90 protein-coding genes, 3 rRNA genes and 2 pseudogenes (2 of these 95 cut by a window edge) are annotated in these 115,343 nt (G+C 42.4%); 70 read left to right on the top strand and 25 right to left on the bottom strand.

The genetic code is table 11. From position 1 onward, the window contains the following. From VZF35_RS08210 to rrf, 6 genes are all read left to right on the top strand, one after another. Positions 1 to 541 carry the 3' portion of a TIGR03915 family putative DNA repair protein gene (locus VZF35_RS08210; RefSeq protein ID WP_407312658.1) on the top strand. It extends 305 nt beyond the left edge of the window, so only the last 541 of its 846 coding nucleotides appear in the window; its start codon lies beyond the left edge, outside the window; the stop codon is at positions 539 to 541. Between the two features lie 270 nt (positions 542 to 811). After that, the gene (recQ, locus tag VZF35_RS08205; protein ID WP_407314537.1) at positions 812 to 2,995 is read left to right on the top strand and encodes a DNA helicase RecQ; all 2,184 of its coding nucleotides are present in this window, start codon (positions 812 to 814) and stop codon (positions 2,993 to 2,995) included. Between the two features lie 262 nt (positions 2,996 to 3,257). Next, entirely contained in the window at positions 3,258 to 3,587 is a 330-nt protein-coding gene (locus VZF35_RS08200; RefSeq protein WP_407312656.1) for a hypothetical protein, read from the top strand. Positions 3,588 to 3,998: 411 nt separating this feature from the next. Then, a 16S ribosomal RNA gene (locus VZF35_RS08195) occupies positions 3,999 to 5,564 on the top strand. A 426-nt stretch (positions 5,565 to 5,990) separates the two neighbouring features. Further along, positions 5,991 to 8,902 (top strand): 23S ribosomal RNA (locus VZF35_RS08190). A 121-nt stretch (positions 8,903 to 9,023) separates the two neighbouring features. Beyond that, positions 9,024 to 9,140: ribosomal RNA gene (rrf, locus tag VZF35_RS08185) — 5S ribosomal RNA — on the top strand. The 16S, 23S and 5S rRNA genes sit together here, the layout of an rRNA operon. Before the next feature lie 577 nt (positions 9,141 to 9,717). Here the strand turns inward: rrf and VZF35_RS08180 are convergent. Further along, the gene (locus VZF35_RS08180; protein WP_407312654.1) at positions 9,718 to 10,428 is read right to left on the bottom strand and encodes an ATP-binding protein; all 711 of its coding nucleotides are present in this window, start codon (positions 10,426 to 10,428) and stop codon (positions 9,718 to 9,720) included. Between the two features lie 374 nt (positions 10,429 to 10,802). Between VZF35_RS08180 and VZF35_RS08175 the strand changes: the two genes are divergently transcribed. After that, positions 10,803 to 11,462, top strand: coding sequence for a U32 family peptidase (locus VZF35_RS08175; protein ID WP_407314536.1), 660 nt, complete (start codon positions 10,803 to 10,805; stop codon positions 11,460 to 11,462). Between the two features lie 251 nt (positions 11,463 to 11,713). On the opposite strand, the gene VZF35_RS08170 is transcribed toward VZF35_RS08175, so the two are convergent. From VZF35_RS08170 to VZF35_RS08140, 7 genes are all read right to left on the bottom strand, one after another. Beyond that, positions 11,714 to 12,217, bottom strand: a complete 504-nt coding sequence (locus VZF35_RS08170; protein WP_407312652.1) for a hypothetical protein — start codon at positions 12,215 to 12,217, stop codon at positions 11,714 to 11,716. Between the two features lie 12 nt (positions 12,218 to 12,229). Beyond that, positions 12,230 to 13,228 carry a flotillin-like protein FloA gene (gene floA / locus VZF35_RS08165; protein ID WP_407312650.1) on the bottom strand — a complete coding sequence of 333 codons (999 nt, stop codon included), beginning with the start codon at positions 13,226 to 13,228 and terminating at the stop codon, positions 12,230 to 12,232. Between the two features lie 30 nt (positions 13,229 to 13,258). After that, a complete protein-coding gene (locus tag VZF35_RS08160) occupies positions 13,259 to 13,738 on the bottom strand; it encodes an NfeD family protein (RefSeq protein WP_407312647.1) in 480 nt (159 codons plus the stop codon). Positions 13,739 to 13,753: 15 nt separating this feature from the next. Then, positions 13,754 to 14,329, bottom strand: a complete 576-nt coding sequence (locus VZF35_RS08155; protein WP_407314534.1) for a DUF1836 domain-containing protein — start codon at positions 14,327 to 14,329, stop codon at positions 13,754 to 13,756. A 420-nt stretch (positions 14,330 to 14,749) separates the two neighbouring features. After that, positions 14,750 to 18,196, bottom strand: coding sequence for a cell wall-binding repeat-containing protein (locus VZF35_RS08150; protein WP_407312645.1), 3,447 nt, complete (start codon positions 18,194 to 18,196; stop codon positions 14,750 to 14,752). A gap of 1,256 nt (positions 18,197 to 19,452) precedes the next feature. Then, positions 19,453 to 22,899, bottom strand: a complete 3,447-nt coding sequence (locus VZF35_RS08145) for a cell wall-binding repeat-containing protein (protein ID WP_407312643.1) — start codon at positions 22,897 to 22,899, stop codon at positions 19,453 to 19,455. A gap of 855 nt (positions 22,900 to 23,754) precedes the next feature. Further along, positions 23,755 to 23,898, bottom strand: coding sequence for a hypothetical protein (locus VZF35_RS08140; RefSeq protein WP_407312641.1), 144 nt, complete (start codon positions 23,896 to 23,898; stop codon positions 23,755 to 23,757). A gap of 162 nt (positions 23,899 to 24,060) precedes the next feature. Here VZF35_RS08140 and VZF35_RS08135 point away from each other — a divergent pair, with 162 nt between their 5' ends. The 7 genes from VZF35_RS08135 to VZF35_RS08105 all read left to right on the top strand — a co-directional run bounded on the left by VZF35_RS08135 (position 24,061) and on the right by VZF35_RS08105 (position 28,443). Continuing rightward, the gene (locus VZF35_RS08135) at positions 24,061 to 24,615 is read left to right on the top strand and encodes a phosphohydrolase (RefSeq protein ID WP_407312640.1); all 555 of its coding nucleotides are present in this window, start codon (positions 24,061 to 24,063) and stop codon (positions 24,613 to 24,615) included. Positions 24,616 to 24,625: 10 nt separating this feature from the next. Beyond that, positions 24,626 to 25,678, top strand: coding sequence for a 23S rRNA (adenine(2503)-C(2))-methyltransferase RlmN (rlmN, locus tag VZF35_RS08130; protein ID WP_407312638.1), 1,053 nt, complete (start codon positions 24,626 to 24,628; stop codon positions 25,676 to 25,678). A 114-nt stretch (positions 25,679 to 25,792) separates the two neighbouring features. Next, positions 25,793 to 26,626: a DegV family protein gene (locus tag VZF35_RS08125; protein ID WP_407312636.1), complete on the top strand. Its 834-nt coding sequence runs from the start codon at positions 25,793 to 25,795 to the stop codon at positions 26,624 to 26,626. Positions 26,627 to 26,870: 244 nt separating this feature from the next. Beyond that, a complete protein-coding gene (locus VZF35_RS08120) occupies positions 26,871 to 27,293 on the top strand; it encodes a DUF2089 domain-containing protein (protein WP_407312634.1) in 423 nt (140 codons plus the stop codon). A gap of 23 nt (positions 27,294 to 27,316) precedes the next feature. Further along, a complete protein-coding gene (locus tag VZF35_RS08115) occupies positions 27,317 to 27,772 on the top strand; it encodes an SHOCT-like domain-containing protein (RefSeq protein ID WP_407312632.1) in 456 nt (151 codons plus the stop codon). Beyond that, entirely contained in the window at positions 27,762 to 28,088 is a 327-nt protein-coding gene (locus VZF35_RS08110; RefSeq protein WP_407312630.1) for a hypothetical protein, read from the top strand. Before VZF35_RS08115 ends, VZF35_RS08110 begins: the two co-directional genes overlap by 11 nt. 13 nt (positions 28,089 to 28,101) lie before the next feature. Beyond that, the gene (locus tag VZF35_RS08105) at positions 28,102 to 28,443 is read left to right on the top strand and encodes a phage holin family protein (RefSeq protein WP_407312628.1); all 342 of its coding nucleotides are present in this window, start codon (positions 28,102 to 28,104) and stop codon (positions 28,441 to 28,443) included. Between the two features lie 111 nt (positions 28,444 to 28,554). Here the strand turns inward: VZF35_RS08105 and VZF35_RS08100 are convergent, their stop codons facing one another. Next, positions 28,555 to 30,576 carry an N-acetylmuramoyl-L-alanine amidase gene (locus VZF35_RS08100; RefSeq protein ID WP_407312626.1) on the bottom strand — a complete coding sequence of 674 codons (2,022 nt, stop codon included), beginning with the start codon at positions 30,574 to 30,576 and terminating at the stop codon, positions 28,555 to 28,557. A gap of 200 nt (positions 30,577 to 30,776) precedes the next feature. Between VZF35_RS08100 and ilvB the strand changes: the two genes are divergently transcribed. Next, positions 30,777 to 32,465, top strand: coding sequence for a biosynthetic-type acetolactate synthase large subunit (ilvB, locus tag VZF35_RS08095; protein ID WP_407312623.1), 1,689 nt, complete (start codon positions 30,777 to 30,779; stop codon positions 32,463 to 32,465). Positions 32,466 to 32,471: 6 nt separating this feature from the next. After that, on the top strand, positions 32,472 to 32,969 hold the full coding sequence (ilvN, locus tag VZF35_RS08090; RefSeq protein ID WP_407312621.1) for an acetolactate synthase small subunit: 498 nt from the start codon (positions 32,472 to 32,474) through the stop codon (positions 32,967 to 32,969). 322 nt (positions 32,970 to 33,291) lie between these two features. On the opposite strand, the gene VZF35_RS08085 is transcribed toward ilvN, so the two are convergent. After that, positions 33,292 to 35,913, bottom strand: a complete 2,622-nt coding sequence (locus tag VZF35_RS08085; protein ID WP_407312619.1) for a S8 family serine peptidase — start codon at positions 35,911 to 35,913, stop codon at positions 33,292 to 33,294. Between the two features lie 156 nt (positions 35,914 to 36,069). Next, positions 36,070 to 37,302 carry a multidrug effflux MFS transporter gene (locus VZF35_RS08080; RefSeq protein ID WP_407312617.1) on the bottom strand — a complete coding sequence of 411 codons (1,233 nt, stop codon included), beginning with the start codon at positions 37,300 to 37,302 and terminating at the stop codon, positions 36,070 to 36,072. A 350-nt stretch (positions 37,303 to 37,652) separates the two neighbouring features. Between VZF35_RS08080 and VZF35_RS08075 the strand changes: the two genes are divergently transcribed. The 4 genes and pseudogenes from VZF35_RS08075 to VZF35_RS08060 all read left to right on the top strand — a co-directional run bounded on the left by VZF35_RS08075 (position 37,653) and on the right by VZF35_RS08060 (position 41,063). Then, positions 37,653 to 38,189 carry a sigma-70 family RNA polymerase sigma factor gene (locus VZF35_RS08075; protein ID WP_407312615.1) on the top strand — a complete coding sequence of 179 codons (537 nt, stop codon included), beginning with the start codon at positions 37,653 to 37,655 and terminating at the stop codon, positions 38,187 to 38,189. Further along, positions 38,179 to 39,294: an anti-sigma factor family protein gene (locus VZF35_RS08070; RefSeq protein ID WP_407312613.1), complete on the top strand. Its 1,116-nt coding sequence runs from the start codon at positions 38,179 to 38,181 to the stop codon at positions 39,292 to 39,294. The genes VZF35_RS08075 and VZF35_RS08070 overlap by 11 nt, the downstream gene beginning before the upstream one ends. A 37-nt stretch (positions 39,295 to 39,331) precedes the next feature. After that, positions 39,332 to 39,892, top strand: a pseudogene (locus VZF35_RS08065) (ABC transporter ATP-binding protein); the annotation flags it as partial. A gap of 346 nt (positions 39,893 to 40,238) precedes the next feature. Continuing rightward, positions 40,239 to 41,063, top strand: a complete 825-nt coding sequence (locus VZF35_RS08060) for an ABC transporter permease subunit (RefSeq protein WP_407314532.1) — start codon at positions 40,239 to 40,241, stop codon at positions 41,061 to 41,063. Positions 41,064 to 41,130: 67 nt separating this feature from the next. Here the strand turns inward: VZF35_RS08060 and VZF35_RS08055 are convergent, their stop codons facing one another. The 3 genes from VZF35_RS08055 to VZF35_RS08045 all read right to left on the bottom strand — a co-directional run bounded on the left by VZF35_RS08055 (position 41,131) and on the right by VZF35_RS08045 (position 44,096). Continuing rightward, entirely contained in the window at positions 41,131 to 41,706 is a 576-nt protein-coding gene (locus tag VZF35_RS08055) for an amidohydrolase family protein (RefSeq protein ID WP_407312611.1), read from the bottom strand. Between the two features lie 104 nt (positions 41,707 to 41,810). Further along, positions 41,811 to 42,779, bottom strand: a complete 969-nt coding sequence (locus VZF35_RS08050; RefSeq protein WP_407312609.1) for an amidohydrolase family protein — start codon at positions 42,777 to 42,779, stop codon at positions 41,811 to 41,813. A gap of 105 nt (positions 42,780 to 42,884) precedes the next feature. After that, positions 42,885 to 44,096, bottom strand: a complete 1,212-nt coding sequence (locus tag VZF35_RS08045; RefSeq protein WP_407312608.1) for an MFS transporter — start codon at positions 44,094 to 44,096, stop codon at positions 42,885 to 42,887. Between the two features lie 274 nt (positions 44,097 to 44,370). Between VZF35_RS08045 and pheA the strand changes: the two genes are divergently transcribed. After that, entirely contained in the window at positions 44,371 to 45,207 is an 837-nt protein-coding gene (gene pheA, locus VZF35_RS08040) for a prephenate dehydratase (protein ID WP_407312606.1), read from the top strand. 436 nt (positions 45,208 to 45,643) lie between these two features. On the opposite strand, the gene VZF35_RS08035 is transcribed toward pheA, so the two are convergent. Next, on the bottom strand, positions 45,644 to 45,970 hold the full coding sequence (locus tag VZF35_RS08035) for a helix-turn-helix domain-containing protein (RefSeq protein WP_407312604.1): 327 nt from the start codon (positions 45,968 to 45,970) through the stop codon (positions 45,644 to 45,646). A gap of 181 nt (positions 45,971 to 46,151) precedes the next feature. On the opposite strand from VZF35_RS08035, the gene VZF35_RS08030 reads away from it, so the two are divergent. The 4 genes from VZF35_RS08030 (at position 46,152) to aguB (ending at position 49,854) form a co-directional block, all read left to right on the top strand. Then, positions 46,152 to 46,544 (top strand): PleD family two-component system response regulator, encoded by a 393-nt coding sequence (locus VZF35_RS08030; RefSeq protein WP_407312602.1) that lies wholly within the window; start codon positions 46,152 to 46,154, stop codon positions 46,542 to 46,544. Positions 46,545 to 46,608: 64 nt separating this feature from the next. Next, complete coding sequence (locus VZF35_RS08025) at positions 46,609 to 47,730, top strand: HD-GYP domain-containing protein (RefSeq protein WP_407312600.1); 1,122 nt, start codon at positions 46,609 to 46,611, stop codon at positions 47,728 to 47,730. Positions 47,731 to 47,920: 190 nt separating this feature from the next. Next, on the top strand, positions 47,921 to 48,964 hold the full coding sequence (locus VZF35_RS08020) for an agmatine deiminase family protein (protein WP_407314530.1): 1,044 nt from the start codon (positions 47,921 to 47,923) through the stop codon (positions 48,962 to 48,964). Between the two features lie 14 nt (positions 48,965 to 48,978). Beyond that, positions 48,979 to 49,854, top strand: coding sequence for an N-carbamoylputrescine amidase (gene aguB, locus VZF35_RS08015; RefSeq protein WP_407312598.1), 876 nt, complete (start codon positions 48,979 to 48,981; stop codon positions 49,852 to 49,854). A 268-nt stretch (positions 49,855 to 50,122) separates the two neighbouring features. Here the strand turns inward: aguB and VZF35_RS08010 are convergent, their stop codons facing one another. From VZF35_RS08010 to VZF35_RS07995, 4 genes are all read right to left on the bottom strand, one after another. After that, positions 50,123 to 51,631, bottom strand: coding sequence for a hypothetical protein (locus VZF35_RS08010; protein ID WP_407312596.1), 1,509 nt, complete (start codon positions 51,629 to 51,631; stop codon positions 50,123 to 50,125). Positions 51,632 to 51,779: 148 nt separating this feature from the next. Next, positions 51,780 to 53,063 carry an SLC13 family permease gene (locus VZF35_RS08005; RefSeq protein ID WP_407312594.1) on the bottom strand — a complete coding sequence of 428 codons (1,284 nt, stop codon included), beginning with the start codon at positions 53,061 to 53,063 and terminating at the stop codon, positions 51,780 to 51,782. Positions 53,064 to 53,174: 111 nt separating this feature from the next. Next, a complete protein-coding gene (locus VZF35_RS08000; protein WP_407312592.1) occupies positions 53,175 to 53,513 on the bottom strand; it encodes a P-II family nitrogen regulator in 339 nt (112 codons plus the stop codon). Positions 53,514 to 53,573: 60 nt separating this feature from the next. After that, positions 53,574 to 55,091 (bottom strand): ammonium transporter, encoded by a 1,518-nt coding sequence (locus tag VZF35_RS07995; protein ID WP_407312590.1) that lies wholly within the window; start codon positions 55,089 to 55,091, stop codon positions 53,574 to 53,576. An 813-nt stretch (positions 55,092 to 55,904) separates the two neighbouring features. On the opposite strand from VZF35_RS07995, the gene VZF35_RS07990 reads away from it, so the two are divergent. The 4 genes from VZF35_RS07990 to VZF35_RS07975 all read left to right on the top strand — a co-directional run bounded on the left by VZF35_RS07990 (position 55,905) and on the right by VZF35_RS07975 (position 58,977). Continuing rightward, positions 55,905 to 56,390, top strand: coding sequence for a hypothetical protein (locus VZF35_RS07990; RefSeq protein WP_407312588.1), 486 nt, complete (start codon positions 55,905 to 55,907; stop codon positions 56,388 to 56,390). Next, positions 56,365 to 56,955, top strand: coding sequence for an accessory gene regulator ArgB-like protein (locus VZF35_RS07985; RefSeq protein ID WP_407312586.1), 591 nt, complete (start codon positions 56,365 to 56,367; stop codon positions 56,953 to 56,955). Before VZF35_RS07990 ends, VZF35_RS07985 begins: the two co-directional genes overlap by 26 nt. Beyond that, complete coding sequence (locus tag VZF35_RS07980) at positions 56,952 to 57,074, top strand: cyclic lactone autoinducer peptide (RefSeq protein WP_407312584.1); 123 nt, start codon at positions 56,952 to 56,954, stop codon at positions 57,072 to 57,074. The genes VZF35_RS07985 and VZF35_RS07980 overlap by 4 nt, the downstream gene beginning before the upstream one ends. Before the next feature lie 130 nt (positions 57,075 to 57,204). After that, positions 57,205 to 58,977 (top strand): two-component system sensor histidine kinase NtrB, encoded by a 1,773-nt coding sequence (locus tag VZF35_RS07975; RefSeq protein ID WP_407312582.1) that lies wholly within the window; start codon positions 57,205 to 57,207, stop codon positions 58,975 to 58,977. A gap of 4 nt (positions 58,978 to 58,981) precedes the next feature. On the opposite strand, the gene VZF35_RS07970 is transcribed toward VZF35_RS07975, so the two are convergent. Further along, on the bottom strand, positions 58,982 to 62,215 hold the full coding sequence (locus tag VZF35_RS07970) for an SNF2 helicase associated domain-containing protein (protein ID WP_407312580.1): 3,234 nt from the start codon (positions 62,213 to 62,215) through the stop codon (positions 58,982 to 58,984). A gap of 263 nt (positions 62,216 to 62,478) precedes the next feature. Here VZF35_RS07970 and VZF35_RS07965 point away from each other — a divergent pair, with 263 nt between their 5' ends. Both VZF35_RS07965 and VZF35_RS07960 read left to right on the top strand, forming a co-directional pair. Next, on the top strand, positions 62,479 to 64,425 hold the full coding sequence (locus VZF35_RS07965; RefSeq protein WP_407312578.1) for an APC family permease: 1,947 nt from the start codon (positions 62,479 to 62,481) through the stop codon (positions 64,423 to 64,425). A 389-nt stretch (positions 64,426 to 64,814) separates the two neighbouring features. Further along, on the top strand, positions 64,815 to 65,402 hold the full coding sequence (locus VZF35_RS07960; RefSeq protein ID WP_407312576.1) for a hypothetical protein: 588 nt from the start codon (positions 64,815 to 64,817) through the stop codon (positions 65,400 to 65,402). A 122-nt stretch (positions 65,403 to 65,524) separates the two neighbouring features. On the opposite strand, the gene VZF35_RS07955 is transcribed toward VZF35_RS07960, so the two are convergent. Further along, the gene (locus VZF35_RS07955) at positions 65,525 to 66,661 is read right to left on the bottom strand and encodes an aldo/keto reductase (RefSeq protein ID WP_407312574.1); all 1,137 of its coding nucleotides are present in this window, start codon (positions 66,659 to 66,661) and stop codon (positions 65,525 to 65,527) included. A 275-nt stretch (positions 66,662 to 66,936) separates the two neighbouring features. Between VZF35_RS07955 and VZF35_RS07950 the strand changes: the two genes are divergently transcribed. From VZF35_RS07950 to hypD, 22 genes are all read left to right on the top strand, one after another. Further along, positions 66,937 to 68,325, top strand: coding sequence for an aspartate kinase (locus tag VZF35_RS07950; protein ID WP_407312572.1), 1,389 nt, complete (start codon positions 66,937 to 66,939; stop codon positions 68,323 to 68,325). Positions 68,326 to 68,335: 10 nt separating this feature from the next. Continuing rightward, a complete protein-coding gene (locus tag VZF35_RS07945; RefSeq protein ID WP_407312570.1) occupies positions 68,336 to 68,791 on the top strand; it encodes a YbaK/EbsC family protein in 456 nt (151 codons plus the stop codon). A gap of 138 nt (positions 68,792 to 68,929) precedes the next feature. Then, entirely contained in the window at positions 68,930 to 69,901 is a 972-nt protein-coding gene (locus VZF35_RS07940) for a DMT family transporter (RefSeq protein ID WP_407312568.1), read from the top strand. Between the two features lie 35 nt (positions 69,902 to 69,936). Then, positions 69,937 to 72,117: a DNA topoisomerase III gene (locus VZF35_RS07935; RefSeq protein ID WP_407312566.1), complete on the top strand. Its 2,181-nt coding sequence runs from the start codon at positions 69,937 to 69,939 to the stop codon at positions 72,115 to 72,117. A 206-nt stretch (positions 72,118 to 72,323) separates the two neighbouring features. Beyond that, positions 72,324 to 73,916, top strand: a complete 1,593-nt coding sequence (locus VZF35_RS07930; RefSeq protein ID WP_407312564.1) for a prenyltransferase/squalene oxidase repeat-containing protein — start codon at positions 72,324 to 72,326, stop codon at positions 73,914 to 73,916. A gap of 400 nt (positions 73,917 to 74,316) precedes the next feature. Then, positions 74,317 to 75,657, top strand: coding sequence for an ABC1 kinase family protein (locus tag VZF35_RS07925; RefSeq protein WP_407312562.1), 1,341 nt, complete (start codon positions 74,317 to 74,319; stop codon positions 75,655 to 75,657). Beyond that, on the top strand, positions 75,654 to 76,607 hold the full coding sequence (locus tag VZF35_RS07920; RefSeq protein ID WP_407312560.1) for an ABC transporter ATP-binding protein: 954 nt from the start codon (positions 75,654 to 75,656) through the stop codon (positions 76,605 to 76,607). The genes VZF35_RS07925 and VZF35_RS07920 overlap by 4 nt, the downstream gene beginning before the upstream one ends. After that, positions 76,600 to 77,040 carry a hypothetical protein gene (locus VZF35_RS07915; protein ID WP_407312558.1) on the top strand — a complete coding sequence of 147 codons (441 nt, stop codon included), beginning with the start codon at positions 76,600 to 76,602 and terminating at the stop codon, positions 77,038 to 77,040. Before VZF35_RS07920 ends, VZF35_RS07915 begins: the two co-directional genes overlap by 8 nt. 121 nt (positions 77,041 to 77,161) lie before the next feature. After that, positions 77,162 to 77,374: a hypothetical protein gene (locus VZF35_RS07910; RefSeq protein ID WP_407312556.1), complete on the top strand. Its 213-nt coding sequence runs from the start codon at positions 77,162 to 77,164 to the stop codon at positions 77,372 to 77,374. 29 nt (positions 77,375 to 77,403) lie between these two features. Then, positions 77,404 to 78,444 (top strand): class I SAM-dependent methyltransferase, encoded by a 1,041-nt coding sequence (locus VZF35_RS07905; RefSeq protein WP_407312554.1) that lies wholly within the window; start codon positions 77,404 to 77,406, stop codon positions 78,442 to 78,444. A gap of 20 nt (positions 78,445 to 78,464) precedes the next feature. After that, complete coding sequence (locus VZF35_RS07900; RefSeq protein WP_407312552.1) at positions 78,465 to 79,274, top strand: hypothetical protein; 810 nt, start codon at positions 78,465 to 78,467, stop codon at positions 79,272 to 79,274. A 552-nt stretch (positions 79,275 to 79,826) separates the two neighbouring features. Further along, a complete protein-coding gene (locus VZF35_RS07895; protein ID WP_407312550.1) occupies positions 79,827 to 80,990 on the top strand; it encodes a branched-chain amino acid ABC transporter substrate-binding protein in 1,164 nt (387 codons plus the stop codon). A 122-nt stretch (positions 80,991 to 81,112) separates the two neighbouring features. After that, positions 81,113 to 82,033 (top strand): branched-chain amino acid ABC transporter permease, encoded by a 921-nt coding sequence (locus VZF35_RS07890; RefSeq protein ID WP_407312548.1) that lies wholly within the window; start codon positions 81,113 to 81,115, stop codon positions 82,031 to 82,033. Between the two features lie 3 nt (positions 82,034 to 82,036). Continuing rightward, positions 82,037 to 82,993 carry a branched-chain amino acid ABC transporter permease gene (locus tag VZF35_RS07885; RefSeq protein WP_407312546.1) on the top strand — a complete coding sequence of 319 codons (957 nt, stop codon included), beginning with the start codon at positions 82,037 to 82,039 and terminating at the stop codon, positions 82,991 to 82,993. Positions 82,994 to 83,165: 172 nt separating this feature from the next. Further along, entirely contained in the window at positions 83,166 to 83,936 is a 771-nt protein-coding gene (locus tag VZF35_RS07880) for an ABC transporter ATP-binding protein (protein WP_407314528.1), read from the top strand. Beyond that, positions 83,933 to 84,649, top strand: a complete 717-nt coding sequence (locus VZF35_RS07875) for an ABC transporter ATP-binding protein (protein WP_407312544.1) — start codon at positions 83,933 to 83,935, stop codon at positions 84,647 to 84,649. Before VZF35_RS07880 ends, VZF35_RS07875 begins: the two co-directional genes overlap by 4 nt. Before the next feature lie 21 nt (positions 84,650 to 84,670). Beyond that, positions 84,671 to 87,067 (top strand): glycyl radical protein, encoded by a 2,397-nt coding sequence (locus VZF35_RS07870; RefSeq protein WP_407312543.1) that lies wholly within the window; start codon positions 84,671 to 84,673, stop codon positions 87,065 to 87,067. Positions 87,068 to 87,072: 5 nt separating this feature from the next. Next, positions 87,073 to 87,495, top strand: coding sequence for a 4Fe-4S dicluster domain-containing protein (locus VZF35_RS07865; RefSeq protein ID WP_407312541.1), 423 nt, complete (start codon positions 87,073 to 87,075; stop codon positions 87,493 to 87,495). Further along, positions 87,474 to 88,013: a radical SAM protein gene (locus tag VZF35_RS07860; RefSeq protein WP_407314526.1), complete on the top strand. Its 540-nt coding sequence runs from the start codon at positions 87,474 to 87,476 to the stop codon at positions 88,011 to 88,013. Before VZF35_RS07865 ends, VZF35_RS07860 begins: the two co-directional genes overlap by 22 nt. A 3-nt stretch (positions 88,014 to 88,016) precedes the next feature. Continuing rightward, entirely contained in the window at positions 88,017 to 88,442 is a 426-nt protein-coding gene (locus VZF35_RS07855; protein ID WP_407312539.1) for a 4Fe-4S cluster-binding domain-containing protein, read from the top strand. Then, positions 88,442 to 88,936 carry a radical SAM protein gene (locus VZF35_RS07850; protein ID WP_407312537.1) on the top strand — a complete coding sequence of 165 codons (495 nt, stop codon included), beginning with the start codon at positions 88,442 to 88,444 and terminating at the stop codon, positions 88,934 to 88,936. The genes VZF35_RS07855 and VZF35_RS07850 overlap by 1 nt, the downstream gene beginning before the upstream one ends. Before the next feature lie 38 nt (positions 88,937 to 88,974). Beyond that, positions 88,975 to 91,332 (top strand): trans-4-hydroxy-L-proline dehydratase, encoded by a 2,358-nt coding sequence (gene hypD / locus VZF35_RS07845; RefSeq protein WP_407312535.1) that lies wholly within the window; start codon positions 88,975 to 88,977, stop codon positions 91,330 to 91,332. Positions 91,333 to 91,552: 220 nt separating this feature from the next. On the opposite strand, the gene VZF35_RS07840 is transcribed toward hypD, so the two are convergent. Together VZF35_RS07840 and VZF35_RS07835 are read right to left on the bottom strand one after the other, a co-directional pair. After that, positions 91,553 to 92,569 (bottom strand): proline racemase family protein, encoded by a 1,017-nt coding sequence (locus VZF35_RS07840; protein WP_407312533.1) that lies wholly within the window; start codon positions 92,567 to 92,569, stop codon positions 91,553 to 91,555. A gap of 52 nt (positions 92,570 to 92,621) precedes the next feature. Further along, complete coding sequence (locus tag VZF35_RS07835) at positions 92,622 to 93,611, bottom strand: ornithine cyclodeaminase family protein (RefSeq protein ID WP_407312531.1); 990 nt, start codon at positions 93,609 to 93,611, stop codon at positions 92,622 to 92,624. 199 nt (positions 93,612 to 93,810) lie between these two features. Here VZF35_RS07835 and VZF35_RS07830 point away from each other — a divergent pair, with 199 nt between their 5' ends. The 7 genes from VZF35_RS07830 to pruA all read left to right on the top strand — a co-directional run bounded on the left by VZF35_RS07830 (position 93,811) and on the right by pruA (position 98,858). Beyond that, complete coding sequence (locus VZF35_RS07830; protein WP_407312529.1) at positions 93,811 to 94,116, top strand: (2Fe-2S)-binding protein; 306 nt, start codon at positions 93,811 to 93,813, stop codon at positions 94,114 to 94,116. Next, positions 94,113 to 95,207, top strand: coding sequence for an NAD(P)/FAD-dependent oxidoreductase (locus tag VZF35_RS07825; RefSeq protein WP_407312527.1), 1,095 nt, complete (start codon positions 94,113 to 94,115; stop codon positions 95,205 to 95,207). The genes VZF35_RS07830 and VZF35_RS07825 overlap by 4 nt, the downstream gene beginning before the upstream one ends. After that, complete coding sequence (locus tag VZF35_RS07820; RefSeq protein WP_407312525.1) at positions 95,201 to 95,539, top strand: 4Fe-4S dicluster domain-containing protein; 339 nt, start codon at positions 95,201 to 95,203, stop codon at positions 95,537 to 95,539. The genes VZF35_RS07825 and VZF35_RS07820 overlap by 7 nt, the downstream gene beginning before the upstream one ends. Continuing rightward, the gene (locus VZF35_RS07815) at positions 95,536 to 95,703 is read left to right on the top strand and encodes a hypothetical protein (protein WP_407312523.1); all 168 of its coding nucleotides are present in this window, start codon (positions 95,536 to 95,538) and stop codon (positions 95,701 to 95,703) included. Before VZF35_RS07820 ends, VZF35_RS07815 begins: the two co-directional genes overlap by 4 nt. Continuing rightward, positions 95,693 to 95,980 (top strand): (2Fe-2S)-binding protein, encoded by a 288-nt coding sequence (locus VZF35_RS07810; protein WP_407312521.1) that lies wholly within the window; start codon positions 95,693 to 95,695, stop codon positions 95,978 to 95,980. The genes VZF35_RS07815 and VZF35_RS07810 overlap by 11 nt, the downstream gene beginning before the upstream one ends. Beyond that, positions 95,964 to 97,112 carry an NAD(P)/FAD-dependent oxidoreductase gene (locus tag VZF35_RS07805; RefSeq protein ID WP_407312519.1) on the top strand — a complete coding sequence of 383 codons (1,149 nt, stop codon included), beginning with the start codon at positions 95,964 to 95,966 and terminating at the stop codon, positions 97,110 to 97,112. The genes VZF35_RS07810 and VZF35_RS07805 overlap by 17 nt, the downstream gene beginning before the upstream one ends. Positions 97,113 to 97,226: 114 nt before the next feature. Next, the gene (gene pruA, locus VZF35_RS07800) at positions 97,227 to 98,858 is read left to right on the top strand and encodes an L-glutamate gamma-semialdehyde dehydrogenase (protein ID WP_407312517.1); all 1,632 of its coding nucleotides are present in this window, start codon (positions 97,227 to 97,229) and stop codon (positions 98,856 to 98,858) included. Positions 98,859 to 99,104: 246 nt separating this feature from the next. Here pruA and VZF35_RS07795 read toward each other — a convergent pair whose 3' ends face one another. Continuing rightward, positions 99,105 to 100,814: a sigma-54 interaction domain-containing protein gene (locus VZF35_RS07795; RefSeq protein ID WP_407312515.1), complete on the bottom strand. Its 1,710-nt coding sequence runs from the start codon at positions 100,812 to 100,814 to the stop codon at positions 99,105 to 99,107. Between the two features lie 708 nt (positions 100,815 to 101,522). Between VZF35_RS07795 and VZF35_RS07790 the strand changes: the two genes are divergently transcribed. From VZF35_RS07790 to VZF35_RS07745, 10 genes and pseudogenes are all read left to right on the top strand, one after another. Then, entirely contained in the window at positions 101,523 to 102,071 is a 549-nt protein-coding gene (locus VZF35_RS07790; protein ID WP_407312513.1) for a flavodoxin family protein, read from the top strand. Between the two features lie 411 nt (positions 102,072 to 102,482). Then, positions 102,483 to 103,499, top strand: a complete 1,017-nt coding sequence (locus tag VZF35_RS07785; RefSeq protein WP_407312511.1) for a DUF4236 domain-containing protein — start codon at positions 102,483 to 102,485, stop codon at positions 103,497 to 103,499. 276 nt (positions 103,500 to 103,775) lie between these two features. Continuing rightward, positions 103,776 to 103,970: a YwbE family protein gene (locus tag VZF35_RS07780; protein ID WP_407312509.1), complete on the top strand. Its 195-nt coding sequence runs from the start codon at positions 103,776 to 103,778 to the stop codon at positions 103,968 to 103,970. Between the two features lie 286 nt (positions 103,971 to 104,256). Continuing rightward, on the top strand, positions 104,257 to 105,066 hold the full coding sequence (locus VZF35_RS07775) for a DUF2971 domain-containing protein (protein WP_407312507.1): 810 nt from the start codon (positions 104,257 to 104,259) through the stop codon (positions 105,064 to 105,066). A gap of 333 nt (positions 105,067 to 105,399) precedes the next feature. Beyond that, positions 105,400 to 106,074 (top strand): peptidase MA family metallohydrolase, encoded by a 675-nt coding sequence (locus VZF35_RS07770; RefSeq protein WP_407312505.1) that lies wholly within the window; start codon positions 105,400 to 105,402, stop codon positions 106,072 to 106,074. A 782-nt stretch (positions 106,075 to 106,856) separates the two neighbouring features. Next, positions 106,857 to 109,610: a COR domain-containing protein gene (locus VZF35_RS07765; RefSeq protein ID WP_407312504.1), complete on the top strand. Its 2,754-nt coding sequence runs from the start codon at positions 106,857 to 106,859 to the stop codon at positions 109,608 to 109,610. Positions 109,611 to 109,974: 364 nt separating this feature from the next. Continuing rightward, complete coding sequence (istA, locus tag VZF35_RS07760) at positions 109,975 to 111,444, top strand: IS21 family transposase (protein ID WP_407312502.1); 1,470 nt, start codon at positions 109,975 to 109,977, stop codon at positions 111,442 to 111,444. Beyond that, positions 111,441 to 112,207, top strand: a pseudogene (gene istB / locus VZF35_RS07755) (IS21-like element helper ATPase IstB). The gene istA and the pseudogene istB overlap by 4 nt, the downstream one beginning before the upstream one ends. A gap of 399 nt (positions 112,208 to 112,606) precedes the next feature. Further along, positions 112,607 to 113,747 (top strand): IS3 family transposase gene (locus VZF35_RS07750; RefSeq protein WP_407312500.1). Its coding sequence is split into 2 segments (ribosomal slippage): positions 112,607 to 112,890 and positions 112,889 to 113,747, totalling 1,143 coding nucleotides; the frame shifts between segments, so codons are not numbered across the junction. A 162-nt stretch (positions 113,748 to 113,909) separates the two neighbouring features. Continuing rightward, positions 113,910 to 114,899, top strand: a complete 990-nt coding sequence (locus VZF35_RS07745; RefSeq protein ID WP_407314524.1) for a guanosine polyphosphate pyrophosphohydrolase — start codon at positions 113,910 to 113,912, stop codon at positions 114,897 to 114,899. Positions 114,900 to 115,251: 352 nt separating this feature from the next. Here VZF35_RS07745 and VZF35_RS07740 read toward each other — a convergent pair whose 3' ends face one another. Further along, positions 115,252 to 115,343, bottom strand: the final stretch of a protein-coding gene (locus tag VZF35_RS07740) for an integrase core domain-containing protein (RefSeq protein WP_407312498.1). The gene runs 640 nt beyond the window's last position; the window shows 92 of its 732 coding nt (coding positions 641–732); the start codon falls outside the window, past its right edge; the stop codon is at positions 115,252 to 115,254.

The raw sequence follows: 115,343 nt of genomic DNA, 5'->3' as shown, positions 1-115,343 counted from the left end.
TGGGGGCAAAGTCATGACGATGCTTGCTGATGATACGGTTTGCTCCCTCCAAAAAGCAGTTCGTCGTCTGACCTCAGAAAGCCATAAGTATAAGGGATTCATTCGGTTCTCTATTTATGGAGAAGTGCTTGTGGCTGTCATAGAACCCAAAAACAATGTATTGCCTCTTATTTTTCCGCATTTCTGTGATCGATTTCGCAATGAATCGTTTATGATTTATGACAAAACCCACAGTATGGCCTTGACTTATCAGTCACATAAAGCGGAATTGATCTATGTCGATGAGTTAACATTGCCAGAAGTCGACGATAATGAAGTTGAGTACCGACGTTTATGGAAACAATTTTATAAAACGATTGCCATTAAAGGCAGAGACAACCCACGTTGCCGCATGAATCTCATGCCGAAACGGTATTGGGGTCAAATGACCGAATTTGATAAATCTGATGAACAAGAGAAATCTAAAAGCCCTATTCAATGGCATGCGGCAGAGGTTTCCGCTAAAATACTGCCAAACTTGCCAGGCTCTTCGGATTACTGACTCTCCCCCAATAAAGCGGATAATAATGCTGACTCTTAATAAGCTCCTGAGATGTTGATTCTACTTAACGAAAAACTCATAAGGCTTGATGAACTGTACTGATATATCCTGTTCCTATAAGGAAATCATGTTGCTAAGTATTAATTTAACGGATATTTTATATACCACAAATGATGAATTGCTTTGAGGTTAAGAAACAGCTTTTAGCCATGGTTTTTTGCTATAATAAAGGTAGTTTTGTTTCTATAACTTAAGGAGTTGTTCATTATGCTGATAGATGAGGCTTTACAAGTGCTGCGCAAGTATTTTGGCTATACCCAGTTTCGAGATGGGCAGCAAAAAGTGATAGAGAGTCTGCTTAACGGTGAAGATGCGTTGGCTATAATGCCTACAGGAGCCGGAAAATCATTAGCTTATCAAATCCCGGCTTTGTTGTTTAAAGGAACTACACTTGTAATCTCGCCATTGATTTCCTTGATGAAGGATCAAGTTGATGCTCTCCAACAATTTGGGGTTTCAGCGACTTTCATAAATAGTTCTTTATCCCTCGTGGAAGTGAGATCTCGAATTGAGCGGGCTGCTCACGGAAGGTATAAACTTATCTATGTTGCTCCAGAACGTTTAGAATCGGATAGTTTTCGGACACTTTTAAGGTCTCTGAATGTCTCTTTCTTAGCAATTGATGAAGCCCATTGCGTTTCTCAATGGGGACATGATTTCAGGCCAAGCTACTTACAGCTTGGGCCTTTTCTGAGATCTCTGCCTCAAAAACCGGTCATTGGGGCTTTTACTGCGACAGCAACGGAAGAGGTTCAGAAAGATATTGTTCGTTTATTAGAATTGAATCATCCCAATGTCTTCGTGACAGGTTTCGATCGCCCGAATTTGTCCTTCACGACAATTCGCGGAGAAAATAAGAAGGCATTTGTTCTGGAATATGCTCAAATCCACAATGACCAGTCGGGGATAATTTACGCAGGAACTCGAAAAGAAGTGGATTATCTTCAGACATTTTTATTGAAGCATAGTTTGAAGGTCGGAAAATATCATGCGGGTATGAGTGACGAGGATCGCCAGAAAAGCCAAGAAGGTTTCCTCTTTGATGAAACGCCAATCATGGTAGCCACCAATGCCTTTGGTATGGGTATCGATAAATCTAATGTACGATATGTCATTCATTATAATATGCCGAAAAATATGGAAGCGTATTATCAAGAGGCAGGGCGTGCCGGGCGTGATGGGGAGCCAGGAGAGTGTACGTTGCTCTTTTCACCTCAAGATGTCGTTTTACAAAGGTTCTTAATTGAACAAAGTGTTTTTCAGCCCGAGCGAAAATTGAACGAGCATAAAAAACTCCAGGGAATGGTGGATTATTGTCATACGCCTCGTTGTTTACGAAAAACGATTTTGGAATATTTCGGAGAAGTTAACCTTCAAGATCAGTGTGGAAATTGCAGCAATTGTAAGGATGCTCGCGAGATGGTAGACATAACTGTAGATGCTCAGAAAATATTTTCTTGCATCTACAGAATGAAAGAAAGGTTTGGCGTCGGATTGGTCGCGGAGGTGCTGAAGGGATCACGCAAAGCGAAAATCCTGGAACTGAATTTTGACAGGCTTTCTACGCATGGACTTATGAAAGAAACTCCACTTCAAGAAATTAAAGATCTAATTAATTATTTGGTAGCTGAAAGCTATTTGCAATTATCCACTGGCGAGTACCCGGTGTTGAAGCTTCTTCCTGCCGCAGTTTCAGTGATAAAGGGAGAAGCAAAAGTAATGAAGAAAGTATCCCAGCAATCCAGGCGTGATGCTGATGAGGAGGTCAGTCTCTTTGATCGATTGCGTGCTCTGCGCAAACAATTAGCATCTCAAGAAAATTTACCCCCCTATATGATTTTCGCCGATAGTACGCTAAGGGAAATGTCCCAGTCTTGCCCCCTGAATCCTAGTGAGATGATCCGAATAAGTGGAGTCGGGGAACGAAAGCTTGAAAAATACGGAGAAATCTTTTTGAATGAAATAGCAAATTTTATGGAAACATCTAAGCTGAAAGTGGTTCCCTCTCCATTCCCTGAAAGAGGTGCGGTGGAGCCGAGGATTAAATCGTCAGAGGGGCACCCTGATGTTAACCTAGCAGACAGGGATATGGTAAGAAATAAACTTGCAAGTCATATCCAATCACTTTTATTGTACCAAGAAGGGTATTCCATAAAAGAGATAGGGCAGGTTAGGAAAATAACAGAACTTACTGTACAGGATCATCTTGTGCGCTGTGGTCTTGAGGGACATGCTGTCCCCTGGGACGATTTCATTCCTGTTGAACAGGAACCCCTTATCTTAGAAGCGGTCAGAAAGGCCGGTCGTGAGAAACTACGTCCTATTAAAGATTTGCTTACAGATGATATTGAATGGTTTACTATCAGGGCTGTTTTGGAGAAACATAAGGCATGATAGTATGCCGTTAACGGATACTGTCTTAATGATAAGGATTTTCCTTGAGTATATTCAGGGGGTAATGGAAAGGCCTCCTCTAGTTGCGGGTTTTGCACTTGCCTTTATGTCAATGGGTTGGGTTGTAGCGGCAACATTTTCGGAAAAAGTTATGTTCAAATATGGTTTTCGACGGATAGTAATGATAGGTGGCATTTGGACTTTGATGGGTTCAATATTCTTCATAACATTACAACCACAAAGAGGATAGCTCTGGGCTGGTATGGGTTCCTTACTAATCGGCATTGGGATGGGGCTGGCTAGGACTGTTTTTATCGTAGGGATTCAGAACAGTGTGGATTGGAAAATGCGTGGAGTTGCCACGGCTTCGAATATGTTTATGAATATCCTAGGTAATACAATGGGGGCAGCTCTATTGGGCGGCGTTTTAAATATTAAATTAGTGAATTATTTGAAGGGTGGAACTGGAGAACATTTAGATGTCATTAATCTGTTACTTGACCCAACTAAAAGAAGTGCTTTTCCACAGGGGGAATTAAAATTATTGACTGATGGGCTGGCCTTATCTTTGCTGTCATCAGTCTTCTTCTAGTGTTATTTTTTCCGGAAATGAAAAAGGCTAGGGGATAAAAAGAGATTTTCTCACTAAACGTTTCATAAAGAAAGGGATAAAAACAAGCAGGAGTCATTATGCTTAATAAAATTTTAAAATTTATTAAGCATAATGAAAAATTTATTATTGACATAACATCTTAATAATGGTACTATAACTGAGCGCCACAAAAGGCGATGATGCCTCTCAAAAACAAGTCAGTTGAACAGTAAAAAAAATGATTGACAATGTTAAATGAGAGTGTTAGACTGAAATTCCTGACTCAAAAGGTCAAAAACCAATGGTCTTTGAAAACTAAACAACAAGGACAGCCAATGAGAGGAACTCGCAAGAGTTTCACAAAGAATCAAGAGCAAGATATCAACTTCAAACAAAGAAGTAGAGATAACTTTTTTGGAGAGTTTGATCCTGGCTCAGGACGAACGCTGGCGGCGTGCCTAACACATGCAAGTCGAACGGAGAATTCAATAAGCTTGCTTAGAGAATTTTTAGTGGCGGACGGGTGAGTAACGCGTGGGTAACCTACCCAACAAACCGGGACAACCCTTGGAAACGAGGGCTAATACCGGATACGCTTAAGCTTTGGCATCAAAGCGTAAGGAAAGATGGCCTCTGAAGATGCTATCGATGATGGATGGACCCGCGTCTGATTAGCTAGTTGGTGGGGTAAAGGCCTACCAAGGCGACGATCAGTAGCCGGCCTGAGAGGGTGAACGGCCACACTGGGACTGAGACACGGCCCAGACTCCTACGGGAGGCAGCAGTGGGGAATCTTCCGCAATGGACGAAAGTCTGACGGAGCAACGCCGCGTGTATGATGAAGGTCTTCGGATTGTAAAGTACTGTCTTTAGGGAAGAACGGTCTTCTTGAAAATATTGAGGGGACATGACGGTACCTAAGGAGGAAGCCCCGGCTAACTACGTGCCAGCAGCCGCGGTAATACGTAGGGGGCGAGCGTTGTCCGGAATTATTGGGCGTAAAGGGCGCGTAGGCGGGTATTTAAGTCCGGTGTGAAAGATCAGGGCTCAACCCTGAGAGTGCATCGGAAACTGGGTATCTTGAGGACAGGAGAGGAAAGTGGAATTCCACGTGTAGCGGTGAAATGCGTAGATATGTGGAGGAACACCAGTGGCGAAGGCGACTTTCTGGACTGTAACTGACGCTGAGGCGCGAAAGCGTGGGGAGCAAACAGGATTAGATACCCTGGTAGTCCACGCCGTAAACGATGAGTGCTAGGTGTAGAGGGTATCGACCCCTTCTGTGCCGGAGTTAACACAATAAGCACTCCGCCTGGGGAGTACGGCCGCAAGGTTGAAACTCAAAGGAATTGACGGGGGCCCGCACAAGCGGTGGAGCATGTGGTTTAATTCGACGCAACGCGAAGAACCTTACCAGGGCTTGACATCCTCTGAATCTCTTGGAAACAAGGGAGTGCCCTTCGGGGAGCAGAGAGACAGGTGGTGCATGGTTGTCGTCAGCTCGTGTCGTGAGATGTTGGGTTAAGTCCCGCAACGAGCGCAACCCCTGTATTTAGTTGCTAACAAGTAAGGTTGAGCACTCTAGATAGACTGCCGGTGATAAACCGGAGGAAGGTGGGGATGACGTCAAATCATCATGCCCCTTATGTCCTGGGCTACACACGTGCTACAATGGCCGGTACAGACGGAAGCGAAGCTGTGAAGTGGAGCCAATCCGAGAAAGCTGGTCTCAGTTCGGATTGCAGGCTGCAACTCGCCTGCATGAAGTCGGAATCGCTAGTAATCGCAGGTCAGCATACTGCGGTGAATACGTTCCCGGGCCTTGTACACACCGCCCGTCACACCACGAAAGTCTGCAACACCCGAAGCCGGTGAGGTAACCCGCAAGGGAGCTAGCCGTCGAAGGTGGGGCCGATGATTGGGGTGAAGTCGTAACAAGGTAGCCGTATCGGAAGGTGCGGCTGGATCACCTCCTTTCTAAGGAGCACGGTTTAGAGCTTAGGCTTTAAACGAACATCCTAGTGGTCGATGCTCGTAGCAAGCAAGGTTGCAAGATCAAGGTTGATACGAGATCAAAACGAGTCGCAAGACTCAGGAGTCTAAGAGACTCCCGCCGAGGGATCGGCAACTCATTGGAGAGAGCTGTTGTTTAGTTTTGAGAGACCAGGCGATTTAAAGGGATTTAAGTATTCAATCGATTTAAATCAATAGGGACCTCACTCACAGGATTGAGGAAGGGCAGACATGCTTGAGCCAATCCTTATAGTTTTGATAATTTCTACTGTTCTTTGAAAACTGCATAGAGAAGAAAATCTAGTAAGTCAAAGGAAACATCACCTCAAGCCAGGTTTTTTTGAGAAAGAGAACAGGGATTGAGAAAACCCTAGAGATAGCGAAGACATAGGTCAAGCTATTAAGGGCGTACGGTGGATGCCTAGGCGCTAAGAGTCGAAGAAGGGCGCGGTTAACAGCGAAATGCCACGGGGAGTCGTAAGCAGGCTTTGATCCGTGGATCCCCGAATGGGGCAACCCAACTGGAGTTATGTCCGGTTATCTTTAACTGAATCCATAGGTTAAAGAAGACAACCCGGGGAACTGAAACATCTAAGTACCCGGAGGAAGAGAAAGAATCATCGATTCCCTGAGTAGCGGCGAGCGAAACGGGAAGAGCCCAAACCAAGCTCTTCGGAGCTTGGGGTTGTAGGACCCTCTATTAAGAATGGATCTCTAGCTGAACAGGACTGGAAAGTCCGGGCAGAGAAGGTAAAACCCCTGTAGACGAAAGGGAGACATTCTGTGAGGGGATCCTGAGTACCGCGGGACACGAGAAACCCCGTGGGAAGCAGGGAGGACCACCTCCCAAGGCTAAATACTACTTAGCGACCGATAGTGAACCAGTACCGTGAGGGAAAGGTGAAAAGCACCTCGGAAGAGGAGTGAAAAAGAACCTGAAACCGTACGCTTACAAGCAGTCACAGCACTTCGGTGTAGTGGCGTGCCTTTTGTAGAATGAACCGGCGAGTTATGGTATGCAGCGAGGTTAAAGCGAAGAGCTGGAGCCGAAGCGAAAGCGAGTCTGAAGAGGGCGAAAGTTGCATGCTGTAGACCCGAAACCGTGTGATCTACCCATGGCCAGGGTGAAGGTGGGGTAAAACCCACTGGAGGCCCGAACTCACTGTCGTTGAAAAGGCAGGGGATGAGCTGTGGGTAGGGGTGAAATGCCAATCGAACACGGAGATAGCTGGTTCTCCCCGAAATAGCTTTAGGGCTAGCCTCAATTGATGAACCATGGCGGTAGAGCACTGAATAGGCTAGGGGCCTTACCAGGTTACCGAACCTTATCAAACTCCGAATGCCATGATGTTTAGATTGGGAGTCAGACTGTGGGGGATAAGCTTCATAGTCGAAAGGGAAACAGCCCAGACCATCAGCTAAGGTCCCAAAGTATACACTAAGTGGGAAAGGATGTGGAATTGCACAGACAACCAGGATGTTGGCTTAGAAGCAGCCACCATTTAAAGAGTGCGTAATAGCTCACTGGTCGAGTGGTTCTGCGCCGAAAATGTAACGGGGCTCAAGTGTATCACCGAAGCTATGGCTTTACAGGAAACTGTAAGGGGTAGGGGAGCGTTCTGTCAGCAGAGAAGTCATTCTGTAAGGAATGGTGGAGTGGATAGAAGTGAGAATGCCGGTATGAGTATGCGAAAAGACAAGTGAGAATCTTGTCCGCCGAAAATCTAAGGGTTCCTGGGGAAGGCTCGTCCGCCCAGGGTAAGTCGGGACCTAAGCCGAGGCCGAAAGGCGTAGGTGATGGAGAACTGGTTGAAATTCCAGTACCACCGAGAAGCGATTGAGCAATGGGGAGACACAGAAGGATAGGTTAAGCGTGCCGTTGGTTGAGCACGCCCAAGCGAGTAGGAGGTAGGGTAGGCAAATCCGCCCTGCTAAACTCTGAGACGTGATGGGGAGCGAAAATTAGTAGCGAAGTAACCGACTCCATGCTGTCAAGAAAAGCCTCTAGTGAGCAACTTGGTGCCCGTACCGCAAACCGACACAGGTAGATGGGGTGAGAATCCTAAGGCGCGCGAGAAACCCCTCGTTAAGGAACTCGGCAAAATGGCCCCGTAACTTCGGGAGAAGGGGCGCTCTTGGGAACAAGAGCCGCAGAGAAAAGGTCCAGGCGACTGTTTAACAAAAACACAGGTCCCTGCCAATCCGCAAGGAGAAGTATAGGGGCTGACACCTGCCCGGTGCTGGAAGGTTAAGAGGAGAGGTTAGCCGCAAGGCGAAGCTTTGAATTGAAGCCCCAGTAAACGGCGGCCGTAACTATAACGGTCCTAAGGTAGCGAAATTCCTTGTCAGGTAAGTTCTGACCCGCACGAAAGGTGTAACGATCTGGACACTGTCTCAACGAGGGACTCGGCGAAATTGTAATACCCGTGAAGATGCGGGTTACCTGCGACAGGACAGAAAGACCCCATGGAGCTTTACTGCAGCTTGACATTGGATTTTGGTATAAAATGTACAGGATAGGTGGAAGACAGAGAAGCTAGGGCGCCAGCCTTGGTGGAGTCGACGGTGGGATACCACTCTTTTTGTACTGAAGTTCTAACTAGGTCCCCTGAATCGGGGATTAGGACAGTATCAGGTGGGCAGTTTGACTGGGGCGGTCGCCTCCTAAAGAGTAACGGAGGCGCCCAAAGGTTCCCTCAGCGCGGTTGGAAATCGCGCGCAGAGTGTAAAGGCAAAAGGGAGCTTGACTGCGAGACCAACAAGTCGAGCAGGGACGAAAGTCGGGCTTAGTGATCCGGTGGTACCGAGTGGAAGGGCCATCGCTCAACGGATAAAAGCTACCCTGGGGATAACAGGCTTATCTCCCCCAAGAGTCCATATCGACGGGGAGGTTTGGCACCTCGATGTCGGCTCATCGCATCCTGGGGCTGTAGTAGGTCCCAAGGGTTGGGCTGTTCGCCCATTAAAGCGGTACGTGAGCTGGGTTCAGAACGTCGTGAGACAGTTCGGTCCCTATCCGTCGCAGGCGCAGGAAATTTGAGAGGATCTGTCCCTAGTACGAGAGGACCGGGATGGACGAATCACTGGTGTACCAGTTGTCTCGCCAGAGGCATCGCTGGGTAGCTATATTCGGAGCGGATAAGCGCTGAAAGCATCTAAGCGCGAAACCGACCTCAAGATGAGATTTCCCACGAGTGAAAACTCGGTAAGACCCCTGAAAGACGATCAGGTTGATAGGCCAGATGTGGAAGCGCCGTGAGGTGTGGAGCTGACTGGTACTAATCGGTCGAGGGCTTGACCTAACGAATCAGCATCATGAACATGACTAGGGTAAGTGGCTCAAGGGACTAATGACGAAGCTAGAAAGAAACTCTGTGCAGTTTTGAGAGAACAGCGTTCGCAAGGACGAGACGATCTCAAAGATCTGGTGATCATGCCGGAGGGGTTCCACCCGTTCCCATCTCGAACACGGAAGTTAAGACCTCCAGGGCCAAGGATACTTGGGGCGCAAGCCCCTGGCAAAGTAGGTCATCGCCAGGTAAACAAGCGAAAGGCTGCCATAAGGCAGCCTTTCTGTGTTTCATGAAAGAAATTGAAAGCAAAGCACCGGGGTTCCACCCGTTCGATCCACGTTGCAGGAGTATGCGTTACGGGACGCAACGTGGCGAAAAGCTCGTCCGCTTTTCGTATCTCGAACGGAAGTTAAGACCTTCAGGGCCAAGGATACTTGGGGCGCAAGCCCCTGGCAAAGTAGGTCATCGCCAGGTAACAAGCGAGAGGCTATCTCTAAGGAGATAGTCTCTCTGTGTTTTCTTGATGAGCAGTTTGAACGATAGCGATACAGAGCTTTGGAAGAATGAAAGTAACGGGGTTCCACCCGTTCGGGATCCACACTGCAGGAGTCTGCGTTATAAGTCGCAATGTGCCGAAAGTCTCATCCGACTTTCGGCACACGGCAGGAGTTTTTGTTTGGGGTAGCCATGTGGGGAAAGAGCATGAAATCATGTCAAAGCCTTGGAGTTACGCTCGTCCAATTCAAAGCAGGAGTTCTTGCTGATTGATGTCGTAGGAGATAAGTCTTGCAGGTAGTTGAATTGCTAAAACGATAAAGTTTAGATTATAATAAAATTCCATTTATTGATATCGTGACAACATTATAAGGAATCAATTTACCGCAGTTCGATAAAGCATTCTTAACCGCATTGACAAGCCCTCCGCAACAGGGTACTTCCATTTTTAAGATAGTCACATTACTTATTGAGTGTTTTTTCAGGATAGCGGTTAGTTTCTCTGAGTAATCAGTGTCATCCAGTTTTGGACAGGCAATCAAGGTAATTTTACCCCGCATGAACTGCTGGTGAATATTTGGATATGCAAACGCAGTACAATCTGCAGCTAAAAGTAGATGGGCATTATCAAAGTAGGGTGCATCCACAGAAACTAATTTTAACTGGCAGGGCCATTGACCAAGCTGTGATTGTAAGTTTTCCTGTGATAAACTCATTGAAGTCTTTAGCTGATTATTATCCAAAAATTTTGTTTGGGTGCCGGGACAACCGGAGGATAACAGTGATTTGGGCTGTTCATGACTTAGCTTCAGGTGCTCTTTGACAGCTGCCTCATCATAATCGGCAGTTTCACGTTCCTCAAGGGTGATAGCTTCGTTCGGGCATTCGGGTAGACAGTCGCCTAGACCATCACAATAGCTCTCAGAAATAAGCTTTGCTTTCCCATTAACTAGTTTCAATGCCCCCTCGTGACAGGCATTAACGCATAGGCCACATCCGTTGCACGATTGTTCGTCTATTGTTATGATTTTACGCTTCATTATTTGACCATCATCCTTTGAATAATTTAAAATTGCTGTTTTTGGCATAGAGGAAAGGAGTAAACACAATACCCTTAAAGTCCAACATTGTGACCCTGACCACAATTATTATACTAGATGTTTTAGAGATATAATAGAGTTAAAGTAGTAAATTACTGATAGTCAATGCTAACATAAATGCTTCACCCAGTCTTTGTCAGTATCCCACCGTATTAGTACATAGAATTTTAAAAGGAGAGCCCCCTACAGAGCAGTTTGTAGAGAGTTCTCCTTAATTTTCAATAAGGTGGTACAAAGATTAATATGTCTTAGGCTATTTTAGATTACTCTTTGGATTCAGAGCTTTATTTAAAGTCCAATTTCATAATTAAAAAATCTATTTTTTAGCAAATAAGATAGAGGCAAAACTTCATGCAAGTAGTATGGGAGCAATTTTAAATACCCAAGCCGCTAAGTTTTTTCATGTTTTAGGTGCTTCGAGAATTATTTTTCCAAGATATGTCCGTGTGAAAGAAATGGCCCGAATCATTCAAGAGATTGGTCCGGACATAGAGTATGAAGCTTTCGTACTCAACGATGGGTGTATTTTTGAGGAGGCTTATTGTTTTGCGAATCATGCCTTTGGTGGAGCAATCTGTCATAATCCGCATTGGGTTTATAAACTGTTCGATAGTAATGGAAAGTCAGGAAGAGAAGATAGTCTTTCTTTTTCCGAGCATCTAGTAGATTATCGAGAATTTATCTATGTTGGAATCAAGAATATGGGTGAAAGTACGAGTCCAAAGGGAGATCCTATGGGTATGTGTGGTCTTTGTGCCTTGCCAGAACTTAAAGCAATGGGGGTCTGTTCTCTTAAGATTGTTGGGAGAGAGGCTCCCTTTAAAAAGAAAAAAGCAGGTGTCAAGTTATTAAGAAAATCTATGGACTATTTTGATGTCGAGGAAAATCCGGAAATTATAAAGCAGTACTTTCAAATGTTGCGCGCAATCCCCAAATTATGTGATGGGCGATATATGTGTTATTACCGTGATTAGTTTTATTGGGCAGCGTTTGTATAACTATTATACTGTTACTTAACAAAAATGGGGGATCTTATAGAATTTATAGATAAATGAATGGCAAGTGTTAATGATAGCCTATGTTTTAACTACAACGGCAACGCTTGCCTGCTATTTCCTCTTTTTCGACATTTTTATACCATAGAGCCGTATCGCTTTATAGTCGTAATAGGATAGCCCTCAACCAGACTCTTGGTCAGTTGAGGGCAGTAAACTATAGACGTTGATTAAAGGTTTCTCGCAAAAGGCCTATTGATTCGAGCTTTAGGTTTGCCGAGTATTTGAGTCCAGATAACAGCATCTGCTAGGTTTCTTTCCATGAAGTCAGGGAAATAATAACGTTCTTCTGACTGTGAGGTATCGGGATCAATCGCTGATGAACTCTTTTGTAAATTTTCTACTTCGGTCCCTGAAATCCCTTCTATTCCTTGTGTTCCTTCGATCCCAGCCGTACCTTCAATTCCTGGAGTCCCCTCGGTTTCAAGTGAATCATCCATCCAGGGAGCTTCTTCTGCTCGATAGTCCTTTCGATCCTCGAAAATTCTAGGGTTAGGAGTCGGACTTTCATAAGAAAGCCACTTTTGTAATGACGTTTCGAGATCCTGAATCCTGAAAGAGGAAGGGACGTAAGGAGTTCTAGGACGCTGATTGATTTTGGCAGCACCTTTATTCATTTTAGAGACAATGGCAAAAATCAAGACGATGATAGGAAGAAACGATAATATATCCATTGTAATTCCCCCCTACTTTCTGGGGGTGAGATCCCCGGAATCCGCCTTGCCAGTGCGGGCAATGTTTTCCCTCATAGTCGTATCGGCCATAATATTTTGCATATTGTAATAGTCCATCACACCCATTTTTCCTTCCCTTAAGGCGGAGGCTAAGGCTCGAGGCACATCGGCTTCTGCTTCAACGACTTTCGCGCGCATCTCCTGAACGGATGCTTTCATTTCTTGTTCTCTTGCAACAGCCATTGCTCGGCGTTCCTCTGCTTTAGCTTGCGCAATTCGTTTATCGGCTTCTGCCTGGTCAGTCTGTAATTGGGCACCGATATTTTTACCAACGTCTACATCTGCAATATCAATGGAGAGGATTTCAAAGGCGGTACCGGAATCTAATCCTTTAGACAAGACAGTACGGGATACCAAATCTGGATTTTCTAATACGGCCTTATGGGAGTCTGAAGAACCAATACTTGTTACAATTCCTTCCCCAACTCGGGCAATAACGGTTTCTTCCCCTGCGCCACCCACGAGTCGGTCAATATTTGCACGTACCGTCACACGAGCTTTAACTCGTAGCTCAATTCCATTTTGGGCGACAGCAGATACGATGGGTGTTTCAATGACTTTAGGGTTAACGGACATTTGCACAGCTTGCAACACATCCCGACCTGCGAGATCAATGGCAGCTGCTCTCTCAAAAAGAAGAGGAATAGCTGCACGTTCAGCAGCAATTAGAGCATTAACAACTCGATCGACATTTCCGCCGGCAAGGTAATGGGCTTCCAATTGAGCGGTTGTAATATCTAGACCGGCTTTATGAGCTTTAATGAGGGGGTTAACAATTTTGGAGGGTGTTACACGTCGAAGTCTCATTCCAATGAGGGAAAAGATTCCGACGTTGACTCCAGCAGCTAAGGCAGAAATCCAAAGACCGATAGGTATAAACGTTAATAGAACACCCACTACCATGATAGCCAGTATTAAAAGGATAAGAGACAATAATGAAGCTCCGGTCATTCTTAAAACCTCCCCTAATATTCTACATGCTTAATCTTTAATTTGGCGGACGATTACACGCGGACCTTCAACAGCGATGACCAAAATTTTCGAACCGTTAGCAATGAACCCGCCTTCGGTGACGACATCAAGTCGTTCGCCGCTAAAATCCGCCGTTCCCGCTGGACGCAATTGACTGAGGGCGATTCCTTGTTTACCTAAGAAGTTCTCATAACTTGGTTTAGGAGCTACATAGCCCTCTTTTTGGGTCTGACGGGTTTTCAAGGCGAATTTTCCCCAAAAACGGCGGGTTTGTGAGAAACGAAAGCTTAAAGCGATCAACACTGCTAGTGTAACTAATAACAAACCCACGTAAAGCAGACCTTGGAGTAACGAATCAACTGAAAGCATAATCCCTACAACCAAAGCAACGATGCCTAAGAAGCCGAGAATTCCACCAGGAACAAACAGTTCCAAAAATAAGAGGACAATTCCGAGTATAAATAAAGTAACAACAAACTCAGTCCCCACGTTTCCCCCTCCTTGTTAAGAACCTTTACCAAAATTCATGTCTTTAGGTTCTTGAGGCAAAATTTTCAACCAATGCTCAGCGATTTGTTTATAGAGATTACCTCTTGCCAATAAATTAAGAATTACTAAAGTAACAGCGACTTTTTCCTTATCTTCTTCACTCATTTCCTCCTCAGCTAAAGAGTCGTTTACTTCATTGGCTAGCTGCTCTAAGGACTTTTGCCAGTCGAGTTGGGTTCGATCAAAGATCTCACTGTAATATTTATAGAGTTTCGATGGATTGATTCGGTCATCGGAGTTATCGGCTAAGGTTTGGTTGACAAACCCAAGCAAACGGGAGGCTTCCTCCAAGGATAAAATATTACGCAGATCATTGATGAGCAAAATGTTAGCAACCTGTTCCCTGTTATACTTCTTTTTTTGAGGATTAGGAAGATACTTGCGCCGAACCCAGTTTTGAATATGTGTGTTATTGATATCATTTTGACTCACTCTTTGAGCAACTTCAACGACTTGGGAAAGCATCATGGAGTCGAGCTCCAGATATGGTAATGCTTTTGATTTCGGTTCGAGGGTGTTGATAATCTCCATGATATCTGTTAGGTAGGATGGCTTCACGGGATCACCTCCTTCGAGAATCTTACATTGAGTTTTTGCATAAGTGATTATATATATGGTTATTATATGATCAAAAGTATCACTTGTAAATATCATAATGATCTTATTTGAAATTTTTTAACAAGATTTGTTTATAATCAGTATTTGTGATAACAGTAGGTTAATCCAAATGTCAATCTTCCCCAAACAAAGGAAAGAATAAAGTAATTACTTTTTGAAGATTATGTTATTTCAATTGTCCGCAAAATAAAAGGAACTGCCTTCTCATGAATGTCTTTAAACATCATTAGAGGCAGCCCTGGTTAAGATTCATCATGTCCTGCTAGAGGACTAGGACTAGCCCTCTAGCAAAGACCTGAGCAAAATTTAGTCTTTTCTTTAACGCTGTGACTATTAGTCGACAATAATTTGAATAGTTTTCACCAATCCATTAGGAGTAACAGCACTAACTGTAATTTTCTCACCCGAAACAACAGTTGAGCCTGCTTTAATTGTTCCATCTGGATCAATACCAAACGAGCCATTTCCACCGACATCCGAAACCAATACGATTTGAGCTAAAGAAGCAGCTTTCGTACCATATTGATCTTTACTGTAGAAATATACTCCAGCTCGGCCGGCACTAGGAACAGCACCATTTTGATCGAATCTGGCCATGATCTTTCCTGCTGCAAGATCGCTTGCATTTACATGGGCAATGTCTCCTGCATCATTGAGGGTAACGCCAGCTTCGTAAGTTGCGACAGATGCTACAAGCGAACTAGCTACTGGTGCAGCTGTTGAAGATTTAATCGGTGTCGTTAAGGAATGCACTTTTCCATCAGCACCCATAATAGTTACACCTAAGGTAGTGCTGGATGATGTGACATTATTAGCCAATGTGTTAGCATACACGTTTACACCATCATAAGTTGTTGGATTTGCTGCTGAGATCAATGCATTGTTAGCATTCTCAATTCCAAAGTCAGAACTGTCAACGCTCGCCCCGATAATTGGAGTGCCGGCTAACATTACTTTTGATCCGCTTGCAGTAGTACCATAAACGTATGGGTTAGCAGCAAAACCATCGACTCTTCCACTGACAGTTCCAGTGGCATCAGCATAAATTGGATTTGCTACAGTATCCATTGTATATCCCTTAATGTCATCATTTTTAAGGACTTGCATGGTTACTGATTTAGAATCAATTACAGTATGTGGATCCGCTGCGGTTCCGGCATGGCCATCCAAGGTATTAACTAATTGGAAGGTCACGGTTCCAGTTCCGCCTGTAGTTTGGTAACCGTCTTTTGCGGAAACCTGAATACCATTAGCACCATAGGCTATAGGATCTCCATTTGGAATAACGGCTTTATTTTTATCAGAACCTGAAACCGTAACAGCGCCTGAAGCAGTAGCTAAAATTTCATAATTATATGCTGGTGTAGTTCCAACTGCTGCACCATTAGACTTACCTACCATGTCAAAGACTCTTCCATATTGGTCTTTAACAGTGAAACCACCATAGTTATAACCAAAGTCTATGCCTTGACTTGCGTTACTTTGCATATTACTTAACAATACGGAGGAATCTAAAGATAATGTGTCAGCCTTAGCATATTTTTGAACATTGATAGTTATTGAGCTGTACTTACCGGTTGATGTCGTAGCGGTAATCACTTGTTGTCCATCATTGGTAAATCCATCGCCATTCGGGCCAGCTAACAAACTAGCAGTTCCATCAGTATTTTCTACAAGTTTGGCATTACTAATCGTAAGATTAGTGGTTTCTAAATCACTGTATTTGGTGATAGGTTGTCCATTTTGATCTAAAGCTGTAAATGGAATTGCTTTTCCCTCGTTAACTGCAATACTCTCAGCAGGAGACATTAGCGTAAATGAGTCTACTTGAGACGATTTGTGCAAGGTTGTATTGAGAGTTGAAGTTTTTCCAGACCAGGTCATAGCAGTGATAATGGTCGGCATGTCCATAGTAATAGAATTACTATCACCAGTAGCAACTACTTTAATAACAGCTTTAGTCGAATCTGTTGGATCTTGTTCCAGAGAAGCTGTTACATAGGAATTAGAAGTCGTCAACAGATTGTTATTACCATTACTGTCAGAGTGTAAGATTAATCCACCTTTAATCAAATCATAACTTGTGGTGGGGTTACCGCTCATATCAGTAGCCGTAAAGCTTGCATAGAACTCACTGGTATCGCCTGCAGTAAGCACTTTGCCATCAGCATTCGTCAAAGTTCCAAGTTGGAAATCCTGCAATGTGCCAATTTGAGTGGAGGTTGTTAAGGTTGCACTGACAGAAACTCCTGATGTTGAATCATATCCAGTGATGACAACTGTGGAAAACTGCATGAGATTCGAAGTGGTTGAACTTGGAGTTAATTTAAGCAAGCCATTTTTTGCATCGACAGCACCAACGCCGCTTTGGAAGGTGAGATCATTAGCAAGAGACGAAGTTGTGATATCATTTCCGTATTGGTCTAATACATTATAGGTTGCATATCCTGTTTGGCTGTTATCAGAATTGGTAACAACACCTAATTTATCGGATGTGATATTAATAGAAGCAATTTTTTGTTGTGCTACAGTTACGGATGATGTTCCCAGATCTGCTGTGTCATTCTTGACTGAAACACTGTAAGTTCCTTCAGGGAAATTAGCAGAGTTGCTCAGAGTTGCTTCTGTGTTATCAGCATTCCAAGTTGCAGTGACAGTTACAGGAGTAGTCGAGTTCTCAACATCAAACGTTACTTTGGAAGTATCTGCAGGAGCTTGATTGAAGACAACCTTAAAGCTATTTGCACTTACGGCAGTTACGGATGTGACGGCTAAGTCACCCTGGGTTGGTACAGTGCCGTTTACTATACCTGTGCGTACAGCATCGGATACAACTGCCGTTCCACCAAGAGCAGTAACAATACTATTAGCACCGAGCTTGCTGTGTACGAACGTAGCAGCAGCAGGAACAGTTCCGTCGGTAAGGACGATAGCAGACTTATTTTGGGCTGCGAGGGGTGCACCGGCAAGAGCATCGATAGCAGTTTTGCCGTTAGCTACATAAACATTGTCAAAGCTGAGGGATGAGCTAAAGTCTTGGATGACTTGGTTATTGGTGTCATAGGCTGTATTTCCAAAGTGGCGGGTTGCATTGGGGAATTGAGCTTTTACAGCATCGCTGATTACTGCTGTTCCACCAATTACATCAGAGGAAGTAATATTTTTGCCGGACAAGAAAGCTTGTACACTAGAAGGTACTGAATCTTTCTCGGTTAAAAGAATGGGTTCATTGGAAGCAGAAGCTATCGAGGCAATCGAGAGAGCATCTTGGTTCGACCAGCCGTAAGCGACAGCTACTTTAGAGACTGGGGCACCAAGCTCAACCATTTTCTTAGCAATATTCGCGGATGTTTCGAAACGGTCGTTTCCGCCGAGGGAAACAACGCTGATACCCATACCGGATAATTGATCAAGCACGGATTGACTGATAACTGCGGTTCCGCTTGTTACATAAACCTTAGTTACATTCAGTTTTTGGAGTTCAGCTTTTGTATCAGCGTTCAAAGTGTTGCTGGAATCTTGAAGAAGGATTGGAGCCTTAAGGAAAGTAGCAAGTGGTCCAGCAGTCAGTGCATCTACCATGCCATAGGAAGCGGATGATGCCAGAACAGCAGCACCTGTCCAGCCTGTTTGATCAGCGATGGCTACTGCGGTTTGAACAGCGGTTGTGCCAGCTAAACGAGTTGGAACTGTACTTGCTGCGAATGCATTATAAGGTATCGCGCTCAAGGTCATACCAGCGATTGCTAATGATGCCAAAGCTTTTTTAGTCTTTTTCATGCTTAAAATATCTCCTCTCAATTTTGAAACGGTTTTTTTGTGATTTTTTCTAAATGAATCATTTAGCGAACATGGGGACCATAGAGACGTTTATCCGTCTCTCACCTCCTTAGAAAGAAATATTATTAATCTTTAGACATTGCGCAGTATCTAAAAGTATTCCACTGGATAATTTGAAGGCGTCCCTCCAAATGATCTAGTTATCACTCCAGTGGGTACCCTTTAGAACTTTAATAATTGAGGATCTCAAAGAAGGGCTACAATAACATAAACATAATCATTTACTTTCGAATGTTTGTGTTAGTGTTCTTGAAACTTTTAACCTTTGGACAAACAGATTCTAACACATTAAAACTAAAATTACATTTAAAACATATTGGCTATATTTCCAAGTTTTACTTACAAATTAGGATTCTTGACATATAAGAAATTAAAGCTTAATAAAACTTAATACAAATGGCTATAAATTGACATTTTCTTAAAATGGGTATTTTATGGAAATAAAATTTTGACAAGAATTAATAAGTTTAATTTTTCACGAGTATGAATTTAGAAGTAAAATATTAAATATTTTTCAACAATAAAGATGATATCGCTACGCCATCAAGATAACTATTTATCTTATACTGCTAAATAAAAGGAGAAGAAAACCGCATTAGGCTATTCGTTATTTATACCCGTGATAGTTTTCTGGATCATTTTCAACACCATATTGTCTCTGAATTTCATTGACAAGCGGTATCCACATGAGTAACCTTTCTTTGACAGCTTGATCACTTATCTGAACATCAAGATAAATTGCAGAAACTAATAGTTTATGTGAAAAGGAACTTGGAAGGTGAAGAATGTCAGATTATATCCTAACTTATTCGAGAATTAAGTTTTATTTTCCAAGGATTGCTTGAGCCCGCCGTTAGGCGGCTCGGTTTAAAACCGTGCGCTTTTAGCACAATCAGGTCTTTCAGCCGACCGGAGGTCAGAATTCTAACCCTCCGACTTCAGTCGGTGGTCGTTTAGTTTCAAAAACAAAAGAGAGAGCAAAATCGGTAATTACCCGAAAGTTTGCTCTCTCTTTTTGTTCTTGAACGTAATAAGGAAGCTGCCTCTTCATGAATGTCCTTGAACATCACGAGAGGCAGCATCGGTTGAGATCCAGGAAATCTTGCTAAAGGGAGCTAGCCCCCTTAGCAAGATTTGAGCGAATATTAATTTCTCATGAAGCGCTTAGCCATTCTTAATGTCAACGTGATATCAAATTAGTCGACAATAATTTGAATAGTTTTCACCAATCCATTAGGAGTAACAGCACTAACTGTAATCTTCTCACCTGAGGCAACAGTTGAACCTGCTTTAATTGTTCCATCTGGATCAATACCAAACGAGCCATTTCCACCGACATCCGAAACCAATACGATCTGAGCTAAAGCAGCTGCTTTCGTACCATATTGATCTTTACTGTAGAAATATACTCCAGCTCGGCCGGCACTAGGAACAGCACCATTTTGATCGAATCTGGCCATGATCTTTCCTGCTGCAAGATCGCTTGCATTTACATGGGCAATGTCTCCTGCATCATTGAGGGTAACGCCAGCTTCGTAAGTTGCGACAGATGCTACAAGCGAACTAGCTACTGGTACGGCTGTTGAAGATTTAATCGGTGTCGTTAAGGAATGCACTTTTCCATCAGCACCCATAATAGTTACACCTAAGGTAGTGCTGGATGAAGTGACATTATTGGCCAATGTGTTAGCATACACGTTTACACCATCATAAGTTGTTGGATTTGCTGCTGAGATCAATGCATTGTTAGCATTCTCAATTCCAAAGTCAGAACTGTCAACGCTCGCCCCGATAATTGGAGTGCCGGCTAACATTACTTTTGATCCGCTTGCAGTAGTACCATAAACGTATGGGTTAGCAGCAAAACCATCGACTCTTCCACTGACAGTTCCAGTGGCATCAGCATAAATTGGATTTGCTACAGTATCCATTGTATATCCCTTAATGTCATCATTTTTAAGGACTTGCATGGTTACTGATTTAGAATCAATTACAGTATGTGGATCCGCTGCGGTTCCGGCATGGCCATCCAAGGTATTAACTAATTGGAAGGTCACGGTTCCAGTTCCGCCTGTAGTTTGGTAACCGTCTTTTGCGGAAACCTGAATACCATTAGCACCATAGGCTATAGGATCTCCATTTGGAATAACGGCTTTATTTTTATCAGAACCTGAAACCGTAACAGCGCCTGAAGCAGTAGCTAAAATTTCATAATTATATGCTGGTGTAGTTCCAACTGCTGCACCATTAGACTTACCTACCATGTCAAAGACTCTTCCATATTGGTCTTTAACAGTGAAACCACCATAGTTATAACCAAAGTCTATGCCTTGACTTGCGTTACTTTGCATATTACTTAACAATACGGAGGAATCTAAAGATAATGTGTCAGCCTTAGCATATTTTTGAACATTGATAGTTATTGAGCTGTACTTACCGGTTGATGTCGTAGCGGTAATCACTTGTTGTCCATCATTGGTAAATCCATCGCCATTCGGGCCAGCTAACAAACTAGCAGTTCCATCAGTATTTTCTACAAGTTTGGCATTACTAATCGTAAGATTAGTGGTTTCTAAATCACTGTATTTGGTGATAGGTTGTCCATTTTGATCTAAAGCTGTAAATGGAATTGCTTTTCCCTCGTTAACTGCAATACTCTCAGCAGGAGACATTAGCGTAAATGAGTCTACTTGAGACGATTTGTGCAAGGTTGTATTGAGAGTTGAAGTTTTTCCAGACCAGGTCATAGCAGTGATAATGGTCGGCATGTCCATAGTAATAGAATTACTATCACCAGTAGCAACTACTTTAATAACAGCTTTAGTCGAATCTGTTGGATCTTGTTCCAGAGAAGCTGTTACATAGGAATTAGAAGTCGTCAACAGATTGTTATTACCATTACTGTCAGAGTGTAAGATTAATCCACCTTTAATCAAATCATAACTTGTGGTGGGGTTACCGCTCATATCAGTAGCCGTAAAGCTTGCATAGAACTCACTGGTATCGCCTGCAGTAAGCACTTTGCCATCAGCATTCGTCAAAGTTCCAAGTTGGAAATCCTGCAATGTGCCAATTTGAGTGGAGGTTGTTAAGGTTGCACTGACAGAAACTCCTGATGTTGAATCATATCCAGTGATGACAACTGTGGAAAACTGCATGAGATTCGAAGTGGTTGAACTTGGAGTTAATTTAAGCAAGCCATTTTTTGCATCGACAGCACCAACGCCGCTTTGGAAGGTGAGATCATTAGCAAGAGACGAAGTTGTGATATCATTTCCGTATTGGTCTAATACATTATAGGTTGCATATCCTGTTTGGCTGTTATCAGAATTGGTAACAACACCTAATTTATCGGATGTGATATTAATAGAAGCAATTTTTTGTTGTGCTACAGTTACGGATGATGTTCCCAGATCTGCTGTGTCATTCTTGACTGAAACACTGTAAGTTCCTTCAGGGAAATTAGCAGAGTTGCTCAGAGTTGCTTCTGTGTTATCAGCATTCCAAGTTGCAGTGACAGTTACAGGAGTAGTCGAGTTCTCAACATCAAACGTTACTTTGGAAGTATCTGCAGGAGCTTGATTGAAGACAACCTTAAAGCTATTTGCACTTACGGCAGTTACGGATGTGACGGCTAAGTCACCCTGGGTTGGTACAGTGCCGTTTACTATACCTGTGCGTACAGCATCGGATACAACTGCCGTTCCACCAAGAGCAGTAACAATACTATTAGCACCGAGCTTGCTGTGTACGAACGTAGCAGCAGCAGGAACAGTTCCGTCGGTAAGGACGATAGCAGACTTATTTTGGGCTGCGAGGGGTGCACCGGCAAGAGCATCGATAGCAGTTTTGCCGTTAGCTACATAAACATTGTCAAAGCTGAGGGATGAGCTAAAGTCTTGGATGACTTGGTTATTGGTGTCATAGGCTGTATTTCCAAAGTGGCGGGTTGCATTGGGGAATTGAGCTTTTACAGCATCGCTGATTACTGCTGTTCCACCAATTACATCAGAGGAAGTAATATTTTTGCCGGACAAGAAAGCTTGTACACTAGAAGGTACTGAATCTTTCTCGGTTAAAAGAATGGGTTCATTGGAAGCAGAAGCTATCGAGGCAATCGAGAGAGCATCTTGGTTCGACCAGCCGTAAGCGACAGCTACTTTAGAGACTGGGGCACCAAGCTCAACCATTTTCTTAGCAATATTCGCGGATGTTTCGAAACGGTCGTTTCCGCCGAGGGAAACAACGCTGATACCCATACCGGATAATTGATCAAGCACGGATTGACTGATAACTGCGGTTCCGCTTGTTACATAAACCTTAGTTACATTCAGTTTTTGGAGTTCAGCTTTTGTATCAGCGTTCAAAGTGTTGCTGGAATCTTGAAGAAGGATTGGAGCCTTAAGGAAAGTAGCAAGTGGTCCAGCAGTCAGTGCATCTACCATGCCATAGGAAGCGGATGATGCCAGAACAGCAGCACCTGTCCAGCCTGTTTGATCAGCGATGGCTACTGCGGTTTGAACAGCGGTTGTGCCAGCTAAACGAGTTGGAACTGTACTTGCTGCGAATGCATTATAAGGTATCGCGCTCAAGGTCATACCAGCGATTGCTAATGATGCCAAAGCTTTTTTAGTCTTTTTCATGCTTAAAATATCTCCTCTCAATTTTGAAACGGTTTTTTTGTGATTTTTTCTAAATGAATCATTTAGCGAACATGGGGACCATAGAGACGTTTATCCGTCTCTCACCTCCTTAGAAAGAAATATTATTAATCTTTAGACATTGCGCAGTATCTAAAAGTATTCCACTGGATAATTTGAAGGCGTCCCTCCAAATGATCTAGTTATCACTCCAGTGGGTACCCTTTAGAACTTTAATAATTGAGGATCTCAAAGAAGGGCTACAATAACATAAACATAATCATTTACTTTCGAATGTTTGTGTTAGTGTTCTTGAAACTTTTAACCTTTGGACAAACAGATTCTAACACATTAAAACTAAAATTACATTTAAAACATATTGGCTATATTTCCAAGTTTTACTTACAAATTAGGATTCTTGACATATAAGAAATTAAAGCTTAATAAAACTTAATACAAATGGCTATAAATTGACATTTTCTTAAAATGGGTATTTTATGGAAATAAAATTTTGACAAGAATTAATAAGTTTAATTTTTCACTAATATAACTAATATAATTAGAAGCGATTTTTTTGATATTCGACAATAACTATATAAGAGACCACAGAACATTAAGATTAACCTTACCATTATCTTAAGCTCTAAATTATCAGGGAAGAATTTTTCGGCTATGAGCGTGCTCTTCAAGATGCGTTGGGGAAAGTTTTAGACCCCCATAATGAGTTATAGAGCATCTAATATAGAGTATGGGATGAGTACAAATCTGTGTCCATAAAAGACAAGACAGAATCAATGAGATTTGTCTCAATGCCTCTGTCTTGCCTTTTATCTTGGTGAAATTGAATTAGTCTATCCGCTATCTACCCATATAGTTCTCGAGATCATTTTTAACGCCATATTGTTGCTGAATTTCATTGACACGCGGTATCCATAGAAGCAATCGTTCTTTGACATCTTGATCACTTACTTGATCAACAAGCAAAACTTGGTTCTCACTCAATCTCCTCATATTAGCTACTGTCGATATTTTGCAACTGTTGTTGGATTTTTATGTAATTAGCGTCTTCCTTGCTTTTTAAAGATCATGAGGAAGTGGTATAATTGAATTCAGATAAATGGCAAAAACATATAGTTTATGCGAAAAGAACTTGGAAGGTGCACAATGTCAGATTATATCCTAACTTATTCTAGAATTAAATTTTACCCACTAGAGCCTATTAAGGAAGATATTAAGATCGAAGATATTGCCCACTCGTTATCCTTAATGACTAGAGCCAATGGTCATAGCAGTTATTTTTATTCCGTGGCGCAGCACTCGCTTCAGTGCTGTTTTGAGGCCGAAAGTCGAGGGTATTCTGTAAGGGTACGACTCGGTTGCCTCCTGCATGATGCCAGTGAAAGTTATATCTCTGATTTGACAAGACCAGTTAAGCGCAACTTGCCGGAGTATTTTAGGATTGAAGAAATGCTTCAAAAAGTAATTTACGGTCGGTTTGGACTCAATGACTTAACGGAAGATGAGCTGAAACAAATCGAGAATGTCGACGATACTCTGTTATACTATGAATTTGAGGCAATGATGAATTATCAAATCTTTGAAACAGCGCCCCCAAAATCGCTGAATCACTACGATTTTTTCCAAAGAGATTTTGGTTCTGTAGAGCAAGAATTTCTGACCACCTTCAATAAACTGATGGCTATAAGTAGTGCCTTATGAGGAAAAATATATGAAGAAAGAATCTATTTATGGTCTGACCTATGATCAGTTGGCAGCATGGCTTATGGACTATGGATATAAACAATTCCGGGCATCGCAAGTCTGGAATTGGCTTTATAGGAAGCACGTGATCCAATTCGAAGAAATGATTGATGTTCCTAAAGAGTGTCTTAACTTATTAGAAGATCACTTTGTCCTCCGTTCATTAAGTGAATATTTTAAACAGGAATCTCAAGATGGAACCATTAAGTTTCTGTTCACATTACGCGATAACCACTTAATTGAAACAGTTTTGATGAAACACAAATTTGGTTTATCCGTTTGTGTCACGACTCAGGTTGGCTGTAATATGGGGTGTAGTTTTTGTGCGAGTGGACTATTGACCAAGAATCGTGATTTATCGACCGGAGAGATAGTAGAACAAATTATGGCTGTTCAACATTATTTGGATCGAGCAAATCCCTTGGAACAAGTAAGTCACGTCGTCGTGATGGGGATTGGTGAACCGTTTGACAATTTCTCAAATCTCATCGACTCTCTTCAGATCATGAAAGACCATAAAGGGTTGGCTATTCCAGCCCGACATATTACTGTCTCGACCAGTGGTTTGGCGGATAAAATTTATAAATTTGCAGACGCAAATTTGCGTGTAAACCTGGCGATTTCCTTACATGCGCCAACAAACGAACTTCGAAGCCAAATTATGAAAATTAATGGTGCCTTTCCTCTAGAAACTGTAATGCAGGCCATTGATTATTATTTACAGAAAACAAATCGAAGGATTACTCTAGAATATATTCTGCTCAAAGATCTGAATGACAGGCGGGAACATGCCCTTCAGCTTGCAGAACTGATTGGGAAAAAGCGTCAACTCATTAATGTGAACTTAATTCCCTATAATCTTGTCGATGAACATCAACAATATCAAAGAAGTGAACACGAAGCGATGCTTGCTTTCTATGATACCCTAAAAAAACAAGGTATTAGCTGCAGCATCCGCCTTGAGCACGGGACAGATATTGATGCGGCTTGTGGACAGCTGCGAAGCAAGCACAATCGCTAATATGTTTTCTGGATTTATTTCAAATGCCAGGTACCTAAAAGTTAAACTTAATGTTCGTAGATATTTTCACAGAATGTTGTGGTAAAAGGGAGTAAGATTAATGGGGGAAGGGCAATGGATTATAAAATTGTCATGGATAGTGGGTGTGACCTGAACCAGGATGTTGAAAAACAAATACCTCTTCGGTTGGTACCACTCAGTCTCGTGTTGGGAGAGCATCATTTTCTCGATGAGAATTTAAATTTAAAGAACTTCTTAGAAGAAATGAAAAATACTGAAGTCGCACCTCAAACGGCAAGTCCATCCCCAAGTCTGTTTCTCAAGTGGTTTGACGAAGCGGAGAATATTTTTGTGGTAACTCTTTCTTCTAAGATTAGCAGTACTTATAGTAATGCAGTATTAGCCAAAACGATGTTTTTAGAGCAACAGGCTCCTCGCTTTATTCATGTTTTTGATTCCTTAACTGCTTCTGTAGGAGAAACCTTAGTTGGGCTTAAAATCGTGGAACTGACTCGAAGTAACCTCAAAAACTATGAGGTCGTCGAGCGAGTTAATCAATATATTCAAGATATGAAGACCTTTTTCTTATTGGATTCACTGGAACATCTAATTAAGTCAGGGAGACTGAGTCGCTTTGCCGGAACCTTGGCTACCTGGCTGTCCATAAAGCCCATACTTGGTGCTTCTGACGAGGGAACTATTGATCTCGTTGAAAAGGTAAGAGGGTCTAAAAAAGCCTTTCAGCGTTTTATTGATATTATTGGAGAAAAGGGTGAGAAACTTGAGGATAAGGTACTGGGAATTGCTCACTGCAATTGTCTAGATAAAGCTATTTTGCTAAAAGAAGAGGTTCTAAAAAGATATCATTTCAAAGATGTCATTATCGTAGAAATGGGTGCAACGATTTCTGCTTATGCGGATGAAGGTGGACTTTTGGTAGCTTATTAGAACGATTTTAAAGCTCTTCGTCTAACGTTTAAGACGGAGAGCTTTTTGTTTTTGGGAGAGCAGATTGGAGTTCAGTTCAATGAATCTAATACTTAAGGCTGGGCACCTTAACAATAGGCTGAACATCTTAACAATGTTAAGCGTAACTTTAAATATATTAATATACATATTGACATTATTAACATTTAGGTTTATTATCTTAATCACAGAATGAGTTTAAGCAACTTCTCGAGAGGTGATAATCTTGGATTATAAGATGCCCCATCGGTGTCCGGTTTGCGACCATGAAATGAAGATTAGCAAATTAGCATGTACGTACTGTTCGACAAAGATTGAGGGAGAATTTAGTTCCTGCAAGTTTTGTAGGCTGCCAACAGAACAGTTGATTTTTATGGAAGCGTTTATTAAATGCCGGGGGAATATCAAAGAGGTAGAAAAAGAGTTGGGAATCTCTTATCCGACTGTACGAAGCCGCTTAGATAGTGTCATCGAGGCGCTTGGATACGGGGCAGATAAAGAAAAAGAGTTTATTCAGGAAAAAACAGAGACATCTGAGGAAAGTTTACGCAGGCAGGGAATTTTAGAAGCTCTAAATCGTGGAGAAATTTCAGTTCAGGAAGCAACATATCAAATGAGGAAACAAATGAGTAGGAGTTTGGAAGAATAGAGTGGTGAAAGGAGTATCAGAAAATGAGTAGTGAAAAAATGAAAATTCTCGAAATGATTCAAGAAGGCAAACTTACAGCATCAGAAGGGATGGATCTGTTGAAGGCGATGGAGGAGGGGACTTCATTCGAGAAGGTTTCTCCGAACCCAGAATTTGACCTGGTTAAAAAAGAAGTGGCTGGTAATACGTCCGGAGATCGATTTTTACGTGTCCGTGTGCTCGGCGAAAAATCGCTTAAAGTTAATGTCAACGTTCCTTTGAGTTTGATACGTTCCGCTTCCAAACTGGTAGTTTATGCAATGAGTTTTGTTCCGGCAGATAAACGTGCGGAATTGGAGCAAAAGGGAATTGATTTGCAAGCCTTAGATGTTGAAGAACTGGTTAGGCTGGTAGAAGAAACTGTTGATGGCAAGATCGTGGATGTTGAAGTTGCAGACCCTCAAGAAGGCAGAATCAAGGTGGAAGTGTGTGTGGAGTAATTCAGCCACGCTAATGATAGTACGGGTTAAAGTGAAACGGCGGAGAGAGTTCACCTTTCCTGTTACTGTTTGGGTAATTGATGAATTCATGGATGCTCTGAGAGATTTGGCTTGGGTGGGTGAAGTGATTTTAAAGTGTATTCCTCTGCCACAAGATGAAAAAGCCGCTAAACCGTTGCGTTGGATTAAAGGAATTTCTCCCAGCGGCATTGTTGAAGCGTCTCACGGTTTAATCAAAGAATTGACAAAATATAAAGGAATGGATATCGTCTACGTAGAAACCGGGATTGTTAGGGTTAAGATCAGCTTAAAGTAAACGAGGGGATTGGATGAAACGACCGATTTATCGAATTATAATGAACACATTTGTCTTTTTCATGGCGGCACAATTTTTGCCGATTCATGCGGCAACTCCCCTGCACTTCTTAGGGGCTGGATTAATTCTCTGGATCGTCAATTTGTTGATTCGCCCGGTACTGATCATTCTAACTATTCCACTGAATCTTTTGACACTAGGTATTTTTACTAACATAATAAATACTTGGATGATCATGATTACTAGTGGACTTGTACCAGGTTTTTATGTTCGAGGGTTCGGAGTTGCCCTCATGGTGTCAATAATGGTGTCCTTAGCCAACTTGGCCTTAAAAAGAGTACTAAGCCAACACTGATTATGGGTAGTTGGCTTAGGCAACTGAGAAATAAATCATCTCGCGATTTTAGTAGGCAAGTATTTTGAGAAAGAAAGCAGCGATACCACACACATGTGGATCGCTGCTTTCTTAGTCATTGGCCGGAGTGGATTGGTAATAGTTATAGATACCATGGAAAATGGCTGTTGCCACATTCTTGCGAAAGGTTTCGTTCTGTAACCTTGCTTCTTCATATGGGCTGGAAATAAAAGCGGCTTCTAATAAAACGGCAGGCATCGATGTGTAACGTATGACATAAAAGTTGGCATCTTTAACACCACGGTTATTCGTTTTTACAGTATCAATAACTGCCGCTTGGATACTGCTGGCCAGTTGTTGACTTGCTTGCTGCTGAGGGTTGCTGTGGCAATAGTAGGTTGTAGTACCTTGAACGGTAGGATTGTCAAAAGAGTCGTTATGGATGGATATAAAAAGGTCGGGCTTGCTTTCGGAGGCTTCGTTCACTCTGGCCTGAAGGTCTTCAACTTCGGAGTAATTGGCGGCCGGTGAAGAGTCATCGCTGCGTGTCAAAAGAACTTTAGCCCCTGCTTGTTGGAGGATTGTACTTAAATCTTGAGCAATAGGTAACGTGTTATTTTTTTCATACGTATGGTTTGGTCCAATAGCTCCTGTGTCTGGCCCTCCGTGTCCTGGATCCAGCATAATTGTTTTGCCCGCTAAAGCATTGGCGGGAATTCCAGCGAAAGGATCTACAAGAACTTCTTTGGATGGATCATAGTTTGTGGTTGGAGGGGTGGAATCACCTGGAGTTGAGGAAGAATCACCTGGATCAGGTGAACTTGGATTTTGGAGGGATGAAGGAAGTGGGGGGAAGTCTTTTAGGTTACTGGTATAGGTCGAGGAAGCTTGTCCTTCCATAATTGCTTGGGAATTGGCACTGATAACTCCTGTTCCGCCGAGAATATGTATAGTACCATTAGAACTTAAATCGATATTCGATGAAGTATTGTCAGATCCCGATGAAACAGGACTAACAAAGCTTGCAGATACCCAACCCGTTTTAGTTTGATAGGTGGTCTTGTACCAATTGTTCTCTAGAGAAAGGAGATCAATTGTTGTGTCTTTAGGAATTGTTCCTAGAATTTTTCCTGTAGATGAAGGGGTATCTCTTAGATTTAATCCCCCGGAAGCTGTGACCGTTCCTTGTTTAGTGTTCGTATTGCTGGTATCAGTGGGCGTTTTGACCGGGGGTTCGACTACCATATGTAGACGCATGAGACTGTAGATTGAGGGAGGGATATCCTTTTGTTCTGTGAGTAAAAGGGGAGCTTTCGATTTTGAAGCAAGAACAGTACCAGCAACGGCGTCAGGAAAGGTGATGCCTGAAGCGATAAAAAGATCCGTAGATTGATAAATGTCTTTCATATTGGAAACAACAGCAGCATTGGTTTCGTAACGATCCTGGCCGCCTAAACGAGTCTCAATTGTGAAGTTATTTGTCGTAAGTTCTTGAGACGGAACAACAACTTCTCCGCCAATGATGGTTATATGCTTTGGCATTGTTTCATTTAAGTATTTCAAGACAGAGTCAGGCAGAGTCGTCGAGGTGAGCACAATAGGGATCTGTTTAATTCCGGCATAAGTTGCAGCTGACAGTGCATCAGGAAAATTATCCCCGTTAGCCACGATAAGCGAGTCTGATGTTAAACGTTTAGCGAGTAAGACGGATGTCTCATAACGATCTGTGCCACCTATACGTTCCCAGTTTAAAGATAGCTGTTCGAGACCTTTTTCCAAGGATGGTTTTAAGCAAGCAGCTCCGCCTAATAAAATAACTTTCTGTGGTTTTAAACGCTGCAGTTCTTGAACTACTCTGGAATCAAGCGATTCTCCACTCGTTAGTAAGATTGGAGCATTTAAGGATACCGCATAAGGGGTGGCTGCGATGGAATCCGGATAATCAGAGGATTCGCATAAAATGACAGTTTGAGCAGAGTCCCATCCTTTTTGAGAGATTTTCAAGGCTGTTTCAACACTGTCTTGACCGGCTATTCTTTCAGTTGAGTACGCTAAGGGGCTTGCTTGAGTCATCAATGGAGAGAACAATATTACAGCAAGCGAAGTTATCATCGCTATTATGATTTTTTTCACATGTTTTCACCCTTTCCTTTGCCATTACGTCGATTATATCACAGAAATCTTATCTATTTGAGGAAATTTGCAAAACTGAATTTCGTGAGTATTCTGTAGGGCTAAGCTGTATTGTGCTATAATAGTGATAAAAAGTCATTGGATGTCGTAATAAGGGTCAATATGGATTTAGCACGAGCAAAAGGGGAGGATCACAGGATATGATCATGACAGGCGCGGAGGCGATTATTGAATCATTAAAGAACGAAAATGTGGATGTAGCGTTTGGTTATCCCGGTGGGGCGGTGCTGACGCTTTATGATGCTTTATATAAAGCGAATTTTAGACACATTCTAACCAAACATGAACAAGGTGCGGTTCATGCCGCTGATGGTTATGCCAGGGCCACGGGTAAAGTTGGGGTGGTTATTGCGACGTCCGGTCCCGGAGCGACGAATCTGGTAACGGGGATTGCTACGGCTTATATGGATTCTATCCCGATGGTGGCGATAACGGGTCAAGTCGCAGTTCCCCTTATTGGAAGAGACTCTTTTCAGGAAGCGGATATTCGGGGGATTACAACCCCTATCACCAAGCACAATTATTTGGTCAAGACAGTTGAAGAACTCCCGAGGGCGCTAAAGGAAGCCTTCTATATTGCCCGTACGGGTCGACCAGGTCCGGTAGTTGTGGATATTGCCAAAGACGTCTTTGCGGCTACGTTTGACTATCAATACCCATCAGAGGTTACGTTACGTGGTTATCATCCCGTTTATGAGGGGAATCAGACGATCATAAATCAGGTTTTTGAAGAATTGCGCTTAGCCCGTAAACCTTTAATTTTTATCGGGGGTGGAGTTAATCTATCCGACTCCTCGCCAGAGATGAGAGCGTTTGTGGAACAGACTGGTTTTCCGGTGATTTCCAGCTTGATGGGATTGGGCTGCCTTTCCTTTGATCATCCCCAATTTTTAGGGATGGTAGGAATGCATGGAACTTATGCTGCTAACATGGCGACAACTGAATGTGATTTATTATTAGGGATTGGAGTTCGCTTTGATGATCGTGTGACAGGCCTGTTGAGTGATTTTGCTTCTAAGGCTAAGATTGTTCACTTCGATATTGATCCAGCCGAAATTAATAAAAATGTTATTGCTCAGATACGCGTCATTGGTAGCCTGAAATGGTCATTGCCAACCTTGCTCGAACGAGTCGTGGATGTTTCTGCTGAACTAAAGGAACATGTCCAATCCTGGATGGAAAAAGTATCAAGCTGGAAGCGAGATTTTCCTTTGAGTTATGAACAAGAAAAAAACCTTGTGATGCCACAGGCCGTCGTCGAGAAGGTCAGCGAGCTGACCCAGGGTGACGCAGTGATTGTTACGGATGTCGGTCAAAATCAAATCTGGGCGGCCCAATTCTATGGGTTTAAACATCCTCGTACCCTGCTTACGTCGGGTGGGTTGGGAACGATGGGTTATGGTTTGCCGGCAGCTCTGGGAGCACAATGTGGATTACCGAACAGTAAGGTTGTTTTGTTTGTCGGTGATGGCGGCATCATGATGAACTGCCAGGAGTTGGCGACTTTAGCGGATTGTAACTTCCCAGTGGTCATCTTGGTTCTAAATAATCAAACGCTGGGCATGGTGGCTCAGTGGCAGAGGATGTTTTATGGCGGTCGTTATTCTCACACCAGTCTGAAAGGGCATACGGACTTCGTGAAGTTAGCTGAGGCGATGGGCGTGACTGGTTTGAGAGTGACAGAGGCGGAGAACCTTGATAACGTTCTTTCTGAGGCCTTAGCGATGCCTGGTCCTGTATTAGTAGATATTTGGACACCTGAGACGGTGGATGTTTTACCGATGGTTCCATCGGGGGCGCGCTTGGACCAGATGATTATGGGAGGTTAAAATGAGATGAAACACACACTTGCTGTTTTGGTGGAAAACCGACCGGGTGTCTTGACGCATATTTCCGGGCTAATTAGCCGCAGAGCTTTTAATATTGAAAGTATAGCTGCTGGTTATACGGAAGAACCGGATACTACAAGAATCACCATTGTAGTGGAAGGAGATGAAATTGAACAGGAGCAAGTCGTTAATCAGTTATCCAAATTAATTGATGTCATAAAAATCAGTGATCTGACGGCAGTTGAGTCAATCCAGCGCGAGTTAGCCTTGATAAAAGTCAAAGCCAGTTTGGAGACACGTTCGGATATTATTAATATTGTCAATATCTTCCGGGCCAGTATTGTTGATGTCAGCCGAGAGACGATGGTCATTGAGCTTTCTGGAGATGAAACTAAGATTGATGCACTTTGTCAAGTACTAGAGGAGGATCATGGAATTATTGAAATCGTACGGACGGGTAAAATTGCTCTCTCACGCGGACCAATTCCTGCAAAGGATCAGTAAGCTTTTGTAAATAACAATACAATATCCTTCCCAACAAAGTGGGGTTGTGCTAAAACTTGTTTATATTGTTTTCACATCCCCACGTTTGCTTCTAAAACAACGAAATACAAGCGTCCTCACTTCACTTTGGTCGTGAAAGGAGGACGCTTTATGATTGTTGTAACCACTTAGAATCTTAGGGACTGAGTTTTCACGCAACCCATATAATTCACTGAGTTTTAAAGTTTTGCAGATAGCTTATCACTTTATGATTATAACTCTCTTTTGCGGATGATGTACTGCTTTAAAAGAATCTGAGTTTCGTGAGGCTCTTTAATACATGTTACTGTACTATGCTTTGAACTTGCTGAGCGATTGCATCGGGTATTACGGCAGAGCCGCCAAAAACGTAGACAGTTTTCCCATGCCAGGCTTTAATTACGGATGTTTCAGAGGGATTAGGGCCAGTGAGAGAAACGAGAAGCAAGCCGGTTTGGTTCATCGCCGCTACAACTCCCCCACTTAAGGCATCTGGATAATTTTCACCCGTTGCAACAAATAATAAATTTCCTTGGGGTGGGAACGCTTGTAGGATGGCTGCGGCAGTGTCATAGCGGTCATATCCGGCTAAGCGTGTCGGTGTGGGTAAGTTGCAGAAAATGTTTGGGGAAACGACGGCTTCCCCGCCTCCGACGGTTGTTTCACTGATGAGAAGTTGACGCATTATGGAATCAGTTTCCGAAGGTAAGGAATTCGTATTCGTCAAAAGAATAGGAATCCCTTGCTGAGCAGCCAGCGAAGCCATGGAAATAGCATCGGGAAAACTGGTTCCATTGACTAGGACAGCTTGCCCTATGGTTCCCAGGGCAGAGGCAATTTGAGCGGCAGTTCCAAAACGAGTAACTCCTGCTAGACGTTGTATGGAAAAAGTTGTCTGAAGCTGCTGCTCGATGTTTGTTGAAATTACGGCGGTCCCTCCTAAGAGGATTATTTTTTTGGGGGCTAAGCGCTGAATCTCTGTTTTTACGGCAGCAGGCAGCTGATCACGAGTCGTAAGCAAAATCGGAGCATGCAATTTATAGGCAAGCGGAACCCCGCTAAGTGCATCGGAAAAGTCGTCGGCAGTTGCCAAGAGCACAGTATCCGTGCCGTTGGGGAATTGAGCCAGAGAAATTTGAAGCGAGGTTTGAATTTTGTCATTGCCTCCCATTCGATGCTCTTCAGGCGGCAGCGAAAAACCAACGCGATAAATCCCGGGTTCAGTAATATCGGTATTAATCGCTGTGGCGTTAAGGCCACCGCCTATTAAGATCCAGCGTGTCCCAGACCAGTGAAAGATATATCCTATGCGGCTTGGGTCAGGTGTGTTTCCGACAGTAGCCAAGGTTAACCTAAGAAATTTCTTAACGGAGGCATTCCACTGAAGGGAGACAGCATCCCCCATTGGTAATATATCGGATGGAAGGGCGGCTGCATTGGAAGCCGGCCCAATTGACACTGTAACGTTTGAAGAAGGGTCCAACCCAAAAGCTCGGGCCGGAACTGCCAAGGTCGCCGAGGTAGTGTTTGTCCCACCTTGTACTGTTCCACCAGCCCAATCGAGATTTGCGGGAGAAGAGAATATCTGAGACTTATCCGCGAAACGGACCGCCCAATAAGCGTCGACTCGCCCATAGCCATAAGAATTATCTCTTCCGGCGGAGCCTAAATCTAACGCTGAATTTTCCAGAGCAAGTCTTACCTGTTGAACACTTAAGTCGGGGTGGGCACTCCAAACAAGTGCAGCTACTCCCGCTACAAAAGGAGAAGCCATGGAAGTTCCGTCTAAAGCGGCATACCCTGAAGAATTTTGCCAATAGTCACTGACAATATTTACCCCAGGTGCTGCTAATCCAGCTTGTGGACCTGGAAGAGAAAATGAGGCGATCTGATCTTTGGAGTCTGTAGCAGTGACTGCCAATACAAGGGGATCAGCCGCAGGATAAGAGATCGTAGTCAGGTTATCCTCTTGATTCCCCCCAGCGGCGACAATTAAGCATCCTTTGTTTGAAGCATATTGAAGGGCCTCTTTGAGCACATCTCCTTCACTGTCGGATCCTAAGCTAAGGTTAATAATTTTAGCACCATGATCAGCCGCCCAAGTGATTCCGTCGGCAATACAGTCGTCTGTTCCTTCGCCTTGTTTCGTCAAGGCTTTTACAGGTAAGATTTTGGCCTGGTAGGCAACTCCCACAACACCGACCCCGTTAGCCTCAGCGGCGATGATACCTGAAACATGCGTCCCATGACCGTTATTGTCCTGAGTTGTTGTACTGCCGGTGACACCGGTAATAGCATTATAACCCGGTAAGATATTGTCCTTTAAATCAGGGTGATTTAGGTCCACTCCAGTATCCACCACTGCGACAATGATCCCGCTGCCTGTGAATCCTAAGTTCCAAGCTTTTTGGGCCTCAATCTTAGTTAGCCCCCATTCTTGTGAATATAACGGGTCCGTGGGATTAATGCTCATTGTTTTAGCTGTCGATGTTTTAAGAATTCGAACGGGTTGTACACTTAAAACTCCCGGAGCTTTCGTAAGCTGATCAATGATGCTGTCATACTGATTTTTAGGAAGGGCCAAAGTGGTATAGTGAAGCGGCCCTTTTCTTACAATCTCAGCGTTCATCATTTTAGCTAACTTTTCCGGGTCGGTTCCTGGACTTAGCTTAACGACAACCCGATTGGAGATATCCTCAGAGGTTAACTTGTCCTCGTTCGAGTATTTTGGATTAACGACAGACTGAGTGGTTGTCTCCTGAGCCTGTGTTGTGTTGATGTTCGTCGCTTGGTTCTGTCCAACCGTTGATTCTGAAGAAACGTTCTTAGGAGGTGGCGGAGTGGAACTTTGTTTTAATAGTATAAGTCCAACTGTTAGCATGATAATGATAAGTATTACTGATGCTGCAATCTTTCCTTTAATCATAGACTGCTCCTTATCTGAGATAAATTTAATCCTTCTAGTATTCCCAATAATTTAATTTTGATTGCAGCCCCTCTACTGAAGAACAAATAGCGCTATAAATTTACCTTCGACGAGTTCAGTTCGCTGTGTGAATAAAAAAAAGCCGATAATACCGGCTTAATCATTTACCGAAAAGCTTTTTCGATCTTTCAGGATTACGTAACATAAAATTGCTCCAACTTCAGCGACAAATATGACAACGCCCATAGGAACCGCTGTATCTCCGCCACCGAGGCCTACAAGCGGGGCAACAACAGCACCAATAACAAAAGAAAATAGTCCTAGCAGCGCCGAGGCACTGCCTGCTGAATGACCGTAATTTTCCATCGCCAGGGATGAACCGGCAGTTGTTACGATACCCACGCTTGAGACTACAAAAAACAAAGGAATTAAAATGGCTGTGAGTCCTGAACCAAGGAGAATCGAGATCAGCAAACATAAGCCACCCAAATTAGCTAGGACGAGTCCGGTGATGAAAAGTTTCGTCCCGCTAACTCGGTTTGCCAATCGTCCGGTAAGTTGCCCCGCAATGATAATGCCAAGTCCATTGATGGCAAAGAAGAGGCTGTACATTTGGGGAGAAGCTCCAAATATATTTTGAATGACAAAAGGTGAACCTGAGATATAGGCAAACATAGCGGCCATGACTAGCCCTTGTGGTAAAGCATACCCCATGAAGACTCGGTCAGTGATTAAGCCGCGAAAGGTCCTTAAAATGTTCATTAGGCCGGCTTGAGAACGACGTTTAGGAGGTAACGTCTCGGGCAGGGTAAAAAAGACTGCCAGAAGCATGATGCTTCCAACCAAACACAGAACCAGAAATACCCCCCGCCAAGAAGTAAATTTTAAGAGCTGTCCCCCGATGACTGGCGCGACGATTGGGCCTACGCCATTAATTAACATTAATAGCGCAAAAAATCTAGTCATTTCGGAACCAGAGTAGAGATCTCTGACGATGGCGCGCGAAATCGCAATACCTGCCGAGCCGGCAAATCCCTGGATAAAGCGAAGTAAAATTAAAGTCCAGATGGAGGGGCTGATAGCGCATAATAAGGATGAGGCAGTGTAGCCAGCAAGCCCAATAAGGAGAGGGATGCGACGCCCGCGTACATCGCTCTGTGAACCGGATACTAATTGACCTAATGCGAGCCCGAGAAGACAAGCAGTCAGACTGAACTGGGCGAGGGAGGTGCTTGAATGCAAATCTGTGGCTAAAGTAGGCAATGAAGGCAAATACATGTCGATGGACAATGGCCCGAAGGCAGACAAAGCGCCCAAGACGATGGCGGTCCATAGCCGCTGGGATTGTGAGACTGTTGTAGAAGGATTTGTAGTATGACGATTGTTCACAAATTTCCTTATCTCCTTTATAGTGTTTTAGGATTGAATTATTAAAGTTCAAGATTGTCTAGTGAACTCGTTCAGCTTAAGCTGAATATCGAGACTTCGGGAGTCTTACCGTTGGATAAATGAACATTGATATTTCATGAAATAATATGCTCATTATATCATTATAATGTGAGAATAAGGCTTAATAACCATAATTCACACTAATTTTCTTTTAGTATGTCAGTATAGAGCTCGTACTTTGGTTACAATGATGATTTTATTTACTTCTAAAAAATTTGTGTTAAGACTGTCACAAAAGAGCCTCCTTAATTGTTATTAGATTAGTTACCAAAACTATTTTTGTTTTGGAGGTGCCGGTTCTGTCCGTCGAAAAGAAACGTTCTCTGAACAACAAAGATTTTAAAAACGTCTTTGAAAAACACTATACTGGGGTTTATCGTCTGCTCACTTGTTTTTTGAGTAATCGTGCTACCGCGGAGGACATTGCTCAAGAAACCTTTCTTAAGTTTTACCTTTCACCCCCTCGAGAGTTAGACAATGTGGGGGGGTGGTTGATGCGGGTTGCTAGGAACTTAGCCTATAACCACCTGCATCGGGAAAAAAGTCGAGCTGTGAGGGAATCTCATATGGAGTTGATGCAGATCACAGAACCGGAACTTCGCTTTGAAGAGGAGGAAGAAAAAGATGTGATTAGCCAAGCTCTTCATTCCTTAACGGAGCGGGACCGAATATGCCTCACCCTTCGCCTATCGGGAATGAGCTATGCTGAAATCGCACAGGCGATCGAGGTTAAAGAAACGTCGGTGGGGACGATACTGGCCAGAGCCAAAGAGCGATTTAAGGTTGAATATCTCAAACTCAAAGGGAGAGATGACAATGTGTTATGATTCTGGCTTACTCCAGGCATACTTAGACCAAGAGTTGAAGGACTCCGAACGGGAAGAAATCGACAGACACCTAGCTAACTGTGTAGGTTGTCAAGAAAAGCTACAACAACTTATGGAAACCCAACAATTTACGGATGAATTACTCTCGAACTATTTCGATTCTCTAGAACCCGAGAATCAGGATGAAGCTTGGTTTCGTCTTCAACAAACACTCGGTAAAAAGAAAGGAGTCTTATATATGCTGAAAAAATATCGTGGAGTTTCCGCAGCGGCGGCAGTCGTCTTAGCTGTTTCCTTGAGCCTGAGTTTTGCGCCGGTACGCGCCATGGCCAGTGATCTCTTAAGTATCTTCAGAGTTAATAACTTTCAGACAGTGACTATTAACAATAATGACCTCGCCCAAATCCAAAAAGCAATGCGTGACGGGGCAGGGAAAGTAACGCTGGGTGATCTTGGACAGGTGGATATGAAACAAACTGGAGCAAACGGTGAGGTTACTCTCGCTGAGGCTAAAGGGTCTGTCGATTTCCCCCTTCTGCTTCCCCAGACTCTGCCTTCAGGATACGCCTTAAAAGGAATTCAGAGAATGGCAGGCACCACTCTGGACTTTACTCTCGATACCCACAAAACGAATGATGTTTTAAAGAGCTTCGGAGCGACTACTCTTCTTCCGGATGAGATAAATGGCAAAGCCTTTACAGCTACGATTCCCGTGGTGATCAGTGCTTCCTACAACGGTCCGGAGAATCATAATCTCACGATTTCTCAAACCCGTGGTCCCCAACTGACAGCTCCCACTGCAGATGTAAATTCGATTCGAGATGCCATCTTAGCTCTTCCTTTCCTTCCGGATAATTTACGGAAACAATTAGCTTCAGTGAATGACTGGCAGCACACCTTCGTTATCCCTAGTCTCAATGGGTCGACTCAAACCGTCACGGTTGCTGGCTCTCAGGGCGTTTTCATCAGTGCTCCCCAAGGTACGAAGGAGACAACGACGTCCCTGCACAATGCTCTTCTCTGGCAAAAGGATGGCGTGATCTATGCTATTAATGGGAACTTTACTCTAGAACAAGGTTTGGCCTTAGCCAATTCCCTGAAGTAAGCAGCTAAGCTAAGAAGTAATTGGGGGATACCAAGGTATGATTTTAGAAACCTTTAATCTCACGAAGAGTTACGGCTCCAAAATTGGCTGTGAGAAGATTTGCCTCTCTATCAACGGGGGGCAAATCTTCGGATTTCTCGGCCCCAATGGTGCTGGCAAAAGTACGTTGGTTAAAATGTTGGTGGGACTTCTTACTCCTACTTCGGGAAGTGCTAAGATCCTCGGTTTTCCACTGGGGAGTATTGAAGCTCGGAAAAAGATCGGCTTTCTGCCAGAGAATTTCCGGTATCAGTCCTGGTTAAGCGGTGAGGAACTCCTCTTTTTGCACGCGTCTTTAGCCAAGATGACCTCAGCTCAAAAAAGAGAACGGATTCCAGCGGTTTTAAAGCTTGTAGGTTTGTGGGGGAAAGAATATCAGAAAGTCGGTTCGTACAGTAAAGGAATGCAGCAGCGAATCGGCTTGGCCTGTGCTTTACTCCCTGATCCAGAACTTTTGTTTCTGGATGAACCTTCCTCAGCTCTGGACCCTTTGGGGCGACGTGAAGTGCGAGAAATTATGCTTGAATTACGAGAGAGAGGAAAAACTGTTTTCTTGAACAGCCATTTGCTGAGCGAAGTAGAAATGATTTGTGATCGGGTAGAAATTATTAATGACGGACATATCTTACTGGGCGGGACCTTGGAGGAACTTTTAACAAAGACGACAGAAGTGGACATAGTCGTTGAGGGAATGACGGATGCTTTGTACAGTGCCTTATCTGATTTAAGCCAGTCCATTCGGCCGGATAGGCAACATATCGAACTGACTTTGAAGAATCGCTCGGACATACCTCGCATAGCTGCTGAAGTCGTCAAGCACGGAGGAGAACTTTACTCTCTTGCTGCCAGGCACACTTCACTGGAAGACCTATATGTTACCCTGATCCAGGGAAGGGGGAGGACAGGTGTTAACTATCGTACGCCTTACTTTAAAAGAAGTCGTTCGACGCCGAATTCTCCATGTGACGCTCCTGCTAACGATAGTATTCTTAGCACTCTATGGCACAGGCGTCCATTATGCCTTTCAAAATATGTCCGCCAGCTCAACACTACGAGCTATGATTATTCCCCAATTTCTTTCCTTAGGGCTATTCTTTGGGAGTTTTCTCATTTCTTTTTTAGCCATCATGTCCTCGGTAGGAGCGGTCTCTTTAGAAATCGAGAACGGCACGATGCTAGCTATCGTACCCCGCCCGATTCGACGTGCAGAGATTTTACTAGGAAAATTCCTTGGATATGCTGTTTTGCTCATGACCTTTGCAATTCTCTTCTATGGCACGGTGATGGTCATTCTTCAACAAACTACGGGTCTTCATGTTCCGCTGAAGTTTGGTACAGTTCTGCTTTATGCCTGCCAACCGTTGGTACTTCTCGCGGTGACCCTCTACGGAACAACGTTTCTTCCCACCTTAGCTAATGGGATAGTAGCATTCATGCTCTATATGCTCGGGGTGCTCGGTGGGATGATAGAACAGATCGGTTTCATGTTGAAGAACCAGACACTTCTCCAAATGGGGATCATCTCTAGTCTGATCATGCCGGCGGACTCCCTTTACCGTAAAATCGTCTCCTCGGTTCTTTCGGCGGCCGGGATAAATTTCTCGACTTATTTCTTGGGGCCTTTCGGAAGTAGTTCAGAACCGAGCAGCACTATGTTAATTTATACCGGTTTTTATGTGATAGGTTTTCTCGCCCTGGCAGTGCGGATGTTTTCGAAGCGGGATATCTAATCTAAATGATTGCAAATAACGAGCCCGCCTGCTATTGATGTGTATCATCAGTAGCAGGCGGGTATTTTTAACGCTTGATCAACTGACCACCTTGTGAGCTTAAGAGTTTTTCCATAGCCCAAACAATCCGGCCATTGAGGATCGTGTAATTCAGACCTTGAGGAACGAGGTCAGGTTTATTGTAATCTTCAGGTGCACCGATATTTTCTGGTTCAAAGACGACGAGGTCTGCCGAATAATCTCGTTTGATAAAACCCTTTTCTTTTAAGTTCAGCCTTTGGGCTGGGCTGCCGGTAATCTTTTTAATCCCCTCTGCCCAAGTCATAAGTTTTTTATCTCGCACATATTCCCCCAAGAACTTAGGAAAGGTACCATAGAGACGAGGATGAGGTTTTCCAGTGGGGATACCATCGGAACCTATTTGAGATAATGGGTGTTGAAGTAAAGTGACAATATCATCCTCGGCAAATAGATTATGCATGACCATGGAACTTTGGCAATTCTCACTAATCAAGAGATCGGCAATATTATCGATAATTTCTCCAATCTGTGCTGTCTGAGTGGATGCTGCCTTAGAAGCTAATTGAACTGCCGTACGTCCCTCAGCCCATTTGTTCTGCTCCAGAAACGTGGAACTAATCATAATGTTAGGCCAGCCTACCATGCCTACAAAGTTGTCCCAGCCCGGATATTCCGGTCCATTCTCTGTGAGTTCATCCTTGAGTCTTGACCGTAAGACGGGGTCTTTTAGCCTTTTGATAATTTCTGGGCCGCCGCCTTCTTTGGCCCAGGGGGGAGAACTTGGGATAATAAGGTGCTGCCTGCTTGATAAGGATGCTCATCAAAGGTAACATCCACGCCTTCAGCCCGAGCGTTATTCACCATGTCAATTAATTCATGTCCAGAAATACCATAATGGCGGTTGGAATAAGAACGCATATGAGAAATTTGTAATTTGACTCCAGATTCCTTTGCAACGGCTAAAGTCTCTGCCATTGCCTCCCGGACTTGAAGTGAATGACTGCGAATATGAATCATCATGATCCCATCATGAGCTGCTACCACTGAACTAAGGGCGACAAGTTCTTCTTGCGGAGCAAACATACCTGGCAAATAAGCCAAACCATAGGAGATCCCTAAAGCTCCTCCAGACATCGCTTCCTCGACAATTGCGCACATTTCAGCCAGATCTTTCGTAGTCGGGGAGATGTTTTTCAACCCGATAACTTGGGCCCGAACCGCCCCATGACCAATGAGAAAAGCTAAGTTGTTCGGCTTTTCGGTTCGGTCAATATCCCGAAGAAAGGCGGCGAAATTAGGCCAGCTCCAATTCCATGGTCCTGATCCAAGGATAGGGGTAAGATAGTCACGCCAATCCCGCATGTTTTCCGTATATGGTGCCGGCCCGAGGCCGCATTGACCAGCAATTTCTGTGGTAACTCCTTGGCGTATACGACTTTCACGAATGGGGCCGGACATAAACGGTACTAAATCACAATGGCTGTGCACGTCGATAAAACCTGGAGAGACAAATTTCCCTGCAGCGTCTATCGTTTGATGAGCCTCGGCCGAAAGTTCTCGTGTCAATTCTACGATCTTTCCATCCTTGATCCCGAGATCTTTTTGTTCGGGCGGATTCCCTGTCCCATCCAGCACAAGGCCACCTAAGATCGCTAAATCCAACATAATTGTTCCAACACCTTTCCCTGCTGCCACATACTAGTTTTCTTAGAAATAGATCACTCGTGATTATCAATTTGCTAATTCAAAAACGCAAGATACAACTTTTCGGCGTAGGTGATATTTCTTGCAAAATACGAATCACCTCTGCCATTGTGCAGATTGGCTTTTCTGTCCTGTTGCCCAAATGAATAAACTTAAAAGGATCATCAGGCCGCCGACCAGACAGACACCTCTCCATTGCCAGAGGCTCCAGGCATGCAAGCCGAGAAAAGAGCCCAGCGATCCTCCGATAAAATAGGTGACCATATAAACTGTGTTCAGTCTGCTCTTAGCCTCTGGGACTAAAGCATAGACTCGTGCTTGATTCGAGATCTGGGCACTTTGTACGCCCAGGTCTAATAAAATGACGCCTAGTATTAAGCCCCACAGGTGACGACCAAACAGCCAGAGGAGCATGTAAGCAAGCAACGTCACCGCAGCTGCAATACCAACAACTATTCTAGGGCCTTTTTTATCGGCTAAACGCCCTGCGATAGGTGCGAATGAGGCGCCTGCGACCCCAATCAGACCAAAAAGACCTGCAATTTCTGTACCATAATAATAGGGCGGTTGTTTAATAAAAAAGGCTAAGGTTGTCCAGAAAACACTAAACGAACCGAATAGGAGCCCTCCCATCAACGAGGCCTCACGCAATAATGGCAGTTGGGTAATATATCCCCACAACGAATGGAGAGTCTGGCGGTAGGATAGACGTGATGTAGAGCCGGTTTGAGGCAAAAACCCCCACAGCATTACAGCTAGAACAAACATCAACCCAGCCGCAATGAAATACATTGCTTGCCAACCTAAGAGGCTGCCAATAATTCCGCTGACCGTTCGAGCTAGGAGAATCCCGAAAAATAAGCCGCTCATCACGATCCCGACGATCCGGCCCTGTTGTTGAGGTTCGGCTAGTTGAGCGGCGAGGGGAACAATGATTTGTGGAACAACAGTTGTCGTACCCACAGCAAAACTAGCTGCCCCCAACATAATGAGGTTTTTAGATATTCCCACAAGCAGTAAGGAAAGAGTCACAGAGCCAAGTAATAGGAGAATTAATGATTTTTTTTCTCTAATATCGCCAAGAGGAACAAACAAAAAAAGTCCCAAGGCATACCCTAGCTGCGTGAGCATTGAAATGCTGCCTATTTGCGACGCGGAAACATGGAAAGACTGGGCCATGTCGGCGAGTAAGGGCTGATTGTAGTAGAGGTTCGCGACAGACATTCCGCAGCTGATGGCCAGAATTAAAAGAAGAGTAAGGGAGAGGTTTGGTCGTTGTTGATTATCGGATAGCTGAGTTCTAGTCATTTTATCCCTCTTAAGTAGTTTTGTTGGGTTAGGAAATGATTTTCTATTTCATATAAATGTTTCTAGATTAGTGTACGCGGTTAAAGTAAAGAAGGCAAGGCAAAAAGTTTCAATAATATTGGAAACTAAAATACTCTTTACATCGGGTTCCTTAGCCATAAACTTCAGATTCTCCAACAGGAAGGTTCTAACAATGATATAATAGTAGAAATACCTAAAAAGAGCCATCGCACAAGATCCAAGATAATCAGACGATTTAGAACAGGGGGATGTTATGCTTAAGATTGGCTATCTCGGACCAGAAGGAACCTTCACTCAGCAGGCTGCACAACGTTATATTCGTGATAAGCAGGAGGCAGACTTAGTCGGATTGCCAAGTATTCGTGAAACTCTAATAGCTGTACAGCGTGGAGACTTGGATTTAGCGGTTATTCCTTTTGAAAATTCTTTAGAGGGATCGGTCAATATTGTTTTGGATGTATTGGCTTGGGAAGTCGACCTGATGATCCTCGATGAGCTTATTCTGCGCATATCCCAAACTCTAATGATTTCACCGGGGGCAAGTTGGAAGGAACTTACTGAGGTTTATACTCATCCGCAATCCGCCGGACAATGCCGCCTCTTTCTAGAAACCCACCTGCCTCAAGCAAAATTGTATCTGACCAGCAGTAACGCAGAAGGAGCTGATCAAGCTCAAAAAAAAGGAAGGACTGCAGGTGCTATTGGGCCGTTGGAAGCTTCGGAAGTTTTCGGGCTGGAGGTAGCTCTCCATGATATTCAGGATAAAGACAACAATTTCACACGGTTTGTGGTCGTAGGGAAAGACACGACACACACTTCTGCCGCTCATAATAAAACTTCGATTGTTTTCTCGACAGAACATAAGCCGGGTAGTCTAGCGTGCATCTTAGACATTTTTAACCTTTGGGATATTAATATGACAAAGATTGAATCTAGACCCTCTCGAGGGCAGCTTGGACGTTACATTTTTTTTATTGATATTGATGGTCATTACACTGCCCCAGACGTCCGTGATGCTCTAACGATGGTGCAGCGAAAAACAAATTTTTACAAATTTTTAGGTTCGTATCCAATGGCTGAGACAGAATAGGACCTACAAATTGCATCATAAAGTGTTTCTGAAAAATTTCCATTTCCGTCTCTAAATAAAGGTGTAAGCAGTAAATGCTCAGTAAAAAAATATTTTATCTGAACCCAGGGGCTTTGCATCTGAATGCAAAGCCCCTTTTCGTACTAATCAGAAAGTATAACTTCGTTGTATACTTTCTGAAGCATAAGGGCAACTAAGGCGGCCGCCTGCGCAAGGCTTGGCACCAGCCAAGTTTTCTTTATACTGTCTGGAAGTATAACTTCGTTGAATACTTTCTACAGCATAAGCGCAGCTAGGCGGCGCCGGCCATGGACGGCCGTAGGTTTGTATCCTGGAGGAACTGAATTGCTTATTCCTATTTTATCTTTATTTAGAATTGAAGGTGAATTTGTAAATTGTAGGAATTTTACCCCATAAAGTTGTCAAATTTATTCCCTTACTTAATTGAAGCGAAATAGGCAACGGCAACTTCATAAAGGAAATGAATCGGGATTGGATCTTTTCCTACTAGAAGAGCATTGAGCTTCTTTAGTATGGGGTCGGTATCCTCCGAAGAAGTATTGAGTAATACTGTTGGTTCAACATCTAAGGTGGCACCTATTCTTGCTAATAAGTCTAACGAAGGAGCTCTGAGTCCACGTTCCAGATAACCAATATATGAACTACTAACATTAACAAGTTCAGCCAGCCTTTCCTGTGTTAGCCCCTTAGTCTGACGGAATAGCCGAATATTTCTCCCAACAACCTCTTGGATGTTAGACACTCTATCACCTCCTCTTCCAATTTTAAGATAGTCACATAAAACATCTTACCGACTGTATGTGTGTAATTCTATTGAAAACATAGACATATAGTTATACAATGTGTAAGTAATGTACATATAAATAATTAAAGTAGTCTAATAATGCGATATATGGAATATTATGCAAAAAGGAGAGAGGAAATTGTCGCAATACATTCTTGTTGTTGATGACCATTTTGCGGTCAGACTTTTTATCCAAAGGGCTCTAGAAGAATCAGGCTATAACGTTAAAGCGGTGGCCAGCGGATCAGAATGTTTGAGCGTTGCGACATCTGTTCAGAGACCGTCTCTCATCCTTTTAGATCAAAGCATGCCGGGGATGACAGGGCTGCAAGTATTATCTCGGCTTGTGCAAGACGATCAAGCCAGACATATTCCAGTTATTATGATCAGCGCAGAAGATGATCTAGAGACGGCTGCACGACGTTTTGGTGTGCGTGACATCTTAAGTAAACCTCTCGACTTAGGTGTTTTGCTTAAAGCTATAGAAGTAGCTTTTGAAGATGATGGTTGGAACAAAGTGATTGCAGAGTGATTGAGGGTTGCCGGAAGGTTAGTTAGAATTCCTGAAGAAGTCGACTTGAATCAGGAGGTATTCAATGAATCTGGTTCTTGAAAAGCTACCACCATGTGTTATATCTCTAGGCGAACAAACCAAGATGGATTTGTTCGATGCCAGCGGTATTTTGCTATTGACAAGAGGGCAACTTATGACTAAGTGGATATGGGAACGGTTGTCAAGAAGTGAAGTATATACTTTGAAATCAGATAAAGATCTTGGGAAATCAGCTCTTTCTGATAATAAATGTTTTTCTGAAGACCTATATTATAATTTAGTGGGTTCAATATGGAGCATTTATCATGAAGCGAGATTAGTTACTAAAGAGCAGATTTCACAGATAATGGTGATTGTAGAGCGGATTATCGATGAGATTAAAGATAAGTGTGTATATATAAATTTTGACTCTCTGCGGGTAGATATGCGTCGATTCAAAGAACATGATTATTCTACCTATGTCCATGCTGTCAATGTTGCTATATTATCGACATTAACAGCAAGAGAATTAGGTTATAAAGGGCGACGCTTACGGTATCTGACTATGGGGGCAATTCTCCACGACATTGGTAAAATTAAAGTTCCACGTGAAATACTCAACAAACCAGGGCCATTAAATGAACATGAAGTAAAGATCATTAAGCAACATCCCCTTGAAGGTGAAGCCATGCTGCGAGAGGCAGATGTTTTACCGAGTATCTTATGTTCGATAAGACAACACCATGAACGCTGGGATGGCAAGGGATATCCTGATGGACTTAGTGGATCAAATATTCACTTGGACGCCCAAATTATTGCTGTAACAGATGTTTATGATGCCCTAACTGCTGACCGTCCATACCGCAATGCACTTCCACCGTATCATGCTCTTGAAATGATTTTGACTGCAGACAAGGATTTTAATCCTAAAGTTGTTGAAGCATTTCGCAAATCCCTTAATCTTTATCCTGAGAATACCATCGTAACCTTAAATACAGGGGAAGTTGGTTTAGTCGTAGCTGTACCAACTAGTCTTCCTACACGCCCACTTGTCCGACTAATTTTTGACCGGGATGGGGAATATATCGACAGAGAAAAATATATTGATTTGCTGCATGAGCTAACATACTTCATTAAAAGTGTAGAAAAAAGGGTTTTAGAGGTTAATCAGTTATATAAAAATTAAGAAGCGACCGAATTAGTGTTGCAAATTAAGGGGCTGTAATCAAAACTTGTTCTCAAGTTTATTGCAGTTCCTTATTGTTATAGATTCGAACTTGCTTGGATGATACACCAGAAAGCGGCTTTTAATTCTCATAATGATGAAGTAGAATAAGAAGAATCCATTAGAAATATGAACTATGAGAGGGAAAATTATGTATCCTATAAATTTAGGCTATCGAATGCCTGCTGAGTGGTCTGAGCACAGACGGACTTTTATTTCTTGGCCCGTACAAGCGTCTATGTGCCATCCGGAAGACTATGAAGCAGTGTGCAGGGGCTATGCGGAGATTATCCAAGCGATTGCTGAATTTGAACCGATAACAGTGATCTTGAATCCTGGGGATTCTGAAAAACTATCTCGCCTTTTTTCAAACGGAAGGATCGAACTTCTGAAGATTGAGCATAATGATGCTTGGTTAAGGGATAACGGACCAACGTTTTTAGTTCGTGATTCAGGTGATCTAGCGGGTGTTAATTGGCGTTTTAATGCTTGGGGCGGAAAATATAAACCTTGGGATTTGGACGATAAGGTGGCTGGCAAAGTTTTAAAGCATGTCGGGGTCACAAAGTTTGATGCTCCATTAGTGATGGAAGGGGGCTCTCTCCACGTGGATGGAGAAGGTACACTTCTAACCACCGAGGAGTGCCTGCTGAATCGGAACCGCAATCCAGAATTGACTCGAGAGCAGATCGAAACCGAACTCAAGAGATTTCTCAATGTCCAAAAAGTGATCTGGCTGAAAAAGGGGTTAGCTGGGGACGAAACTGATGGTCACGTGGATAATATCGCCTGTTTTGCTGCGCCCGGTAAGATCCTTTTGCAAATATGTGACGATCCAACCGATGAGAATTTTGAGATTACGAAGTTGAATTTAGCGTTACTTAAACAGGAGACGGATGCTCAGGGAAGATCTCTAGAAATCATCCCTATCAAACAGCCTCCCAAATTATACGATCCAGTGACAAAGGAACGTTTAACCTTAAGTTATCTCAATTTCTACTTTGTAAACGGGGGAATCATTCTGCCGATTTTTGGCGGTGAGGCGGCTGAAATGGATCGCTCAGCAGTGTTGGTCTTAAATGAAATATTCCCAGAACGAAGGATTCGTACAGTAAATGGCCGGGGCATTATCCGTGAGGGTGGAAACGTGCATTGTACAACCCAACAGATGCCCGCTGAGATAAAAGGATTTTAAGAAAGGACTCCCAAATGAGAACTATTAAAGTGGCAGCGACTCAAATGAGTTGTTCTAAGAATCCAATGGATAACATTTCCAAGGCAGAACGATTAGTTCGTGATGCTGCAGGAAAGGGCGCTCAAGTTATTCTATTGCAAGAGTTGTTCGAAACCCCCTATTTCTGTCAAAAAGAAAAGGCTGGGTATTATCAATATGCTTCGGAGTTAGAAGAAAATAAGGCGGTGCAGCATTTTAAACAAGTGGCTAAAGAGCTTCAAATAGTGCTGCCGATCAGTTTCTATGAGAAAAGAAACTATGCCCGTTATAATTCCTTGGCTGTGATCGATGCTAATGGCGAGGTATTAGGTAAATATCGTAAAAGTCATATACCGGATGGTCCAGGTTACGAAGAAAAGTTCTATTTTAACCCTGGTGATACAGGGTTTAAGGTTTGGAAAACCCGTTATGCCAAAATCGGAGTTGGAGTGTGTTGGGATCAATGGTATCCTGAAGCCGCGCGCTGCATGGCCTTAATGGGGGCTGAATTATTGTTTTATCCCACTGCGATTGGCTCTGAGCCCCAAGACGGCTCCATTGATTCCAAGGATCATTGGCAGGCCTGTATGTTAGGGCATGCTGCAGCCAACTTGATGCCGGTCATCGCATCGAATCGGGTTGGGGTTGAGGAAGATGATGATTCCAGCATTACCTTTTATGGTTCTTCCTTCATTGCCGGTCCACAAGGAAATAAAATTGTCGAAGCCGGCCGCACAGAAGAGACCATTCTTGTTGCTGAATTTGACTTAGAACAGATGGAGACACAGCGGCTGGAATGGGGAATTTTTCGAGACCGTCGACCTGATTTATACAAGATTATCTCATCGTATGATGGTGAGATAATCTTGTAAGAGATTTGGCTGAATTCACCCTGCGATCAATAACATAATAAAAGCACTTCGCTCCCTAAGTTAAAGCGAAGTGCCTTTTATTAGCAAAAAGAGTATTGAAATTGCCAAGAGGGATAAGTGGCCATCAAGAATAGGTGAGAGATCAAGGAGGCAGTGAGGCTGCACGCAACGGGGTTATGGATTGGAGTGCAGTTGAACAAATTATTGGCCTTATGGAAACAGACAATAATGAATAGACGTCAACGAGAAACTTTGTGTTGAGTTATTTCTAACCCGCATTCTTTTTCCGCAACGTATAACGAGAAAAAACAAACTCATCAGAATAGGTATACCTTAGAAGACCTTGCAGAAAATATCTGTTTGATATATTAGTGGAAAGTAAAAGTTCCTTCTTAAATCTTTCGAATAGGTCTGAAAACATAATCTCAGGTTGTTCTGATTTAATGATGTCATCATGTATTTTATTCAACAACTCCAAAGAAATCTTGACGCCGCTGGGCAGTATCCGTTTGCCCTTATCGCACGAAATTGTCAGATCAGCCAATCGGACATCAATTGCTCTATTGTTTTTAGGAAGATATACATCACCAAACATTCCTCGCACGTGATTACGAAAACTAATTGCTTCGGAATCGTTATAAAGTTCGATTCCGTTCGGATAATACTTTTCAAGAATTATATTGTACATTTCAGAAAGACTCATTCTTTTTTTAAAGTAGACTTTTCCCGATAGTTTATAATCCCTGAGGATTATTTTTTTAATATCAGTAAAGGTTATCGGAAGAGTCCAATGATTGGTGATATTACCTAACAATGAATCGACCGATTCAAAATCGAGGATTTCGGGTAATCCTTTCCTGAATTCTTTTAATTGTTCATACCATTTTTTGTCACCGATGATAAAGCCTTTAACCTCGCCGCACCATTGTACTGAAGAGCAGTTACATACTTTCAAACAATAAATAACTAAATCCGATAAATCTCTAAATACCTCATTGATTTCATCGGCTGAGATGTAGCCGCTGTTTTCGCTAAAAGCATAAAGAATATAGTGAGGCAAGAAGCTTTCTACATAGTCATTAAAATGGGATTGCATTTTTTTCTCTATCTGGCGTACTCTTTGTCGACTAATCCGTTGAATTACACTTATTTCTTGAAGGGTCGTTCCGTTGGCTCGTTCTCTAACAATGTCTTTATTTCGTGATTTACTAAACAAATTTTGAAAATTATTTAGTATAATTGCCTTCCTGTCGTCACGTAACCATCGAATAAATCGGTAGAGATCCAATTTATCCTTTTCGTCGATTGTTAAAGTTAATAATCGTTTGATATCCCGAACATAGCTTATCTTGGCTTTCTGAAACAGCTTTACAAGATTTGTGCCACCATTTATTTTAAAAGCTGTAATAAGCGGGACAATTTTGGCATCATAGTTGGTGGAGTTTATGGTTTGTATCAGTTGTTTAAGTTTTTCTTGATTTTTTTTAATAATTTCATGATTTTTTATATAAGAACTCAGAATAGCTCTTAGCTTATTTAGTTCCTTAAAGTTATTGGCACTCCAGATACAAAAATCTTCACCGATTGTTTCTTCAACGCTCAAAAGTTTGTTGGAAATTTCCGAATGAATGCCATATATCTTATCAAAATTTGCAATCGAAAAGGAGAATAACCAACTAAAGGTTATTGCTTTTTCAGGGTTTTCTAGGCAAACATTAAACATTTCCTCCCCCAGAACATCTATTAACAGCTTTTTAGTTTCATGATCAAATTCCATAATCATCTCTCCTAACCGCAAAAAAGCACAAAGTGAGCCCGTATCCTTGGATAACATAAGGGGCTCACTAAAACACTTTACCACTCCAAATCAGCGAAGATCTGGTGCCCGGTTGTGAAGTTATTAAATGGTTGCCTAAAAAGATAATTTAAATCAAGTATGCAGCGAAGATATAAACGGATGAAATGATAATTGATAAAATCATTAAAGGAAAGGCAATTTTCAGAAATCCTTTATAAGTTAGCAGCACCCCATTCTTTTCAGCCAGTCCAGCCACAATGACATTGGCGGATGCCCCAATAAGTGTTCCATTACCTCCAAGGCAGGCACCTAGAGATAAGGCCCACCAAAAAGGTTTCAGGTTTTCAATACCCCCGATTTGTCCCATTTTTTGTATAAGTGGAATCATAGTGGCCACAAAAGGAATGTTATCTATAAAGGCCGATGCTAATGCAGACAACCATAAAATTAACATTGTCGAAGAAACCATTGCTCCGGAAGTGGCTTCGATGGATTTCCTTGCAACATATTCGATTACTCCTACATGATCTAATGCACCAACGATGATAAACAAACCAGCAAAGAAGAAAAGAGTTGGCCATTCAATGACCAGCAAAATATCTTCGGGCTCCTCTTTTGTAATAAGCATTAATAATGCAGCTCCGCCCAAAGCTATCGTGGCTGGCTCTAAGTGAATTACTTTGTGGAGAAGAAAACCAAGAATTGTAAGAGCGAGTACAATCAAAGACTTTTTTAACAATCCATAATCTTTAATTGCTTCAAACTCGTGCAAGCGCATGATTCGAGACCTGGAAAGCTCCGACGCCCTTAACTGTTTTCGATAGACAACTCTCAAAACCAACATAGTCCCTATAAATACTGAAAAAATTGGCACGAAAAGGTTGGTCAAGAAATCTATGAAGCTTAATCCTGCGGCACTCCCGATCATAATATTTGGTGGATCGCCGATTAATGTAGCAGTGCCTCCGATATTTGAAGCTAAAATTTGGCTTATTAAAAATGGTACGGAGTCGATTTCTAATTCATTACAAATTGAAAAAGTTACAGGGACAACCAGCAAAACTGTTGTGACATTATCAAGTAAGGATGAAGTTATTACTGTCACACCAGATAGGGCTACCATAATTAATAAAGGATCACCTTTAGCCAACTTGGCAGCTTTTATCGCCATATACTCAAAAACCCCTGTGCGACGAGTGATTCCGACGATAATCATCATCCCGATGAGAAGGCCTATAGTGTTAAAGTCTATGGTTTTGATGGCTTGTTCTTGGCTAATTACACTAGCAACAAGAATCAAACTAGCTCCCACTAAAGCAAGTATAGTTCGGTTTATTGCTTCACTTATTATTAACCCATAAGTTAAGAAAAAGATAACCAAAGTTATGATTACTGGTGCATTGAGTATCACAATACTTCCTCCTTTCTTGGGTTTAGTCTATGAAACCAGTCGATTTTCCAAATAAAGCGGCTGATTATTTAATAAGTAAATAATCAGCCGCGCTCTGACCTTTACCTTGAGCTAGATGGCTTTTTCACCTTTGTCGCCGGTACGGATTCGTACCGCTTCATCCACATTCTGGACGAATATTTTTCCATCTCCGACCTGACCTGTACGCGCAGTCTTAACGATGATTCCAATAACTTCGTCCACTTTCTCGTCAAAAGTGACGATTTCTATTTTTATTTTAGACAACAAGTGTGATACAACCTCTTGACCTCTATAAATTTGAGTATGACCTTTTTGACGACCAAAGCCGAGAGCATGAGTTACCGTAATACCTAAGATTCCGGCAACTGCTAAGGCATCCTTGATCTCGTCCAACTTACCCGGTCGGATAATAGCTTCAATCTTTTTCATTCGAAATCCCCTTCCTTAGATTAATCAATTAAATAAAATTGTAGAGATTCAGATCCAAAGTTATTCCCCTGTTGAAGATTGTAAAACGAATTCGGGATAAGCTAACATGCCCATTTCAGGGATATCCAATCCGGCTATTTCATCTTCCGGTTTTACTCGCATACCAAGTGTAGCATTGAGAATCTTAAAGAAGATATAAGATAAACCAATACTCCAAACTAAAACTACCCCTGCATCAACTAATTGAGCACAGAATTGTCCGACATTTCCGTAAAGTAACCCTGTAACTCCACCAGCTACTCCGTTAAGTCCATCACCGTAGGTTCCATCGGCAAAGATTCCAACACTGATAACCCCCCAGATGCCGTTGACCATATGAACAGAGATTGCGCCTACCGGATCATCTATTTTTAGTTTACGATCAATAAAGAGTACACTAAATACGACCAGTACTCCGGCTATCGCTCCAATAATCACAGCCGAATTTACCGATACAAAACCTGAGGGAGCAGTAATAGCTACCAAACCTGCTAAAGTTCCATTACACATCATTGAGGGATCGGGTTTTTTATATTTAACCCACATAACCATCATGGCAACAAAACCGCCGACTGCACCAGCTAACATGGTATTAACCGCAACAACCGAGATACGCAAGTCTGTGCCGGCTAATGTACTTCCTGGATTAAAACCAAACCAGCCAAAGAATAATATAATCGTACCTAAAATTGCCATGGGGATATCGTGCCCAGGAATGACATTCGCTTTTCCGTTGACGTATTTTCCGATCCGTGGTCCCAATACCAAAGCAGCAGCTAAAGCACACCCACCGCCGATACTATGCACAACACCTGAACCAGCAAAATCCACGGCACCATGTCCTAAACCCCATTTTGAACCAATTTGGGCAAGCCAGCCCCCGCCCCAGACCCAGTTGCCGTACACAGGGTAGAGCAACATCGAAATGAAGAAGCTGCCAATAACTACTGCAGAAAACTTGATTCTTTCGGCCTGTGCTCCTGTTGGTATGGTTACAGCGGTATCCATAAACACCATTTGGAATAAGAAAAGAATAAATACTCCTACATCATAGGAACCACCGGATGTCAGAAAAAATGCCGTGTGACCAAACAATCCCCAACCATTAATGGCAAATTCTCCTGTCAATGGGGCTGTACCACCCAATGCACCGACCGCGCCGACACCGCCAAACATCAGACCAAATCCTACGAGATAATAACCAATTGCCCCAACTAAGAAAACCATAAGGTTCATAGCCATAGTATGGGCGGCATTCTTCGCCCGGGTAAAGCCTGCTTCAACTAAGGCAAAACCAGCTTGCATGAAAAAGACCATGAAACCGGTTAGAAGTGTCCAGACGAAATTTATCCCAATCTTGTTTTTGCCGACTTGAGCCGCAACTTCCGACAACGTTGGATCTCCGGCCTTAGCTGCGGCGATATCAGCAATTCCCCCTGTGTTTGCTCCTGAGGGATCGCCAGCTAAGGCAACTGTAGCGAAGATGAGAATTAAAAATACGGTTAATAGCATGACCTTAATAAGTTTTGATTTTTTCATTTCTCCTTACCCCTTTCTTTTAAACTTAATTTGTTTTAACTCTTGTTGTTTTTCCCTGTACTAATATAAAGAAGAGTTCTTTAGGTCGATCAAGATTGACTTCTAATTCTCAGATAAGTTCTTCGCAGTTGAAATCCTTTGTAGATACCGAATAAAAGAACAAACATTCCTAGAAAAGTTGACGGTAGTGGCCTGTTAAAAGCGCTTAGGTAAAAGTTGGGAATAAATAATAGCCAGGCCAGACCGGAAAGGATTATAAAGATGTCTGCGCCAAGAAGGACCTTTATCATTTTCATAGAATCACCTCCTAAATAATAAGAGACGCTCGGACATCTCTGCCCAAGCGTCTTTGCTTGAATAAATAAGGCGCTCTCGAAGTAAATTCGAGAGCGCCTTTGCTCATTACGGATATTATACTCAGTATTGGAACTGGCGTCTAGATGGTTTCTTCAAAAACATTGTATACATTCACGTTACGTCAAATCTGAGGTTCTTACTGTTCTCTCGTAGTTTAGTTGGCAAAAAGAAATGAGCTTAACATTGATCAGCTCTACCATATAATTGTTAATAATCCTCAAAGTTTGGAAAATACAGATAATTTATCCTTAAAGGTGGAGATATGCTAAATTATTTCAATTACATTGAAAACTGCAACAAACACTCTTAATAAATTTTACACATGGACAAGTTTCGCGCGAATTCGCCAAAGAAAATGTGTCATAATGAAAATAAAAGAATGAAGAATCATGAGAAAATAATTTATTCTTAAATGTCTACAAGATCAATGTTACTTATTTGCGTCTCATAAGGAGCGTGATTCATATTAATATTCCTTTTATCGCACTTCTACTTCAAGGGATTCCAGAGCAAATTGCTGTTGCTACGTTAGCATTTGCGATTGCAAGGATATCATTTAAGTGGAAAAAAATTTTTATCATTAGCACGGTACTAGCCTTTTCTGCTTACCTAGCAAGACTATCGCAAATTACTTTTGAGATTCACACAGTTCTGTTGATCATTTTATTATTTGTAATTTTACTTACATTAGAGAAGGTGGATCTAAGCTTGGCGTTTTTGTCCAGTTTATTAAGTTTTTTAACATTGGCTGTTTTTGAATATATTAGCGTATCAATATTAATGCCGGTTTTTAAGATTACTCCTGAAATTATTGTTACAAACTTTACCATTAGAATACTCATAGGTGAACCTCATGTACTTCTGATATTTTTATTTGCACTTATACTTGGCCATGTCAGAAAAAGGGGGAAAATAGATGAGTTTCTCGGAAAATATCAGTAATAAATTAACTTATATTATTACCCATGAATTAGATTATGAAGAGGAAAAAAAAGAAATTATTGCATACGCCATTGAAACAGTTTTATTGGACATTTTAGGTACAGTCATTATTGTTTTGCTTGGGTATGCTTTGAATGTGTTAGTTCCTACTGTTTTGGTAGCTTGCTTTGGTTGCTTATTACGCAAAGTGTCCGGAGGGGCTCATTTTGGGGACCCCATCAGTTGTATGGTTTTTGGTGCTATTGCCTATTGTGCTATAGGAACTATTGCTGGTAGACTTATTGCTCATGATTTTAGCAAGGCATATTTGATATTCTTTTTAACGGTATCTATGTTAATCGTGTCTTTCTTATCTCCAGTTGATAGTGAAGCAAAGCCGATCCATTCGCAGACTTTTAAGCTAAAACTAAAAGTTTCATCGATAGCCTTTGTAATGGTGTCGCTTCTTATTGTAGGTTTTTCCTCTAATAAAACTTTAAGTATTAGTGCAGCTAGCGGTGTTTTTTATCAGAGTATTACCCTGTTGCCTATATTTAATAAGAAAGGAGGTGTATATAACCTATGAAAAGGTCACTTTATATCGGAATTGCCTCAGTATTAATGCTATTGGCCAGTGCGACCTCCGTTTTTGCTTGTGATGCTTGGCTTTATCAACCGAAAACTCCAAAAGCTCTACAAAGATAATTGAGAGGTAGTTTTACTTAACCAACTTTTACAAATCAAAAGCTTAGTTATTCTAAGCTTTTGATTTGTTGTTTTTGGAATAAATCTTTAAAATCTTGGAGCGAATTTTAGGCTCTTGGAGGATTACATAATGATGTTTGAACTGAAAAAAATAATTACTAGACAATCTATTATTAATTCTACCTTGCTTAAAGTAACAGTGAGTATTTTGGCATTCATTATACTATTTTTAATTTTATATGGACGAATTTATTGGGATAAACAGGAAACAAAATTGATGAATGATTTATTATTGGAGTCATTAGATATAAAGTCAGATATTCAATCTAAAATAGGAACCATTGAGAGTCTAAAACATGACTACTCCTTAACAGATGAACAGAAAAAAGAAAGAATAAGAACTATAATTCAACCAGAATTTGAGAATAAGATATTCTGTGTGGGTTATTATGACATAGATTCAAATTATCTAATTAAAAACAAAAACAGTATTAGTATTTTAAATGACAGCCTCATGGAAATAAAAAAGTCTAATGTAGGATTTCACCAATTGAATGAAAATGAAATGTGTTGCAAAATATCAATCTATTATAAAGAAAATACTGTAGGTTATATTTGGCTATATGCAAAAAACGATAGTATGATTTTTAATTCCTATAATGAGTATAATGGAATTCTTATTCTTCTTTTAACTCTCTCAGCATTAATTATTATTATATTGAGAAAAGATTTCAAGAAAATCGGACTTTGTTTAGATTATTTTTGTAAAATGATCATTGATAATAAAGAAGTCGATAAAAGCAATGAATTCAATAATGGACTTCCTGAACTAAATCCCATCTTAGATAAGATTGCATACTTCACTGATAATTTGAAAAAAGTAAATCAAGAATTAGAATCTTCCAAATCAAAATTAACAAAAATCATGGAAGGAATTTCCGACGGCTTTTTTGCTGTAGACTGTGAGTATAGGTTCACGTTTGTGAACCCTGAGACTCAAAGAATTTATCCTGACAAAATTATCTTGGGAGAGAGCTTATGGGAAGTGTTCCCGCAGATTTTAGGGTCCTTGACCGATAAAAAATTGCACGAGGCCATGGCAGAAGGAGAGACCATTCATTGGGAGGCAGAGGGCTTTACCTCTCCTGATGAGTTTTATGAATACCACGCTTATCCCTTTGAGGATGGATTGACGGTTTTCTTCAGAAATATCACAGCGTCAAAGCAACAGCAGAGGGAATTTAACCGTTTAGAAAGACTTAATTTGATTGGTCAGTTAGCGGCGGGTATCAGCCATGAGATTAGAAATCCATTAACAACAGTCAAAGGATTTCTGCAGATCTTCGCTTCTAAGCCAACTTTCGAACAGGAAAAGGGTAATTTGGATTTAATGATATCTGAGATAGATCGGGCTAATGATATCATTACGGGATTTCTATCTCTCGCAAAGGTCAATTCGGATAATACCCGGCTGCAAAATCTTAATGAGATAATTCATAAAGTATTTCCCATGCTTCAGGCGGATGCCTTTCATAACAATAAAGAAGTAGCCATTGAGCTTAATGAGATACCGAATATTCTTATCAACGAAAATGAAATTAGACAACTTATTCTCAATTTAGTACGCAATGGTTTGGAAGTGACACCTGAAAACGGTCAAGTTGTTATCGGCACATTGCTCACAGAGAATAATGTTGTATTGACTGTTCAAGATCAAGGCCCTGGAATTCCACCAGAAATTCAAGAAAAGATCGGAACTCCGTTTTTTACTACAAAAGAGACAGGTACCGGCCTCGGATTAGCAATCTCTATTGGAATTGCCCAGCGTCATCAAGCAATCTTTAACTTTAAAACCGGCAAAGATGGAACAATTTTTTCAGTGGTTTTTCCTGTTCTGCCCTAAGGGCCTACGTCAAGTCGAAAAGTTCTCTTAGTTCCTCTTCAGATAATTTGGAAAGCAGAGTTTCCCCTGGTTGAATGACTGAATCGACGAGGGTCTTTTTCTTTGCTTGTAAGGCGCTGATTTTTTCTTCGACGGTACCTTGGGCAATGAGTCGAATTACCTGAACAACATTTTTTTGACCGATACGGTGAGCCCTGTCAGTGGCTTGATCTTCCACTGCTGGATTCCACCAAGGATCATAATGAATGACCATGTCCGCTCCAACTAAATTAAGCCCAGTACCTCCTGCTTTCAAAGAGATCAAGAAGACTTGACCAGTTCCGGCGTTGAAAGAGTTGGCCATTTTTAATCGTTCAGCGGCTTTCGTCGTACCAGAGAGATAGAAGTGCTCAATCCCCTGAGATGTCAGAAATTCTTGAATGATATCAAGCATGGTTGTGAATTGGGAAAACAAAAGGATTCGGTGCCCGCTGTCTAAGGCATCGGCGAGAACTTCTTGCAATAGAAGCATTTTTCCGCTTTCCTCTGAATAATCATCGAGAAACATGGCAGGGTGACCACAAATTTGTCTGAGTCTGGTTAGTGCTGCCAGGATTTTAATGTGGCTTTTGTTAAAGCCTACAGTGGCTAGTTCCTGTGCTATCTGGCCTTTGGCTTCATGTAAATAAGCAAGGTACAATTTCTTCTGGGGTTCAGTGAGAGGAGCATAAAGCTGCGTTTCGATTTTATCCGGTAATTCTTTGAGAACATCTTTCTTGAGTCGCCTTAAAATAAAAGGATTAACGTGTCTGCTCAATTCTTTGAGTGTAGAGTCTTCTCCCTTCGCAATAGGTATCTCAAATTTTTTACGAAAATCCTGAAAGCTTAGGAGATAACCTGGCATGATGAAATTAAAGAGAGACCATAGTTCAGAAAGAGAATTTTCTATAGGGGTTCCTGTTAGGGCAAAATATCCTTTAGCTTGGATTTGCTGAGCAGATTTGGCATTGAGAGTTTGTGGGTTTTTCGTATGTTGAGCTTCGTCTAGGAAACAATAAGAAAAGGTGAAATCGACCAATTTATCAATTTCACGTCGAAGGATTGGGTAGGAGATTACTACAAGATCCCACTGTCCTAGACTTTCAATTTGGGTTTGCCTTTCTTGCGGGGTTCCGTCCACGACAAGAACCTTTAAAGAGGGGGCGAATTTCTGAGCTTCCGCCAGCCAGTTATAGATTAAGGAAGTTGGGGCGATGACAAGGGCTGGAGCAGCAAAGGTTGTTTTTTCAGATAGAATAAAAGAGAGAACCTCCAGTGTTTTGCCTAAGCCCATGTCGTCGGCTAATATACCGCCTAAGCCGTAGGAGGCTAAAGTTTTTAACCATTGGAACCCTGTTTTCTGGTAATCTCTTAAGATAGAGCTTACTTCAGAGGGGATTTCGTACTCCCCATCTTGAGGTTCAAGGATACTTTGCACGAGTTGTTTAAAGGCTTTATTGCGTTGTATGCCCGGCAGATTTGCATGGCGGAGAAAACTGTCAATATACATAGCCCGGTATTTCGGCAGATTGAGTAGTTTTTGATCAAAGTCTTCTATATCGAGATTCAAATTATCAAGGAGTTGAGCCATAGAGGTTAACTCCGGCTGTTTCAAATCAAGAAAGGAACCATCGCGTAAGCGGTGGTATTTTTTCTTGAGATGCAAAGAGTGAAAGATATCGGTTAATTCACTGGGGTCAATGTCGTTATATAAGAAGGATATTTCTAAGATGTCCAGGCTTTCATCTAAGCGGACTTGCCCTGAAAAAGTTGGTGCCGAACGAATTTTAAGTTTAAATTGATCAGAATAGTATACTTCTGCCAGGTCTTGAAGCTTAGGCAGTCCGTTTGCGGCAAATTCAAAGATTTTATCATCGTCATCAAGGTAGATGATGCCCTTGGAGACAATAAAGTCCGCTTGTTCGAAAATGTTTAGAATTTTGCGTTCTTGGGTGATTGAACGAATAAGGATAGAGTCATCTTGGAAGTCATTGATGGTTTCTCGAGTTGAAGAAAAAGGATTGATAACGATATTCCCATAATGGAATTCTATACGAGCCGTTATGACTCCAGCATCAGCGCGATCAAAATAGATTTTAGGTTGTAGAACCTCTTGACTGAATTTGTTTTCCAGAATCGGGTCAATTGAGATTGTGCCAAGCTTTTCGATCAAGGGTAACGCCTCAGAGGCAAAAAACTCTTTTTGAGCGGCTGGAATGACTAAGTCTGTTCCGAATTCTTTGTTCAGACTCTCCAAAAGGGAGGGGAGTAGTTCCTTTTGGAGGGAGGAAACTTGATAAATTGTTTGATGGTACAAATAATAGCAGCCGTCGGGCGTCAATTGAAGGGGTATTTCAGGAGATTCCAAGGTTAGAGCTAGATCTAGATCCTGAGATTGAAGGGAAAATTCGAGAGGCAGATCTTCACGAACAATACGGATGCTTTGAGGATTTGAAGTATTTACTTTACAGAGGAATTCTTTATCCCCCAAGGAATCCAAAAACTTTGTCAGGTAATAGCCGGACAACGGCAGAGATTTTTGATTGAATGGGTTCGAGGTATAAAAAGATCCCTGCATTTCGATTAAGGAAGTGTGTTGTTCATACATCTCCTTTAACATCGTCATTAGCCCCTGATCTTCTGGTTTAAAAGTTTGCCGAGACGGTTCTAAGGTGAATTGTTTGCCAAATTCGAGAGGTTGACTTGTTTTGATGGAGGTAAGCAATTGCCCGATGTCCTTAACAATATAGAGACGCTGAAGGCCTAGTTTAAATTGTACATGCGCAGATACTCGGTATCCAATGGTGATACTGAGTTCTAGATTTAACGTCAGCTCTTCTAACTGAAAATCTTGGCGTTGGTTGGAGAAGGTTTGTAAGAGTTTTTCAACGACCCGATTCTGGGTTGAGGGGCTGGACCAAGTTGCCGATTTTTTCTGAACGACTTTCAAGACGGCAATCACATGTTTGCAGGCACCTGGAAAGTCTGTAAAAGCTGGGCAAGTGCAGCGATATGAGCGTAGAGAACCCTCTTTTTCAAAGGCTAGCTGTACATCATAACGTAAACCGCCGATGACAGAGGCACTGATGATACCCTTGCTTGGGGTAACGCTGAAATTCCGAACCCGATTTGTTAAGAAATAGGTGATTCCTTTTTTATAAACGCGATCATTATCAGACAAGTCCATGATCTGTTGTTCAGAAATTGAAAATTGAGGCATGAAATTACTCCTTTAGCGGCATAATTCAAAGAGAGAGGTTCAGCGAGTTAAGCTGACTATTATAAATGAGGTTTCAAGTGGAATTTGATTTGATTAATATTTTCCACACTGCAGACTTAGATTGAAAAATAGGTTTATCTTTTATTCTTGCCTAGGTAGGAGAAAATTTATCCAATTTTCGCGACCCCTAATTTCTATAAGTGCGGGTGGATTCCTCATAAACAGTTTTTAAATCCGAAGGAAAAGAGAGGGCAGCCTTTACGATGGTAAATAACAATAGACTATTATGGTTAAGATTGCGTACCACAATTTTCGGCCATCCTTTGGCCACTCAAAATGCCGAAGAGACAAAATTAGGTGTCAGTGGCGGAATCCCAGTTTTCGGGTCGGACATTATTTCTTCTCAAGGTTATGCACCTGATGAGATCTTATATGTCCTTCTTCTTGCCGGCTCCTTGGGCTATGCGTATATTTTAAAAGTTTCGTTTACCATTGTTGTGTTAGTGATCAGTATTTTCCTTGTTTACCGCAAAGCAATTCAGAAATACTCGGAAGGTGGCGGGTCCTATACTATTGCCAAAGCTTATCTCGGTGAAAACTTTGGTCTTATTGCCGGGGCGAGTTTAACGCTGGACTATGTATTGACAGTTGCAGTTAGTGTTAGCTCGGCGATAGAAAACTTAACAGGTATTTTTCCCTGGCTTGCTCCAACTGAACACAAAGTCATAGCAGATTGTTTAATCATCATGTTTATGGCGTGGGTCAATCTACGGGGTTTAAAGGAATCTGCCAAATTATTTGCAATCCCAGTTTATCTCTATATTTTAACATTATTACTTCTGATTGGTACTGGTTTGGTTGAAATTTTAGCGCATGGCGTAACACCTGCGGCGGTATCAACAGAGCATCTTGCCACGTCTTCTGCAAGTGGGATGACTTGGTTTATTTTAGCTCGGGCATTCGCGGGTGGCACAACGGCTTTGACAGGGTTCGAAGCGGTAAGTAACGGAGTAACAGCCTTCAAAAACCCTGCTCAAAAACGGGCCATTAACACCTTATTAGTTCTTGCGATTATTGTTTCTTCCGGCTTGATAGGTTTAACGTATTTAGCCGGCTCCTACCATCTCATTCCATCTGAAGGAAATACCATCCTAAATCAATTAGGTTTGATCATCTTTGGAAAAACCATTCCTTATTTCGTGCTCATGGGGACTGCCGCTGCTATCCTTATTATTGCCTCAAGTACACCTTATGCCGGGTTACCGATTTTATTAAGTTTAATGGCCCGAGATGGATATACACCAAGGTATTTCAAAAACTTGGGAGATCGCCTAGTCTATAGCGTTGGGATTTGGACCTTGTTTTTTGTTTCTAGTTTGCTGATTATTGTTTTTCATGGGGATACCCATATGATGCTTCCTCTCTACGCGATCGGAGTCTTTATCTCTTTTACCTTAACAGGCGCAGGTCTTGCGAAAAATACATGGATGGAAAAGAGCGGAAAATGGAAGTCCGATCTTGCAATTTTTAGCTTTGGAGGAATCGTTTCGTTTCTGGTTCTCCTTGTTTTTGTTATAACGAAGTTCACCCAAGGTGCCTGGATTATCCTTGTGATCATGCCGTTGCTTGTTTTGATGTTTCGGACGATCCGAATTGTATATCAAAGTGAAATACAAGATGTTGAGGTTACTCGTGAGGACACCGAAACCTTTCGCAGCTATGTAACTAAAGTAAAACGGAGAAGAGCCCACGTTGAATTAGCAGATTATAAAAATAAAATAATTATTCCCGTTTATGACCTAAACTTAATCGTTTTAAAAACCTTGAGATATGCTTATGCCCTTACGCCTCAAGTAACGGCTGTTCATATAGCCTCAGACCCTCGCCGTACTGCAAAATTGCTAAAACATTGGGCAGAACACCATATTGAAATTCCTCTTGAAATTGTTGAGTCTCCTTATCGAGCTACAGTCCATGATTTTTTGCATTATATAGACCAAGTTGAGAAGAAAGGAAACTTTGACACGATAACCGTTGCAATTCCAGAATACGTTCCTGAAAAACTATGGCATAATATCCTTCATAATCAGACGGGGCAATTAATGAAACTTATGTTGCTTTTTCGAAAAAGTATTTTAGTAACAAGTGTACCCTATCATCCTGTAGAGAGAGAGGATTCGTTAGAAAAGGCTGTTTCAAGTTCCCAATAATTGCAAAATGATAATTCAACGGTTTAAGGACTCTCTTTCATATAGAGAAAGGGAGTCTTTTGTATTGTACTATTATTATACCAGTCAGAAAGCTTGACATGGCAAGGGTCACCATTTTTTGCGAATTTTTATTGCAATCAATGTTTTGAAAAGAAATCGGGTATTTGCCAGCTTGTTCATATCAATGTAACTAAGGCAACCGTCGGCTTGGGTTTATTTTTCTTTATCAGGATCGGTCGAATATTCTATTTGTAAAGAAGTTACGACTGCTTTTTAGCATATCCTGTTATATCAGCGTGATAATGTCTCATTGGCAATTGCAGGATATATGAGTCTGAATGTAGAAGGATAGACAAGCTAGAATATGAAGCTTTGGGGGGAGATGTGTCATGCTTATCACTTGCGACAACAATATGCAAATGGGCTATATTTACCTGATGCCCAATGAGACAACTGTTGAGTATACCCTCGAGGAAAGCGATATTGGACTTTATTATGACATCGAAAGCCTCAGTATCCCAAGAATCAAATGGCTGGGTATGGGCCAAATCTTGAGTAAAATGCGTTTAGCGGTAAAGACCTACCGAGAAGCTGTAAACAATGTGTTTCACTGTGAATACTGGAATGATCTCGATGGTGAGGGTTACATGATGGGAATTGAGCTTTATCTGACGGAGGAAATGCTCTTGCCTCTCGTGGCTCATCAAGCCTTTAAACTTTACGATGTACGATGGCGAAACCAAGATTTTAGAGTGCTTACCCTAGATGCTTATTTGGATGTTTTAGATAAGAATAACGTGATTTATCCTTTAACTTCCCAAAAAGATGCCTTTGTAATTCTTTCCGTTGACCCCATCTCCAAAGTGGGGAGAATTATGGCCCTTATCTCCGCAAGGGATGATCTTTATCCGGTCGATTATCTCCAGAAGCCACTGTTTATGCTCGCCAATTCAAGTCGTTATTTTAACAGAGATTAGGAATTAACTGTTTTGGAGAGTTAAATTTCAGGGAAAGATATAAACATAGGGTTGTAACAGGTTTTTCATTAAGCCTCGTTACAACCCTATGTTTTTTGCCAAACTTCTCTCAGTGGACCAGACTATTGTTCAAAGGCTTTTTGGATTTCTTTCAAATGGTTTCGAATGGGAAGTTGCTGAGGACAAACTTCTTCACAAGCACCACATTCGATACAGGCGGAGGCTTTACTTTCCGGCGTAAAGAATGTATTATACGCAAAACGGGAAGACCCGAAGTCGTCATAAATGTGGGCATCATTATAAAGAGCGAAATTATTGGGTATGTTTACACCAGAAGGGCAGGGCTGACAATAACCGCAGGCGGTACAGTCAACCTTGTTTAGGGATAAGTACTTATTTTTGATTTCTTCTATTAAAGTGAGCTCTTGGTTTGTTAAAGTGTTAGGTTCTGCAGCGTTGGCCAGTCGCAAGTTTTCCTCGACTTGTTCTTTTGTGCCCATTCCACTTAAAAGCAGAGTGACTTCAGGGTGGTTCCAGACCCAGCGCAAAGCCCACTCAACAGGCGAACGTTTAACCTCGGCTTTGTCCCAAAGTTCAAGTATCGAGGACGGGGGATTTTTGACAAGTTTTCCGCCTTTGAGCGGCTCCATGACAATGACAGCTAAGCCTTTCTCAGCAGCATACTTCAGCCCTTTAGTGCCTGCCTGAAATTCAGTATCCATATAATTATATTGAATTTGGCAGAAGGTCCATGGGTAGGCATCAATAATTTCCTGGAAAACAGGATATTCGTCATGAAACGAAAAACCTGCATACTTAATTCGTCCATCGGCCAGAGCCTTTTCCAAAAAACGCTTATAATCAAAGCTTTTGGCTTTTTCCCAGGTGGCTTTGCTTAGGCCATGTAAGAGGTAGAAATCAATGTGGTCTGTTTGGAGCTTTTCCAATTGTTCGTTCAGGATTCTGTCAAAGTCTTCGTATCCCTGACAGCGAAAAATAGGGAGCTTTGTAGCTAGTTTGACTTTTTCTCGATAGCCGTCTTTTAAAGCCTTTCCCACAAGGATTTCACTCTGCCCTTGATGGTACGGGAAGGCGGTATCAATATAGTTTACCCCGTTATCAATCGCCTGACGGATTAAGGAGATCGCTTCAGGTTCATTGATCTTACTCGGGTCTCCCTCTAGGATAGGAAGACGCATACAGCCAAATCCTAGAATTGAAGCTTGAAAGTCTAAACGACCAAATTTACGGTAATGCATATCGTAGCTTCCTTTCTCTTTGTTTTATTTTAGAAGGTACTAGTATTAGCGTATATCGTATACTCTTGAGAGCAACAATGCAAGTGGCAAAAGTCCTAATTTATGGAAGTGATTGCTGCAGGGATGAGTTCATGAAATTATGGGGACAGTTTCTAAAGGGTGGACAATTGTAGCTGATGGAGGTATAACTAAATTACGCGTGCTTTCCGCTGACTTAGTTTCAGGAATAGTGTCAATAATTTTGAAGTTGAAAGAAGAGGGGTCCTGTATTTACTATGCTAACTGTGGAAAAAATCGGTGGAACATCTATGTCTCAATTCCAAAATGTGCTTAACGATATTATCGGTCATCCAGGCGCTGAAGGTTTCCGATATGGAAGGGTCTTTGTAGTTTCTGCCTACGCCGGGATGACAAATTGGTTGCTCGAGGATAAAAAAACAAAAGCCCCTGGGGTTTATCAACATTTTATTAAAGGGGAAGACTATGAGTCTTCTATAGATCAGCTATTGGAAAAGGCACTTCAGATTAACGAATCCTTTGTTGAGATTGGTTTAGACTATCAAGTATGCCGTGACTTCTTGTTGGAACGAATTAATCAAACGAAAGCCTATCTGAGCAGTATGGAAGACATCATTGCTTCCGGTTATGTCGAGCGCGGAAGTATCTTATCGGCCGCAAGAGAACTGTTGGCCTCCATCGGAGAGGCTCATTCAGCGTTTAATACCGTGAATATTTTGCGTAATCGAGGAATTCCTGCCGAACTTGTCGACTTAACAGGGTTCCGAGACCCCAAACAACTGTCGATTAGTGACCGTATAAAGAGGACCTTCAAAAATGTCAATCCCTATGAAGCAATCATTGTAGCAACGGGTTATACTAAAGGCATTGAAGGAATCATGAGGGAATATGAACGAGGATATTCTGAAATCACATTTTCCAAAATTGCTACCCATCTCCAAGCAGATGAAGCAATTATTCATAAAGAGTATCATTTGTCCTCCGCAGACCCTAAAATTGTTGGTGTTGATAAGGCCATTCCGGTTGGAAGAACGAATTATGATGTGGCAGACCAACTTGCAGATATTGGAATGGAGGCTATTCACCCCAATGCTTCCAAACCACTAGAAATAGCGGGGATAAATCTGCGTATTAAGAATACCTTTGAACCCAGCCATCCGGGGACTGTAATCTCTAAAGACTATATCGGTCCTAAAGCCAGGATAGAAATTGTTGCCGGGTCTGACAAAATAGCGGTTCTAGAGATTCATGACACCTTAATGGTCGGTGAAGCAGGCTTTGACTATGAAATTATGAAGAAGTTTAAAGAGCATAACATTAGTTATATTACGAAAGCGACCAATGCCAATAGTATTTCTCTCGTAATCTGGGAGTCGGATTTAAATGACCAACTGGTTACGGAATTGGAAGCGAATTATCAAACAATAACAGTTCAAGAAGCAGCCATTGTTTGTGTTATTGGGTCAAATATTGCAATGCCAAGAATTCTTGCCCGAGCGGCCAATGCTTTGGCTAAGAACGATATTAATATAAAATGTGTCTCTCAATCCTTACGTCAGGTAAATATGCAATTTGTTATCGATCGCAAAATGTACACCAAAGCAATTATCTGTCTGAATGAAGATTTATGTGTTGCTGAATATTAGGAGGAAGCTTATGTCAGTTGAAGTTGTTAGGAAATTCTTGAAAGAGAACGGAAAAGATATTGAAATCTTAACATTTAAGGATACCAGTACGGTTACTAAAGCGGCTGAGTCTCTCAATGTAACCCCTGGGGAGATTGCAAAATCGTTATTATTTAAGGTGAAAGATCACTTTGTCATGATTCTGATGGCTGGAGATAAACGCTTAGACAATAGAAAATTCAAGGATGTTTTTGAAGGAAAGGCGAAGATGCCTGAATCTGAGGAAGTAGTGGCTGTGACAGGGCATCCTGTGGGTGGTGTTTGTCCTTTTGGTTTAAAACAACCAATACCTGTCTATCTGGACTATTCTTTGAAAGCCTACACTCACGTTTTTCCTGCAGCCGGCGAGCCTAACACAGCCATAAAGCTAACAGTGGATGTTTTAGAGGAGCTAACAGGCGGACAGTGGATTGATGTTATTCAATAAAGGAGATTTCATCGAAATAATTTATGGTATCTCTTGCATAGAACCTGCCGAAGGTTCTTTCTTTTTGGAAATTTGACCACTGATTAAAGAAGCATTAAGATTGATAAATGGAAGATAACTTTTGAAAGGAATAAATGCATGGATGTTACCCGGGAAAAAAAGCTAGTCCTAGGAGATTATTTGCAACGAAAATATCTCGTTATTCCTATTGCACTATTTTGTGCGGTATTATGGGGAAGCGCTTTCCCCGTATTAAAAATCAGCTATGCGGAGCTTAGAATTGCGCCGGATGATCAGGCGGCGATTATTGTCTTGGCTGGAATGAGGTTTTTTCTAGCGGGCTTGTTAATTTTCATCTTACTTATCTTTGGGATTCGAAAGTCCCCAAAGGTTAACGGGAAGGTTTTTGGTCAGCTCTTTCTCTTAGGCTTGTTGCAAATTAGTTTGCAATACTATTTTTTTTATAATGGTTTAGCGCATACTTCAGGAATGAAAGGCGCCGTCCTTTCTTCCGCGAGTATTTTCTTTGTCGTGATTCTAGCCCACTTTGTGTACAAAGATGATCGGATGGACTGGCGTAAAGTTATTGGACTCATCACAGGTTTTGCCGGGATTATCGTCATTAATTCTGGACAGAATTTCAGCTTGGATTTTTCCTGGCAGGGCGAAGGGTTTATGATTTTATCTGGAATTGCCAGCGCTCTGGGTACAATTTTAGCGAAACGTATTTCGAAGAAAGTCCATCCTTTTGTAATGACAGCTTGGCAGATGCTTATGGGTTCCTTGCTTTTAATTGCGGTTGGGTTGCCAGGCTTAAAACCTGAGACTATGATATTTACGAATAAAGCTGTTCTTCTGCTTATATATTCAGGCTTCCTTTCGGCGACTGCCTTTTCTTTATGGTATGCTATACTGAAATACAATAAAGCAGGAGAAATTAGTGTCTATAAGTTTATGACACCTGTTTCCGGTGCCTTTTTAGCAGTGCTGTTTATTCCGGGCGAACGGTTGACTCAGAATATGTTTATTGCTTTAGTGCTTGTGGCACTTGGCGTAATTATTGTGAACTATCAGGTCCGAGGTTCGCGGAATGAAGAACCTCATTCCTAAATGTCCTTGTATATTTAATATGATAGGAGTATGACATGGGAAAGACGTTAGTATTAACAGAAAAGCCCTCGGTTGGTCGCGAGGTGGCAAGGATTTTAAACTGTCCTCAGAAGGGAAACGGATGTTTTATCGGGCCAAAGTACATCGTAGCTTGGGCTTTAGGGCACTTAGTAACCTTGGCAGATCCTGAAGTGTATGATGCAAACTATAAAACTTGGAGAGCTGAAGATCTGCCGATGTTTCCACCCAAAATGGAATTAGTCGTCATCAAGGAGACATCTAAGCAATTTGGAATTGTCAAGAATTTAATGAGGAATCCAGAGGTCAATGATTTAATTATTGCCACGGATGCCGGGCGTGAGGGCGAGTTAGTGGCCCGCTGGATTATTAAAAAAGTGGGTTGGCGAAAACCAATTCAACGGTTATGGATTTCATCCTTAACTGAGCGGGCGATCAGGGACGGATTTAACCATTTGCGGCCAGGAAAAGATTTTGAAGCATTATATTCTGCTGCAGAATGCCGTGCTGAGGCGGATTGGCTGGTGGGTTTAAATGTCACACGTGCGCTTACTTGTAAATTTAACGCGCAACTTTCTGCAGGGCGAGTACAAACTCCTACCTTAGCTATGGTTGTTGAGCGGGAAAAGGAAATTAAGCAGTTCGTTCCTCAAGATTTTTGGTCAATTATCGCTTCGGCACCAACCTTTGCCCTTTGTTGGCAGGATAAAAACGGGCAAACCCGAATTTTTGATAAAACCAAAGCGGATGGAATTTTGGCTAAAACAACGGGACACTCCGGAGAAATCATTGAAGTGAAAAAAGAGGCTAAGAAAGAACTGCCTCCTTTAGCTTATGATCTGACAGAATTGCAGCGGGATGCTAATCGGAGATTTGGTTTTTCTGCTAAAACAACGTCTAACATCATGCAGCAGCTTTACGAAAATCATAAGTTGGTAACTTATCCCCGGACAGATTCCCGTTATATCAGCGATGATATTGTAGCGACACTTCCTGAACGCCTAAAAAGCGTCGCTCAGGGTCCCTATGTAGACTTAGCACGGACGATCTTGAGAAACAAACCTAACGTCACCAAACGATTTGTTGATAATTCCAAGGTCTCGGATCACCATGCGATCATCCCTACGGAACAACCCGCTATGTTAAATAGGCTTAGTTCCGAGGAGCTCAAGATTTATGATTTAATTGTACGGAGGTTTTTAGCGGTCCTTTCACCAGCCTTTGAATATCAGCAAACAATTATCAGGGTAAGAATTAACGGTGAAATTTTCACGACAAAAGGAAGAATTGTCCTAAGTAAAGGGTGGAAAAACGTTTCTTCAGGATCTCACTCAGAGGTGGACAATGACTCTGAGGAAACGGAGCAAAGCACCCAAACCCTGCCGGAAATTAGTCTCGGAGATAGGTTGGAAAATTTAGCGTTTAAGCTCGACGCTGGCAAAACGAAACCGCCTGCGAGACATACTGAGGCTACGTTGCTTTCCGCCATGGAACATCCTGGAAAGTTAATCGAAGACCAGCATCTGCGCGACGTGATGGAGCAGAGTCATGGCTTGGGGACTCCGGCAACTCGTGCCGAGATCATCGAGAAATTGTTTAATTCATTCTATATGAATCGCCAGGGCAAGGAGATTGTCCCCACATCAAAAGGAATCCAACTGATCAGCTTAGTTCCACCTGAACTTAAGTCGCCGGAATTAACCGCCCAATGGGAACAACAGTTGAACGAGATAGGTAAGGGTCGGGCAAAACCTCAGGCATTTTTAAGCGGAATGAGGGAATATGCGACTCAACTTGTTTTAACAGTCAATGGCAGCGCCCAAACCTTTAAGCATGATAACTTAACGAGAACAAAGTGTCCTAATTGCGGGAAGCTCCTTTTACAAGTCAAGGGCAAGAAGGGCGAGATGTATGTCTGTCAAGACCGGGAATGCGGCTACAGGAAAGGAATTACCCAAACGTCAAATGCTCGCTGCCCAGAATGTCACAAAAAGATGGAGATCCGGGGAGATGGAGAAAACAAACTGTTTTACTGCGCTTGCGGGTATCGTGAAAAACTTTCTGCCTTTAAGAAACGTAAAGAGTCTGAAAAGGGAACCGTCAATAAAAAAGAAGTTAGCTCTTATCTAAAGCAGCAAAGCAATGAATCTATGATTAATACGGCTTTAGCAGATGCTTTGGCAAAATTGAAGAAGTAAACATTTAATGAAGGTTTTCCATTTGCGCAAATGGAAAACCTTTTTAATATTAATCAGAAAGCACCTTTGTTGTACTTTCTGATTAGTATAAGTGCAACTCAGGCAGCTGCCTTCACTAAGACGAAAACCGCATATGGAACGATTATCCTTCCTCCAACATAAATCATACTATGGGATGCCTTAAACTGGAGGACGGAGACGGTGCTATGGAGCTAAAAGGTGAAGTCAGCGAAAGCCTTGTGAAAGCAAGGGAGTATGTCGTTGAGGGTGTCGAAAGAATTTTGGCGGGAAATCTTGATGAAATGCATGGGGTATCTCCGAGTCCGGGCGCATCAGCACTAGCAGCGCTTGCCTTGCTTGCAGCCGGGAAAAAATTTGAGAACTCTCAGAAGCTAGGAACTCAGTGGTTATGGCAAAATCGTCGCGGAGGGTGGGGAAAGTTTCCCGGTGATCAGCCTGATGAAGAAATCATCAAAATTGTTACTGCGGTTTTACAAGGAAGCGAAGGTGGTTGGAAGGCTAAAATAAGACTCTTATCTCAGGCTCGCCAATTTTCTGAAATGATTTTATCCTTAGGTCAAAGGGTAGTTCCCGGTCTGGAAGGACCGACACAAGAGGAAATTGTACTTCCCAATATTCTGGAAGAGAGTATTCTTGCCAAGCTGCCGCTTTATGGTCGACCGGTCGTTGTAGCGGCCTCACTCCTAGCCTCAGACTCTCCAGAAGGTATTAGAAGAGGAATCGAATACCTTTTAGAAACCCAAATGCCTGACGGTTCTTGGGCTGAGGACATTGTAGCAACGAGTTTAGGCATTTTGGGGATCTTGCGCCGAAGCGGGAATATGGACCGGGTAGAAAAGGCTGGACAGTGGCTGGAATCCAAACAGTACCCGAGTGGTGGATGGCCTGCTTTTGACCAACTTAAAATATGGGTGATGGGCTGGGCGGTCTGCATCTTTGGCGAAGCCGTGAAAAGACCGGCACATTACCCTTGGCTTAATCAAGCGGTCGCGTGGTTAAAGCAAGGGCAGAATTCCGACGGAAGTTATGGCAGCACTCCTCCACATACTCATCCGGATTTAGATGATACTTCAGTTGCTATCATTGCTTTGCATCAAATTGGCGAAGAGAATTCTGAAGGAAATAGGCTGTTGCGGAGCTTGCAAAACTCTGACGGAAGCTGGGGGACATTTCCTAGTTTCCGAGGGATACCTCCGGCCATTTCCTCAGAGTTTCCTGTCTATATTCCGAGTGTTGATGTCAGTATCCACGTCCTGGAGGCATTATGGCGGCCGGGGCGATCACAGGATGAATCGATTTGGCGAGGATTAAAGTGGATTCTGTCTCAGCAAGACGAGCAGGGGGCTTTTCCAGCATCCTGGTTTGAGGGAGGTATATATAGTACAGCTCAAGTGCTGGAGCTCCTCAGCAAATGGAAGATTAGTTGGGAACATTGGACTATTCCGCGCAATATTTTAATGGCCCGGAGAAAAGGACTGGAGTTTTTAATCAAGGCTCAGAAGAATGATGGAGGCTGGGGTTCGGTAGTGGAAACGGGTCTGGCTTTATCTGGATTATGGAGGTATGCCAAAGCCGTTCCCCAAGATGTGACGAATAAGGGAATCAAAAACCTGCTCAGTACTCAAAATGATGATGGTTCCTTCAGGCCCTCCTATCGTGGAATCTATGCTAAAGGCTGGAACTATGAAGAGCCGTTGACAACTGCTTTGACCGCTATTCGAGCACTACAGCGTTATGAAAATTTGTATGTGCCCAGAAGGTCTTTTTTAAGTAAATAAGTCTTAAAAGACATAGACCGAGTTCTTGTAAAGTGCTTACAAATCTCGGTCTATCGTTGTACTGTCAGAAAGTATAACTTCGTTGTATACTTTCTGAAGGTCCCTTCTCGCCATCCTTGGCTTCAGGGACACTTGGCCATCCATGGCCAGCGCATAAGGGCAACTAAGGCGGCCGCCTGCTCAAGGCTAACAAGTGCTAAGGCAGTGCCTTCGGGCACCAGCCGAGTTTTCTTTATCTCAAGGTGATTCGTTGCATGAGTTGGTTTTATTTTGAGAGTTCTCTAAAAATAGGGGCACTATGGTATATTTTGGAATATTATAGACCATCACTTTTTATGCCTGTGTAAGAAGATTTTTCTTAGGAAAGTGTTTTAAAGCCTTAAAAAGGAGCGCATTTCCCGTGCTTGAAAAGATTTTTCGACATTTCGGCCGGTATCAAGAGATTTTGTCCGTGCTTATCCGCAATGGATTTGGATTTATTCTTCTGGAGAATATGGGCTTGGGAAATCAAGGGGTAACAGAGGTAGGCATGACCCGTTTAGGGCAACGTATTCGACGGGTTTTAAGTGAACTAGGCCCAACATTTGTAAAGATAGGTCAATTTGCCAGTACACGACCCGATATTATCCCCAGGCCCATCATCAAAGAATTGGAAAAACTTCAAGACAGGGTACCCCAGGTTCCTTATGAGGTTATACGACGAACGGTCGAACAGGAACTCGGTGCCCCGCTCCAGGCACTTTTCCGTGACTTTAATCCGTCTCCCATAGCCGCTGCTTCAATTGGTCAAGTCCATTATGCGTTGTTGAAATCAGGTGAACCAGTCGCAGTCAAAGTACAGCGTCCAGGTATTGCCAGAGTGATTCAGACAGATCTGGAGATCATTGAAGAAATTATCCCATTAGTAGAGCGTCGTTTTCCAAACGTCAAGAATTATTATCTACAGGGGATTTTGGGAGAGTTTTCACGTTGGCTGGAACATGAGCAAGATTATCTTCGTGAGGGAAAAAACGCTGAAACGATCGCTAAGGGGTTTGTGAAGGACCCTCAGGTCATCTTCCCTAGCATTTTCTGGAGTCATACAACACGACGTGTCCTGACGATGTCTTATGTTGAGGGGATAAAACTCAATGATCGAGAGAAAATTTTGGCTCTCTATGACGGCAAAAAAATCGCTGAACTTCTCAGTCACTCTTTGCTCCTGCAAATTGTAAGAGATGGTGTCTTTCATGGGGACCCTCATCCCGGAAACATCATGGTTTTATCCGAGGGAAAGATTGGTTTTGTTGACTTTGGGATTGTTGGAAATTTGACGTCAGGGATGAAACGTAAGTTGTTTAATTTAATCATCGCCTTGAATCGACGTAATATCAAAGCAATGACAAAGGCCCTGCTGCAATTGGGATTGACCCCCAAAAATGTCGAGTTCCAGAGTTTAAGCCAGGATCTAGCCGAGATGTATAGGAAACATTTAGATGTTCCCATCGGTCAAGTAGCTCTTCATAAGTTTGTGGATGATTGTATGAATTTAGCCTTGCGACACGAACTAGATCTTCCGCCTGAGTTCGTCTTATTGGGAAAGTCTCTTTTAACCCTTGAAGGAATAATTCATGATCTTGATCCTACCATGAGTTTAGCGGAATTAGTCAAACCCTTCCGTAAGCGGCTGGTCATAGAGCATTTTGCGATCGGGTATTGGCTCAATAAAATTCTGACGTTTAAGAGGGTGTTAAAAGCATGATCGAGATTAAAGACCTGTCAAAAGTCTATACAAAAGCTGGAGTCAGAAATACGAGAGGTAAAACATGCAGCATAGTCGGGCTTAAAGAGATAACCTTTCATGTTCAGGAAGGGGAAGTATTTGGTTTATTAGGTCCAAACGGCGCAGGAAAGACTACGGTGATCCGCCATCTGATGGGCTTCATAAAAGCGGATGCAGGATATGCTCGGATTAAAGGATTAGATTGCTGGTCTAATTCTAAGGATGTTAAAGCTTTGGTGGGGTATCTTCCTGGAGAAATGAATTTTCTTAAAGAAATGTCAGGAATTGAGTTTTTAAATCTTATGGCTGGGATGCACGGAGACCGGTCAGTTTTTAGAAAACGCCGTGAGGCCTTGGTTGAAAGAATGAATCTCAATCTGAAGCAGCCTATAAAAAAAATGTCTAAAGGGATGAAACAAAAGCTAGGAATTATTAATACTATGATGTTGGATTCAGAGGTTTTGATTTTGGATGAACCAACGTCAGGCCTCGATCCTCTTATGCAAAAAGTATTTATCGACTTAGTTTTGGAAGAAAAAGAACGCGGTAAGACAATTTTGATTTCATCGCACATGTTTCCAGAGGTTGAACGGACATGTGACAGAGTAGGAATGATTCGGGCGGGGGAGTTGGTTACTGTTGAGCAAATTCAAAAACTTCGCCAGGAACAGCATCGGACCTTTGAAATCACGGTAGATACTTCGGAACAAGCCCAACTTATTTGTCAGAGCGGCTTAGAAGTTGCCTTAATCCAAGAGAATCAAGTGTTAATTGAGATTCAGGGGGATTTGAATCCGCTTTTGAGGGTTTTAGCTCAAGTACAAGTTAAAGAATTTACTCAGAAGATGACGGAATTGGAAGAAGCGTTTATGTTATTTTACGAAAGGGGAGACGATTTTGAACAGGGCATTATTTCGAGCCATGTTTAAGAGGCAAAGCAAAAAAACGATCAGTTATGCCCTCGGACTGACGCTCTATAATCTTCTGTTGATTGGAGTTTTCCCGACGCTGTCTCAGTCTAAAGGTATGGCGAAACTATCGGAGAATTTACCGAAACTTGCGCGTGTTTTTAGAATAACTTCGGATGGTACCCTCAGCCGTTTTGAGTCCTTTGTTTCCAGCCAATGCTTCGGGCAGGTTTGGATGCTGGTGATGGGGATTTACACCATAAGTACGGCCAACGAGTTAGTCGCGCAACTCGTTTCCGAGGGAGGGATGGCCTATTTGCTTTCCTCTCCGGTGGGGCGTTTAGATGTGTTGTCAACCCAAGTCACAGTTATGATAAGTGGATTGGTCCTTATGATGCTTCTTACAGAACTGGGGATTTGGGGGGGCGAGACTCTTTGCAATCTCTCTGGATGAAAAGCACTACCTCTATCTGGGAGTATTAGGTTTTGCCTTGTTTCTTACAGTGGGTTCGTATAGTCTGTTATTTTCAACATTGTTTAGCAATGAAGAGTACGTGATCTTAAGTTCAGCGTGTGTGACGTTTACATTGTATGTCCTCGATATCCTTTCAGGCCTTGATGATCGGTTTTCGTGGGCCAAAAACCTAACCATCTTCGGTTGGTTTCGTCCCCAAGAGGCACTGGAGGGGGAGGTGCCTACCCGCCCAACGGTGTTATTGTTGGCGCTCTCGACGATTTTTTGGGGGCTGTCTCGATATACGTTTGCGAGGAAAGACCTTCACGTTTAATTTGAGAAACATGAATGTAACCAAGAGGAGTGAGATGTTTGGACGTAGGTATGTTAGCATTGCTTGCGAAAACAACAAGTTTGATGGAGTATCTGGGCTTTTTATGGGTAGCTCAAACTGGCTTAGAATTAAATCTTTGGGCAGAGATGGAAACTGCAAGCAGTTTAGACGATATTATGACGTTACATCCAGACTGGGATGAAAACCTAATGGAACACTGGTTGGAGCAGGCACATTATCTGGATTTACTCACGAAAAAAAACGGTTGCTTCCAGGCTACGAAATTGGCGAGGGCCATGAATAAATATAGAAACCTTGGTTTAGAAGCCTTATATAAAGAATTGATGGGACATTGGACTGCCGGTTTTGCCGAACTCCCACGCCTTATAACTAGACAAAAAGAAAAATTAACGATCGAGTCCGATATGGAGGATGAATTGATTTCCAAAGCTTCCATGGCGTCTGAACCATTTGTTTGGCCCTTTTTACGCACTAAGTGTCAAAAGGAACAATGGAAAAAGGTCTTGGATCTCGGCTGTGGGGAAGGACGATATCTGAAAAAGCTGGCCAATGAATTTCCAGAGCTCCACGGTGTGGGTCTAGAGGTGAATCCCGTGGTCGCCGACCGTGCCCAGGAACGGGTTCGAGAATTCGAAGGGAGAATTCATATTCTGTGCCAAGATATCTTAGCTCTGGGCAATCGAGACGTGGAATTTCTCAAAGAATCTGGGCCGTATGATCTTTGTCTTCTAAATAACAGTATTTATTATTTCACCCAAGAGCAGAGGGTTGAACTGTTAGAGCGTATTAAAGAGTTATTGGCCCCGGGAGGGCAAGTCGGGATATTAACGGCAGTGCGGAAGGGTGACCCGGTTCGAGTTTTTAGGACACATCTTCCCCAGAATCTAATGAGTTTCTTTTTAGCTTGCCATCAAGGATTTGAGGGACTGCCAACCGAACAAGAAATTACGTCAATTTTGCAGCAAACTGGTTTTAGGGACGTTAATATTTCGGTGATGCCCTTAGGAACATCTCACTATTTCTTTGCCAAAATACTTGACGAGTGTTAAAAAACGCAGAGGTGACCTTAATGAATGACGCCTTATATTGGGTAATGCTCAAACATGAGAGTAAAAAAGTCATGGGCTACTCAATGGGGTTAATTCTCTATGAATGGCTTGTGACTTGGGTTTATCCTATTCTTGTCGAGTCTCCCGTCATAGAGGATATACCCCAATGTTTTCCTGATCCGGTTAAACGCGTGTTTGGGGTTTCTACAGGAGAAGAGGTAGATATGTCCTATGAGGCCTATATTTCTGCGCAGTTATTAGGAAGGCTCTGGACATTGCTTATTTCTGTCTATGGAATAAGTGCATCAAATACCTTGGTAACTCATATGATTAAAAAAGGTTTTATGGCCTACCCTTTATCCTCTCCTGTTTCACGTTTAGAAATTCTAAACACCCAAATCGGAGTGCTTTTAACGGAGCTGTCTTTAGTAACGGGTGCTACTCTGGGAGGACTGTATACTGCAACGTCCTTCTTTGACATAAAGATACCCAGGTGGCAATATTTTCGAATGGGAATTTTGGGGTTGTGCTTAAGTTCAGTGGTTAGTGCCTACAGCTTATTATTTGGAGTGCTCTTCGATTCAGAGGAAGAGCCTGTTCGTTTGGCAAGCGCCCTAAGCGTCGTTTTTTACGGCCTTGATGTAGTATCATGTCTCAGCGACCGATTTTCCGGACTTAAGTGTTTTACGCCGTTTGGGATGTTTCGCCCTCAAGAAGTCCTGCAAGAAAAGATCTTGCCAACTAAGGAATGTATTGAATTAAGTTCAATCTCAGGGATAGTCTTTCTATTGGCCGGAGTTATATTCCGACGGAAGAATCTCGCCCTTTGATTCGGAAGTCGTAGCTTCTATATAACACAATCCAATTAGCCAACGAGTATACAGTATAATTATTGACAGAGTAAGTATCGGTACTATATCATCATAGTTAAAAAAAGAATGAGTTATTATAGATATGTGTTACACTTTCATTGAAAATTTGGCGTAACAATGATTTGTAGTTAAAGATTTGATATGCTATCTGGATACAAATAACCAAATTATCCCTATTTAGGAAACGTTTGAACTAGTGTAGATTGAATGTCCTAGCCTCAAAAAAAAATGAAAACTTCGTTGTTGGTACTGCTCTTTGCGGTGCCTTTACCTTCTTTAAGGATTTCTCTTAGTAGTGGTTTGAATTCGGAGATGTGAACTTTTTACCAAGTTTAATTCCAGAAGGTCATTCGGTGTTTCATTTTTTACTTAACTGACCGGATCAAAGTGTTTGTTGAAATCATTTTGTTTAATTTTGGCACTTATAAGTTGGATCCGGAAATAGGAGGTGAGGCGTGGGACGAAAGAATTAAGGGTAACTACATACGAAATGAGGAGGGGTAATTAAAAATGTCCAAAAAGTTTCTCAGTATGCTTGCAGTGACACTTCTTTCTTTTTCAGTCATAGTCACAGGATGCGGTACGCAATCGAGTGCGTCAACTCCTAGTACGCCAAATTCACAATCAACAGCTGGCAGCGGAGACATTAAAATTGGTGTGCCTTTGCCAATGACTGGATCTGAGGCTACTTATGGAAAAGACATGGAGAATGCCGTTAAAATGGCTGTGGATGAAGTAAATGCCAAAGGCGGTATCAATGGTAAGACTCTAGGAACCATTACCGGTGATGATGCCTGCGATCCGCAGCAAGCGACTGCAGCAGCCAATAAGCTAGTCTCAGAAGGGGTTGTAGCGATCGTTGGCGGTTATTGTTCAGGTGCTGTTGTCCCAACGTTAACAATTTACAATGAGAAAAATATACCATTCATCGTTGAGGCGGCTAACTCTTCAAAGATTGCCGAACAAAATCCCGGCAATACCTTTGAAATCAATGGAACAGCGGTACACCAGACACAAAAAGCGGTTGAACTTTTCAAAAAATTGGGTGCTGCTAAAGTTGCCATCGTGGAACAAGGGGATGCTTATTCCTCCGATTTGGCCAAGCAGACTGAGACAGCTTGGAAAGCAGCCGGAAATACCGTTGTTTCTCATGACGTTACTACTAAGGGAGAGCAGGACTTCTCTTCTCTAGTTACAAGTTTAAAATCTAAAAATGCCGACCTCGTATTTTGGACAGCATACTATGCAGATGGAGCGCTTTTAATCAAACAATTGCGTCAAGGTGGCTATAAAGGTTCCATCGTCGTTGGAGACGGAAGCAGCGATCCAAAACTTATTCAGATGTCCGGTGCCGCTGGAGAAGGCACGTATGTGCTCTCACCGCCGGTTGCAGACTATCTTCCTGCAGCGAAACAATTTGCCGATGCTTATAAAGCTAAATACAATCAATCTCCAGGAGCATATGCCCCACTGGCTTATGATGGTATTAACCTGCTCGCTGACGCTTTAAAACGGGCTGGGAGCACCGATGGTAAGGCTATTATTAAAGCATTGACCGATACTAAGGATTTCGCCGGATTGGCTGGCAAAGTTACCTTTGCTCCAGACAAGACGTTAAAAGAAAGTAACTTCATCGTACTTCAAATCAAGGATGGAAAATTTGTTTTGCAATAAAGAATGAAAGTGTTTCCAAGGACGACCGGGATTTTTCCCAGTCGTCCTTAGACAACCGTAGGATGCTTCTAAAGTTAGACAATTTTCTTCGGTAGCTCAAAGAGGGTGAAGGGGTGCAGGCCATGTCAGTGTTTTATATTGTCATTCAGCAGCTTGTCAATGGGTTAATTCTTGGTTCCTTTTATAGCCTTGTCGCTCTCGGCTATTCAATGGTTTACGGAATTATAAAGCTTCTTAATTTTGCCCATGGGGATATTTATATGGTGGGAGCATTTGTCGGGTTTGGAGCTCTTGGGATTTTTGGAAGTATATTAGGTGTCGGTTGGCTGGGAATTACTGTGGCTTTGTTGATCAGCATGGTTCTGGTGGGGCTTTTAGGAATGTTGATACATAGGGTTGCCTATCAACCGCTCTTAAATAAACGGGCACCTCGCATGTCCTTGTTAATTACGGCGGTAGGTGTGTCGTTTACTTTATTTAACGGAGTCATGGTTATGACCAGTGGGGAGTATAAAGCGTTTACTACCAGCCTGGGTTATGAGGGGATCAGTTTTGGCCCCGTAAATATTACCTATACCCAGATCGTTATGGTTGTAGCAACAGCGATTTTAATGCTTTGTTTATATTGGTTCATTAACCGAACGATGTATGGCAAAGCCATGCGTGCTATAGCTCTTGATCAGGATGCCTGTCGCTTGATGGGGATTAATGTCACAAAGACCATCGGCTTAACTTTCTTTGTTGGTTCAGCATTAGCAGCAGCGGCAGGAGTTATGGCTGGCGTATATTATGGAAGCATTCATTTTTACATGGGCTTTATCATCGGTTTAAAGGCCTTTACCGCAGCAGTTATCGGTGGAATCGGCAGTATTCCGGGAGCAATGCTCGGGGGCCTTATCTTAGGCCTATTGGAAACTGCCGGAACTCAAATTCCCTTCGTTGGATCCGCCTGGAAGGACGTTTTTACTTTTGGAATCCTAATTTTATTGCTGGTTTCCAAGCCGACAGGAATCTTAGGTAAAAGCGAGATTGAGAGGATGTAGAGAATGGGTAATTCTGTTGGCTCGAAAGAGGGTCTAAGACAAAGGCTGAAGAGCAGAAAAACACGCGGAATTTTTCTAACGTTACTGATTATTGTCGTTGCCTTAATGCCTTTGGCAGCAAACAACTACGTAGAAGAAGTCATGACCAATACCTTTTTCTATGTTATTTTGGCCTTAGGATTAAATATTGTTATCGGTTATGCCGGTTTGGTAGACCTGGGTTATGCCGCCTTTTTTGCGGTTGGAGCCTATACAACGGGAATTCTGATGCATTACGGTTTGAATTTTTGGGTGACCATCCCCATTGCGGTCATTTTCTGCATTATTGCTGGAATTATCATTGGGGGTCCGACCTTAAGACTGCGCAGTGATTATTTAGCCATCGTTACGTTAGGGTTTGGGGAGATCACCCGCATTACGGCTCGGAACCTCAAGATTACCGGTGGAGCCAGCGGTCTGGTCGGTATCCAACGCCCAAGTATTTTTGGCCATAAACTTTATCAGATCACCGATTTCTATTATACATTTTTTATTTTAGTTATCTTAGCGGTTATTATCGCTCTTCGCATCCATAATTCACGTTTGGGACGAGCTTGGCAATATATTCGTGAGGATGAGGATGCGGCTGAAGCTATGGGTATTGATCCCGTTAAGACCAAACTTTATGCTTACATGATTGGTGCAGCGTTTGGAGGAGTGGCCGGGGCTTTTTTTGCCGTCAAGATGACGGCTATTTCGCCGGAGACCTTTGCTTTTACTCAATCAGCGATGATTTTATTGGCTGTAATCTTAGGTGGGATGGGTAAAATTCCCGGCGCAATCCTGGGGGCTGTTTTTTTAGTCTTTTTCCCAGAGATATTTCGAGACATCGGTCAGATGCGGATGCTCTTGTTTGGCATTTTGCTGGTAATCATTATGGTGTTCCGTCCACAAGGACTTTGGCCAGAACGAAAAAGCTAGAGAGTCCATTTCTTACTGTCAGAAAGTATAACTTCGTTAAATACTTTCTGCAGGTCCCTTCTCGCCATCCTTGGCTTCAGGGACACTTGGCCATCCGAATTAGCTGTCTTTCCAACTCGTTGAGAAAAAGGTGCTTTTAATTTTCGGAACTTAGAAAAGAAGGATGAGTAGAATGCCTATCTTAGAAGTGAAAAAGTTAACTCTGCGGTTTGGCGGGTTAACCGCTGTGAATAACCTTAGTTTCGACATAGAAGAGAATTCAATCATAAGTCTGATTGGACCCAATGGGGCTGGCAAGACATCGGCCTTTAACTGCTTGACAGGTTTTTATAAGGGCAGCGAAGGAGACATCTTGTTTCAGGGTCAAAGTATCTTTCGGCAAAAACCCCACAAAATCACGAGATTAGGTATGGCTCGGACCTTTCAGAATCTACGTTTGTTTAAAGATATGACCGTCTTAGAAAATGTCATGTCTGGGATGCATAGCCGCACTTCTGCAGGAGTTTTTGGAGCAATATTAAGACTTCCCAGCCAACTTCAGGAAGAAAAGAAAGTTAGGCAAGTAAGCGAAGAGTGCCTAGATTTCGTAGGTATTTTAAATAGGAAAGATCGTTTAGCTAAGAACTTGGCCTATGGAGACCAGCGGCGAGTGGAGTGGGCCAGAGCGTTAGCGACACAACCGAAACTTATTCTGCTGGACGAACCGGCTGCCGGTTTAAATCATGATGAGAAAGAACAGCTCGTTGATTTAATTCGCCGTATTCAGAAGGATCTGGGGATTACGGTGTTGCTGATTGAACATGACATGGGTCTCGTCATGAAAGTCTCGGAAAAAATTGTCGTCATTGATTATGGACAAAAGATCGCAGAAGGGACGGCGGACGAAGTTAAGAATAATCCAAAAGTCATTGAAGCCTACCTGGGTAAGGAGGATGAGGAATGAGCGACTTGGCACTCGTCCTGAAAAATGTTGAAACGTATTATGGCAAGATCCACGCTCTGAAAGGAATTAGTCTGGAGGTTCCCCGTGGGAAGATCGTGACGCTACTCGGTTCCAATGGTGCCGGAAAGACAACAACCTTAAAGACGATCTCTGGCCTAATCCAGGCTTCCGCCGGCAAGGTCGAGTTTTATGGGCGAGATATTACGAAAGAAAAGGCCCATAATATTGTCAGCATAGGGTTGATCCATGTACCCGAGGGTCGGCGGATCTTCAAAGACTTAACGGTTAAAGAAAATCTTGAATTGGGTGGTTTTACCCTTAAAGACGAAGGGTTGCGCCGCAAAAGAATAGAACATGTTTATGAAATGTTCCCGCGCTTAAAAGATCGGCAAAAACAAATCGGGGGAACCTTGTCCGGCGGAGAACAACAAATGCTGGCTATCGGACGTGCCATGATGACAGATCCCAAACTGCTTTTACTGGATGAGCCTTCAATGGGTTTAGCTCCGCTGATTGTCCAAGATATTATGAGGATTATTAAACAGCTGAATTCTGAAGGAACTACCATCCTGCTTGTAGAGCAAAACGCCAAAATTGCCTTAAAATTAGCGGATTATGGTTATGTTCTGGAGACGGGCCAGTTGGTCATGGAAGGGGATAGTGCCGAGCTGAGAAACAATGAGAGTATTACAAAGGCCTATCTTGGGGAATGAGTCTCGGCATGGGGGTGTGATATGTCTCGAACAGTTCAAAGCCTGAACTACATGGAGCGAGTGAATCGTCTCAAGAAGAGAGTGCTTGGAACTCGTCCTGAGATGGATCTGGAGAACGCGAGGATTCTTACTGAGGGATTTCAGGAAGCGGAAGGAGAACCACTTGTCGTGCGGAAAGCCAAGGCTTTGCGCAAGCAGTGTCAGGAGAAAACGGTGAAGATCTGGGATGATGAGCTTATCGTCGGAAGTTCCGGAAGTAAGATGCGGGCGGGCATTTTGTGTGCCGATACTTGTTGGTCTGTACTGAACGAAGAACTGGAGACGATCAGTGAACGCCGCTACGATCCGTTTTATTTAAGGCCAGATGACCGAAAGATTTTTGAGGAAGAAATTCGCCCTTATTGGAAAGGAAAATCCACCTATGAAGAGTGGCTAGTCCAGATCCCTGAGGATACCCGGGAACTGAGAGATAACGGAGTCATCTACATTGACCGCAAAGCAGTTCGCGGCTGGGGCGAAACGACGGCTGGTTATGAGCTGCTGATTCGCGAGGGGGTCACGGGAATCTTAAAAAGAGTGGAGCAAAGAAAAGCGGCACTGGATATCACTATAGCGGGTGATTATGAAAAAGATTACTACCTTAAATCTCTTTTGGTTGTCGGCGAAGGGTTGATGGCGTTAGGTGAGCGCTATGCTTTAGAAGCAGAACGCTTAGCAAGTCTGGAAGAAGATACTCAGAGGAAAAAAGAGCTTTTAGAGATCGCGGAGGTTTGCCATCACGTTCCCGCCAAACCGGCGCGGACATTTCGCGAAGCCTTGCAGTCCTTTTATTTCTATCAGACTGCCATTTTTATGGAGCAGAACGCAGCAAGCTATAACCCGGGACGTATGGATCAGTATCTTTGGCCTTATTACAAAGCAGATATTGAAGCAGGACGTATCACTTCCGATGAAGCTCAGGAACTTCTGAATTGCCTTTGGATTAAGTTCAGCGAACCTTGCCTCTTTCAGGATGCCGTTACCGCAGAGTTTGCTGCAGGGTATCCTATGTTTCAAAACGTTTGCGTAGGTGGAGTGGATAGTTCAGGAAGAGACGCCGTTAACGATCTTTCCTATTTAATTCTTCAAGCGACTATGGATGTGCAGCTCTATCAACCTTCGCTTTCGGTTCGCTATAGCCTGGCCAAAAACCCCACCGCTTTCCTGAGAAAAGTTGTTGAGCTTATCCGTCTTGGTACAGGATTTCCTGCGTTCCATAATGATGATATCGGAATTAGAATGCTCCTGAATAAAGGGATTCCCCTGAAGGAAGCCTTTAATTGGAATCCATGCGGCTGTGTGGAAACAAACCTAGAGGGCCGTTTACGCCAGTACACAGCCCTTGCCGATATCAATCTTGGCAGCATCATCGAGTTTGCCTTGTTGAATGGAAGGAACAGGAAAAGCGGCGGCTATATATCCGCAAGAACAGGAAATCCACTCGACTTTAGGACTTATGCAGAGTTTCTATCCGCAGTCAAGAAGCAAATAGAATACGTCACTCGGGCCGTTGTGAAAGGGAGCCATGTCCTTGATGAAATCTGCCTGAACCGCCCTTCTCCTGCGCTCTCATTTACCTTTAAAGAATGCATTGAGAACGCCAAGGACTATGCTTGGGGTGGAGCTAAATATAATGTCGGTAATGGGATTATCTTAATTGGGGTTGCTGATTTAATCAACAGTTTAGCCGCTGTACGGCATGTTGTTTATGAAACGAAACAGGCGACCATGGAGCAGCTTCTTAAGGCCTTAGACTGTGATTTTGCTGGGTATGAGGAGATTAGAAAACTCTGTTTAGACTCGCCTAAGTACGGCAACGATGATCCAATGGTTGACGATATCGCCGGAGATATGTTTACCTTTATTGCAGATGAGATCGAAAAATACAGCAGTAAATTCGGACGCATGACTCCTGGGATTCTCCCTGTATCCGGTAATACTCCCTTTGGGCTTGAGGTCGGTGCCCTTCCCTCCGGCCGCCGTGCTTGGAAGCCGTTGGCGGACGGTGTCAGTCCGAGTGGGGGGACAGATTTTAACGGCCCGGGAGCGGTCTTGAAATCTGTGGCTAATATTCCTCACGACCGGTTTGTCCAGGGGACCTTACTAAATATGAAGGTTGAACCTGAGCTGTTGTCCACGGAAAATGGTATTACTCGAATGATGGCTTTGCTCAAGAGCATGTGTAGTTTGGGCGTCTTCCACGTTCAGTTCAATGTTATTGACCAGGAAAAACTCATCCAGGCCCAAAAAAATCCCGAAAACTATCGAGGACTTTTAGTTCGAGTTGCCGGTTACACGGCGTACTTTGTGGAGCTTGGGAAGGATGTGCAGGACGAGATTATTGGTCGTACCGTGCAACATGGGATTTCAGTGGGGTGAAGGTAATGAAGGAATTGCTGGGTACAGTACTTAGAATCGAGCGAACGTCGATTCATGATGGGCAGGGGCTTCGAACTGTGATCTTCCTCAAAGGCTGTCCCCTTCGCTGTCGTTGGTGTTCAACCCCGGAGTCTCAAAGGTCCGATCCGGAAAGAGGCTATGCCCCGGACCGCTGTCAACTTTGTGGGTTATGTGTGAACTTATGTCCGGAAGGGGCCCTCACAATGTCCAGGGACGAGAGGAAAGTAATTGCAGATTCCACGAAATGTCGGAAGTGCTTTGTCTGTGCCGCAAAATGCCCTCACAATGCGATTAAACAGTACGGAAGATTCATGTCCGTGCCAGAAACTGTTCGGGAAATCTCTAAGGACGAGATTTTCTTTTTTACTCGGGCGGTGGTGTTACTATTAGTGGAGGAGAGCCTTTAAGTCAACCCGATTTTACCGCAGGGATTTTAAAGGAATGCCGAGAACTTGGAATTCATACAGCGATTGAAACCAGTTTTCTGACCTCGTTTGAGAGTATCGAAAAAATTTTGCCATGGCTCAATGTTCTGTACGTTGATATCAAACATATTGATGCGGAATTTCATCAACAATGGGTGGGCCATGATAACGCTCTCATTCTAGATAACATACGAAGAGTTGATGAATCTGACGATCCCTTGGATATTATTGTGCGTATTCCCTTAGTTCCAGGTGCTAACGACTCGGATGAAAATCTTGCTGCAACCGTTGAATTTTGCAAGTCTTTGCGAAAGCTTCAAGAGATTGAGCTGTTGCCCTATCATAGGCTTGGCCTTGAAACCTATAAATATCTCCAAAGGGATTATTCCTTGAAGGACCTTGTCCCGTCGGTGCGGGAACGGCTATTAGAAAAGGCTATTTTTCTTACACAACAAAACCCTGGCGTTCCAATCAGAGTCAGCGGTGAGTTGGTAAATTGACATATGGAGTGTTGGACGTTGATGAACGGCAAGATCCTTAATATTATGAAATATTCTATTCATGATGGACCCGGTATTCGTACTGCAGTTTTCTTTAAGGGCTGCCCCCTCAAATGTCAGTGGTGTCATAACCCGGAAAGTCAAAGCTATGGCCAAGAGTTATTTTATTGGCCAGAACGGTGTATCGGCTGTGGGCAATGTTTGGAGTGTTGTCCGAACGGAGCAATTAGGTTAGCAGCGGGGAAACTGGAATTTCTGCGCGCTCAATGTCAGGTTTGTGCTGCATGTTGTCAGGTTTGCCATGCCGGGGCAAGGGACCTTGCAGCAAAAACCATGTCGGTGGGCGAAGTGATGGCTGAGATTGAGAAAGATATCGTCTTTTATGACGAATCGGGGGGGGTGTTACTTTTACCGGTGGGGAAGCCCTGATGCAGCCAGGTTTTCTTTCGGAGCTGCTCAAAGAGTGTCGGAAGAAAGAAATCCACACTGCTATCGAGACCTGTGGGTACATAAGCCCTGAAATCCTCCAAACAATCAGTGCCGATGTAAATCTTTTTTTATACGATCTAAAGCATATGAATAGTCAAAAACACCAAATTCTCACGGGGGTACCGAATGAACTTATTTTGGAAAATTTGCGTTGGCTAACTGCGCACCATCCAAACGTTCTTGTTCGTGTGCCCATTATTCCGGAATATAATGATGATCAGGAAAACCTTCACCAACTGGGTGAGTTTGTAGCTGGGCTAAAAAGGGTTAAAGAACTCCACTTGCTTCCCTATCATAGGGCGGGTGTGGAGAAGTATAAACGGCTGGGTCTGGAGTATTTGTTGCCGAGCATACAAGCCCCTGAGAATCAGCATATGGATCAGATCAAGGATCAATTAGAACAGTTTGGTTTCAAGGTTAAAATCGGTGGTTAACTATCCGCCGGTTGGTTTTAAGAAAGGAGAGTCAATCAATGAATGAAAGAGTAACCAAGCTCAGGCAACAGAGCTTAGAAACAGAAGCCTATATTTCTGCCGAAAGGGCAGAATTAATGACGGAATTTTATCATACGGCCGGCAATACGTCCGTCCCTGTCCGGCGAGCTTTGGCGTTTAAGTATATGTTGGAACGCAAAGAGATTTGTATTAATCCGGGAGAATTGATCGTTGGAGAGCGGGGACCTGCTCCTAAGGCCACCTACACTTACCCAGAGCTTTGTTGTCATTCTCTTGAGGATCTCGATATTCTCGATTCGCGCCCAAAGATCTCTTTTAAAGTCAGTCAACAAATACGTACTGCTTATGAGGAACGAATTATTCCTTATTGGCAAGGTAACTCTATGCGGGATCTTATTTTTCAGGAGATGTCCGAGGCCTGGAAAGCCGCTTATGACGCGGGTATTTTTACGGAATTTATGGAACAGAGAGCACCTGGGCATACGGTACTCGATGATAAAATTTATCGCTTAGGTTTTTTGGACTTCATCAATAAGATTGATGCCCACTTGTCAAGGCTCGATTATTTGAACGATGCTGAGGCATATCAGAAGCAGGAAGAACTGAAAGCAATGCGAATCTGCGCGGAGGGAATCATTCAATTTGCTGAGCGGTATGCCCACAAGGCTAGAGAATTAGCTCAAAGTGAGACGGATGCCCAACGTAAATCAGAGTTGGAAATGATCGCGGAGATCTGTTCCTACGTCCCGGCTCATGCTCCGAGAAATTTTTGGGAAGCTTTACAGGCTTATTGGTTTGTGCATCTAGGTGTTATCCTTGAACTTAATACCTGGGATGCTTTTAACCCTGGGAGACTGGATCAACACTTGTATCCTTTTTATAAGCAGGGTTTAAGCGCAGGGACACTGACTGAGGAAGAAGCCGAAGAGCTGCTGCAGTGCTTTTGGGTAAAGTTTAACAATCAACCGGCACCGCCTAAAGTTGGGGTAACTGCCGCAGAAAGCGGAACGTATACGGACTTCGCCAATATTAACAGCGGTGGACTTAGAGCGGATGGATCCGATGGAGTCAATGATGTCACATACCTGATTCTAGATGTGATTGATGAAATGCGCCTCTTGCAGCCGAGTTCGAATATTCAGTTGAGCAAAAAAAATCCGGATCGTTTTATCAGGAGAGCGGCTCGAATTATACGCAAGGGTTGGGGACAGCCTTCTGTCTTTAATGCCGACACAGTCGTAGAGGAACTGCTGCGTCAAGGGAAATCTATCGAGGACGCTCGGCAAGGAGGAACCAGTGGCTGTGTTGAGACAGGAGCCTTTGGCAAAGAAAGTTATATCTTGACCGGGTATTTTAATCTGCCGAAGATTTTCGAATTGGTCTTAAATAATGGAATCGACCCGAAGACTGGGAGACAGTTGGGTCCTGAAACAGGAGATCCCAAGAAATTCAGTTCCTATGAAGAACTTTTTGAGGCGTTCAAGAAGCAACTTCATCATTTCATTGATATTAAGGTGAAGGGCAGCAATATTATTGAGCGATTGTACGCGGCCTATATGCCATCTCCCTTCCTATCGATACTGATTGATGATTGCATTCTTAAAGGCAAAGATTATAACGATGGGGGCGCCCGTTATAACACGAACTATATCCAAGGCGTTGGGTTAGGAAGCCTAACGGACACCTTGTCAGGTATTCGTTACCATGTTTTTGAGGAAAAAGATCTCTCCATGGAACAACTGCTCAAGGCTTTAAAGGACAATTTTTCAGAAGACGAGGGTGTGCGCCAGCTTCTTATGAACAAGACACCTCATTTTGGAAATGATAATGACTACGCTGACGAGATCATGGCGGATATTTTTAATGCCTACTATTCAGAAGTCAATGGAAGACCGAATACCAAAGGCGGCGTTTACCGAATTAATATGTTGCCCACAACCTGTCACGTGTATTTTGGATCAGTCATCGGTGCTACAGCCGATGGCCGCAGGGCTTGGGAACCTCTCTCAGAAGGAATCTCCCCGGTTCAGGGGGCTGACCGGTTAGGTCCGACGGCTGTTATCAAATCGGCCTCGAAACTCGATCATGCCAGGACAGGCGGGACCTTGCTGAATCTTAAGTTTACCCCCCAAGTGTTAGAAGGGGATGAAGGGCTGGACAAATTGGTCCAACTGGTCCGATCCTATTTTAAATTAAGCGGTCACCATATTCAGTTTAATGTCGTGAGCGCCAAAACTTTACGGTCTGCTCAGCGTGAACCGGAAAAGTATCGGGACCTGATTGTCCGTGTCGCAGGATATAGTGATTATTTCTGTGATCTTAGTGAAGCGCTGCAGGAAGAGATTATCGCCCGGACAGAGCATACGGCATTTTAAATTCCTAGATGAATCGATGGCCCATCCCACTGAGCGTGAATTCGATCAGTTAGGATGGGCCAATCTTTGTAAGAACTATGAAAGATTTGCAATTAGTGTGAGGAATTGCCTCAAATCGATGCAACTAAGCCAACCAAAGATTGAACAAAAGTGTTCAATTTCCTTGAACACTTTTTGAACATCATTGAACATAATTGTTTAAATTGTTGCGCCGCCTCCATTAACTCCCGATTATTCTAAATCCTTCAGGCAGTGGATCTTGGGGATCGAGTACCAATTGATTAAAGCCAACGATCTGTGCAGTACCGGATACCTCGGTGAGAACAGCGTCATAGTCTCCTACTTTTATTTCTTTGATAAATTTCCCTTCAAAGGGAGTATTAATGATGCTGTAATTGATCAGGATATCATCCTGTTTCAGTTCCCCTTTATGATAATGTAAGGCAACTCTGCCCCCAGTTCCTGTCCCTGTAGGAGAGCGGTCAACTTGTCCTTCTGCGAAAATACAAACGTTCTTAGTCAAAAGTTTAGTTCCTTCCCTTATAGGAGTCTCGAAAAAAATCGTTCCATAAAGCCAATTGACACCTGAAGTTGGGTGATTAAACTCCATAACCGCCATGACTTTATTTTTTATCTCCATTCCTAAATGAACCAGTTTTTCAGTATTTTCCGGAGTGATGGTTAAACCAATTTGTTGGGAATCCAGATAGACATAAAATGCACCGCAGTAGGCAACGTCAGCGGTGATATCTCCTATACCATCGACATTGACCGTGATGTTTTCTTTATAGACGAAACAGGGGACATTTTGAAATCTAACTCGCTCGACTTCCCCATTTTTGACGTCAGCAAAGGCTGTAATTCGTCCAGCAGGCGAATCAATCTTGACCACCGTTTCCCCCTCCTGGGAAGGGATCATTCCAGTTTCTATGGCGATTTTTGTCACTCCAATAATGCCATGTCCGCACATGGAACTCAAACCCTCATTGTGCGTGAATAACACGCCAAGATCACCATCTTCTGTAACAGCAGGGACGAGAATGCAGCCGTACATTCCGCTGTGTCCCCGAGGCTCTAACATGATCAGCTTCCGTAAATGGTCATAGTGTTCCAGCATATACCGCCTCTTTTCGAGCATAGTCTTGCCGAGAATCGGTGGTAAGCCGGAAGTAACGATTCTAAGAGGTTCCCCGGCAGTATGAGCATCGATGCAATTGATGTAATGCTTGAAATTCATCCTTATTTGTTCTCCTCTCTTCCCGAAAAACTTGTGTAAAGTTTAGCTTGACTCAAAACGAAAACGATTGGCCGATCTGTTCTTTCAAGGCTCGCTGATAAATCCGGTAAGCTGTTGCAATATCCAATACAGCCATTCCAACGGTCTTGAAGAGCGTTATTTCTTCCGGAGTTTCTCGTCCGGGAAGGTTATTTGAGACAACCTTACCGATTTCTCCCGAAAATTTATCGCTGCTGATCGTTCCACTGGCTAAAGGGATGATGAAATCGCCGGACTCAGCCAGTACCGCTTCTTGAGAATCAAAGAAAATCTTATCGGCACGTCGAATAATAAATTCGTCTAATTCCTGCATATCCGGCATATAGGAGCCGACGCCGTTAATATGGGCTCCTGCCTTGACCAAACGGCCGTCAAACACCGGCTGGCGAGATGTTGTGACCGCAGTGATGATATCTGCATCTCTGACAGCTTCCTCAGAGCTTTCGACTGGGCGAAGGAGTGTTCCGAAATTCTCGAACTCGGTTTGCATTTGGGTTACGAAGGATCGAGTTCGTTCTGAATTAGTACTATAAATACGAACTTCCCGAAGATCCCTTACAGTTAACATGGCTTCGAGCTGGGTCATGGCTTGTCCCCCTGTGCCAATGAGAGCTCCTATTCGAGCATCTCTCCGGGCCAGAAGGTCTGTAGCCGCCCCAGCTGCTGCGCCTGTACGGAGTTGAGTGAGGTAGGTCCCATCCAGAAGACAGCACACTTCGCCGCTTGTTCCGTCGATTAAGACCATCGTTGCCGGGACCGTGGGGATACCCTTTTGGATATTGTGGGGAAAGACGGAAACAATCTTCACACCCATACTGTCCAGTTCTTCGATGTAACCAGGCATGAACAAAGTCTGTCCTTCATAGCCGGGCGCCCCTAGGTTAATCCTTAGAGGGACGACACTTCCTCCTCCTGAGTAGATATGAAATGCTTGTTTATCTGTTTCCACAGCATCGCCCATGGTGAAGACTCGCTGAATATCCTTTTTGCTAAGCAGTAGCATATTACCACTCCAGTCCTTTCGTTTATTATAATACACTATCGATTCGGGCTATATTTGTCAATGATTATGACAATGCAGTCTCGAGAATGATGGTCAAGGATTCGATACAAATTTCAGGGGCAAAATTTAATATTTGGCATGGAATTTGCAACTAAATTATAAACTTCATGAATTTTACCAATCAGGGAGAGTGAATTCTGTGCGAATTAATGAACATCCAATTTTGGATTTTCAGCGTGGAGAAGAGGTAACTTTTTTCTTCGATGGTCAGGAAATCAAAGGTTATGAAGGAGAGACTATTGCTGCTGCACTCCATGCAGCTGGGGTTAGAGTATTGGGCCATAGCCCTACAAAGCATCGGCCAAGGGGACTTTTTTGTGCCATTGGCAATTGCTCTTCATGCCTGATGGTTGTCGACGGGGAACCTAATGTCAGGATTTGTGTGGAAAAGGTTAAACCCGGCTTGCACGTGGAGACACAGCAAGGAAAGGGGTGCCTAAGTTGAAAGAGGTAGAGATTCTAGTCATTGGCGGTGGACCAGCTGGTCTTAGTGCGGCAGCAGCCGTTGCTAACTTAGGTTGTGACGTTCTTATCCTTGAAAGGGATGGTAAACTCGGCGGACAGTTGATCAAGCAGACTCACAAGTTCTTCGGCTCCAAAAAACAATATGCCGGCGATCGTGGTTATCAGATCGGTGATCTTCTAATTGAACAGTGTTCAACAAACTCTAAGGTTGAAGTGTGGTCTGGAGCTACTGCTCTCGGGATTTATGAAGACGGAGTCGTTACTGTTGAAAAAGATGAAAAACACCTAAAAATCAAACCGCAAAAAATTATTATTGCAACAGGTGCTTCCGAGAAGATGATTGCCTTCCCTAATAACGATATGCCCGGCATTTATGGTGCGGGTGCGGTCCAAACCCTGATGAATGTCCACGGCATTGTCCCAGGGCAGCGCGTTCTGATGATTGGTGCCGGTAACATAGGGCTTATTGTCTCCTATCAATTGCTTCAAGCGGGAGTTGAAGTGGCTGCGATCATTGAAGCAGCGCCGACGATCGGTGGTTATCTGGTACATGCTTCTAAAATTCGACGTGCAGGCGTACCGATCTTGACCTCACATACCATTCAGGAGGCCTATGGTAAAGAAAGCGTTGAAGGCGCCAGAATCTGTAAACTTGACGAGAATTGGCAGGCAATTCCCGGGAGCGAGCAAGAGTTAAACGTTGATGTCATTTGTCTGGCAGTTGGTTTGAGCCCGTTAACAGAGCTTTGTTTTCAAGCGGACTGTCAGATGAACTATATCCCTGAACTTTCTGGGCACGTGCCTCTAAGAAATGACTATTTGGAAACGACTCGCCCCGGACTCTATGTGGCCGGGGATGTCAGCGGAGTTGAAGAAGCAAGTTCCGCTATGGTGGAAGGACGTCTGGCCGGTGTAAGCGCTGCCTACAGTTTGGGGTATGGACAGGATGTAGCGCCGCAGCTTCAAACGGAAGCACTGGCAGAGTTAAGCGAGCTTCGGTCTGGTCCCGCAGGACAAAAGACTGTGCAAGGGCTTAAAAAACTGATGGAAAAGGGGGAAGCAGTATGCTGAATAAAACCGGAATTCCTACGGCTGAGGATGTGAAAACTGTTACCCCGTCTCTGGAAAGACTTAAGAAAGGCCCTGTTGCCATTATTGAATGCTTTCAAAAAATCCCCTGCAATCCTTGTACGGAAGCCTGTAAACAAGGTGCTATTATGCCAATGAATGATATTAATGACTTGCCCAAAATGGAGTTTGACAAGTGCAACGGGTGTGGAGTTTGCCTCAGCCGTTGTCCGGGATTGGCAATCTTCGTGGTTGACGCTTCCTATAGTGACGATGAAGCAATCGTGAAATTCCCTATGAATATGTTCCGGTACCTCAAGCTGAAGATCAAGTGATTGGGGTAGACAGAGCCGGTAAAGAACTCGGCACGTTCAAGGTGAAGAAAGTTCAGTCCGGTGGGCCAAAGAATAAGACCTACACAGTATGGCTGGTCGTTCCCCAAGAGCTGGCCATGGAAGTACGCAGTATTCGCTCAGGAGGGGTTAGGCATGCTGGATAAAGAAACCATCGTCTGTCGGTGCGAAGACATCACTTTAGATGAAATACAATCCCTAATTAAGCAAGGTTACCGTACTATTGACGAAATAAAAAGGGTTATCCGGGCCGGGATGGGACCTTGTCAAGGACGAACCTGCCGAATGTTAATTGCCCAGGAATTATCAAAAGCTTATGGAATTCCTGTCTCAGAAGTCCTAATGCCTACGTTTCGGCCGACAGTGAAGCCGGTGAAACTGGGAACGTTTGCGGGGGGTGAATCACTTGCAGAAAACAGCTGATATTGTCATCATTGGTGGAGGAATTACAGGCTGCGCCTTGGCCTATGAGTTAGCCGTCCGCGGAGTAAAGGACATTGTTGTCATCGAAAAGCAGTTTCTCGCTTCGGGAGCAACGGGGCGCTGCGGCGCAGGTGTTCGTCAACAGTGGGGGACGGAAACAAACGCTATTCTTGCTCGGGACAGCGTGAAAAGGTTCGAAGGTATGAATGAAGAACTTGACTATGATCTGGATATAGAATTTAAGCAGGGCGGTTATTTGATGGTCGCCTATACTCCAGGCGAATGGGAACAATACAAAAAAAATGTGGCTGTGCAGCATCGCTTGGGTATTCCAACGAAAATGATTTCTCCTCAAGAAGCTAAGGAGATCGTGCCCCATCTGAACATTGAAGGATTGATTGGTGCCACATTCTGTCAAACAGATGGGCATGCTAACCCATTTCATGTGGTCGACGCCTACTATAAAGCTGCCCGGCGATTGGGTGTCAAATTTGAAACCTATACCACTGTGACTGACATCAAAAGAGAAAACGGCAAAGTTACAGGTGTAAGGACTTCCAGAGGAGATATCGATACACCGGTTGTTGTTAATGCCTGTGGCTTTGCCGCCGGCACAATCTGTAAGATGGTTGGCTTTGATCTGCCTTTATATCCTCAGCGGCACCAAGCACTGGTGACTGAAGCGGTTGAACCTTGTCAAGGTCCGATGGTCATTTCCCTGCACCATCGTTTATATTGCCAGCAGACCCCACATGGCAGTTTTATTATGGGTGTGGGAGATCCCAACGAACCTAAAGATTTTGATATTCATTCTACTTGGGAGTTCCTGGAGGACGTCGCTCGCCAAGCAATCACGGTATTGCCCCTGCTTAAGAATCTTCGCGTCGTTCGGCAGTGGTCAGGCCTCTATGACATGAGCCCTGATGCTAATCCGATCTTTGATCAAATCCCAGATGCTCAAGGGATGTGGGTAGCAGCCGGCTTCAGTGGTCATGGCTTTATGGTGAGTCCCCAGACAGCCGTTCTCTTGGCCCAGAAAATTCTCGGCCAAGAGTGCTTTATGCCGATTGAGAAATTTGGTGTGGACCGTTTCCGCCGGGGAGAATTACTGCTGGAACCCGCAGTGGTATGATGTGCTGGTGAAGGCTGCGCCAGAAATCGAAAAAATTGTAATAAGTTTGAAACCAGTGGTTATGTAACCAATAAGCATATTGTAAGAATTAATGACATAGGGAGGTTTTTAAAAATGAACAACGCTTATTTTCAAATTAAGCTTCCAGAAAATGAACCGGTAAAGGGCTATATGCCGGGATCCCCTGAACGAGCCGCTTTAAAGGCCGAACTCGACAGACAATTAGCAAATCCGGTTGAGGTGCCGATGATTATCGGAGGAAAAGAAATTCGTTCAGGGAACAAAGCAACGATGATTTGCCCCCATGATCATCAAAAAGTTCTTGGGGAATATTACATCGCAGGGGAAAAAGAGCTTCTGATGGCCATCGAAGCAGCGGAAGCAGCCAAAGAAGAATGGGAAAACATGCCTTGGGAACATAGGGCGACTATTTTTCTGAAAGCAGCGGATTTGCTGACCGGAAAATACAGAGCAAAAGTATCCGCTGCCTGTATGCTCGGCCAAAGCAAGAATGCCTATCAATCCGAAATTGATGTCATCTGTGAATTGGCAGATTTCCTGCGTTTTAACCCTTACTACGTGCAAGAAATTTACAAACAACAGCCCATGAACACCCCCGGAGTCTGGAACCGGGTTGAATATCGCCCTCTTGACGGTTTTGTAGCGGCAATCACACCCTTCAATTTCACGTCCATCGGCGGCAACCTTTCCACAGCTCCGGCTATGGTTGGCAACACAGTATTGTGGAAACCATCATCAACAGCCGTACTTTCCAACTATTACTTTATGCAAATTCTCATGGAAGCCGGTTTACCTGCCGGCGTCATCAACTTCGTGCCTTGTAAAGGCGCTGATTTCGGCAGAGTCGTAGTGAGCCATCCTAAAATGGCAGGTTTCCACTTCACCGGTTCAACAGGCGTATTCAATGGAATCTGGGATCAAGTTGGCAAAAACATTAATCACTATGTTTCTTATCCTCGTCTTGTCGGGGAGACAGGAGGTAAGGATTTCATCTTTGCTCATGAATCAGCAGATATTGAAGCGCTGACTTGTGCCATTGTTCTGGGGGCTTTCGAATACCAAGGACAAAAATGCTCAGCGGCTTCCCGCGCCTACGTTCCCGAAAGCCTCTGGGGCGAATTAAAAGGTCGTCTTGAAGCAGAAATCGGCAAGATTAAGGTAGGGGATGTTTGTGATTTTACCAACCTTATGAACGCCGTGATTGATCATAATTCTTTCATGAATATTAAGAACTATCTCGATTATGCCAGGGAATCTGACGACGCGGAAATCATCATTGGCGGTGGCTGCGATGACAGTGTAGGATACTTTGTTGAACCTACAGTCATTTTGGCTAAGACACCGACCTTTAAGACCATGGTGGAGGAAATCTTTGGACCGGTTATGACGATTTATGTCTATCCCAACGACAAGTTAGATGAGACCTTAAAAGCTTGCGATACCGCGACTATTTACGGTTTAACAGGTGCTGTCTTTGCCCAGGACAGAGCAGCGGTCATCAAAATGGCTAAAGCATTAGATCATGCCGCTGGTAATTTCTATATCAACGACAAACCTACGGGTGCTGTGGTCGGACAACAACCCTTCGGCGGCAGCCGTGCCTCAGGAACCAATGATAAAGCAGGCAGCTCCATCAATTTATACCGCTGGATGAGTCAGCGGGCAATCAAAGAAACGCTGGTTCCTCGGACTGTTGTTGCTTATCCTTACATGACAGAGAAATAATGAAACGATTAGGTCCTACGCTTTGACCTGGGAGAATAAGCGCCCTATTTTTGAACCATCAAAGTGATATGCTCCTCCTCAGGTAGCCAGGTTGAATGAAAAACCTACTATCTGAGGAGGAGCATTTTGTTCAGGATAAAGTAATAAAATGCAATGAAAAAAGGAGATGTGAAAACATATTGGCTCTAACCAAGTTCTGATGTTAGATGACGGTTTTCTGTACCTCAGGTGTTTAGAAGATCTTGGCTAACCTAAATTGTACTGTTTAAGCTTGTTATAAAGAGTTCCGCGAGAAATGCCCAAAAGTTCTGCTGCCGCAGATTTATTGCCATGAGTTTTCTCCAGTGCATCACAAATCCTTTCAAGTTGCTTAGAGTTGTTGAACTGCTTAGGGTTGCTTAACATTTGAGAAGTAATGGATTCCGCCAGATGAATAGGCTCAATTTTAGAGCGCTGAAGGGCCAGTGGAAGGTATTGGGTTTCAATGATGCCTTCATCTGCCAAGACAGCCAAGCGTTCCGTCACATTGTGGAGCTCTCTGACGTTACCCGGCCAATGATAGTTCAGAAAAGCTACAATGACGGCAGGATCTAGAGAAGGCATCGGCTTGTGATACTTGAGAGCAGATTCATGCAAAAAGGTCTGTACCAATTCGGGAATATCTTCCGGCCGTTCTCTGAGCGGTGGTACTTCTAAGGTAATAACATTTAAACGGTAATAAAGGTCTTCCCGAAAATCGCCCGTCTGCATCATTTTTTCCAGATTGCGATTTGTTGCGGCTATTATTCGTGTGCTGACAGTAATCGGCTCCGTACCCCCCAACCGATAAAAACAACGATCCTGAAGTACACGCAGCAGTTTTACTTGAAGCCCCAGCGGCAGTTCACCAACCTCATCTAAGAACAGTGTTCCACCATGGGCAAGTTCTAATTTGCCGGGCTTACCTTTTCTTTCGGCGCCAGTGAAAGCTCCGCCATGGTAGCCAAAAAGTTCACTTTCAAAGAGAGCCGTTGGAATAGCACCGCAGTTCAGGGCTATTAAAGGTTTGCTGGCCCTGGGGCTGGCCATATGAATCGCTTGGGCAAATAACTCTTTTCCGACACCGCTTTCTCCTGTGATGAGAACAGTAGCCTCACTGGAGGATATTTTGCGGGCCACAGATATGGTGCGACGAATGGATTTCCCCTTGCCAATGATCTTTGTAAATGGATCGTCGGGAGGGGAAATCTTTTTCTGCAGATCACGCAACTCTGAGCTGGTATTGGATAGTTTTTCATTAAGTCGAACGATTTGAGTAATGTCCTGTTCGCAGGATATGGCTCCAAGTATGCTGCCGTCACAGATAACGGGTGAAGCGTTGATCAGGACATGAGTTCCTGGGCGAGGGCTATGGTAGGATTGGCGAACCGGCCGTCCTTCGTCCAAAATTTTTAGAGTTGTCAAAGCTTCCTGTTCAAAAAAATTGGCAATATGTTTGCCCAGAATGTCTTGCTGGGGGATAGAATAAGTATCCTGAGCCATTGTATTCCAGTGACTTACAGTCCCTTCTTTTGTTACGACAGTCACGGCTTCATTGACAGTGTCAAGCAACGTTTGAAAAAAGGAATTCATAATTTCACTATGGTTCAAGAGGTTGTGGATCAGGAGAGCAGGAGAGATGATTCCTGCTACGTTCTCTGAATTATCTAGGACCACAACGGGGCGTAAATCGCCTAGGTGTTCCTGGTAAAAAGTAATAGCCTTAGTGTTTGAAGAAGCCAATAATGGAGATTCCCAAGGCAATTGATTAGGGGATAGCTGAGTGGGAGCAGAATTGATGGGCGGATTTTTTAAATCCCGGATCAGAACTTCAATGGGGTGAGCATCCTGGATTAAAACAAGGTGATACGTATTGATTAAGACGGAAATTTCCGCCAGATTTGGTCTGTCGTTAAAGACTTTAACATTACGATCCATTAGATCGCTAAGGAATAAAGAGTCCAAAATTCATCACTCCCTTACTCCTAAACTAACACAATAAAAAGTGGTTGTCACTAACCTTCTGGGAGTGTTATTAAAGCAAATTTGGATAAGGTATAACTTACAAGAATAATGAAGCAAAAAGCATTTGCCAAAATTATTTAACGATAAATCTCAATTTGAACGCTTAAATGAGTAATGGGGGGGCGGACCTACCTATAGTTCAGGCACATAGTCTTATCGTCTCAGCCAATATGATTTTGAGGTGTTTCATGAGGAAAAGAGCAGTAGTGATTATGTTTCCGTGGACGATGCACGTTGAGACCGTGATAAGTTTGAAAACACTCACAGATTAAGAATCCGCTATTCATGCGGGTTGTATGGTTTGTGAATCTTCAGAATTGGATCAAAAACAGGTGCAATGTTTTCTGGGTGCGTTCGCGGGAACATGTCGCCTGTTTCATTTTACATAATGTGGTAGTATAGGTAATAAATAATTGTCGCCGTGGGATGGGAAACTGTCATGCACGGAGTGGAGTGGAAAAAAGTTTAAAGCACCTAACTATTACTATTTTTACTTGTTAGAGTTTTACAATTCCTTTATCGTAGCAGTAAACGTACTATCAATAATACATATCTATTGCCATAATAAATTATGTGGTAGTATAAATATAACCTTAAGTAAAGAATGGAGATATTGTATTTATGAAAAAAATTGTTGCTTTTATGGGGAGCCCAAGAAAAAATGGCAACACGGCCACCCTTGTTAATGAAGTTATTCAAGGAGCACAAGATGCTGGTGTCGAAACAACTATTTTTAACCTGTATGATATGAACATCAAACCTTGCCAAGGCTGCCTTGTTTGTCGTAAGACTGGACATTGCGTCATGCAAGACGATTTTCAGAACATGTTTAAACATATTATTGATGCTGATGTTGTTGTTTTTGGCTCGCCCATATATCTTTGGCAGATTACAGCTCAAATGAAACTGTTATGGGATAGACTCTGCGGCTTATTCGATGAAAACCACAAGCCTAGGTATGCTACTAAAAGCCTGATTATGGTATATTCTCAAGGAAATCCGAACGCACAGGCTTTTCAGACATCTTTTCAAACTTATGAAGCCATGTTTAAGATGTTTGGATTAAATGTAATAAATACAATTTTACTAACGGGCGGCAATGCCCCCAACATCGCATCAAATAATAAAGAACTTTTATTAAAAGCTTATGAAGTAGGGAAGGCAATCTAGCCCACCGCAATAATACACTTCGCGAAGTAACCAGCCAACAGACGGGGATCAACCCCCAATTTCGAAGGTGGTGTGAAGTGAATAAGAAATATTGGGTTGACTTAGACGAAACATATTATCTACCGGAGCGTTTTTGAATGCCTCCGGTTAATGAAAACCAATTGAATTGTATAACAACTAAACTACGCCCCTCTTGAGACTGTTATTGATTTAGAAAACAGTAGTAATCGCCAGATTGTTCCATATTTTTATGGGCGGTCTGGCGATTTTGTTTTATCTATGATTATTTTTTCTATATTTGCAGGAGATCAAAGAAAGATGTGGAATGCTTGAGTCGCAAGGTAGCGTTCTTGTGATCTCAACACTTCTGACGCTGGTAAAGTGATTAACTATATTGGGAGGGGTTCACTTTTGGGTTTTAGAATGAGAAAAAGCATTAAACTGGGTGTAGGTTTTAGGATAAACTTGAGCAAATCTGGAATTGGCTATAGCTGGGGCGTTCCAGGATATCGAATCACAAAGACAGCCAAGGGAACAACTAGGCATACCTATTCTCTTCCAGGGACTGGCTTGTCCTATGTCGATGAGAGCAAACAAAGAACGCACACTAGCAATAATATTTCAGGTCCATATAATGAACCTCCAGTCCGAGCCGATGTTTTGCAAGACATTAATAGTGCTCCTATAGACCAGTTCAAGTCAACAGAATTCGCCCATATCACAAAAACAATTGAAAAAACCCTGACAATGAACAGGTGGAGTAATATCTTACTTTGGTGTACTCTGTTAGCGTTTGTGCAGCCTTTTTTCTTAATTGTTACGGTCATTGGCATTGTCTTGAAAATCATGGCTAATAAATCCGGTGTTGTTGAACTGGAATATACATTTGATGATGAAAAGGTCGATGAATATAACCGCAAGATTGGTGCTTGGACGATTCTAAATGAAAGCCAACAGATGTGGCAAATCGTTCAGCAAGCGGCTGTTTCAAATACTAAGGTCAATGCAGGTGCTTCAAGAAATATTAACCGCATTAATATTCGTATATTAAAAAAGTCACCTTTTTATATTGCCACAAATGTGGAAATGTTACAAATAAAGCTCAAAAAGGAATTACTGCTACTTTTACCGGATAAGATCTTTATTATAAGAGGAACTAAAGTCGGAGCAATTAACTATTCTGAAGTTAAAATAAACACCTCGCAAATTCGGTTTGTTGAAAGAGGAACCGTGGCAAAGGATGCACAGATTATTGACCACACTTGGCAGTACGTCAATAAAAATGGCACTGCCGATAAACGATTTAAAAATAACCGTCAGCTTCCTGTGTGCTTATATGGAGTGGTTCACTTATCCTCCTCTGCAGGTCTAAATGTTGAATTACAATGTTCGAACCTTCAAAAAGTACAGGGTTTAATGTTAACGTAAGCAAAACTTTCGATGTGATCGGAGCTTCGTTGGTAGACCACGCATTCACTTTATGGCATCCCATCTGTCGAGGTATGGTCTTGAAAAACTTGTGCGTTTGTAAATATTGGGGTATTAGTATCTCTAGTAAGGACGATAGTACATTATTCTTCATGGCGAATCCCGCCGGGGTGGCGTCTTGGCGTAACTCTGAATTCACTAGATAGATTAGAAGGGGGCAATTCGAGTACTGTTTACTCTCCAATTAATGACACAGAATAGGTTGGTGTTCATACAGTGAATGGAAATAATCGAGAAAATATTAAGGCAGGTACACACGTTTCAGTAGTTCAGAAACAAGATCAAAGAACAGGAAAACTGACAGAAGGAATAGTTAAAGATATTCTAACGAATTCTTCTACACATCCACATGGAATAAAAGTTCGACTTATTAATGGGATTGTTGGTCGAGTAAAACAAATTCTTCCTTAAGATTCGAATAATGGCTGGTGTTTTGTCTGAGAAACGGTGCAGTCCTTCCACCCACTCGCTTCCGGTGTGTCATGAAGGAATTTAAATCCCCCGCTTCCCAAAAGAAGGCCCCTTTCGAAGGTTGGTTTGTGACGACAGGATTAAGGTATATTGGCTGACATGAGAATATCATATATACCACCGGAGCGTTTTGGGCGTTTGCGGTTTATTACTATATTCACCAGCCTGGAGCGTTTAGGTGGGATTAAACCACTTTTTTATAGATTATAATGATTAGGAGTTAAATATGGAATCAAGTAAAAGTTGCTACGAACCTAAAAAATTATATCACTATACTACTTCACAAGCATTTATTTCAATCTTAGAACACAAAAAAATTTGGGTAACGAATTACCGTTTTTTAAATGATTATAAAGAATTAATATTGGCCATAAAGCTAGCTCATACTCATTCGAAGTTTGATGATTCGTATAAAGCGTCACTTGACTTTCTGGAGAGAGAGCCTTTTAATCTAGCGATTTTCTCATTATCACAGGATAAAGATTTATTAAGTCAATGGAGAAGTTACTGTCCTGGAGGTGGGTATGCAATAGGCTTTGACTTCCATAAATTAGAGAAGATTTTACGAAAACGGGGTTTTACAGGCTTAAAACGATGCATCTATGATGAAAAGGAACAACTGAAAATCATTGATAATTTTGCCGAAAACTTGCCTTTATCTCCAGTTAGTTCATCTGGTTCTGAACATCTAATAATTAATATACATAAATTCCTTCAGGAAGTTGGATTATTAATAAAACATAATAGCTTTCAAGAAGAAAATGAATGGCGTGCAATTTCCAATAATAAGTCGCCTATATTTAATTCTACAAATGAATCAAAATGGAAAGTTCGAGAAAAAGATAAGCGTCTAATACCCTTCTTAGAGGTTGATTTAAAAGATGAAGCGGATTTTCCAATTTGCGAAATAGTTATTGGACCATGTAGAGATCAGGAACTAGCAAAACAAGCTGTTGAAGTGGCGTTAAAAGCGTATGAAATAGAAATGCCCAAAGATGCATTATCACTTTCAAATATACCATACAGAAATTATTGATTCTATTTAATAGTAGACCCTCATCGATACCAAATCTCCTGCCGTTTGCGCCTTGCTAAGTTCAAGAAGAACAAGAAGTTTGAAATAGCCTTGATAAAGCCTAGCCAGCAGTAAAATACCGAGTCAATCCCCCGCTTTCTAAAAGAAGGCCCCTTTCGAAGGTCGGTTGGCTGGTTGGAGTGATAGTATACTACTGATTTAGAATGTGCAAGACAAAATCTGATTATTAATTTATCCACCGGAGCGTTATAATGGGTGTTGGCAATCTATAAAAATGCGAAATAGGGAAAAATAGCCGGGTTGTTGAGGAAACGCAAAATGAATAAACTTTTTTTGAAAGCTGAGACCCAACACTTTATAATCAACTACAATGAAGAAGATAAAGACTGCGTAGATAATGTAGCAGGTATACTTGAATCTTGCTATAACAGAATTGCAATGAATTTTGAGCAAAAACTTGATGGTAAACTAATAGTCGAGATTTATGCAAGTCTCAAAGAACTACATTTAGCACTAGGTTTTCCGGATGCACCCGATTGGATCAGAGGAGGGCTAGGATTCGGAAAGATAATTATAGCTTCACCTTTAAATCCTCCTCCTGGGTCAGGATACAGTAATGTAGTGAACACTGCAGTTCATGAATTCATACATATTATTCTCAATAAAATCAATAACAATATCCCAAGATGGATAGATGATGGAGTTGCTTCTTTTGAGGCGAAAGACAATAATGAGGTTTGGATAAAAAATACTATCAAACGAGGTATTGAGGAAAACGCAATACCATTATTCAATGATCTGGACACCGGTGATGATTTCGAAACTTTCTTTAAAAGAAATGGGTATCAATATTCTTACTCCATAATAGAATTTGTGGTTAAAGAATTCGGTTATGAAAAGTTGTTACATTTTATTAAAAGCCCCAGGGATTTTGAAGTAGCATTTGGGTTAACAGAAGATCAGCTTCGAGATAAATGGGTTGATTATTTAAGGGACAATTATAGATAGTTATCGAGCAGTAATTCGCTCCTTTGCCAGAGTCAAGACTCCTCGAACATAGAATTCAAACAACCTAGCTTGCTTATTCCGGCATATCATAGACACTAAATCACCCCGCCTACTTGCGCCTTGCTAAGTTCAAGACGGTTTGAAATAACCGTCTTGATAAAGCCTAGCCAGCGGTCAAGTACGGAGTTTTTTATCCCCCCGCTCCCCAAAAGAAGGCCCCTTTCGAAGGTTGGTGTGGCAGGTTGGAGTGATAGGATATTGGTTGACTCAATATGGGGGTTAAAGTGGACGGTGGTTGTTGGGGATAGTCGAGGGTTTCCATGTGGATTTATTATCCCCTGGACGATGCACGTTGAGACGATAATAGTGCTATATCGGGGTTGAATGAAAGCCCTGGTATGAGCGGGTTTGAGAAGAGCATGTTCTTATTATGGTGACAGAGTGTTTGTGGGAACAGAGTTCATTTGTATTGCCAGATTGTTCTTTTTTGGACGATCTGGCTCTTTTTGTTTTTTTTATGGATTATTTCCGTTTTCTTGGGAGGAAATATAAGAAAAATGCAGAATGCATAAATTAGAGTGTGGTATTGGGTGCTTGGAAAACAACTAACCAATAATGATGTCGAGTTACTACGGCATATTAACTTGGAACCATGATGCAGCTTATGTCTACCCTAAACAAACCCATTTTCATTTTTTGATGGTGCCGATGGTGGCAGGGGGTCTAGCAAATGGATTTGTTTCTATATTCTAATTTAATGCTCTAGAAAGGGGAGATCTCATATGAAGCAAGAATCACCACCCATAATTGATGATCAAGACGATCATTTTGAATATTATGAAACGGATGAGAATGTTGATGTTGACTTTGATTGGGATTTAGAAGGACTAGATATTTTTCAGGATATAGAATCAATTTTGCCGTACAAAAGGACGTATGACATTTTAACTCCTGAAGAATTGCTGAAATTAATAAATGAAGCCAAAGAGAATAAATGGAAGGCTTTGGACCTCTCTATGTGTGGATTAAGAGAGGTTCCTCCAGAAATAGGTATTCTCATAGATTTGGAGATTCTAGACTTAGGTAACAGTGGAAAACTTAGAGAGGATACACAGAAAGATTCTACTAATGAATATATCACTTTACCTTCGGAAATTGGAAATTTAAAAAATCTTACTCATTTAAGCTTGTACGAAACTGGGATAAAATATTTACCAAAGGAGTTTTCTGATCTTAGTAACCTATTAGCTATAAACCTCAATGGAGCAATCTTTGACAAATTCCCTGAGGAAGTATGCCAATTAAAAAATTTAAGTAAATTAGCGATCAATAACTCATTTTCTTATATACCTGAAGATATTGGCAAATTGCAAGAATTGGAAAAATTATATTTACCCGATTCTGCAATTACAACACTTCCTGAAAACATAGGTGATCTTAAAAAGTTAAAAGTGTTGTATCTAGGACGCAGTAATATAGTGAAAATCCCTGCTTCACTAGGAACGTTAAGAAATCTCGAGAAATTGGATTTGGAGAAGTCGCCAATCACTGAAAGTATACCACCTGAAATATTTAATCAAACCCCTGCTCAAGTTATTGACTATATTCTTCGTTACCAGAATGAAGAAGACAAAGTTATCCTTCACGAATCTAAGATGGTTATTGTTGGACAAGGGGGTGTTGGAAAAACTAGCTTGTTGAACCGTATTATAAATTACCAATATGTTGAAAGTGTATCAACTGAAGGAATTGATATTGCTCATTGGTGTTTTGAATCTGAGGGCAAAGAATATAAGCTTAATGCATGGGATTTTGGGGGGCAAGAAATTTATCATTGTACACATCAATTTTTTCTAACAAAGCGGTCACTCTATATTTTTGTTTGGGATGCACGTCAGGAAGAGGAATATGGTCGTATTGATTATTGGCTCAATACAATACAATCATTTGCAAACGACAGTCCTATAATAATTGTGATCAACAAATGTGATGAAAACAGAAAGAATATAAGATATATTGATATTAATGATTTGGTGACACGCTTTCCCCAAATTGTAGCGTCCTATAATGTTAGTTGCCAAGATAATACCAATATTGAACTTTTGAGGCAAGAAATAATTAATCAGGCCAAAAATCTCCCATTAATGGAAACTTTGTGGTTTTCATCTTGGGTAAAAGTTAGAGAAGAATTAGAAGTATTGTCAATAACAAAGAAAATTATTAATTATAATCATTACATTGATATTTGTTCGAAACACATGATAGGGAGCGATGAGGCACTAAGTCTAATAAAATATCTTCACGATTTAGGTGTAGTACTATATTTTCATGAAGATATATTACTTAGAAATATTATTATTCTTAGTCCAGAATGGGGAACAGATGCAGTATATAGAATCTTGGATGCTCAGGCTAATACTTTAAAAGATCGTAACGGAATATTATACTACGATGATTTACCAAAGATATGGGATAATAGGCTAATTTACCCTGAAAATACTTATCCATATATTCTTAAGCTTATGGAGAATTTCCAGCTATCTTTTGTTGTTGACAACAATAGAACTTTTCTTGTAGCAGAATTGCTTGAAAATACAGAGAAAACTATGGCGTTAGAATTTTTGATGGAATCCACTTTGAATTTCAGATTCGATTATAATTTTCTACCAGCGGGCATCATGACCCGTTTCATTGTTAAAGCTCATACATATTTAATTGATTATACTGGTTTGAAAATGTGTTGGAGGAAAGGCGCGTATCTTCAATATAAAGACGCATATTGCCTTGTACGACTTCGTGATAGTATAACAGAAAGATATATTGAAATTAGGGTGAGCGGTAAAAACAATAGAAATCGTCGTGATCTTTTAGCTATTGTAAGGAGTACTTTTGAGCAAATACATAAGAGCATTCCTAAAATTGATTTTACGGAAAAAGTATTATGTAACTGTAGCCCTTATTGCAGTTACCTTCATGACTTTAAGTATCTGAGTAAATTAGAATCACATGGTATAAATGAAGACAGATGCAAAGTATCCCTCAAAATGGTCGATATAATCATGTTATTGGACGGAATTCAGACAAAAAGAGAAAGGATAAATGAAATGACTGAGATAAATATAAATCCTATATTTACCAATGCGCCTGTAATTAGCACAAATGCGAATGCTTCAAATGTTAACACTATAACGATTGGAATTAGAAACTCAATTAATGAGTTACAAGGATGTTTAAATGATTTGAAAGATGAGCTAGTTACCGTTGACCCGGTTATTATTGCTGATTTTAAAAAGATTGAATCGAGTATAGAAAAACTTGATTCAGCACAAACGAAAGACGAAATCATTAAGTCTGGAGCTTTAAATAAAATTAAGCGATTCTTAGAGGAAGTCGGTGAATCAGAAACTTCAATGGGGAAGGTCATGAATGGAATAAAACATGGATATTCAATTTTACAAGATATGGCTGGAAAGTACAATAGTATTGCTGAGTGGTGTGGTATGCCAGTAGTACCTAGTGTATTTTTAAAAAAATAGTTAAAAAAGGTTATGACAATAGCACCGCTACTAAAAGCAATATGGTATTTGCATGAATGCCTTGAATAAATAGAAACAGAACGAATCGGGGGAGACACTTTTATTAAAGGGCATCTGCTTGAAGGCAGGTGCTTTTTAATATGGGTGATTAATAATAATTCCTCAAATCATTTGGTTAAAAATATAGAAACATTTATTATAGTAAGTTATAATAAATGTAATTTGGCTAATGTTCCCAATGTATAAACGCTAAAATAAAAGTGAGCCAAAAATAAGGGAAACGCCAGGAAAAAAGTGAGCCACTTCTATGAAAAAACCTGTATAGTTCAGAAGAGAGAAAAGCTGACGTACAGGGGGAGAAAGGGTGTCAATAGAAGTGGATATTTACGAAAAGATACGCTATTTGCATGTACATGAGGGTAAGTCACAAAGGACAATATCTAAGATGCTCGAGATATCACGTAATACGGTTAAAAAATACTGTGAAGGATCACAGGTCCCCTGGGTACGTCAAGGAACAAGTGGTCGTCAGCGATATGTGGTTACTGATGAGGTAATGGATTTTATCAAGAACTGCCTGGCCATTGATGAAACAGAAAATATTAAGAAACAGAAACATACTGCTAAGCGAATATATGACCGCCTCGTGGAAGAGAAAGACTTCAAGGGTGGCGAATCAACTATCCGGGAAATCGTAGCGGAACTAAAAGGCAAACAGGCAAAAGTATTCGTCCTATTATCTTATGATCCGGGAGAAGCGATTCAGATTGATTGGGGCGAAGCAACCGCATACATCAGTGGTAAAAAGACGAAGTTGAACCTGTTTTGTATGCGGGAGTGTTACAGTGCCGATATTTACTGCCGGGCATATTACCGCCAGAACGAGGAGAGTTTCCTCGAAGCTCAAATCACCGGCTTTGACTATTTTGAAGGTGCTCCAAAACGGATAATATTTGACAATGCCAAAGTAGCCGTTAAGGAAGGGTTCGGGATTCATGCCAAAGCCCAAGACAGATACTTTGCGTTGGCCGCACATTATGCCTTTCAATGCGACTTTTGTAATATAGCGGCGGGGCATGAGAAAGGACTCGTCGAGGGACTTGTGGGCTGGGTGAGGCGCAATGTTTTAGTGCCCATACCTCGAGTAGAAACGATTGACGAACTAAATACAGAAATACTGCGCAGGTGCTTAAGATACCGTGAACATAAGATAACAGGCCGTGAGCAGACCGTCGGTGAGATGTCCATGACCACCAGAGTCATGCTGACATCCCTGCCACGATATAGATTTGACCCAAGCAAGAGCATAACACAAAGAGTGAGTGATTTTTCAACGGTGAGATTTGATTACAACCACTACTCCGTGCCGGTTAAGTACGCTGACAAAGAAATCAGTATTAAGGGCTACGGTAACGAGATAGTGATGATATACAGAAATGCTGAGATAGCCAGGTATCCCCGCTGTTACGAACGAGGACAAACCAAATATCGGCTTGAACACTACATAGACTTGATTGAAAAGCGTCCTCGCAGTGTTTTCAATGCCAAGCCCGTAAAAAGCACCCTAACAACACAATTGCTAGAGATCGGCAGACGGCTTTCTAGCCCGCGCGAAATGGTCAAGTTGCTAAGGCTTTGTGTTGACTATGGAGAGGACAAGGTTCTGGGAGCAATAGCCTCTCTGAAAAGTCCTGAACTATCGGTCGATCAGATACGAGCTTTTCTAACGCCGATTAATACACCTGAAAAGATACCTGTAGAAATAGATATTCCAGTGCCCAAGCCTCAGTTTGAAAAGTATAACGTTCTGATGAACAGGGGGGCTGCGGTATGAGTGGGGCCCATGAAATCAACCCTGTTAAAGAGAGCATCAAGCTTTATGCCAAGCAACTCAGAACACCTGCATTTGTAAGCTATGAAAACGTTGTCCGGCAGCTCTCTCCTGGTGACGGATATGACCAATTTCTCTGTGAGACCATGAAACTTGAGGTTTCACAGCGACAGGTTGCTGGGCAAAGACGCAGGATTAAAAAAGCTTGCTTTCCAGTCATGAAGACTCTTGATGAATTTAAATATGAACGTCTTGAACATATATCGGACTCCTACATATGGGAGCTTGCCTCTTGTGATTATATTAAAAACCGACAAAACATTGTAATGATCGGTACCCCCGGTGCGGGGAAACCCATCTTTCCATAGGACTAGGCATGAAGGCCTGCTACGCAGGATTTAATGTGAAATTCTATTCGGCGATCAACTTGGCGAATGAACTTGCAGAGGCTATTCAGTTTCACCGGTTGTCAAAACTTGAAAAAAGTCTGGCTAAGATCGACTTACTGATCATCGATGAACTCAGTTATCTTACCTTCAACCGTCACCAATCCGAAATGTTGTTTCAGGTGATATCGGAACGTTCCGAAAGGGGGAGTATAATCTTAACCACCAATCTAGAATTCTCACGTTGGACAGAGCTATTTGAGAACGAAATTATGGTTGCAGCATTGATTGACAGAGTAACCTTCCGATCCCACGTATTAAACATGAATGTGAAGGATTCTTACCGATTAGAGCAGACATTGGCTAAACAAACTATGTGAATACAGGCATGGAGCTTAGCCGCGCGCGCCTGTAAAATCTCCATTCGGGCTACGCCCTCTTTCCGATTTTACAGGCGCATATCTATACCAGTAAGTGGCTCAATATTCTTCCAGCGTTTTCACTAATATGGATCACCTTTTTACTGGCGTTAGTGGATCAAATTTTTCCTGGCGAATGGCTCACTTTTTTCTTGACATTCGCACCCAATGAAACTGTTTTAAAATATATATTTTTTTAGGAGTGACATTTGATGGGAGTACAGGAAGTTTTTCATTATCCACCTGAACTAACAGCTTTACTTATAATGTACCCATGAATCAAGACAAAATTTCCGGGGTTTTAAGTGAACCTGATATAATAAAAGACAGGAAACTATCGGGGAAGAGGGTTCACTTAAAATGGGGAGAAGGCAATTTACCGCTGAATTCAAAACAAAAGTCGTACTGGAAATTCTCAGAGAAGAAAAACAGATCGGCGAACTTGCAGACGAACATGAGCTTAGTCCTAATCAATTACGAAACTGGAAAAAGGAATTTTTGGAAAACGCTGTAAAAGTGTTTTCAGAGAGCAAACAAGAGAAAGATCTTCATGCCAAAGAACGAGCGATGGATGAGGAACGAAATGAACTCATGGCAAAGGTCGGTCAACTCACAATTGAGAATGACTGGCTTAAAAAAAGATCTAAGCAAGTGCTTGGGACCGACTGGGAGACTAAGTCTGGTTTCAAGAAATGATAAACTCCCGGTTAGCAAGCAGTGTGAGCTGCTTGAAGTTAACAGAACTAGTGTCTACTATACGCCGGCAGAACCTGATAGAGATCGCGAAAATGAGATTAAAAATAGGCTTGACTACTGGCATACAAAGATGCCATATCTCGGAGTAAGGAAACTGCGCATCAAGCTGCAGAACGAGGATCACATTGAAGTTGGTCGTAAATTCATCAAGCGCTGTATGGATGAAATGGGAATCTATGCCGTCTATCCAAAACCAAACCTATCCAAGCGCAATATGCAACATAAAATATATCCGTATCTGTTAAGAAATCTTGTGATTAATCGGCCAAACCAGGTGTGGTCAATTGACATCAGCTACATCAGGATGGGCAGAAGCCATATGTATCTAACCGCCATCATCGACTGGTACAGTCGTTACATTGTAGGATGGGAACTATCAGATACGCTCGACACAGCACCGGTCTTGGCTGCGGTTAAAGAAGCCATCATCAAATATGGCAAACCGGAAATTATCAATTCCGACCAGGGCAGTCAGTTTACAAGTGATAAGTACTCAGAGCATCTAAAAGCGGCTAGCATCAGACAGAGCATGGATGGCAAGGCTCGTTGGGTTGATAATGTTATCATCGAGCTCTGGTTTAGGAGTCTGAAAACTGAGCGAATCTACCCATATGAATATCTGACACCGAAAGCTCTGAGAATGGGACTTCGAGAATACATCGGAGAATACAATACCGAACGACCACATCAGACACATAACTACCTGACTCCGAAAGAAGTCTACTTAGGAAGAAAAGCGGCTTAAGTCTATGGATCATGTGATTTCAGTAAGAGACGATTCCACACTATTACCCGTTATCAACACATAACAATTGGAAATATCAGGTTCACGATAAAACTGAAAAACATTGTCTTGACAAAGGGGACATTGTACTATGAAAAAATTGAACAGATGCAAAAAATTATAATGAAAAAATTAAATGATTATTTATACTCAGGCGATACCGTTCTTAAGATATTACAGAGATATGCTGAGGATTTGAAACAGTCGGCGAAAGAAACTCATAATCAGATTGATCTTTTGCACTGTAATTTTCTGCTTCAAATTGCGGAACTTTTGCAGCACAACGAATTCCTGACTTCGCAGTCTCAGCGGATTCGGGAATTCTATAAACTTATGGCAAATGAATATCCTTTTCTTGCATTTACTTTTAAGGGCCGAATTAAATCTCTGATACGCGCGGAAGCAAAATTTAACGGATACATCGTAGAATATATTTATGAGTATTATATTGAACACGGCAATTACCCGTCTCTTCCTGAACTGAAAAACTATTTAAACTGTTTTCGGGACCTGATTGCATACAGAATCGTGATTTCTCTTCCCAAATGTCATCTAAAAGAAGGTGAGATTTGCGCGGATGAAGAAAATGAATATCTATATGATGTTGCCAACAAGTTGCTTGGTTTCCTTGAGGAACGCGGATTTACCGCAGAATTGGCTTCATTTACGGGTCAGAAAAAATCGTCCTTGTTAAGAGATAGCGTAAGCCCATACTATAGAGATTATGTTGCAAATCCAGAGTATAGTGGCTATCGTTCGCTACATATAACATTTTATGATAACATTGCCCGTTGTTATGTGGAAGTACAACTTCGTACAAAAGAAATGGACGATTTTGCTGAAATTGGTCATGCCAATCATTTAGGTTACGAAAAGCGACAGGAAAGGGAAAGAGCTAAACGAGATGCAATTCCAAAAGGAGAAAATATTTATTTTGATGATGCTTATGAAAGAGGTATCATGTTGCAGCAGCTTGAATTATCAAAATTAGATGTAAATATGTTTTCAGCAGTGAATAATTCCCTTATTAACGATGGTTGTGGCCTCTACCGTGGAAGATTAATTCTTCCGTACGAGCATCTTTCAAGATTCCAAAATGACCTTATTGATTAATTAATTGCTGAGCAATTTAGACTACTTATCATCAGAGCGAGGAGTTCATAAGGCGAATGTGATACTATGGAAAATGAACAACCAAAATCTGAAGTAATAGTAATCCCTCCTGCCCGACAACCGGTGAAAACGGCTTGACCCCTTTATTTTGGACAAATCCCCCTCTTACATAACTTTCTCATAGGGATACTCCAGATTTCATAGTTATCCAGTTCTTTGTATAAATCCGCAAGCTTGACAATGAGCCTCCGTGGGCGTGATGTTCGATGGCTGGCCGGCAATGGCTTCGCTTATGCCGTCTGGCGATAAAGCCTATCACGCCCACCCTCATTGTAAAGCTTGCTAGGATAGCTCATAACCTTACTGCTTTGAAAACCATAGTACCTTTCAAAGAGGCCTTATAGCATTCCTCTGGGGTCAAATAGCGAATGCTTGAATGAATTC

The organism is Desulfosporosinus paludis, assembly GCF_045689965.1.
GTDB lineage: Bacteria > Bacillota > Desulfitobacteriia > Desulfitobacteriales > Desulfitobacteriaceae > Desulfosporosinus > Desulfosporosinus paludis.
This window is presented reverse-complemented; position numbering and strand designations above follow the sequence as displayed.

What these genes read in the sequence shown, in the direction of transcription:
- VZF35_RS08200 (WP_407312656.1), top strand. Translation starts at nt 3,258, where the DNA reads ATGGGTTCCTTACTAATCGGCATTGGGATGGGGCTGGCTAGGACTGTT.
- VZF35_RS08180 (WP_407312654.1), bottom strand. Translation starts at nt 10,428, where the DNA reads ATGAAGCGTAAAATCATAACAATAGACGAACAATCGTGCAACGGATGT.
- VZF35_RS08170 (WP_407312652.1), bottom strand. Translation starts at nt 12,217, where the DNA reads ATGGATATATTATCGTTTCTTCCTATCATCGTCTTGATTTTTGCCATT.
- floA (WP_407312650.1), bottom strand. Translation starts at nt 13,228, where the DNA reads ATGACCGGAGCTTCATTATTGTCTCTTATCCTTTTAATACTGGCTATC.
- VZF35_RS08155 (WP_407314534.1), bottom strand. Translation starts at nt 14,329, where the DNA reads ATGGAGATTATCAACACCCTCGAACCGAAATCAAAAGCATTACCATAT.
- VZF35_RS08150 (WP_407312645.1), bottom strand. Translation starts at nt 18,196, where the DNA reads ATGAAAAAGACTAAAAAAGCTTTGGCATCATTAGCAATCGCTGGTATG.
- VZF35_RS08145 (WP_407312643.1), bottom strand. Translation starts at nt 22,899, where the DNA reads ATGAAAAAGACTAAAAAAGCTTTGGCATCATTAGCAATCGCTGGTATG.
- VZF35_RS08135 (WP_407312640.1), top strand. Translation starts at nt 24,061, where the DNA reads ATGTCAGATTATATCCTAACTTATTCTAGAATTAAATTTTACCCACTA.
- rlmN (WP_407312638.1), top strand. Translation starts at nt 24,626, where the DNA reads ATGAAGAAAGAATCTATTTATGGTCTGACCTATGATCAGTTGGCAGCA.
- VZF35_RS08125 (WP_407312636.1), top strand. Translation starts at nt 25,793, where the DNA reads ATGGATTATAAAATTGTCATGGATAGTGGGTGTGACCTGAACCAGGAT.
- VZF35_RS08115 (WP_407312632.1), top strand. Translation starts at nt 27,317, where the DNA reads ATGAGTAGTGAAAAAATGAAAATTCTCGAAATGATTCAAGAAGGCAAA.
- VZF35_RS08105 (WP_407312628.1), top strand. Translation starts at nt 28,102, where the DNA reads ATGAAACGACCGATTTATCGAATTATAATGAACACATTTGTCTTTTTC.
- ilvB (WP_407312623.1), top strand. Translation starts at nt 30,777, where the DNA reads ATGATCATGACAGGCGCGGAGGCGATTATTGAATCATTAAAGAACGAA.
- ilvN (WP_407312621.1), top strand. Translation starts at nt 32,472, where the DNA reads ATGAAACACACACTTGCTGTTTTGGTGGAAAACCGACCGGGTGTCTTG.
- VZF35_RS08085 (WP_407312619.1), bottom strand. Translation starts at nt 35,913, where the DNA reads ATGATTAAAGGAAAGATTGCAGCATCAGTAATACTTATCATTATCATG.
- VZF35_RS08070 (WP_407312613.1), top strand. Translation starts at nt 38,179, where the DNA reads ATGTGTTATGATTCTGGCTTACTCCAGGCATACTTAGACCAAGAGTTG.
- VZF35_RS08055 (WP_407312611.1), bottom strand. Translation starts at nt 41,706, where the DNA reads ATGATTAGTTCCACGTTTCTGGAGCAGAACAAATGGGCTGAGGGACGT.
- VZF35_RS08045 (WP_407312608.1), bottom strand. Translation starts at nt 44,096, where the DNA reads ATGACTAGAACTCAGCTATCCGATAATCAACAACGACCAAACCTCTCC.
- pheA (WP_407312606.1), top strand. Translation starts at nt 44,371, where the DNA reads ATGCTTAAGATTGGCTATCTCGGACCAGAAGGAACCTTCACTCAGCAG.
- VZF35_RS08025 (WP_407312600.1), top strand. Translation starts at nt 46,609, where the DNA reads ATGAATCTGGTTCTTGAAAAGCTACCACCATGTGTTATATCTCTAGGC.
- VZF35_RS08020 (WP_407314530.1), top strand. Translation starts at nt 47,921, where the DNA reads ATGTATCCTATAAATTTAGGCTATCGAATGCCTGCTGAGTGGTCTGAG.
- aguB (WP_407312598.1), top strand. Translation starts at nt 48,979, where the DNA reads ATGAGAACTATTAAAGTGGCAGCGACTCAAATGAGTTGTTCTAAGAAT.
- VZF35_RS08010 (WP_407312596.1), bottom strand. Translation starts at nt 51,631, where the DNA reads ATGGAATTTGATCATGAAACTAAAAAGCTGTTAATAGATGTTCTGGGG.
- VZF35_RS08000 (WP_407312592.1), bottom strand. Translation starts at nt 53,513, where the DNA reads ATGAAAAAGATTGAAGCTATTATCCGACCGGGTAAGTTGGACGAGATC.
- VZF35_RS07995 (WP_407312590.1), bottom strand. Translation starts at nt 55,091, where the DNA reads ATGAAAAAATCAAAACTTATTAAGGTCATGCTATTAACCGTATTTTTA.
- VZF35_RS07985 (WP_407312586.1), top strand. Translation starts at nt 56,365, where the DNA reads ATGAGTTTCTCGGAAAATATCAGTAATAAATTAACTTATATTATTACC.
- VZF35_RS07980 (WP_407312584.1), top strand. Translation starts at nt 56,952, where the DNA reads ATGAAAAGGTCACTTTATATCGGAATTGCCTCAGTATTAATGCTATTG.
- VZF35_RS07975 (WP_407312582.1), top strand. Translation starts at nt 57,205, where the DNA reads ATGATGTTTGAACTGAAAAAAATAATTACTAGACAATCTATTATTAAT.
- VZF35_RS07970 (WP_407312580.1), bottom strand. Translation starts at nt 62,215, where the DNA reads ATGCCTCAATTTTCAATTTCTGAACAACAGATCATGGACTTGTCTGAT.
- VZF35_RS07965 (WP_407312578.1), top strand. Translation starts at nt 62,479, where the DNA reads ATGGTAAATAACAATAGACTATTATGGTTAAGATTGCGTACCACAATT.
- VZF35_RS07960 (WP_407312576.1), top strand. Translation starts at nt 64,815, where the DNA reads ATGCTTATCACTTGCGACAACAATATGCAAATGGGCTATATTTACCTG.
- VZF35_RS07955 (WP_407312574.1), bottom strand. Translation starts at nt 66,661, where the DNA reads ATGCATTACCGTAAATTTGGTCGTTTAGACTTTCAAGCTTCAATTCTA.
- VZF35_RS07950 (WP_407312572.1), top strand. Translation starts at nt 66,937, where the DNA reads ATGCTAACTGTGGAAAAAATCGGTGGAACATCTATGTCTCAATTCCAA.
- VZF35_RS07945 (WP_407312570.1), top strand. Translation starts at nt 68,336, where the DNA reads ATGTCAGTTGAAGTTGTTAGGAAATTCTTGAAAGAGAACGGAAAAGAT.
- VZF35_RS07940 (WP_407312568.1), top strand. Translation starts at nt 68,930, where the DNA reads ATGGATGTTACCCGGGAAAAAAAGCTAGTCCTAGGAGATTATTTGCAA.
- VZF35_RS07935 (WP_407312566.1), top strand. Translation starts at nt 69,937, where the DNA reads ATGGGAAAGACGTTAGTATTAACAGAAAAGCCCTCGGTTGGTCGCGAG.
- VZF35_RS07930 (WP_407312564.1), top strand. Translation starts at nt 72,324, where the DNA reads ATGGAGCTAAAAGGTGAAGTCAGCGAAAGCCTTGTGAAAGCAAGGGAG.
- VZF35_RS07920 (WP_407312560.1), top strand. Translation starts at nt 75,654, where the DNA reads ATGATCGAGATTAAAGACCTGTCAAAAGTCTATACAAAAGCTGGAGTC.
- VZF35_RS07915 (WP_407312558.1), top strand. Translation starts at nt 76,600, where the DNA reads ATGTTTAAGAGGCAAAGCAAAAAAACGATCAGTTATGCCCTCGGACTG.
- VZF35_RS07900 (WP_407312552.1), top strand. Translation starts at nt 78,465, where the DNA reads ATGAATGACGCCTTATATTGGGTAATGCTCAAACATGAGAGTAAAAAA.
- VZF35_RS07895 (WP_407312550.1), top strand. Translation starts at nt 79,827, where the DNA reads ATGTCCAAAAAGTTTCTCAGTATGCTTGCAGTGACACTTCTTTCTTTT.
- VZF35_RS07890 (WP_407312548.1), top strand. Translation starts at nt 81,113, where the DNA reads ATGTCAGTGTTTTATATTGTCATTCAGCAGCTTGTCAATGGGTTAATT.
- VZF35_RS07885 (WP_407312546.1), top strand. Translation starts at nt 82,037, where the DNA reads ATGGGTAATTCTGTTGGCTCGAAAGAGGGTCTAAGACAAAGGCTGAAG.
- VZF35_RS07880 (WP_407314528.1), top strand. Translation starts at nt 83,166, where the DNA reads ATGCCTATCTTAGAAGTGAAAAAGTTAACTCTGCGGTTTGGCGGGTTA.
- VZF35_RS07875 (WP_407312544.1), top strand. Translation starts at nt 83,933, where the DNA reads ATGAGCGACTTGGCACTCGTCCTGAAAAATGTTGAAACGTATTATGGC.
- VZF35_RS07870 (WP_407312543.1), top strand. Translation starts at nt 84,671, where the DNA reads ATGTCTCGAACAGTTCAAAGCCTGAACTACATGGAGCGAGTGAATCGT.
- VZF35_RS07865 (WP_407312541.1), top strand. Translation starts at nt 87,073, where the DNA reads ATGAAGGAATTGCTGGGTACAGTACTTAGAATCGAGCGAACGTCGATT.
- VZF35_RS07855 (WP_407312539.1), top strand. Translation starts at nt 88,017, where the DNA reads ATGGAGTGTTGGACGTTGATGAACGGCAAGATCCTTAATATTATGAAA.
- VZF35_RS07850 (WP_407312537.1), top strand. Translation starts at nt 88,442, where the DNA reads ATGCAGCCAGGTTTTCTTTCGGAGCTGCTCAAAGAGTGTCGGAAGAAA.
- hypD (WP_407312535.1), top strand. Translation starts at nt 88,975, where the DNA reads ATGAATGAAAGAGTAACCAAGCTCAGGCAACAGAGCTTAGAAACAGAA.
- VZF35_RS07840 (WP_407312533.1), bottom strand. Translation starts at nt 92,569, where the DNA reads ATGAATTTCAAGCATTACATCAATTGCATCGATGCTCATACTGCCGGG.
- VZF35_RS07835 (WP_407312531.1), bottom strand. Translation starts at nt 93,611, where the DNA reads ATGCTACTGCTTAGCAAAAAGGATATTCAGCGAGTCTTCACCATGGGC.
- VZF35_RS07820 (WP_407312525.1), top strand. Translation starts at nt 95,201, where the DNA reads ATGCTGAATAAAACCGGAATTCCTACGGCTGAGGATGTGAAAACTGTT.
- VZF35_RS07810 (WP_407312521.1), top strand. Translation starts at nt 95,693, where the DNA reads ATGCTGGATAAAGAAACCATCGTCTGTCGGTGCGAAGACATCACTTTA.
- pruA (WP_407312517.1), top strand. Translation starts at nt 97,227, where the DNA reads ATGAACAACGCTTATTTTCAAATTAAGCTTCCAGAAAATGAACCGGTA.
- VZF35_RS07795 (WP_407312515.1), bottom strand. Translation starts at nt 100,814, where the DNA reads ATGGATCGTAATGTTAAAGTCTTTAACGACAGACCAAATCTGGCGGAA.
- VZF35_RS07790 (WP_407312513.1), top strand. Translation starts at nt 101,523, where the DNA reads ATGAAAAAAATTGTTGCTTTTATGGGGAGCCCAAGAAAAAATGGCAAC.
- VZF35_RS07775 (WP_407312507.1), top strand. Translation starts at nt 104,257, where the DNA reads ATGGAATCAAGTAAAAGTTGCTACGAACCTAAAAAATTATATCACTAT.
- VZF35_RS07765 (WP_407312504.1), top strand. Translation starts at nt 106,857, where the DNA reads ATGAAGCAAGAATCACCACCCATAATTGATGATCAAGACGATCATTTT.
- VZF35_RS07745 (WP_407314524.1), top strand. Translation starts at nt 113,910, where the DNA reads ATGAAAAAATTAAATGATTATTTATACTCAGGCGATACCGTTCTTAAG.